Origin of the sequence: Nonomuraea sp. 3-1Str (genome assembly GCF_031570565.1) — a bacterium.
Lineage (GTDB): Bacteria > Actinomycetota > Actinomycetes > Streptosporangiales > Streptosporangiaceae > Nonomuraea.
The window spans coordinates 1-110,955 of the sequence record NZ_JALHBK010000013.1 but is presented as its reverse complement, the minus strand read 5'-3'; the positions used below and the strand labels follow the sequence as shown (position 1 = coordinate 110,955).

The window sequence follows — 110,955 nt, the reverse complement described above, 5'->3', positions numbered from 1 at the left end:
CTCATCCTGACGTCGAAGGAGAGGTCCCGTGTGATGGTGAAGCCGCCACTGGTCTCCGTGCGGTCGTACCTCGTGTTACCGGCGGAGAAGCCGACACTCTCCGCCTTCGTGCCGCTCCCGGTGAGAGCCAGGTTCACCGGGTCGACCTTCAACCCGTCGTTCACCTCGGCGCGCGCGACACCACGCACCTCCCCACGGCCTGCGACGGAGGTCTCCCGCTGGCTGGTGTTGGTCTGCGACGTGATCCTGCGCTCGTTCACCGTCATTTCGGTCGAGCCGACCTCGTGCCGCCGGCCGAGAGAGCCCTCGGCCAAGATCTCGACGGTGTAGCCGCCGATCGTCTTGTCGTACCTGATCCCGTGTAGAGCATGCGTCAGGTCGGCTTCCAGGGCCACGCCCCCGAAGCGGCTTTCGATGTCCCGCATGATCTGCCGCCTGATCCCTTGCGGGAGGTCGGGCAGTGCTTCGTCGACAGCCCGGCGGATCTCCGTGGAGAGGAGCGTCTCGGAGTGGACGCGGACGCCGCTGCCCAGTCCTGTCCCCCGCCCGGCCGCGAGCGTCTCAGGCTCCAGCACGTGCGGGTCGTAGCCACCGTCCGGATGCTCGCCCCTGGCCGGATCTTCACCATCCGGTTCGCTCCGCACGAGCTCCCTACGTACGTCGTCCACCTCCCGGTGGAGATCGGCGAGTTTCCGCTGGATTGCGTTGAATTCGCCGGGCGGCCGGAGATCGTGCCCGAAGATGTCCTGCTCCATCCGGGGCGCGTCGCGAGCCGGTATGAGCAGCTCGGCCTTCACCCCGACCTCGAACGTGCCCATCTTCTCGGTCTCGACCCGCAGCACCATGTGGGCGTCGTACATGGTGACGTCACGGACCTGGGTCAAGACGGTGTGGTTGCCGTGTGCCCTGTTGGTGCCCGCCACATGGTCCGTTCCGAAGCCGAACCCGCCAATGGCCCGGGCGACGACCTCCGACCCGCTCCCCAGGGGCACACCTATCTTGCCACCCGCATGAACGTTGAGGCTCGCGCCCTGCCGATGTATCGTCCCCTCGCTCTCGCGCCGTCCCATGTCGTCCCGGAACATCGTCTCGATCGGTGGCCGCCCGCTTCCGTCGACAGGCTCGATCCGCGTGATCCGGCTGGTGATCTGGACAGAGTCCTCCGCTGATCGCAGCGGGGAGCTCTTGTACCGGACCGCCTCGGAGGCGGCCCCGCTCGACAGCATCGACTGGCCACGGTTCTTCATTCCCTGTTCGCTGAGCACCGTGGACGTGAGGTGCTCAATGATCTTGACCACCTCACCCGCGGGCACACCCGCCGACAGCGCCCGACGCTGCACCTCCAGCACAAGGGGCGTGACGTCCATCCCGGTGATGGAGATTCCGTGATCACGGAACTTGTGCTCAGCTCCGATCGGAACCTCGTGGCGGGGAAGCGGCGGTGGGTGGTCGGCGGGCAGAAGCGGCCCTTCCCGGGTGAACTGCCGAGGGAAAGGGAGGGTCACTGACAGTTCGGGGACTGCCGCGGTTTCTGTGACCATTTCACCGTTGCGGTAGATGTCGAGGGAGATGCCCGCGGCGAAGTAGTCGTGCACCGGGGAAACGGCCTTGTGACCGCTGATGATCTCGATGCCATTCGTGTGGGTCGTGCGCGACGTACTGCTGATGCCCGCACGAGGCAGGGCACTGGCCTCAGCCTCGTCCGGCGAGTGGTACAGCCCTCTCATCAGACCCGCGCTCCGATCCAGGGAGGAGGCCCGCGAGGACTTGCCCTCCACACCATCCCCGCCGAAGGCGACCGGCTTCTCGGGCGCCAGGCTCGGGTGCTCCACGTGCCTGAACTCACTCGGCCTCAGCTTGAGGTAGACGACATCGCCACCGACGCCGAGCGCCACGCCCCTTTGGAGGCGGTCGGTCCATGTTTCGCGGTTGCCGTCGGAAAGCACCTGCGTCAGCCAGTGGCGAATCGCAGCTCGTTCCCGCGGGGTGACACCTTGGACGCCGTCGGACACAGCCTGAGCCGTCGCCCTCGAGTCTCGCGGGACCTTGACGTCGTGTACGGCCGTTTCGCCCAAGGCGCCGATCTCGACGGTACGAGGTGGATGGAGCTCGGGCTTGTCCATCCCGGCCGACGCCTCAAGCCGCTTCCAGGTCGGCGAACCATCAGGCCGCAACCCCGCAGAGAGGTACGCGACAGGCTGCGGCATCTCCGTGTTGAGAGCCAGACGAGGCGCGGGAAATTCGGCCTGTGAGAACAGCGCGTCGGGGCCCTTCCAAGCAGTCGACCTGATGGCCTCCTGGTTGTGTTGCACCGCCGCCAGGATCGTTTCAGCGTCGGGCCCGGGTATGCGCTTGAGGCCGGCGTCCGGGCCGGACGGAGGATGTTCGGACGGAGAGGCCGGGTGAGGCGAGGGCGAGGCGTCGGCACCATGGGGCAGGGACCCGGCCAGGTGCTGCCCGTCCGCCCCGAGCGCACTGGACGTGATGCCCTTCGCCAGCACGTCCCAGCTGAAGTTCCCCTGGGCCAACAAGGTCCCCGCGGTCGTGATCCCGCCGGTCACGGCATACTGCGCGGCCTGCCCGTACAGGGACGAGCTGGCCGCGGCCAGCAGCTTCTCGGCCGTGGACATCTCGGCCCTGGTCAGGCCGGCCCGCAGGGCCTGCGAGGCCAGCCGGTTCAGCCCGCCGGAGAGCAGCCCCATGAGCGCGCCCATGGCACCACCGGTCAGCGCCGAGATCACGAGCTGGGGAACGTCGATTTCGTCTCTGCGGCCCTTCACCATCTGCAGGATCTGGACGCCCATGTCCATGCCGGCCATGATCCCGGCGAACAGCGCCATGTTGCGCAGGCACTGCCTGGCGATCTGCGCGACCGTCATCCGGGCAATCTGTAGACGTGGTGGGATGAGCGCCAGACTCGCCCCGCCACTGGCCAGGGCCGCGCCCAGCAGATACGCCAGTTGCGCGATCAGCAGCCAGACGGTGATCTCGATCATGTATTTGGTGTACTGGATCTGCACTCCCACGCCGTTGAGCGCGACAGCGGCCTCCACGAGTCGTTTGACCACCGTGGCGACCTGACCGCCGACCACCGTGTTGACGTGGGCGGCGAAGGCGAGGTGGGCCTCCCCGTCCCAGTCGGCGCCGATTTTGGCTGCGCTTCCCGGTTGCTCGGCGTCCGTGCCCTCGACGAGCCGGTACGCGGCGCTCACGCACGCGTCGGCCAACCGGAAGCAGCCGGCCTCGTCCCCTTCCGGCCAGTCCATGCCGACCACCCAGCCGATGTACGGCTTGGCGAAGTCGGGTACGAGGAACCCGTCGAAGCCCACGGAAGATCAGCTGCGCTCGACGGAGGGTGGCTCCGTCCCCTCGTAGGTGCGGGCGTTGACGTTCAGCCCCGAGGCGACCCGCTCAAGCTCGTCGATGTGCGTCTTCAGGGCGTCGAAGATGCCGCTTTCGATCGCGGGCAGCTTCTTGGCCAGTTCGGCGCCGTACATGTCGTGGCCGAGCGTGTTCCTGTCCCGGTCGAAGGCGGCGCGGAGGTCGGCACGCACCTCCTCCGCGTCGTGCGCGAGCCGGTCGTAGGCCTTGGCCCGTCGGCGCAGCGCCTCGAACCGCACGAAGTAGCCGCTCACGGGGCCGGCTTCACAGGGCTGGGGAAGAACGCGTCGAGCATGTCCCGCTCTCCGAAGACCTCCTGGTACGGCATGCCCTCCGGCATGAGTGGCTCCAAGAGCTGCTTGCTCTGCTCCGAGACCGCGGCGGTGGCTTTGTCGGCCTGCTGCATGATCGCGTCGGCCAACTGCGAGGGGGACAGGGTGCGATACGCCCGGGGGCTCAGCTCGATGCCGCGTAACTGACCGTTGCGGCCAACAGTCACTCTCACCATCCCGTCCGTGGAACATGCCGTGTGCTCCGTGGCGGAGAGTTCTTCGTATGCCTCGCGAATACGCGCCAACTGCTGATTGATCTCACCGGCGAGCCTTCCGATCTCGCCCTCGAACGCATCCGTCACAGAGGAACCTTTCGTCCGTCTAATGCCGGATGGCATCTTACGGTGCCTCTTCGCGAAGCTTCAAACGAGCTGTAAGGTTTGCCTGCGGCGCAGGGGAGATCACGTACAGCGACCGGCACCCTGACCCGCTGGTGTGGCGGGGAACGCAGCCCACCGGACCCGGCCGGACATACAAACGAGCCGAGGCCCGCACCGGTGAAGGTGCGAGCCCCGGCTCGGGTGTGCCCTGGGTCAGGCGGGAACGATGTTCTCGGCCTGCGGGCCCTTCTGTCCCTGGGTGATGTCGAAGGCCACGCGCTGGCCCTCACGCAGCTCGCGGTAGCCGCCCTGGGAGACGATGTTGGAGTAGTGGGCGAAGACGTCGGCGCCGCCGCCGTCCTGCTCGATGAAGCCGAAGCCCTTTTCCGCGTTGAACCACTTCACGGTTCCGTTAGCCATGTCGATCTCCTTCTGGTTGGCAGGGCCGGTGTCCGCCGTGTGCGGACGCCGCGTCGCCGTAATGAGCCCATCCGGAGATGACCGGCAAACAAAAATACGCCTGAAGGTTACATACCGTCAGGCGCACACGTTCGTATGGGTACCTCAACTGCAACTGAGTTCAGCCTAGCACATCCACGGGCCACTCCCCCGGCCGTCGTCACGCCGCGAGTCAGGGCAGCGGGTCGCGTAGGGATCTCGTCAACATTCGCGCAGCTGGCGTATGAAATCCGTCAAGATTCGCAGAACCCGCCAAATGTCGCGCTTAGCTCGTCATGGGGCCGTTCAGCGGGACGGCCGGACATATCCGGAAGTGAGGAGCGGGGATGGCGGACGTCGTCTACCTGGCCCTGGTGATCGCGGTCTTCGTGGTCCTGGGCCTGGCCGTCAAGGCGGTGGAGCGGCTGTGAACGCCGTCAACGCCGCGGGGCTGGCGCTGGCCGCCGTCCTGGTGGTGCTCATGGTCGTGGCCCTGCTGTTCCCGGAGCGCTTCTGATGCCCTCGTCCCTGGCCGGGATCGTGTTCATCGCCTCGATCCTGCTCGCCCTGGCGATCTGCTACCGGCCGCTCGGCGACTACATGTACCGGGTCTACACCGGCACCAGGCACTCGCGGGCCGAGCTGGCGTTCTACCGGCTGGCAGGCGTCAAGCCGGACGGCGAGCAGCGCTGGGCCGTCTACGCGCGCAGCGTGCTCGCGTTCTCGGTCGTCTCGATCCTGTTCCTGTACGGCCTGCAACGCCTCCAGAACCACCTGCCGCTGAGCCTCGGCATGAAGCCGGTGGCCCCCGACCTGGCCTGGAACACCGCTGTCAGCTTCGTGACGAACACGAACTGGCAGGCGTACCCGGGCGAGTCCACGATGGGCCACGTCGTGCAGACGGCCGGTCTGGCCGTGCAGAACTTCGTCTCGGCGGCCGTCGGCCTGGCGGTCGCGATCGCGCTGGTGCGCGGCTTCGCCAGGAACAGCAGCGACAGCCTGGGCAACTTCTGGGTGGACCTGGTACGCGGCACCGTCAGGATCCTGCTGCCCATCGCCTTCGTGGCCGCGCTGGCGCTGGTGGCCGGCGGCGCGATCCAGACGTTCGGCGACCATGTCTCCTGGGCCACGCTGACGGGCGGGCAGCAGACGTTCACCCCGGCCGCCGCGGCGTCGCAGGAGGCGATCAAGGACCTGGGCACCAACGGCGGCGGCATCTTCAACGCCAACTCGGCCCACCCGTTCGAGAACCCGACGGCCTGGACGAACTGGATCCAGATCCTCCTCCTGCTGCTCATCGCCTCCTGCCTGCCGCGCACGTTCGGCCGCATGGTGGGCGACGACAGGCAGGGCTACGCGATCGCGGCGGTGATGGCGACCCTGTTCGCCGGGAGCGTGGCCGTGACCACCTGGGCGGAGCAGAGCGCGGGTGGCACGGTGCCGCAGGCGATCGGCGCCGCCATGGAGGGCAGGGAGGCCCGCTTCGGCGTCCCGGACTCGGCCCTGTTCGCCTCCGCCACCACGCTGACCAGCACCGGCTCGGTGAACTCCTTCCACGACTCCTACACCGCGCTCGGCGGCGGCATGCTGATCTTCAACATGCTGCTCGGGGAGGTGGCGCCCGGCGGCGTCGGGGCCGGCCTGTACGGCATCCTGGTGCTCGCGGTGGTCACCGTGTTCGTGGCCGGGCTCATGGTCGGCCGCACCCCCGAGTACCTGGGCAAGCGCATCGGCGCCCGTGAGATCAAGCTCGCCTCGCTGTACTTCCTGGTGACCCCGGTGCTGGTCCTGACCGGCACGGCCGTGGCCATGGCCACTCCGGTGGGCAGGTCGGCGATGCTCAACACCGGCCCGCACGGCTTCTCGGAGATCCTGTACGCCTACACCTCCGCCTCCAACAACAACGGCTCCGCGTTCGCCGGCGTGAGCGTCGACACGGTCTTCCACAACACGACGCTCGGCCTCTGCATGGCGCTGGGCCGCTTCCTGCCGATCGTGCTGGTGCTGGCGCTGGCCGGCTCGCTGGCCGGGCAGGCGCCGGTCCCCGTCTCGGCCGGGACGCTGCCCACGCACCGGCCGCAGTTCGCCGGCATGCTCGTCGGCGTCACGGTCATCCTCGTCGCCCTGACCTTCCTGCCCGCGCTGGCACTGGGGCCGCTGGCGGAAGGGATCCAGCGATGACCGCGAACCCCGCCGGCGCCGGACGCGCCCTGGCCGGCCGTCAGCCCGCCAAGGGCGGCGGCCTGTTCGACCCGCGCCAGCTGCTGAGGTCGCTGCCGGACGCGCTGCGCAAGCTCAGCCCCGCCACCATGTGGCGCAACCCGGTCATGTTCATCGTGGAGGTCGGCGCCGCCTTCACCACGGTGCTCGCCGTGGTCACGCCGTCGTCGTTCGCCTGGGCCGTGGTCGTGTGGCTGTGGCTGACCGTCGTGTTCGCCAACCTGGCCGAGGCCGTCGCGGAGGGGCGCGGCAAGGCCCAGGCCGCCACGCTCCGCGCCGCCAAGCGCGACACCGTGGCCCGCCGCCTGGCGAGCCCGGAGGCCTCCGAGTGGGAGAGCGTCGCCGCGCCCGAGCTGCGGCAGGGCGACCTGGTCGTGGTCGAGGCCGGGGAGGTCGTCCCCGGCGACGGCGACGTGGTCGAGGGCATCGCCAGCGTGGACGAGTCGGCCATCACCGGCGAGTCCGCGCCCGTGATCCGCGAGTCGGGCGGCGACCGGTCGGCGGTCACCGGCGGCACCAAGGTCCTGTCCGACCGCATCGTCGTCAAGATCACCCAGAGGCCGGGCGAGAGCTTCGTGGACCGGATGATCGCCCTGGTGGAGGGCGCCAACCGGCAGAAGACGCCCAACGAGATCGCACTGAACATCCTGCTGGCCGCGCTGACGATCATCTTTCTGGTGGTCACGGTGTCCATGCAGCCGCTGGCCATCTACGCCAAGGCCGTCAACCCCGGCGTCCCCGACTCGATCGCGCTCGACGGCGACGGCGTCACCGGGATCGTGCTGGTGTCGCTGGTGGTCTGCCTCATCCCGACCACCATCGGGGCGTTGCTGTCGGCCATCGGCATCGCCGGCATGGACCGGCTCGTCCAGCGCAACGTGCTCGCCATGAGCGGCCGGGCGGTCGAGGCGGCCGGCGACGTCTCCACGCTGCTGCTGGACAAGACCGGCACGATCACGCTCGGCAACCGGCAGGCGGCGGAGTTCGTCCCGGTGCCCGGGGTGTCGGAGCTGGAGCTGGCGCGCGCCGCGCAGCTGTCCAGCCTCGCCGACGAGACCCCCGAGGGCCGTTCGATCGTCGTGTTCGCCAAGCAGGCGTACGGCCTGCGCGAGCGGGCCCCCGGCGAGCTGGCCCGCGCCCACTGGGTGCCGTTCACCGCCCAGACCCGCATGTCGGGCGTGGATCTGGACGGGCAACAGATCCGCAAGGGCGCGGCCACCGCGGTCATGAAGTGGGTGCGCGACCACGGCGGCCACCCCACCGACCAGATCGGCCACCTCGTGGACGGCATCTCCGCGAGCGGCGGCACCCCGCTGGTCGTCGCGGAGCAGGGCCGGGTGCTCGGCGTCGTCCACCTCAAGGACATGGTCAAGCACGGCATGCGCGAGCGGTTCGACGAGATGCGCCGCATGGGCATCCGCACCGTCATGATCACAGGCGACAACCCGCTGACCGCCAGGGCCATCGCCGAGGAGGCCGGGGTGGACGACTTCCTCGCCGAGGCCACGCCCGAGGACAAGCTGGCCCTCATCAGGAAGGAGCAGGCGGGCGGGCGGCTGGTCGCCATGACCGGCGACGGCACCAACGACGCCCCCGCGCTGGCCCAGTCGGACGTCGGAGTGGCCATGAACACCGGCACCTCCGCCGCCAAGGAGGCCGGCAACATGGTCGACCTCGACTCCGACCCGACCAAGCTCATCGAGATCGTGGAGATCGGCAAGCAGCTGCTCATCACCCGGGGCGCGCTGACCACGTTCTCCATCGCCAACGACATAGCCAAGTACTTCGCGATCGTGCCCGCGATGTTCGCCGCCGTCTACCCGGGCCTGGACCTGCTCAACGTCATGCGGCTGGCCAGCCCGCAGTCGGCGGTGCTGTCCGCGGTGATCTTCAACGCGCTCGTCATCGTGGCGCTCATCCCGCTCGCGCTGCGCGGCGTGCGCTACCGGCCGGCCGGCGCGTCCCGGCTGCTCAGCCGCAACCTGGCCGTGTACGGCCTGGGCGGCATCGTGGTGCCGTTCGCCGGCATCAAGCTCATCGACCTGCTCGTCCAGCTCCTACCGGGGATGTCATGAACCGCCTGCCAGGCCCGCTCCGCCGCCTCCTCGCGGCGCTGCGCGCGCTGCTCGTCCTGACGCTGGTGACCGGCGTCGTCTATCCGCTCGCGGTCACCGGCCTGGCCCGGCTCCTGCCGGGCCGGGCGGACGGCTCCCTCGTGCAGCGCGACGGCCGGACCGTGGGCAGCGCCCTGGTCGGCCAGTCCTTCACCGACGCCGCCGGCCACCCGGTCAGGACGTACTTCCAGAGCCGCCCGTCCGCCGCGGGCGACGGCTACGACCCGCTCGCGACCGGCGCGAGCAACCTCGGACCGGAGGACGTCGTGGACGTCCTGCCCGCGCCCGGTGAGAAGGGCAGGACGTCGCTGCTGACGCAGGTGTGCGCCCGCTCCAGGGCGGCCGGTGAGCTGGAGGGCGTCTCCGGGGCGCGGCCGTACTGCACCCCCGACGGCGTGGGGGCCGTGCTGAAGGTGTTCCCGGCCGTCGGCGTCCCGGTCCGCGCCGTCAGCGTCAACCAGGTCTGTCCGGCCACGCCGTTCCTCGCCGCGTACCGGGGGGTCAAGGTCGAGTGCGCCAGGCCGGGCGAGGACTACGCGGCCGGCCGCACCGTCCCGGTCCGCGGGAGCGTCACCCGCGCCGAGGTGCCCGCCGACGCGGTGACGGCCTCCGGCTCCGGGCTCGACCCGCACATCTCGGTGGCGTACGCCGAGGTGCAGGCGCCGCGCGTGGCCAAGGAGCGCGGCCTGCCGCTCCGGCGGGTGGAGGAGCTGATCAGGCGGCACACCACCGGTCGTAGCCTGGGCTTCATGGGCGAGCCGGTCGTGAACGTGCTGGAGCTCAACCTGGCGCTCGACCGGCCGAGGGGGTGAGGAGCGGTGCCACGGGGACGGCTGCGGGTCTACCTGGGCGCGGCTCCCGGCGTCGGCAAGACGTACGCGATGCTCTGCGAGGGCCGCCGCGCGATGGCGCGCGGCCGGGACGTCGTCGTCGGGTACGTCGAGACGCACGGCCGCGCCCTCACCGCCGAGCTGCTGGACGGCATGGAGGTCGTCCCCCGCCGGACCCTGGTCCACCGCGGCGCGGAGTTCACCGAGCTGGACGTCGACGCGGTCGTCGCCCGCCGCCCCCGCGTCGCGCTGGTGGACGAGCTGGCCCACACCAACGTGCCCGGCTCCCGCAACGCCAAGCGGTGGCAGGACGTGGACGAGCTGCTCGACGCCGGCATCGACGTGGTCTCCACGGTCAACATCCAGCACCTGGAGTCGCTCAACGACGTCGTCCGCGACATCACCGGCGTGCCGCAGCGCGAGACCGTACCGGACGAGGTGGTGCGCAGGGCCGACCAGGTCGAGCTGGTGGACATGTCACCCGAGGCGCTGCGCCGCCGGATGGCCCACGGCAACGTCTACGCGCCCGAGAAGGTGGACGCGGCGCTGTCGAACTACTTCCGCGTCGGCAACCTCACCGCGCTGCGGGAGCTGGCGCTGCTGTGGGTCGCCGGGAAGGTGGACGAGCAGCTCGACCGCTACCGCGCCGACCACGGCATCGAGGGCACGTGGGAGGCGCGCGAGCGGGTCGTGGTCGCCCTGACCGGCGGTCCGGAGGGCGACACCCTGGTACGGCGGGCCGCCCGCATCGCCGGCCGTACCAAGGGAGCCGACCTGCTGGCCCTGCACGTGACCACCGGCGACGGGCTGACCGGCGCCGACCCCGCGCACCTGGCCCGGCAGCGGACGCTGGTGGAGAGCATGGGCGGCACCTACCACCAGGTCGTCGGCGACGACGTGCCCCGCGCCCTGCTGGACTTCGCCCGGGGCGTCAACGCCACCCAGCTCGTACTGGGGGCCTCGCGGCGTGGCCGCTTCGCCCAGCTCCTGTCGCCGGGGGTGGGGGTGACGACCACGGCCCTGTCGGGCCCCATCGACGTCCACATGATCACTCACGAGCGGGCCAGCAAGGGCCGCCGCCCGTCCCGGAGCGGGGCGGCGCTGACGCGGCGGCGCCGGCTGCTCGGCTGGGCGATGACCGCCCTCGGCCTGCCCGTCCTCACGGCCGTCCTGCACGGGCTGCGCGACACGCTGGGGCTGCCGAGCCAGATCCTGCTGTTCCAGATGTGGGTGATCGCGGTGGCGCTCGTCGGCGGGCTGTGGCCGGCGATGGGCGCGGCCGTCGGCGGGTTCCTGCTGCTCAACTACTTCTTCACCAACCCCTACCGGACCCTGCTCGTCTCCGACCCTGAGGCGCTGCTGGCGCTGATGGTGTTCGTCGTGGTCGCCGCCGCGGTCAGCGCGATCGTGGACGTGGCCGCCCGCCGCACGCGGGAGGCGGCCCGCGCCGGCGCCGACGCCGAGCTGCTGTCCACGCTGGCCGGTCACGTGCTGCGCGGCGACTCCGCGCTGCCCTCGCTGCTGGGACGGCTGCGCGAGACGTTCGGCCTGTCCTCCGTCACGCTCCTCGAACGAGCCGGCGAGCCCACCCCCGACGACCAGGCGCAGCCCGAGGCGTGGCACATCGTCGCCACCTCCGGGGGCCGCCCCGCCACCTGCCCGGGCGTCGCCGACACCGACGTGGCCGTGGACGACCGCCTCGTCCTGGCCGCCCGCGGCCGGCTGCTCGACGCGGCCGACCGCCGGGTGCTGGAGGCGTTCGCCGCCGAGGCCGCCGTCGCGCTGCGCCAGGAACGGCTGCGCGAGCAGGCCGCCCGCGCCGAGCCGCTGGCCGAGGCCGACCGGATGCGCACCGCACTGCTCGCCGCCGTCAGCCACGACCTGCGCACCCCCCTTGCCTCGGCCAAGGCGGCCGTCGAGAGCCTGCGCGGCACCGAGATCGACTGGTCGCCCGAGGACCGCGCGGAGCTGCTGGCCACCGCCGACGAGTCGCTGACCACGCTGGACCGGCTCGTCGCGAACCTGCTCGACATGAGCCGCCTGCAGGCCGGCGCGCTCGGGCTGTCCCTCCAGCCGGTGGCGCTGGACGAGGTCGTGCCGCTGGCCGTCGACGAGCTCGGGCCGCTCGCCCGCCGCGTCGAGGACACCATCTCCTTCGAGCTGCCCGAGGTCCTCACCGACCCGGCGCTGCTGGAGCGCATCCTCGTCAACCTCGTCTCCAACGCCGTCCGCTACAGCCCGCCCGCGGAGAAGGTCCTCGTCACCGCCAGCAGCCACGGCGAGCAGGTGCAGATCCGCGTCGTCGACCGCGGCCCCGGCGTGCCGCGCGACGCGCACGACCGGATGTTCCTGCCGTTCCAGCGGCTCGGCGACCGCGACAACCACACCGGTCCCGGCCTGGGCCTGGCCCTGTCCCGTGGCCTGGCCGAGGCCATGGGCGGCACGCTGGTCCCCGACGAGACGCCCGGCGGTGGCCTGACCATGGTCCTCACCCTGCCCGCGTGCCTGCCCCCGCCCCCTCCGGAGCTGCCATGACCCGCATCCTCATCGTGGACGACGAGCCGCAGATTCTCCGGGCGCTGCGGATCAACCTCGCCGCCCGCCACTACGAGGTGGCCGTCGCCGCCGACGGCGCCTCGGCGCTGCGCCAGGCCGCCGACTGGCGCCCCGACCTGGTGATCCTCGACCTGGGCCTGCCGGACCTCGACGGCGTGGACGTCATCCACGGCCTGCGCGGGTGGACCTCGCTGCCGATCCTCGTGCTGTCGGGACGGGCGGGCAGCGCCGACAAGGTGGAGGCCCTGGACGCGGGGGCCGACGACTACGTCACCAAGCCGTTCGCCGTGGACGAGCTGCTCGCCCGCATCCGCGCCGCCACCCGCCGGGCCGGCGGCCACGAGCCGGAGGCCACCTCGGTCGCTGTCGGCGACCACGTCGTGGACCTGGTGGCCAAGCGGGTCTCCGGCGGGGTGCGGCTGACGCCGACCGAGTGGCGCATGGTGGAGCTGCTGCTGCGCAACCCCGACCGGCTGATCAGTCAGCGCCAGATGCTGGCCGAGGTGTGGGGTGGCGCCCACGTCAAGGAGACGCACTACCTGCGCCAGTACATGGCCCAGCTGCGCAAGAAGCTCGAACGCGACCCGGCCCGCCCCGTCCACCTGCTGACCGAGCCGGGCATGGGCTACCGCTTCAAGCCCTGATCCGCATGTTTGCTGCCTCTTTGGGTAAGATTGCCGCTGGTGTGCCGGGAAGTCTGGTCGGCTTGTTCTACAGCCGACCCTTCCCAGGAGCTCTCCTTGACCCGCAGGCCGCCGTCCTCCTCCCGTGTCCTGCGCCTGTTCGGCCGCGGCTCACGGGCCGAGTCCCGCCGCATCGCCGACGTCCTGCGCACCGAGACCATCGGCGGCGCGCTCCTGCTCGCCGGCGCCCTGCTCGGCCTGGTGTGGGCCAACTCACCGTGGGGTGGAGCCTACGAGGCGCTGCGGTCGTTCCGGGTCGGGCCCGCCGCCCTTCACCTGGACCTCAGCCTGGCCGCCTGGGCGGCCGACGGCCTGCTGGCGATCTTCTTCTTCGTGGCCGGCCTGGAGCTCAAGCGCGAGTTCACGGCCGGTGACCTGCGCGACCCGCGGCGCGCGGCGGTCCCCGTCGCCGCCGCCATGGGCGGCGTGCTCGTCCCCGCCGTCGCGTACCTGGTCACGACCTCCGTCGCCGGCGCCGCCGACGCCGCGCAGGGATGGGCGATCCCGACCGCCACCGACATCGCCTTCGCGCTGGCGGTGCTCGCGGTGATCGGCCGGCATCTGCCGGCCGCGCTGCGCACGTTCCTGCTCACCCTGGCCGTGGTGGATGACCTGCTCGCCATCGTGATCATCGCGGTGTTCTACACCGAACGGCTCGCGCCGCTCCCGCTGCTCGGCGCCGCCGTGCCGCTGGCCGTCTTCGCCCTCCTCGTACGGCGGGACGTGCGCGCCTGGTGGCTGCTGCTGCCGCTGGCGGCGCTCACCTGGGCCCTGGTGCACGCCTCCGGCGTTCACGCCACGGTGGCCGGAGTGCTGCTCGCCTTCACCGTTCCCACCTCTTCCACCGGCCGCCGGGCCGGGGCGACCGCCCCGGCGGAGCACTTCGAGCACCGGTTCAGGCCGTTGTCGGCGGGGGTGGCCGTGCCGGTGTTCGCGTTCCTGTCGGCGGGGGTGGCGATCGGCGGGCCGGACGGGCTGGTCCGGACGATGGCCGACCCGGTCGCCCTCGGCGTCGCCGCCGGGCTGATCGTCGGCAAGCCGCTGGGCGTCATGGCCGCCACCTGGCTGGTGTCCCGGTTCACGCACGCCGAGCTGGACGAGAGCCTGGCCTGGGTGGACGTGCTGGGGCTGGCGCTGCTGGCCGGCATCGGGTTCACCGTGTCGCTGCTCATCGGCGAGCTGGCCTTCGGCGCAGGCAGCCAGGGCGACGCCCACGTCAAGATCGCCGTGCTCGCCGGCTCGCTGACGGCGGCACTCCTGGCGGCGGTGGTGCTGCGCCTGCGCGACAACGTCTACCGCCGCATCGAGCGGGAGCAGGCGCCTTCCGGCCCGTCCTAGTACTCCAGCCGTAGATCGTGATCTCAATGGTGAGGGGCGTCGAGGCGGCAGATGTCCAGCGTGGATCATCTCGCCCGAGATCGCCCATGCCGTCGCGGGCGTCGGCTCCTTCTCCGTCTACCCGAGTTCACCGCGACGGAGGGCGTCCCTTATCTCGCTGAGCTTCGCGGTCGTTGCCGGGGTCCGCTCCTGTGCTTGTTCAGCGAGTCGGAGGGCATCGTCGATCTCGCTGAGCTTCCTGGAGGACAGGACGGCCGCCCGCTCCATCAGGTCGTCCCGGGACACGGTGGTCAGCCACGTGCACGGGGTGAAGCCTGGACGCGGGAGCGCGAGCCGCAGCACGCCTTCGAGCGGCAGCCCTTCACCGGCGCCGACCGTCACTTCGATGCCCAGACCGCTGATGTCGAGGCCCGCCGGAGCGACGACCTGCATCACCTGGAACCCGGACGCGTCGTCTCCTGACAGCAGTACGACCAACCTCCGCTCGTCGAACTGGACCCACCAGACTTCGCCACGTTGCACGAGCCCTCCGATACACAGGACGGCAGGCAGACGCTGCGCGACCTGACGCGATGTGGAGACGGGTGCGGCCACCGTTGATCATCGGTGTGTGAAGACAAACGATCATGCGGTGGCCGCAGGTCACAGCGTAGACCCTGCCTGCTGGCAGGAGGCGTTCGAGGGCCTGATGAGCCGGATGGCGGGACGCTTCACGCGGGTCGAATCCCGACGCCGGGCCCGGAAGTAGTCACCCACCTCGTCGTGGACCTGGTCGGCATCCCACTTCGCCCTCCCGAGCAGGTGCTGCATGCCGTCCGGGGTCCTCCGCGCGAACGAACACGAGGGTCATCCCTCGCCCGACGAGCTGATACCGCTCACTTGTGACGAGATCCAACGACTGTTCATCACGCTCGTCAACCGGACCGTCTTTGACCCTGTCCACCGACTTCGCTGGTCCGTCTGGCGACGCCGCCACCAGGCCCGATCCCAGGCCAGCCACTACCGGCGTCAAGCCGCTCAAGCATGAAGATCACGACCTACGGCTGTAGTACTAGGCGCGGCTGCTGCGGCGCGGCAGGAGTGGCGGTGGCCTTCAGCGTCTGTCTTCGAACCCGGCCGGGATCTTGCAGTCGTTCACTTACATGTGCGGGCCGAGGAAGCAGCCGCCGGAGGCGTCGATGACCTGCCCGGTGACCCAGCGGCCCGCGTCGGAGGCCAGGAAGCCGACCACGTCGGCGATGTCCTCGGGCTGGCCGACCCGGGGGATCGCGTTGCTGCTCGCGACCATCTTCTGGGCCTGGGGGTTCCCGCGCATCCACGGGTTGGCGTCGGTCTCCGTGGGGCCCGGGGTGACGGTGTTCACGGTGATGCCGCGGGTCCCCACCGCGTTGGCCAGGGTGCGGCCGAAGACGTTCACGGCGGCCTTGCTCATCGCGTACGCCAGTTCCGGTAGCGCGATCCGGGTCGCCGCCGACGACACGTTGATGATGCGGCCGCCGTCGTTCATCAGGGGAAGCGCTCGCTGGGCGATGAACAACGGTGCCTTGGTGTTGACGGCGAACAGCCGGTCGAACTCCGCGGGGCTGATCGACTCGATCGACCCCGGGGCCCCGACGGCGGCGTTGTTGACCACGATGTCCAGCCGCACCCGCCCGGTCCGTTCGCGCAGCCCGGCTTCCAGCCCGGCGAACAGCGTGTCCACGTCGGCGGGAACACCCAGCTCCGCCCGGACGGCGAAGGCGTTTCCGCCAGTGTTCTCGATCAAGGAGATGGTCTCCTGGGCGGCCGCCTCATTGGACCCGTAATGCACAACCACCAGCGCGCCGTCGGCTGCCAGCCGCTGCGCGATGGCCCGGCCGATGCCCCGCGAGGCCCCGGTCACCAGCGCCGTCTTACCCCTGAGAGTCATTGCTTCCTGCCCTTCCGTTACGCCTGTCCCGTGCTCTACGTCGGGAAATCTGGCCAAGCGCGCTGACACCACAGTGACAACCCGCTGACAAGTTCGACCACGTGCGCACAATGTCCCGGACCAGAACGGTGACGACTGCGCCTCGATCGCGCGTGGGATTCCATCAGGATGGGGGCCTTGAATGTCGAAAGACGTCGATCTCACCCCGTTGGCTGGAACCGGCGTCTGCCGGGCGGCAGCCTGTCACCCATGATCACTCGGGACATCGACCGGATCGACCACTCCGTCCTCTACACCACCGACATGGACGCCACCGCGGCGGCCTACGAGGCGCTCGGATTCACGCTCAGCCCGCTGTCCATGCACATGGGCTCCGACCGCCCCGGCGGCGAGCGCAGGCCGATGGGCGCCGGCAACCGGTGCGCCCTGTTCGGCCGCACCTACCTCGAACTGCTCGGCCTGTACGGGGACGGCTCGGTCGACCCCTGGAACATCCGCCCGCTCATCGCCCAGTACGAGGGCCTGCACGGGTACTCCTTCGGCTGCACCGACATCGAGACCGCCGAGAAGCGCCTGCGCACGGCCGGCCTGTCCTCCTCCGGAGTGCTGCCGCTGCAGCGGGATGTGGACACCCCTGACGGTGTGCAGAGCGCCCGCTTCGAGGCGGTCCACCTCGACCGGGCGCTCACACCCGAAGGGCTGATCCACGCCGCGTACCACCTGACCCCTGAACTGATCCACCAGCCGCGCTACCTGGAGCACGCCAACGGCGCCACCGGCCTGTACAGCGTGCTGCTCGTGGTCGACGACGCCGACTTGGAGCCCACCGTCGCCCGCTACGCCCTCATCCTGGCCACCGAACCGATGATCGAGGGACCGGTGCACGTGCTGCCCCTGCCGCTGGGCAGGGTGGAGGTCGTCGCGGTGTCCGCCTTCCGCGCGATGATGCCCGGCGAGCCGGTGCCCGCACTGCCGTACATGGCCGGGCAAGCCGTGTCCGTACGTGACGTGCGGGCGGCCCGCGATCTGGTGGAGGGCAACGGGTTCGCCACGGGCGACATACCGGGCGGGTTCTTCGTCGGCGCCGCCCAGGCTCGTGGCGCCGCACTGGCCTTCCTGGAGGTGTGACCGGTGACCGGCCTGATTCACGCACCCGCCGGGACGCTGCGTGGCGTCCCCGCGAACGGCGCGGTCACCACCTTCCTCGGCATCCCCTACGCTCGCGCCGAGCGGTTCGCCGCGCCGCAGCCGACGCGGTGGGACGGCGTGCTGGATGCCGTCCAACCGGGTCTGGCAGCCCCGCAGCCGCGCACGTCGCGGCTCGAACGTGCCCTCGGCCCCGGCAGCGATCTCCGCCAGGGTGAGGACTGCCTGTCACTCAATGTGTGGACACCGGGCGGCAGCGGGTTGCCGGTCCTGGTGTGGCTGCACGGTGGCGGCTTCCTGACCGGTTCCGGTGCCCAGTCCTGGTACGACGGCGCGCTGCTGGCCGAACGTGGCCGGATGGTGGTCGTCACCGTCAACTACCGGCTGGGCGCCTTGGGCTACCTGTATCTGACGCCGCAGTTCCCCCCGGCCAACCTCGGCCTGCTCGACCAGATGGCCGCCCTGCTCTGGGTGAGGGAGAACATCTCGGCCTTCGGCGGTGACCCGGCTCGCGTCACCCTGGCCGGCCAGTCCGCCGGAGCGATGTCCGCGCTGGCGCTGCCCGGCCGTGACGTGTTCGGGCAAGTCATTCTGCAGAGCACACCGGCCGGCGTACAGCCGTACAGCATCGGCGAGGCCGCCGAGATCGGCCAAACGTTCCTGGACGTCCTCGAACTGCGTCCCGGCGACGCCGAACGGCTGCGCACCGTACCGCTCGCCGACCTGCTCGGCGCCCAGGAGCAGGTCGCCCGCCGCATCGCGCAGTCCGGCAGGGTGACGCCGCCCTTCCAACTGGTCGCCGCCGACGGCGTGCCGGCCGACCTGACCACCGGCCCCCGGAAGGAGGTGCCCATGCTGATCGGCACCACCCGGGACGAGGCCCGGGCCTTCTTCCCCCAAGCTGAGGCCGGGCTCACCGCGCGGCTGTTCCGCGACGGCAACCTGCGCCTGGCCGGCCGAGCCCACTCGGCCCACCTCTACCAGTTCGACTGGTCACCGCCGGGCAGCCCGTTCGGCGCCTGTCACTGCATCGAACTGCCGTTCGTCTTCGGCAATCTGCCCGCCTGGCATGCCTCCCCGATGCTGGCCGGCGCGGAACCTGCGCAGCTTGAGCGACTCGTGGCGTACGTGCAGGGCGCCTGGACGGCCTTCGTCCACGACGGCTCGCCCGGCTGGCCCGCCTTCCCTCACGTCGAGCACATCACGCTAGCCTGACCACAGTGACCGCCCCGGTCCTGGACAAGCTCGATCGCGCCATCGTCCACGCCCTGCACGTGGACGGCCGCGCGCCCTTCAGCCGTATCGCGTCGGTGCTGGAGGTGTCCGACCAGACAGTGACACGCCGCTACCACAGGCTCCGCTCCGCAGGGCTGCTGCAGGTCATCGGTCAGGTCCAGGCGCGACGGCTGGGCTGGGCGGAGTGGTTCGTCCGGATCCAGGTCGTGCCCGACGCGGCTGTGCCCATCGCCGAAGCGCTGGCCCGCCGAGCGGACACCTCCTGGGTCAGCCTCACCTCCGGCGGCACCCAGATCGTCTGCGTGGTGCGGGCACGCAGCTTCCGCGAGCGCGATGCGCTGCTGCTGGGCCAGTTGCCCCGCACACCGCGGGTGGTCGGGGTGACGGCGCACTGCCTGCTGCGGGTCTTCGCCGGCGGCCCCACCGGCTGGCACGGCAGAGCCGACTCGCTCACGTGCGAGCAGATCGCCGCGCTGGCCCCGCAGCACGCACCAGGGGCTCAGCGGGAGCGGGTCGTCCTGGACGAAGGCGATGAGCGCCTGCTGGGGGTCCTGGCTCGGGACGGCCGCGCCGGATACCCGGAGCTGGCCCGGGCCACCGGCTGGTCTCCGGCGACGGCCAAGCGCAGGCTGGACCACCTGCGCGACTCCGGCGTGCTGTTCTTCGACGTGGACATCGACCCTCTGCTCCTGGGCTTCGAGATGGTCGCGATCCTCTGGCTGACCGTCGAACCCTCCGCCCTGCGCCACACGGCCCAGGCGGTGGCCGCGCATCCCGAAGTCGCCTTCGCCGCCGCCACCACCGGCCCGACCAACCTGCTGATGTTCGTCGCCTGCCGCGACGCCGGCGCGCTCTACGACTACCTCGAGGGCGGCATCGGCAGCCTGCCAGGAGTGCGGCACATCGAAAGCGCCCCGGTCATCCGAGACAGCAAACGAGCCGGCACAGCCAGAACGGCAACGTAGCCAGCGCCACGGGTCCACCGACCGTCGCCATCCATTTCCGATCTTCGATCCTCATACGTCCGACCGTACGGGTCACCATCTGTCCAAGCGCTCACGTCGCGAAAGCCGGCAGACGCCGCCGGCATCCTGGACAACCAGCTCGGCAGCCGCTCGGCCAGGAGAGGGCTTCACGTCGCGGCCCTGACGCCCCCGGTGGAGCCGTTCGTGGTGCCGGCCGGGGCGCGGTCGAGGCGGCCGGTCCAGACGCGGCCGAGCTGGAGCATGCTGCCGCCGAACATCAGCACGCCGATCGGCACGTGCAGGACCTTGGCGTGCGCCATGCCGAGCGCCGCCTGCACGAGCGTCAACACCAGCATTCCCGCCGCCGGCATGATGACGGCGAGCCGTCGCGTCATGATGGCCGCCACCAGGTGCAGCAGCACCGTGACGACGACCGCGACCGCGGACGCGCCGTGCAGCTCGCGCCCACCGGGTGAGGACAGCAGCAGGCCGGCCGTGACCGCCTGGACGAGCAGCGCGAGGGTCTGCAGCAGCATCGCGACACGTAGGAACACGGGGTCTCCTCCGGGGAGTGCGGGAGTGTGGGCGGCGTGCCGCCCGTGACGACCGCCATCGTCCCGCTCGGCCGGTCGCCGCGCGTCCGGCCAGGGGAGGCTTCCGTGCCTACCCCGAGGGGGGCAGCGGGGCCGTCCCGGTTACGCCGCCGGGAGTAGCCGGCCGTACACCGGCACGACGACCTGGGACGGCGACGCGTGGACGATCTCCCGACCCCTACGATGAGCTGTCATTGGCGACATAACGAATTCGCCTGCGCGTTTGTGGAGGAAACCAGTGCCAGCGCCGATCCTTCGCCCCCGCGGCGAGGCCGCCCGGGTCATGCCGGTCGAGCTGTTCTTCGATCTTGTGTACGTGTTCGCCATCACCCAGCTCTCCCACCTGCTCCTCAACCACCTCGACACGGCCGGGGCGGCGCAGACGCTGCTGCTGACGCTGGCCGTGTGGTGGGCCTGGATGTACACCACCTGGACCACGAACTACTGCGACCCCGACCACCCGGCCCTGCGGCTGACACTGACCGGGGCCATGCTGGCCGGGCTGGTCATGGCGGCGGCGCTGCCGCAGGCGTTCGGCCCGCGGGCCTGGTGGTTCGCCGGCGCGTACGTGGCGCTCCAGGTGGGGCGGACGATCGTGGTGACGGTGGCGGCCCGCGCGTTCCCGATCGGGCGGACGTTCCGGCTGGTCCTGGCCTACCACGCGGTCAGCGCGGTGCTCTGGATCGCGGGCGCCGCGCTCGGCGGGACGGCCCAGGCGGTTCTGTGGACGGCCGCCCTGCTCGTGGAGTACGCGGCGCCGTGGCTCGGCTATCGCATACCGATCCTCGGCGGCGTGACCCCTGCCGACTGGACGATCGACGGCGCCCACATGGCCGAGCGCTGCCAGCTCTTCGTCATCATCGCGCTGGGCGAGTCGGTGCTGGTGACCGGCGTGACGCTGGCCGAGCATCCGCACCTGGACACCGCCACGGTCGCCGCGTTCACCGTCGCGTTCCTCGCCAGCGTGGCGACGTGGTGGGTGTACTTCCACCAGACCGCCGAGAAGGCGGCCGAGGCCACCGCCCGGTCCAGCGACACCGGGCGGCTCGGCAGGTCCGCGTACACCTACATCCACATCCCCATGGTCGCCGGGATCATCGTGGCGGCCGTGGGCGACGAGCTGGTGATCGCGCACCCGCTCGACGGGGTCTCCGCCGGCACGGCCCTGACGGTGCTGGGCGGTCCGGCGCTGTTCCTGGCGGGGCACGCGCTGTTCCAGAAGGCCGTGTTCGGGCGGGTGCCGGCCAACCGCGTCGCGGGGATCGGCGTCCTGGCGGCGGCCGGGCTGCTCGTGGCGCTCGCGCCCGGTCTCGTGCCGCCGCTGGTGCTGGCGGTCGTCGCCGCACTGGTGCTCGCCGCGGTCGCCGCGACCGACATGGTCCGCGGCCGGTCCCGCGCCACGGCCGGCCTCGCCTCCTGAACCCCGGCCCGCTGCCGGCCGGCTCCTGACTCCCCCGGCGGTCAGACCGGCTCGCCGGCGACTCCCGAGCGCCCCGCGGGGACGCCCACGAGCAGCACGGTCGCGCGTGGCCGCACGGACTCACCGAAGACTTCCGCAAGGGCGTCGGTGATGGCGGCGATCAGCCGGGCGGGGACGTCGCCGAGCCCGGGAACGGTGAACGCCCCCTCGCGGAGGTTCAGCGTCACGACCGGCGCCGTCTCCTCGGCCGGCTCGCCGCCGATCCCCCAGCGGCGCTGCGGGATGCCGAACAGGTCCACGACGGCCAGCGACCGCAGCCGCTCGCCGAACACGGCACCGACCGCGTCGGTCAGCGCCCGGATGAGCTTGGGCTCCACGTCACCGTCGAGCGCCTCCTCGCGGATCTGCACGTGGAAGTGCGGCATGGTAGGTCTCCGTTCATTGAGTACGGCATAAAGCTTTGCACACAAAACATATTTTACTCCAAAGCTAAAAGAGGGGATCTGCCATGTCAACCGACGGACGGCGCCGGCAGGGCGGCGAGGAGGCGCCGGGGCCCGGGGTCGACGACGCCATCCGGGCGATGTTGCTGCTCATGCCGCGCATGGTGGGGCGCGCCAAGCGGATCCAGGTCCCCGAGGAGCTGCGGTCGCTCGCGCTGGCGCCGCGGCACCTCTCGCTGCTGTCGTACCTGCTGTTCGACGGGCCCATGACCGTGAACGACCTGGCCGCGCGCCTGGAGGTCGCTCCGACGACCGTCAGCCTCATGGTGGGCGAGCTGAGCCGCAAGGGCGTCCTGGAGCGACGCGAGGACGAGGCCGACCGGCGCCGCCGCATCGTCAGCATCACCGACGCCCGGCGGCCCGCCATCGCCGGCTGGCTGGCACCGGGAGCGGCGGCCTGGCGACACGCCCTCGAACCCCTGACGCCCGCCGAGCGACGCCTGTTCATCGACACCTTGCGCGCGTACGAGGCGGCGATCGCCGACGACGACCGCGATCCCGCCTAGAAGATCACTGATCGCCGCCATCCGGCGGGTGATCAGCCACGGGCCCGGCGCCGCGCAGGCCGCCGCCGACGGTTGCACCGCCCATGACCACGGCGATCCGGGCAAGCCACGCATCGCCTGGGACGATGGGCAAGCCCGTGCCGCGCTGGTGGATGCCCTGGTCGCCGACCGCCATCCGGCTGCTCGCCGGCCTGCCGAGCAGCCCTTGGACGACCAAGCCGCCACTGCGGTGGGCCTGCTCGCTCTGGTCGCCGGCCAGGACGTGGAACCGGCCGAGGACTCCGACGGCCGGGACGGACGCCGGCGCATCGCGACGCTGGGCGTAGTGCTCCAGGTAGCGGGTGAGGGTGAGCGGGCTGTCCGGTGGCCCGCATCGCCTCCGCCAGGTCGTACGCCTGCTCGCCGGCGTCAGGCGATCTTGGGGGTGGCGCGCATGCCGACGTACACGCAGGCCGTGCCGTCGGCCAGGGTGGAGAAGACGACGGGCATGTAGTCCTCGCTGAAGGACGGGCCCGCCCCCGTGGCCGCGAAGACGGTCCGGGTCACCGGGAGCAGCTCCATGTCCAGGGGCGGGGACATGTCCTTCATGTCGTCCACGAACTCGTAACGCATGCGCAGGCCGTCACCGTCGTCATCACCGGCGCCTCCGCTGTCCTGGCTGACGGTGATGACGACACCGGCGCGCCGGTAGGTGCCGAGCAGCGGGGTGACGTCCACGGTGGGGGGTTCGGCGGGCGGGCCGAAGGGGGCGGGCATGGTGACGCCGGCGAGTTCGGCGAGCAGGTCGCGGAACAGGTCGGCGTACAGGAGCCGGGCGCTGCCGCCGTTGGTCAGCAGGACCAGGGCGAGGCCGGCGTGCGGGACGACGCGCAGGTAGGCGTACTGGCCGATGGCGGCGCCGTCGTGGCCGTAGCCGGGCACGCCGTTCCAGTCGTAGAGGGTCCAGCCGAGGCCCCAGCCGTCGGCGGAGACGGTCCACTTGTCGGGCACGTCGGTCTCGCGGCGCTGCATGGCGGCGACCGCCTCGGCCGACAGCACCGGGCCGCCGCCGGCCAGGTGCATGGCGGCCAGGCGGGCCATGTCGCCGGCCGAGGTGATGACGCGGCCGGCGGGGCCGGCCGAGCGCGGCATGAGGTCCCAGGCGGGGGCCGGGTCGGGGTCGGCGCCGGGCTCGCCCAGGTGGCTCATCGCGGCCGGGAAGCGCAGCGCCTCCTCCGGCAGCGTCATCGAGCGCTCCAGGCCGAGCGGGGTGAACAGCAGGTCCTTGAGTGCCTGGTCCCAGGTGCGGCCGGTGAGGACCTCGATGAGGCGGCCCAGCACGATGTAGCCGAGCCCGCCGTAGGAGATCGCGGTGCCGGGCGGGCAGTCCAGCGGCACGTCCCGGGCGGCCTCGACGTAGCGGGCCAGGCAGTCGTCACCGCGCCCGCCGTCGTAATTGAAGTCGTTGGTGACGCCGCCGGTGTGCGACAGGAGCTGGCGGACGGTGATCTTCCGGGTGGCCACGGGGTCAGGGGTGGCGAACTCGGGCAGGACGTCGGCCACCCGGGTGTCCAGCGTCAGCCGGCCCTCGTCGATCAGCCGCATCACCAGGGTGGCCGTGTAGACCTTGGCGATCGAGCCGGACAGGAACACCGAGTCGGTCGTCACCTCCACGCCGGTGCCCCGGTGCAGCACGCCGCTCGCCAGCTCGTGCACCCGCCCGTTGACCAGCACCGCCAGCGACGCGCCCGGCACGTGGTGCCGCCGGCGCAGCTCGTCGAAGCGCGCCTGCCAGCGGGCCAGGTCAAAGGTCTGCCCCTGCGAGCCGGCACTCCCCCAGTCGCCGCCGGCCGTCCAGCCACCCTGCTCGGTCCACTGCACGTTCGTCGCCATGCTTCCTCCTGTACGTTGTCCCCTCGATGCGCACACTGTACGCACATTGGAGCAGCGTACGCAATCGCGCACGGTTGTACCGTCGAGGCGGTCAGCAGACATGAGGCACCACCCGGCGGCGGTGCGGCGGTCCAGCCGGACAGCTTCGCGGCTTGACGGCTCTGCGGCCCAGCCATGCAGCGATACGGCCGTGCGATCGTGCGGCGGTACGGCCGCCGTGCGGCATGGCGGCTGCCGGCGAACGTGCAACGCACGTGCGCGTTCTCGGCGCACGACGCACTTGGGCGAGCTTGCGATGCTGACAGGATGGGATCACTGTACGCATGCTGCGAACGTCGTACGCTACCATGGGCGTCCCGCAACGAGGAGACCTGTATGCCAGCCGAGAAGCAGCCCATTCCCTCGGTATGGGCTCGCCCGCGTCGCAAGCGGGAGCAGCCCTCGCTGAGTCGCGACCGGATCGTGTCCGAGGCCATCCAACTCCTGGACACCGAGGGCATCGACGCCCTGAGCATGCGCAGCCTCGGCGCCCGGCTCGGCGCCGGAGCCACGTCTCTCTATCGGCACGTGGCCAACAAGGACGAGCTGATCGAGCTGGTCGTGGACGAGATCTACGGCGAGGTACGGGTGCCCGCCGCCGACCCCGCACGCTGGCGGGCGGCCGTCACCGAATCCGCCCACAGCCTGCGCTCGATGGTGCTGCGTCATCCCTGGGTCGCCTCCGTGCTCGGCCAGGTCGGGCTCGCCTATCTCGGGCCCAACCTGATGCGGCAGTCGGAGCGCATGCTCACCCTGTTCAAAGCGGCGGGCTTCGCCGTCGACGAAGCCGATCGGGCCATGAAACTGCTCATCGCCTACGTCATCGGGATGACCACCAGCGAGGCTGCCTACCTGTCGGTGCTCGCCCGCAGCGGCCAGAACGAACAGGACTGGCTCGAGAGCCTGCGACCGACCACCGAACAGGCCCTGCAGGACTACCCGCTCCTGCGCGACGGGCGCGCCGCGGAGCAGATCGAGGATCCGGAGCAGATCCGCGCAGAGTCCTTCGTCTACGGCGTCGAGCGCATCCTTGATGGCTTGGAGACCAGGCTCGGCCGCACTCCCGCCCGTTGAGACACGGCCGGAGGGCGACGGCCCGGTTCGGTGGACACCTGATCTCTGGGGAACCCTGGTTCCCGGTAGAAGGAGTCTGCTGTGCCGAACAACTATCCGCCGCAGCTGCGCCGGCAGATGGTGGAGCTGGTGCTGGCGGGACGGACGCCGGAGGAGCCGGCCAAGGTGTTCCAGCCCTCCGCGCTGTCAGCCACAGGCTCACGAACCGCATCCTTCGACGTGGTGAGCGCCGACGACCTATCGGTTGCCGGGCGGGTCCCAGAGTCCCGCGGCGGCGGTCTCGGTGACGTAGTCCTCGAACCGCCTGGCCGGCCGGCCGAGGGCGCGTTCCACGCCGTCGGCGACCTCGGCGTGCCGGCCGTCGCGGACGGCCGTGAGCAGGCCGGTGAGCAGCCGCGCGACGTCTGCCGGGACGCCACCCGCGACCTGGCGTTCGACGAAGACCTCGGGGGCGACGTCGACGTGACGGACCGTACGCCCGGTGGCCTCGGCGATGAGGCCGGTCGCCTCACCGACGGAGATCGCCCGCGGACCGGTCAGCTCGTAGAGCCGGCCGGCGTGGCGGTCGTCGGTCAGCGCCGACACCGCGACCTCGGCGATGTCGTCCGCGTCGACGAACGGCGTGCGCCCGTCACCGGTGGGCAGGTACAAGCTTCCCTCCAGAACCCCGCGCAGCCAGAACGCCTCGCTGAAGTTCTGCGAGAACCAGGTCGGCCGCAGGATGGTCCACTCGACGCCGGAGTCCCGGACGGCCCGCTCGGCGGGCTTGAGGGGATGCCGGTCGTCGGCGTCGACGCCGGGGGCCGACAGCAGCACCAGCCGCCCCACGCCCGCGGCGACCGCCTGGGCCACGAACCGTGGGAGGCGCGCCTGGCCCTCCGCGCTCGGCTGCAGGCCGGGCGTCATGAGGTAGGCGGTGCCGACGCCGTCGAGCGCGGGTCCCCAGGTGGCCGGGTCGTCCAGGTCGAAGGAGACGTCGCCACCCGTACGGGACGCCGTCCGGACCGGCCGGCCGGAGGACTTGAGGCGCCGGGCGATGCGGCGACCGGTCTTGCCGGTGCCGCCGAGAATGAGGATGTTCTGCACAGCTTCCAGAGAACTCCATCGGCCGCAGACGATCCATGGGTGAACGTCGCCGATACATTTGTGATCGTCTACCATGCGCGGCATGGATGTCCTGAGCGATCTGCTGCATCGGGCCCGTACCAGGAGCGCGATGGTGCGGCAGCTGGTTCAGCGGCCGCCGTGGTCGATGACCTTCGCCGACGTTCCTCCTCTCACGATCGTGGCCACGCTCGGCGGCCGCGCGTCGATCCGGCTCGACGACGACGCCGTGCCGCTGCTCCTGGGCGCCGGCGACATCGCCCTCATCAGCGCCACCGGCCGGTACACGATCGCCGACGATCCGTCCACCCCGCCCCAGGTCGTGGTACGCGGGGGGAGGAAATACGCCGTCGGCGGGAACGAGGACGCGGCGGCCGGCCGGAGCCTGGCGCCGCGCACCTACGGCGACGGTCTGCCCGGGGCCACGACCATGCTCCGCGGCGCGTACGAGCTCCGCGGCGACGTGGGCGAACGCCTGCTGGACGTGCTCCCGCCGCTGGCCGTCGTGCCCGCCGGGCCGCGGACCCGGGCGGCGCTGGATCTGCTCACCACCGAGGCCGCCTGTGACGAGCCCGGCCAGGACGCCGTCCTCGACCGGCTGCTGGACCTCGTGCTCGTGCTGGCGTTGCGGGCCTGGTGCGCCAGGCCCGAGCCGGGGCTCCCCGCCTGGTACCGGGCACTGGGCGACCCCGCCGTCGGAGACGCGCTGCGCCTGCTGCACGAGGATCCCGCCCACCGGTGGACGGTCGCCGCGCTGGCCGCGAAAGTCGGCATGTCCCGCGCCGCCTTCGCCGCCCGCTTCACCGGCCTGGTCGGCGAGCCCCCGCTCACCTACCTCACCAACTGGCGGATGACCTTGGGGGCGGACCTGCTCCGTGACACCGAGGCGACCGTCGCCGCCGTGGCCCGCACGGTCGGGTACGAGGACGCCTTCGCCTTCAGCGTGGCGTTCAAGCGCGCCCGCGGCGTGAGCCCCTCGATCTGGCGCCGAGGGACGCGCTGACCCCGGCTCGGTGCTGCCACTCAGCCGTGAGCGTCACGAAAGCCAGTCGGGATCGTGCCTTCGTGCCCGCCTGGCCTGGGCGAGCCGACCGACCGGAACATTCGTACAAGATACCGGCGCGCACCGACGGCGACAGTAGGCCCATGATTATCTCCCCGGGGCTCGACGACCCCGCTGTTTCGACGACGCCGGCCTGCGCTTTCCGCTCCGGCAGGATGACGTGAGCAGCCCCGCACGGCGCCGGCGGCGCCTCTTGATCGCCTCGGCTGTCCTCCTCGTCGTCGTCGGGTTGCTTCTCGTGAACGCGGCGGTGGTGACGCGGCAGAGCGCCGAGGCCAGTGGGAATCCGACCCTGCCTCTCGACGGCGGGAACATCTACGTCCGCCAGGACGGCCCCCCGGATGCCCCGGCACTCGTACTGATCCACGGGCTCGCCGCGTCGACCCGGTCGTGGGACGCGCTCGTTCCGCTGCTGGCCACCTCCCATCGCGTCATCCGGATCGACCTGCTCGGACACGGCCGGTCGGCCAAACCGGCCGGCGGCGGCTACGGGATGCCGGAGCAGGGGCGCCGGGTCGGTGAGGCGATGGACCGGCTCGGGGTCAAGCACGCCGCAGTGGTCGGCCATTCCACCGGTGGCGCGGTCGCCACCGCTCTGGCCGAGCAGCGCCCCGACCTGGTGACCTCGCTCGTGCTCATCGACACCGCGCCCCGTCTGGCCGCCGCCGTCTCAAGCGGCGGCGTCGGCGGGCTCCTGTACACCCCCGTCATCGGCCAGCTGCTGTGGCGGCTTCGGACCGACAGCCTGATTCGCAACGCCGCGAGCACCGCGTTCAGCCGTCGCGGCTACGAGGTCCCGCAGGCGGTCGTGGACGATGCGCGCGGCATGACCTACCACGCCCTCATCGCGACAACGCAGACCGGCGACGACTATGTGAATCAGCGCTCGCTCCCCGATCGGCTGATTCCCCTTGGCAAGCCGCTACTGGTGATCTTCGGTGCGGAGGACCGGAGGTGGCGATCCTCCTCCGCTGCCGAATACCGCGCCGTTCCGGGCGCGAAGGTCGAGTTGCTCCCCGGCGTTGGCCACTCGCCCATCATGGAGGACCCCCCGCGGACCGCCGCGCTTCTTCTGGCCTTCACCGCGAGCCACACCGTCCAGTCGCACTGAACGACATGAAGCGCCCATGGCGGGACCGGCCTGTGGTGCGTGGATCCGGCCTGTGTTCTCAAGCCGTACGTGTATGCCCGACAACCTTCGCCCAGGACAGGGAGATCGCGATGCCACACACCAGCTCGGACATCTACTGGGAGGAACACGGCCAGGGCCCGCTGACACTTGTCATGCTGCCGGGATTCGGCGCCTCGGCTGAGTCCATGACCGGGATCGCGCGGCACCTGAGCGGGTTCCGCGTCCTGATCTTCGACTTGCCCGGACATGGTCAGTCCGTACGCGCGCCGGCGGACGGGAGCCTGCCACGCTGGCCGGGACCCTGCACGACGCGATCAACGACGCGGGCGTCGGCACTTACTGCCTGGTCGGCTATTCCCTGGGTGGTGCGATCGCGGTGCGTATCGCGCTTGACCACCCGGATGAGGTGCGTGCGCTGATCGGTGTCGTTCCGTGGAACGCCGCGGGGACGACTGCCGGGGACGAGGTGATCGCCGGCTTCGATGCCGCGTACGGCAATGTCGAGGCCCTCACGCAAGCAGTGGCGGCAATCTCCCTGGACCCGTCGAAGACCTCAAGTCTGACGAGCAGCATGCTGACCGTCACCGAACAGATGTGGCACGGCTGGCTGGCCGGCGGTGCGCTGACAAGCCAGGCCGGCGAGCTGCCTGAGATACGCATACCGACCTGCTACATACTCGGGGGAAAGGACGTCGTCGTAGATCAAGCCAAGCAGCTTGACGACGTGCGGCGCATCCCTGGAAGCCGCGCGGTCCTGCTGAGCGAGCTTGGACATCTGTGCGGTCTCGAGACGCCCGACGTCGTCGCGAACGAGATTTCGAGCTTCCTGGAGACGGAGATACGCGCCGATCCAGCCGGAAGTCGTTGAGAGGCCAGGACAACAAGCGAGTGCGCGGTGAGCCCGATCCGGCGATCACCGCCAGGGTTCGTCGCACGCACCGATCAGGTTTCCGCGCCGTGTCCGTCTGTACGTGTGAGATCGACTCACGGAAGGCTGGCACGATGCGGAAACTGATCTTCGGCATGAACCTGAGCCTGGACGGCTACATCGCCGCTCCCGGCGACGACCTCGGCTGGAGCGTACCGAGCGACGAGCTGTTCCAGTGGTGGTCCGACCGGGTGGCGGCGACCGGCCTGGCGCTGTACGGGCGCAAACTGTGGGAGGCGATGAGCTCCCACTGGCCGACCGCCGACCAGCAGCCCGGCGCCACACCGGCGGAGATCGAGTACGCCCGCCGCTGGCGGGACATGCCGAAGGTGGTGTTCTCCTCGACGACCAGCACGGTCGACTGGAACACCCGCCTGGTCACCGGCGACGCGGTCACCGAGATCACCCGGCTCAAGGCCGAAGACGGCGGCCCCATGGACATCTGCGGCGCCACACTTGCCGCAGCGGCCATGCGGGCCGGGCTGATCGACGAGTACGTGCTGGTCACCGCACCGGTCTTGCTGGGCGGCGGCACGCCGTTCTTCACGGCCCTGGACAGCTGGGTGAACCTGAACCTGGTGGAGACGCGGACGTTTCCCGGCGGCGTGGTACTGACCCGATACGAGACGAGGCGATGAGCACGGGCCAGATGCTCGGCTCGTGAGGCCAGGTCAAAATCCTTCCTGGTGTGCTCACCGTGACCCTCGGCCATGAGGGAACCTTCCCCGGGCCCTTCCTCGCGTTCCACGTGAGCTGTTGACGACTTGGTGGAGATGCGGGCGACGGCGTCGTTGATCGTGACGCGATGATCTTCCGGGGCATGAAGATGCCCCGCCGGCAACGCCGGCGGGGCGGTGGGTGTTCAGCTGGTCGGGGTGCTCATTCCGCGGTGACTTCGGTGACGGCGGCCCGTGCGCTGGACTCGTCGACGATGGGGCTTTTGTCTGATGACAGTGTCGGGGGCAGGCCCAGCCATGGTTTGTCGGTGGCGTCGAATCCGGTGAGCTCGGCGATCTTCCCGTCGACGATGTGCAGGACCGCGATGTTGAACAGCCGGTACTCCGGGTCGTAGGGGGTGCGGAGGTACAGCACGGCCGCAGGCATGCGGTTGACCGTCGTGGTGATACAGCGCCAGTCGTCGTAGCCGCGCTGGAAGAGCCCACTGGAGACCCAGCCGTCCACCGCGCCCTTGGCCGTCATGATCAAGGTGCCCGGCTCGGGCAGCATCGCGAAGCGCAGGTCGTCGCGCAGCAGGGACATCAGCCCGTCGAGGTCGTTGCGCTCATGGGCGTCGATGTACGACTTCACCACGCCGCGCTCGTCATTCGACAGCTCGTGGGTGGCGGGGCTCCGCCAGTCGAGGCGGCGGTCGGGCAGCTGCTCGCGCATCGTCACACGGGCCCGCTGTAGTGCGCTGGTCACCGATGCGACGGTCAACTGGAGGGCGTCGGCGGCTTTCGACGCCGGCCAGCCGAGGACGTCGCGCAGGACGAACGCCGCCCGCTGCCGCGGCGGCAGGTGCTGGACGGCGACGATGAACGCCAGCTCGATCGTCTCCCGTGCCACCACCGATTCCTGCGGGTCCTCGGGGAGCATCCGGTCGGGGTACGGCTGCAGGTACGGCACCTCGGAGCCGGGGTCCGGCAGCTCGAACGGTATGGGTGTGCGGTTGTTGCGCTTCTCCAGGAAGTCGAGGCAGGCGTTCGTCGCGATCCGGTACAGCCAGGTCCGCAGGGCCGCGTGGCCCTTGAACGAATCCCTCTTGTTCCACGCTCGCAGGAACGTCTCCTGCGTCATGTCCTGGGCGTCCTCGTAGTTCGCGAGCATCCGGTAGCAGTGCACCTGCAGCTCACGCCGGTGGCGCTCCGTGATGAGCGCGAACCGCGCCGTGTCGCCTGAGCGGACCGCCGCGATGAACGTGGCCTCGTCGGCGCCCAGCGGTCTGGCGTCGGTCATGGTCATCAATCCTTCCACAGGTGCGAGAGGGGCCAGCAGAACTGACGACGTGGCGGAGGATTCCTGATCGGTGAAGCCGCTCACACCGGCCCCTTCGCCAGGCCGGACGGGCACGTCCCCGGGGAACCATCCCCATGCTCCAGACCTGCGCTGCTGTGCGCGCCGGCCGCCGTCGCCGATCCCGATCCGCTGTCGGTGGCCGGCGCCGGCGAACCGGCCGCGCAATGGCCGAACCGTAGGCGCGGTGGGTGTTGGGGTTGGCGGTGCGCGGGGTGGCCCATGAACATGAATGGCCGTGCCAGACCGCTGGCGGGGACGGGGACGAACATGTTGCCGTCCAGGTTGATCCCGGCGCGTATCCGGGAGTCCTTCAGCATGGTTCCGGTGGCGCTCGCGCCGCCGACGGAGGCGCCCGCCATCGCGATGCGGGAGGTGTCGATCAGTGCGCTGCCCTTCCATCTGGCGTGTGGGCCGGTCAGCTGGTCGACGACGAAGGAGATGTCGGCCGGTCGGTTCTCCACCACCTTCTGGCCGATGTTCTCGGCGGTGTCGAGCTCGCAGGCGGCGCAGGTGACGACTCGTCCGTCGGGGAAGGTGGTGGCGTAGTTCTCGTAGGTGTGGTCGATGCCGGCCACGACGTACCCTCGGCTCGCCAGGTCCTCGGCCAGGCCGGTGAGCGAGCTCCGCGGCCGGGTGAAGCCGGGTGAGAGCACCACGAGCGGCAGGCTGCGCCTGCCTCCCGCGGGTTCGGCGCCGGTGAGGCTGTTGGTCCGGGTCTTGCTCAGGATGTCGGCCGGCACGCCGGTGATCCTTGAGCCCTTCAGGTTGAGCTCCGACTCCTTCGCCGTCATGTACGGGGCCCGCTGCCCGCCGCGCGCCTTGGTCGGGTACCACAGGGAGACCATAAGCTCTCTGGCCTTGGCTTCGGGGACCCAGGGGTCGGGACGGGAGGTGTCCTTCAGGTGCAGGGAGGTGGTGCCGACCCGGTGCGGTCCGGTGGGCGCGGGCAGATGGGGAGTGGCGATCGGTGGGGCCGTGGGGCTGGCTGACGCGGAAGGAGCGGCTGTGGGCGTAGAGGCGAAGGCGCCGGGGCCGGGCGTGAACCAGGCGGACGCCGTGAGGGTGACCAGCCCGGCGGCGACGGCCAGGCTGCCGCGCAGGATCGGCCGGCGCCGCATCGGCCCTGTCCCATCGGCCGGGCGTGTGGTGCCGGCGATGGCCTGGCCCTGCTCGGTGGTGAGCTGAGATCCGTCGATTCTCACCTGCGGCATGGCCGCGCTCTTCGGCTCGGGCGTATGACTCATGAAGGTGTCCATTTCTTCGGTGGGAAGGCCGGATTGAGGGGAACTCCTCGCGCGGCCTGAAGCAGAGAGTGCGGGCCCCGGAAACAATCCTCACGAGAACTGGTGGCCGTGAGGTGGAGCGCCGTTCAGGTAGTGAGCGCCCTGAGCGGGACCGGCCGGGCGGCAGCGGCCGGCTCGTTGCTCGGAGGGTGGCCAGTCGGCGTCACGATGCGCGCAGCGCGGGACGGCGGGCCCAGGTGACCCATCGCCACAGCCATTCGATCGGTCCCTGGAGGTAGCGGTTGAGCCAGAGGGCGGACCAGATCCATTGGACGAGGAGGATGGCGCCCGCGATGATCGGGACCGTGGCGGCGGGCCATTCCTGCGGTGGCCCGCCCGCCAGCGGGGCGGCCACCAGCACGAGCACGGTGGCGGTCAGGTAGTTAGTCAGCGCCATCCGGCCCAGCGGCGCGAAGACGACCTCCAGCACCGGTCGCACCGGGGTCCTGAGCAGCAAGAGCATCCCGCAGACGTACACGCCCGCGATCAGCAGACCGGCCAGTGCCAGGGTGAGGTTGAAGCGCACCTCCTCGACCTGCAGCGCGGCCACGGGCACCGCTGCCACGGCGAACAGCAGGCCTAGTATCGCGGGAACCCGGGCTGAGTCCTCGATCCGGTCGATCACCCCGTACCGGGTCAGCGCCGAACCCAGCAGGAAGAGGCCGGGAACCAGTGCGAACGGCCCGGCGGCCAGGGTCAGCGCCCCGGCCAGCAGCACGAACGCGAGCGCGGCCACCGCCCAGCGGGGCAACCAGGTTGAGGGCAGCAGCACCACCAGCCCGACGACGGCGTAGACGGCCAGGATGTCGCCCTGCCACAGCAGCAGATGGTGGACCAATCCCATCGCGAGCAACGCCAGCAGCCTGCGCAGTAGCAGCAGCCGAGGCCGGGCAGTTCGCTCTCCCGCGGAGCGCAGCAACAGCGAGAAGCCGATGCCGAACAGCAGCGAGAAGATCGGGAAGAAACGCTGCTCGACAAGCAGATTGAGCCAGGCATCCGCAGGGCTCGCCTGCGCGCCTGACACGGCCGTCGCGCCGGTGTGGGCGATCGGCTGAACGTTGGCCAGCAAGATCCCGCACAACGCGAACCCGCGGATCACGTCCAGCGCCGCGATCCGCGGCCGTCGCTGACGCACTTCAGATGACATGGGACCTCATCCTGTAAACCAGGACCCGGTGCCCACATCGACTGAAAGCAGGGAACGCAACAGTACTTTCGGCCGGTGCAGGCCTGCCGAACCCGTGCCCTAGCCTGAACGCCGTGCATGCTCCCGATCGGCTCAAGGTGGCGGCTGAGGTCGGACTCGGCGTCGTGTTCGCGCTGGCCGTCACCTTCCAGGCCCCTCGTCGTCCCCGTGGCCATGGTGCTGCTGGGGGCGGCGGTCTCCGCCTTCGGCCTGCGCGCCGCCACACCTCCGGCCAGCGGAAGGGCCCGGCGCCCGGCGCTGACGACGAGGTCAGCGACAGCGGCGCAAACGTCGTCGGATGACGCCGTCGTGAATAGCGCCTCGGACACGGCCTGCCGGTAAGGCCCCGTGCCAGCCACCGTCCGCGAGGCCGTCACCGCCTGCCGAGCGAGCCGGCCGTAAGTCGATCGCCGACGCGTGGGCCGAGATCCACGGCCCGTCGCCGCTCTACACCTACGAGGACGACGGCACGGTCCCCACGTCCACGAGCCTGCCCGCCTGGGCGACAACATCGCCCCGGCCGAGGAGGTCCCGGCCGGCGAGCGCCAGGCCGCCGCACACGTCCGGCCGCGCCGCCTGGTCGTGCAACACAGGGCCGCCCGGCGTCGTCCAGTCTGGCCGCGATCGGCCCACCGCACTCCGGCCGCCCGCCCGATCGACCGGCCGTTCCGCCCACCGCTGCGTTGGCGCAGGCGAACTCACTGGCTTCCAAGTGGATGACAAGACCTCATCGGCAGCCTGTGAATGCAAGCGACGAGAAGACGAACTTCAGGAAGCGAGGAAAAAGAGTTGATCACCAGAAAGCTCCTTCTCCCCCTGCTGACGGCGGCCGCCATGGTGTCCTCCGCGACCGTCTCGCACGCGAGTGTGGCGGACCGATTGGCGGCCACACCCCAGAACCCATGCCCCTCCGGCAGCACGGCGGTGTCGATCGCATCCGGGCCGTTGGAGATATCCAGCAGCGACCCGGCGCCCACGCTCAACATCCGCCTCATGTGTTACAACACGACCACGAAGAAGCTTGCCCCCATCGAGGCCGGTCAGGAGATCAACCTGGAGGTCCTGGGCGTGTGGGCGACGTCGGAGGCGGCGCTATGGGACAACACCTTGCGCAACGAGAACACCGCGTGGCCGTACGACAGTGACACGGCGAACGCGTCGTACAAGAACTTCACGAAGGCGTACGGCCAGTACACCATGCCCGACGCCGGCTGGAACAAGCTCAAGAACGTTGGCAAGCCCGACACCTGGGGAGTGCTCTACTGGCAGACCTGGGTCTGCCACCGCAACCCGGGCGATCCTGAGCCGGGCGGGTGCATCCTCTACAAGCAGCCTGAGTTGCTGTTCATCGACCACACCTGAGGTGCGCAGGGCGCGCGTGCTCGCCCGCCGGTTCGCGCCACCTCGACCATGTAGACAGGCGCCATAAGCCCGAACCCATCGCATGGGTTCGGGCTTTTCCGTACCATGGGCCCAGTTCCACCAAGAAGCCATACCCGGAAGGGAGCCGCGCAGGAGAGACGACACACGAATGCCTATGGGTTTGACCAGGGCGAACACGCCGTCTGGTCCATGCCTTGGCTGTATTGTGTCCGCTCACAGATTGGTGGAACTGACCACATGTCACCCGAACGTGTGATCTTGATCGTTCTCGCGGCCGTCGCCGCCATCGCCATCGCTGCCGCCCTCATGCTCGCGGACGGCTCGACATGGCCGGCTGCGCTCCTCACCGGCCTCGCCGCTGGCGGAGCCACGCTGTGGGGGCTGCTCGGCTGCTTCGGTCGCAACGCTCAGCCCTAGAGCCTGTTTTGTGGATCTCATGTGAGCCATAGCAACAGGCAGACGATGGTGACACCTGCCTGGTAGTGAACGGCGAGCTTGTCGTAGCGGGTGGCGATGCCTCTGGCCTGCTTGAGCCGGTTGAAGCAGCGTTCGATGACGTTGCGACGCTTGTAGCGGGCCGGGTCGAACGCGCAGCGCCGGTGCCCTCGATGAGCTCGCCCGGCCAGTTGGTCGGCGCGTTCAGGGATGGTTGCGCCGATGCCCCGCCGACGCAGATAGGTGCGGAAGGCCCGCGAACTGTAGCCCTTGTCAGCGATGACATGCTCCGGTCGGGTGAGGGGCCGGCCCCGACCGAGCCGAGGGATGCGAAGGGCCGCCATCAGCTGGGTGAATGGGGTGCAGTCGTTGATGTTGCCACCGGTGACGACGAAGGCCAGCGGCAGACCGCGCCCGTCGGTGGCCAGGTGCAGCTTGGTGGTCAATCCACGCGCGAACGCCCGAGCTGATGGGCCCGCACGACGGTCGAGTCGACGCAGACAGCTGACCAGTCCACCGCGCCTGCCGCATCGTCATGAGCCTGGACGTGCTCCAGCAGCCGCTGCCACGTCCCGTCCGCTGACCAGCGACGGAACCGCTGATAGATCGTCTGCCAGGGGCCGTACCGTTCAGGGATGTCCCGCCAGTCGGCACCGGTGCGGATCTTCCACATGGCCGGTAGCAGCGGCGCGATACGTTCCCACACAGCATCCGTTAACTCATGGCGACGAACCATGCACCCATCGAGCCACACCCCAGCTCACCGCGCTGCCCGAATCGGCGAATCAGGCGGCCGAACACCCCTTCTGATCCACAAAACACTGCCTAGCCCTTCCTGACCTCCTCGCTCACCTGGGCCGGTGAGGTGCGCCAGGGGGCGCCGTGGCCCGGAAGTACCCAGGATGCCGGCAGCCCGGCGAGCCGGTCCAGGGAGGACAGGGCTTCGGCTGGGTCGTCGGTGAAGGGCGCGGGCTGCGGGCCCGTGCGCCCCGTGAGGACGTGCCGCGTGGTCAGGGCGTCGCCGACGAAGACCGCGTCGGCCAGGGGGACGTGGATCGCCACGCTGCCCGGTGAGTGCCCCGGCATGCCCACGATCACCGGCTTCCCGGGCAGGTCCAGGACGTCGCCGTCACCGATCTCGGTGACCTCGCTGACGTAACGGGTGCGCAGGCCGTTCTTGCGGAGGGAGTAGCCGAAAAAGCCGAGCGTCGGGCCCAGGCGCATGGGCCCGAACGCGGTCTTGGGCTTTTCTCCCGTGCGGGTACGGACCGCGTCGGCAGCATGCACGAACACCGGAACACCGTGCTCACTGCGCAGACGTTCGGCAAAACCGATGTGGTCGGAGTCACCGTGAGTCAGCACGAGTCCGCGGATGTCATCGACGGACTTGCCGAGGGAACGCAGTTCGTCCTGCAGATCCCGCCAATGGCCGGGCAGGCCCGCGTCGATCAGAGTGATGCCCTCATCGGTGTCGACGAGGTAACACGCCACCACATCGTTACCGAGGCGATGGAGACGGGGTGCGAGTTTCATGGGAGCTCTTTCGGGGTCTGGACGGTTGAACGACAAGCTGAGGGCCAGGGGGCGGTTGTGGTTGCTAAACCATCAGGTCGTGCAGTGCGGTGATGACGTCGCGGCCGGTGGGGGTGGTGAAGTCGCGGACCATGCTCGTGACGAAGCTCGCCACCGACGTCACCGTGCCGCCCGCTGCCTCGATCTGGCGGAGTGCCGCGTTCTCCGTACGCTCGGACATGCCGCCGCTGGCGTCGACCAGAACGATCACGTCATAGCCGTCGGCCAGGGCGTCGAGTGCGGTGTGCAGGACCACGATCTCCGAGGTCACGCCGCATATGGTCAGCGTTTTGCGGGCCTCGGCGGCGATCGCCTCGCGCCATGCCTCATCGTCCCAGCAGGACGGTCCGCTGCGCACGAACGGGAGCGTTTCGGGAAGTTCGGCGATCACGCCGGGCCCACCGGGCCGGGGTGCGGCCGACACGGTGAACGGGATGTCCAGCGCCTGCGCGACCATGCCGAGAACCCCGGCCGAGCGTCTGATGGTCTCGGGGCTGTTCGTCCTGCTCAGGGCCACGATGCTGTCCTGCAGGTCGGCGAAGACGATCTGCGGGGCGCGGTGATCGAGCATCGATCTCATCTCTAATCGTTCATAGTCTGAATTATTTATGGATGGTATCATGCTAAATGTGAACGATGTCAAATGGACCGAAACGCTCAGCTTCCGGCTCAGCACCCTGGGCGTGCTGGTCGCCGATCAGTACGCCCAGACTCTGGCCGTCCACGATCTGAAGCCCAAGCACGTTGGCCTGCTGGAAGTCCTCGGCTCGGGGCTGGCCGTCTCGCAGCTCGAGATCGCCAAGCGGATGCGGGTGGCACCCAGCCTCATGGTGTCCCTCGCCGACCACCTCGAGTCCATGGGCGCCATTGAGCGGCTCCGCGACCCGGCCGACCGTCGCCGCCAGATTCTGAGCCTCACCGGCGAGGGGCGTGACCTCCTCGCGGAATGTACTGCCAAGGCGCTCGTTCTCGACGCGAAACTCGCCGCCGACCTCACCTCGTCCCAGCACGCCGCGCTCAGCGAGGCGCTCAGCCGCCTGGCGGCGTCCTACGGTCTGCCTGTGCGTGAATGATCAGATGCGGGTACGGCACGCCGTCGTCAGCATGTGGTGGCTTTCGGCGGCGGTATCGGCTGGGCGCCCGCACCACGGGTGCCACCGGAATACGGCAGAGACTTGATCCTCGATTGGAATCACTTCTCAGTTGCCCCAACCGCGCTGTGCCGTCCCTGGTGCCGGTGGCCAGAATCTTGCCGTCGAGGCTGAACGCGGTACGGGCATCGGCCAGGCGGGCCAGGGTGACCGCGTCCTGCTCGTGTGCCGCGCTGGTGGCCGCGGCTGACCCGCGCACCCGAGCGCGCCTGCCACACCGCGAGAGCCTGCGGCGCCAGGTCCGGGGGTGGGAGGCTGGCGAGCACCTGCCGAGTGAGCGATTTCAGCTGTTACTGCCGCCTGCTCGGCCTCGTCGGGGAGTTCGCCCAGATCACCGGGTGGATCGCGAGCGACGCCGGGGAGCACCAGCGCGCCGCATCGGCCTCTGCGAGCGATCCCGCTACTCGCCGACGTGCTGAGCCGCTACGACGCCTTGCACACGGGCGAGCTCGCGCTCTACCTGTCGTGGCTGGCGGTCGCCCTGTCGACGCCCACGAACCGGAAGAGGCGTGCGCGGCCGCCGGCCGGATGCTCGACCTGTCGGCCGGGATGAGCAGCGAGCGACTGCGCCGGCGGGCCACCCGCCACCTCCGCAGAGCGCCGCGGAAACGCCCGAACCACCGTGACACCATTGATCTCCGCGGATGAGCTCGTCAGCCGAAGGCTGCTCCAGGTGACGGTGCTGGCACACCCACCCCAGCGGCGACCAAGCCTCACTGGTGCACATGTGGTTGCACCTGAGCGACCTCGGCCCACTCCGCTTCCACACCGCCCCCGACGCCTCGCTCGAGCTGACGCTCGATCAACCACACGACTCCTATGACATGGACGAGTACGGCCAGGTCATAGTCGGTCCCGCCCCAGACGATTTCCTGATGGGCCGATTCGTCGGCCAGCCGATCCGGGCCGTTCACCGCATCATCGACCACCGGATCGAGACGGAGATCGGCCTCCGGCTCGAACTCGATCACGGCGAGGTGCGCATCCTCAACCTGGGCGACGAATTGGTCATCACCGACACCGCCCTGCCGGACGCGCTCGAAGCCGTCCTCCGCTGACACTCCCCCGCGACATTCAGCGCGCTGAACGCACGAGGCGAACAGGCGTTGAGATGCCGAACCCACGTGAGTTTCCGCTCCCGGTGAGCTGTGTGATCGCACGGAGACAGGCGATGAACAAGCAGACGGAGACCCAATAGGTGCTGCCGAACTTCGCCGACCTGTGCGGCACATTGCTCTTTTCCTCGTACTTGGCCTGCCTCATGTACGACAATCGGCTCAAATGCCCCTGCCACCCTGGACTTATACACGTAGCTTTGTCAGACGGTCGGTGGCCTCGTGCGGGGTCAGGTCGGCGCCCCGTTCATAGGCCCTGTCGTAGTCGGTACGGCCGAGCGACTCCGTGAGCATCTCCGAGAGGCAGCGCAGTTCGGTGTCGCCGTGGTCGAAGGCGCCGCGGATGGCCTGGCTCAGGCCGAGCGCGGTGGCCGCGCCCGCCGGATCGCCCTCCAGCGACAGTAGCTTGGCCAGGAGTTGAGCAGCCAAGGGGACCTCCATGATCGCCTGCGCCGCCTCGACAGCGCGGGGCATCATTCCGCGGGCGCGTACGGCGTCGCCGGCGGTGAGGAGGTTGGCTACCCGAGCGAGGAGCAGCCGAGGGTCGATGGCCTCCGCCGGCTGGGGCAGCTTGCGCAGGAGCGCCTCCATCCGGTCGAGCGCTTGATCGGCGCGTTCGACCTCTCCGGAGCGGCGGTGCAGTTCTGCCTGGACGCCGAGCACCTCGATCTCCAGCGCCGGCTGGCCACGCCGCCAGGCCGCTCGTTCGGCGGTGTCGATGTCGCGCCTCGCGCCGGCCAGGTCGCCGGCGCGCATGCGTTCCGTGGCGAGCCCGAGCCGGGTGGAGACCTCGTCCTGCGAGCCGAGGTCGGTGGCGATCGCGAGGCTGTGCTCGTAGGCGGTGATCGCCTGGTCGTGGTCTCCGGCGATGGCGTGGATCTGGGCCAGGCCGTACAGCGCCTTCGCCGTCCACCACCGATCGCCCGTCTCCTCGAACAGGCGCAGTGCCGTGGTCATCGCGGTCGCGGAGCCAGCCCGGTCGCCCTGTTCGCGATGGCGCATGGCTTCGATCATGAAGGTGCAGGCGATCGCCCAGCGGTCCGGGCCGCTGCGCACCCGGGCGATCTCTTGATCGAGCAGCTCGTCCAGCCCGGGTATCGCCGCCATCACCAGCACTATCGTCAGCAGCATCGGATAGCGGCGCAGCGCGCCCGTGCGCGCGCAGTCGCCGATGAGCGCGCGGAGCCGCTCGTGGTCAGTGATCGGCCCGGCCTCGGCGCCCACCAGGTGGATCGCGGTGAACGCGGCGCGGGCGTCCGCGGGCAGCGCGTCGCCGAACTCGGTGACCTTGGCGATGTAGGTCTCGGCTCGGGCGTCGTAGCGGAGCATGACCCAGTACCAGTACAGCGGTCCGAGTATCCGGGCCGCGGTCTCGGCGTCGTCCCCATCGATGGCCGTTTGCAGGGCGTACATCAGGTTGTCGTACTCGGCCTGGAACAGCCGCAGCGACTCCGCCTGCTTGTCCGAGCGCAGCAGCGGCTCGTGTTCGTCGGCCAGGTCCGCGAAGTACCGGGTGAGCCCACGCAGGACGGCGTCGGTCTCTCCTGCGAGCCGGAGCTTCCCCGCCGCGTGTGCCCGGATGGTCTCCAGCATCCGGTAGCCGTCGCCGGCCCGCTCCACGATGGATTTGTCGACCAGGGAGTTCAGAAGGTAGACGACCTCGTCCGCGGGAAGCGTCTCATCCGCGCAGATTGCTTCGATCACCGCGATACCCGTCCGCGCCGGAAATATCGACATCCGGGCGGCCAGCGTGCGCTCTTGTGAGGTGAGGAGATCCCAGCTCCACTCAATGACCGCATGCAGCGTCTGCTGGCGGGGCTGGGCGGTCCGGTTACCGGTGCTGAGCAGCCGGAAGCGGTCATCCAGCCGCCGGGCGATCTGCTCGGCGCTCATGGTCCGCAGGCGTGCCGCGGCCAGTTCCAGGGCGAGCGGCAGCCCGTCCAGCCGGCGCACGATGTCCACGACCGGCCGCGCCGTCGAGGCGTCCAGGGCGAAGCCGGGTCGTACGGCTCCCGCCCGGTCGAGGAACAGCCGCACCGCGGCCGAGGCGGAGGCACGACCGCGATCCGCGTGCGCCGGGGGGAGACCGAGGGGTCCCAGGCGGCACAGCGCCTCACCCATGACGTCCAGCGGTTCCCGGCTCGTGGTCAGGATGGTCAGGTCCGGCCGGCGCTCCAGCAACTGCCCGGCGAACTCCGCGACGGCTCCGGAGATCTGCTCGCAGTTGTCCAGAACCAGCACGCCCTCACCACCGGCGAGCAGGTTGACCACCCGCTCCAGCAGCGTGCCGGCCGGTTGGACTCCGGCGAGGCTGATCGTGCTCAGCACCGCCTCCACCAGCCCGTCGGCCGTGTTCACCGCGGCCAGGCAGACCAGCCAGGCCCGGCCTCGCTGATGGACCCGATGCCGGCTCACGGCCTCCACGGCCAGCCGGGTCTTGCCCACTCCTCCGGGGCCCACGACGGTGACCAGCCGGGAGGACTCCAGCAACCCGGCCAGCAACCTCAGCTCCTCCTGCCTGCCGACGAAGCTGGTGAGCTGGGCGGGCAGACGTCCTGGCACTGCGTGCGGCCGGACCTGTCGCGCCTGGGGGTACTCCCGCTCACCCCGCAGTACGGCGAGGTAGGTCTCGCGGAGGTCCTCGGAGGGGTCGACGCCCAGCTCCTCGGCGAGGGTGCCGCGGACCTGGGCGAACACGGCCAGCGCGTCGGACTGGCGGCCTGCCGCGTGCAACGCTCGCATGCGCAGTCCGGCCAGCCGTTCGCGCAGCGGGTGACCGGCGGCCATCGCCGCCATATCGGCCAGGATCTCGTTGTGGTGGCCCAGTCGCAGCTCCGCCTCGAAACGGTCTTCCTCTGCCGCGACCCGTAGCTCGTCCAGCCGCGCGCCGGCCGTGGCGGCGAAGGGGGTCTCACGCACGTCGGCCAGCGCGTCTCCCCTCCACAGCGCCAGGGCCTCGTCCAGCAGCGAGGCCGCTCGCCGCACGTCACCCGCGGCCAGTTCGCGACGGCCCCGCTTCGCCTTCTCCTCGAACCGGCAGGCGTCGACGTCCTCGGCGCGTACGTGCAGGCGGTACCCGCCGGCCGCCCTCTCCACGACCTCGGCCTCGCCCAGAGCCTTGCGCAGCCGATGCACCAGCCCATGCAGTGCGTTGACGGTGCCCCCGCGCGGATGCTCCCCCCACAGGCCGTCGACGAGTGCGTCGACCGGCACCATCTCGCCCTCGGCCATAGCCAGCCGGGCCAGCAGCGCTCGGACCATGACGCCGCCGACCTCGATCGGCGTGCCATCGTCGGCACAGGCCCGGACCGGTCCGAGCAACTCCATCCACATGCACAAAGGCTATGAGCACAAAGACGCGCACGTGCCGTTTGAAAGTGGCGCCATACCGGTTAAAAGAGCGTTCTAAGACGCATGTAAGCGCCGGTGGACACCCTGGAGGACGTACGGAAGAAACGTCCGAAAGGCAGTGCAATGGCAGCCCACGAGAACGTGCAGCAGGTGCTCGACCGGTCGGTGGCCGAGGTCGGCATTCCCGGCATCGTCGCCGAGGTCAAGGACGGCGACCGCACCTGGTTCGGCACCGCCGGCGTGGCCGACATCGCAACCGGCTCCCCGCGCGTGCCGGGCGAGTACTTTCACGCCGGCAGCAGCGGCAAGGCCTTCACGTCCGCGACGCTTCTGGCCCTGGAGGCCGAGGGCCGGCTGAGCCTCGACGACACGGTGAACGCCCACCTGCCCGGCGTGCTGGACGTCAACGTCAACGGCTACGACGGCGACAAGATCACCATCAGGCACCTGCTCAGCAACACCAGCGGCCTGTTCGCCACCGGCCTGGCGCCGGAGGTCAGCCACCGCTACGCCACCCGCTCCGGCTTCGTCAAGCATCGCTTCGACGAGTTCACCACCGGAGAGCTGCTGCGGGTGGCGGTGTCCCAGCCGCCGGTCGGTGCGCCCGGCGAACGCTTCGAGTACGCCAACGGCGGCTTCTACATCGCCGGCGCGATCATCGAGGAGGTCACCGGCAACAGCTACGCCGACGAGGTCGACCGCCGGGTCGTCCAGCCGCTCGGCCTGACCCACACCCGCGTGCGCCCCACCACCGAGACCGGTTACCCCAGTCCGCACCCGCGAGGCTACTCCCACCAGTTCCTCAAGGACGGCGCCGACCCGGCTGCGGTCACCCCGGAGAACTGGGAATCGCTGATGGAGGAGCCCGGCCTGCCGCCTCTGGACGTCACCGAGCTCAACTCCTCCCTGGGCTACGCGGCCGGCAACGTCGTCTCCACGACGACGGACATGATCCGCTTCTTCAACGCGATGACCACCGGCAGCCTGCTGCCGCCCGCACAGCACCGGCAGATGTGGACCACGGTCTCCACCGAGGGCGGCTACTGGATGCCGCACGCCCGCTACGGCCTGGGCATGTTCGAGTTCGACGAGCAGGCGACCGGCGGCCGGACGCTGCGCGGCGTCGGCGGCAGCTTCTGGGGCACCTATTTCTTCGCGGTCGGCACTCCCGATGGCCGGCACACCGTCGCCGTGCACACCAACACCGAGTGGAAGTCCTGGGACCTCATGTTCAAGGTCATCGAAGCGGAGTTCGGCGTTTCCCTCGGTGCGTAAGCACGCCGCCCGCCACCGACCCCCGCTGAAAAGTGAACCACCCATGGATACCTTTGACACACCGGAGCCGATCGTTGCCGCCTTGTCATTCACCGCGGCCGACATCCGCATCAGCGCGACCCAGCGCACCGACACCACCGTCGAGGTACGGCCGGCCGATCCGGCCGACGCCACCGACGTCGCAGCCGCCGAACGCGCCCGCGTCACCTACGCGGGCGGCCGCCTGACGGTCAAGGACCGCTCGAGCATCCGATCCCTTCCCGGACGCGTCGCAGTGACGGTCGAACTGCCCAACGGCTCGGCGCTCGACATCAGCCTCCGCGACGGGCACCTGAACGGCCAGGGCCGCCTGGGCGAGGTACGGGCCCACGTCTCCCGTGGCCATATCCGCCTCGCCCGTACCGGCGAGTCGCGCCTGAGCACCGACGACGGCGACATCACCGTGGCCACGTCCGGGGGCCCGGCCGCCCTCACCACCGCCCACGGCCAGATCAAGGTCGGCGAGAGCATCGGCGCCACCGTGATCGGCAACGGCGCCGGGAACGTCACGGTGGACCGGGCAGAAGACGGCCTGCGCGTGAGCGTCGAGCAAGGCGCCGTCAAGGTCGGCGTGATGGCGCGCGGGCGCGCCGATCTGGACGTCGGCGCCGGGACGATCAACGTCGGGATCCCGCACGGCACCGCCGTACTGGCGGACGCCAGGACCGCGCTCGGCAGGGTCCACGACAACCTGGGCGACGACTCCGAGGTGTCCGGCGGCGACACCGTCGAGCTCCACGCCCACGTCACCCAGGGCGACATCCTGCTCCACCGTGTCACCAGCTGACTCACGTATTCCCCTACGCCAACACTCCATCTGTATGAAGGGCGATCGACCCATGGCCAAGATCCTCCGTACCACCGCTTGCCTGCTCGCCGCCGCAGTCGCCGTGACCGTAAGCGCGTCGCCGGCGGCGGCCGACGGCCGCACCGACGACCACGCCCGGCTCCAGCGGGTGCTTGACCAAGCCGTGGCCGACGGCATGCCCGGCGCCATGGCCGAAGTCCGTGACGACCGCAGGTCATGGTTCGGTACGGCAGGCGTGGCCGACACCGACACCGGCCTCAAGCGCCGCCGGCAGGAGTACTTCCGGGCCGGGAGCACGACCAAGACGTTCGTCGCGGTCGTGGTGTTGAAGCTGGTGGCCGAGGGCCGGCTGAGCCTGGACGACACCGTGGACAAGTGGCTGCCTGACGTGGTGAAGGGCAACGGCCACGACGGCAGCAAGATCACCATCAGGCAACTGCTCAACCAGACCAGCGGCATCTTCCCCTACACCTCGGATGCGGACCTGGCGACCGAAGAGTGGAGCACCGCCTTCCTCAAGGCCCGTTTCCGCAGCTACCGTCCCGAGCAACTGGTGAAGACAGCCATGCGTAACCCGCCCTCCTTCGCGCCTGGCCAGGGATGGAGTTACTCCAACACCAACTTCACGCTCGCCGGAATGATCATCGAGAAGGTCACCGGCAGGTCCTACGCCGAAGAGATCAACCAGCGCATCATCCGCCCGCTCGGCCTGCGGAAGACGTACCTGCCGGGCGAAGACACGAAGCTGCGCAAGCCGCACGCACGGCACTACGTCAAGTTCCTGGTCGGCGAGGACACCACAACCCCCTATGACCTCACCGACATGAACCCCTCCTGGGCCGGGTCAGCCGGCAGCATCGTCTCAACCATGAACGACCTGCACACCTTCTATCGGGCAGTGCTGAACGGCCGTCTGCTGCCGCCCGCGCTGCAAAAGGAGATGTTCACCACCGTCTCCACCAAGGGCACGCAGTGGATCGACAACACCGCCTACGGGCTCGGAATCTTCTCCCAGAAGCTGTCGTGCGGCGTGACGGTCTGGGGCAACGGCGGCAGGATCCACGGCTCCTGGACCTACGCGATGGGCACCCGAGACGGCAGGCACATGGTCGTCACCAACATCAACGGCGACTGGGGCAACCCGATCAGCATCCTCACCAAGGAAATGGAAGCCGAGATGTGCCCGCCGAGATCACGATGACCGCTCAATAGCACCGGCTCATCCGGCCTCACGGGCACGAGGCCGGATGCTCGCGCACCGCATGCGGCTCGGCGGACACCTTCCCGGCCATGCCGAACCTGGAGCGCGCCAGAGCACGTGCAGCACCCGCGCCTAAGTCAGCCGCTTGAACTGCGTCGGAAACCGTAGCGATGATCAACTCTGCCGAACGGCCGTGTTCATCAAAACGTAACCAAACCCAAGCGGAGGGTCACATCACCCGACAAACGAACCCTCTGGGCAGTCACCTCAACACCCCACTATCCCTTTCTCCCGTACTTGGTCTGCCACCCGGTCACGGGCTGCGGGTACCCGGCTCGTCTCCGGGCGGAGCCGGTCGGCAGTCGAGGTAGGCGTCCAACGCGGCGGCCCCCGTGAGCATGGCGCGGCTCCTGGCCGAGAGGCGGGCGTGCCAGTCGCGCAGCGTCGACTCCAGCGGTGCGACGCCTCCGGCTGAGTGGACCTGGGCGATCAGCGGGGCGATCTGCTCCAGCAGGTAGCCGCCCCTTCTGAGCTGGTGGGCCAGCCGGGCGTCACGTACGTCGGCCGCGCTGTAGATCCGGTAGCCCGTCTGCGGGTCGCGGCGCGGCCGGACCAGGCCGGCGCGTTCCCATTTGCGCAGGGTGGCCGGGCGGATGCCGAGCCTTCTCGCCAGCGGGCCGACGAACGTGTCGCCGCGTTCCTGCGGCACGGGCGCGAGGTCGCGGAGCGCGGCTTCGACGGCCTGGAGGGTGCGGCGGTCGTCGAGGAGTTGGGCGTGGCTCTCGTCGATGAGCCGCAGCGCGTCCTCGGTCGCGCCCCGGTTGACCGCCTGCATGATGGACGTGGCCGTACGGTGGCCGTGTCCGGGCACGAGGGCGAGGAACGCGCGCAGGGCCTGCGCGTGCAGCGGCGTGTAGGTGCGATAGCCGTGGGGGGTGCGATCGGCGGCCGGAAGGATGCCGGCGTCCTCGTAGTTCCTGATCGCCTGCGTGGACAGGCCGTGCCCGCGCGCCAGGTCGACCGGCCTGAGCCGTGCGCCGTTTTGAAGGTTACGTCCCATGAGCCTGCCGATGCCGCGAAAAAGTATCAACGAGAGCTCAACAATACCGTTGAAGGCATGAGCGCTGGAATCAGAGACGCTGTCCAGACTGTCGAGGTCGCTCCCGGCCAGGACGCGGCTGCTCGCCCTTGATACTCCGGACGGCTGCAAAGCGACGATCGAGGAGGGTGCGGTCGCGCCACCCTCGATCGTTTCCACGCGCCTACCAGCGCAATTCCCCGGTTTCGTCCTGGAACGTTCCTGTCGGACCGTCCGCGTCGAAACCTTCCTCCGGAAACCGATCCGGGGCTCCTGGCCCGCTACGTCACCACGCTGGCGTTCGGCATCGCCGTGCAGGCCGCGAGCGGTGTCGGCCGCGATGAGCTCCAGGAGTTGGCCAACGCCGCCCTACGCAATTGGCCGCCTTCGTAAGAGGGCGTCGCGCTCGACCGCCTCCTCACCGTGCTCGGGCGGAACCCGGCCATGGTGATCCGGCCGGCCCTCGCTGGACATGCGACGTCCCACACAGCCGCCTCACCCCGTGCCAGGCGAGCCAGAGGGGAACATTCCTCCAATACACCGGCCCGCGCCGGCCGCGACAGTGGCCGCATGACATCTCACGACGTGCAGCCTGCCGAGGACCCGACCCCGTCCCTGAACGACGACGACCTCCACGTGTGCCAGGACGGCCCCAGCGACGCCCCCGCACTCCTGCTCATCCACGGGTCCGCATCCTCGACCCGCTCGTGGGACGCGATCGTCCCGATGCTGACCGGATCCCATCGCGTCATCCGGATCGACCTGCTCGGGCACGGCCGGTCGGCCAAACCGTCCGACCGCAGCTACGCGCTCCCGGTCCAGGCCCGCCGGGTCGGCGCGGCCCTGGACCGGCTCGGCGTCAAGCGCGCCATGGTCGTCGGCCACTCCAGCGGCGGCGCGGTCGCCACCGCCCTCGCCGAACAGCGGCCCGACCTGGTGACCGCGCTCGCGCTCATCAACACCGGCCCCAGCCTGGACGCCTTCATCGCGCCGCGGTCCGCCGCGATCAGCCCCTCGCAGTGGCCGCCGACCGACGAGCAGCTCCGCCAGTTCGCGAGCACCGGTTTCAGCCGCGCCGGCTACCTGATCCCACAAGAGCTCCTGGACGAGGTGCGCTGCATGACCTTCCACACGCTCACCGCCACCATGCAGGCCACCCGCGAGTACCTGGAGCAGCAGCCGCTCCCGGATCGGCTGAAGGCCCTCGGCAAGCCGCTACTGGTGATCTTCGGCCAGGACGACCGCAGATGGCGATCCTCCTCGGCCGCCGACTACCGCGTCGTTCCTGGCGTGAAAGTCGAGATGTTGCCCGGTCTCGGGCACTCGCCCATCCTTGAGGACCCGGCGCGCACCGCCACTTCCCTCCTGGCCTTCACCGCGGCCCACACCGTCCAGACGCTCTGACCGGAGGTACCCTCACCCCGATGGAGACGATGCCACGTTTCGATGTCGGTCACGGCTATGCGCTTTACCAGGGGCCGTCGTGGGACACCGCCTTTCATCGTCACGCCGCCTTCCAGATCGCCATCGCGATCGGGGGCGAAGTGGGCATGGTGGACGACTCCGAGACCTGTCACCGCGCCGTGGCGCTCGTCGTGCCGCCCATGGCGCGGCATCGGATGCTGGCGACGACGGAGCTGCGTGTCTTCTTCGTCGAACCGCGGTGCGCGTTCGCCGACCGGTTGCGCGAGCGCTACGGCCCCGGGATCGGCGCGGCTCCCGAACTGCTCCGGCTCAGTGACGACGACGTTCGCCGTGCCGGCGCGCGACCGTCCGGTGAGCTCGATCCCCGGCTGCTCGCGGCGATGGACGCGCTGGTGGACGGGCCGGTCTCGATGCCGGATCTGTCCGCGCGGGTGGGTCTGTCACCGCAACGGCTGCGCGCCCTGGCACGCGGCCAGTTGAGCATGCCGCTGGCACGTTGGCGGGTCTGGGGCCGGCTGCGCCGGGCGGTGGAGGCGCTGCGGGCGGGGCAGACGCCGGCAGAGGCGGCGGCCATGAGCGGTTTCGCCGACCAGGCCCATCTGACGCGATGGACCCGCGAGATGATGGGCCTGACCCCGGCGGTCCTGCTGCCGGTGCTGCGCGGGTCAGCCGCGGCAGGCGACGTAGACCGAGATCGAACCGGTGAGCGTTGACACCACCTCGGCCTCCCGCACGTCGCCGAAACCGGCCCCGGCCATCAACTCCGGCACCACACCCTCGGCGTTCGGCCGGGTGTCCTCGACGCCGTCGGCGGCCTGCACCAGCCGGAACCCCAGACGCATCAGCCGGGTGCGCTGCAACCCGTAATCGGCGATGACCAGTTTCCCGCCCGGTCGCAGAACCGCGTGCATCGAAGCCAGAATGGCCTGCTTCGTCCCCATCGGGCATTGGTGCAACACCAGGCTGGACATCGCCGTGTCCGCCACACCGGTGCCCACGATCTCCGGCAGCGCGTCACCCATGCCGGCCTCCCACCGCACGGTCGCCCCGGCGGCTGCGGCCTTGCGCCGGGCGATCTCCAGCACGCTGCGATCGGGGTCCACCGCCACCACCCGTGCCCGCGGCTCGGTGCGGTGCAGCAGCAGTGCCGTGGAGCCGGTGCCGCATCCCACATCGACGATCACATCGTCCGGTCGTGGCGCGACATGCATGACGGCCAGTGCGCGCCACAGCCGCTCGCGGGTCAGCACGACGACGGGATCGTAGAAACGCGTGGACGCGAAGCGTCCCAGCGCGGGAGTGAAGCTCTGTTCGCTCATACGAGCACCCTCGCGCCACGACACCCGCACGGTCTTGAACGAACCGCTCGTCGCCACCGCCCTCGGCAGGGCCCCGAACGGCCTCAGACGGCAGGTCCAGGCCGGGTGGGTCTTCGGCTCGCCAGTTCTGCGCGATACCGCCGAGTCACTTGGCGGAGGGTTGGCGGCGGAAGTCAGCGGGGGTGCGGCCGTACCAGCGGTGGAAGGCGCGGCGCAGCGCCCGCACGTCGGAGAAGCCGACGCGGGCGGCGACGGCGTCGATGGTCAGGCCGGTGTCGCGCAGAAGGCGGGTCGCCTCGGCCTCGCGGACCTTCTCCACCTCCTCCCGCCAGCTCGTGCCCTCCTCGTGCAGCCTGCGCTGGAACGTGCGGGAACTCATGGTCATCCGCCGCGCGACCCGGTCCAGCGAGGGCGGGCCGTCGGCGAAGCTGTCGGCGATCTCGGCGTGCACCTTGTCGAGCCAGCCGAGGATCGGCCGCGCGTTGCTGATCGAGTGGACAGCGTGGTCGCGGACGATGGCCGCCAGCGCCGGGTCGGCGCCGGGCAGCGGCGCGGTCGCGTCAGCGGGGGCGAAGGTGATGGACGAGACGGGCGCGTTGAACTGGATGTCGCGGGTGCCGAACGCCTCGACGAGGTGGGCGTGCGAACGGGGCGGCTCGCCGGCGACGGTGATGGCGACGGGTGTGACCGGCCGTCCCAGCGCCGCCCCGGCCTGCTGGAGCAGCAGGCCCAGCACGAACTCGCCGATCAGCGCGCCGACGCGGCCGAACGTGGGGACCGGCCGGGTGGCGACCGTAAGGCGGCCCGCCGCGTTCCGCCGCACGACGAACGCGCTGTCGGGGTCGGTGATCGCGGGCAGGTGCCGCGCGGCGAGGTCGAATGCCTCGCCCAGGTCGGCTGAGGACTTGATGATGTAGTCCCAGACGTGGAACCGGCCGGGAGTCCACAGCTGTGCGACCCGCGGGGCACCCCCGGCCTGCGCGAAGGCCGCCGAAGAGACCTCCCAGACGCGTGTCAGCAGCATCGTCGGAACGCGGATGCCCTGCTGGTCAAGGACGCCCACGCCGGGGAGGCGGTTGAGCTCGTCCGGGGAGACGCCCGCCGTTCTCGCCGCTTCTAGGACTAGACGCACCACATATGGCGGCATCGACCCTTTTGTCGCCTCCGGCACGGCTGACAGCTTAAGGCAGTGCCGCATGCCGCGCTTCCGGCGGATCAAGTGGCGGCTTGGGTCCCCTCTGTGGCGCGTTCTGGTCTCACCGGCGGCGCGCCGGCGTCCGTAGGTTCGGCACATTGCAGAACGCCGACGAGAACGGAGCCGCCATGGCGAACGCAAAGACGATCATCTATCCGGTCGGGGACCTCGCCCGCGCCAAGGAGGTCTTCACCTCGCTGGCCGGGGCGCGGCCGTACGTGGACGAGGTCTACTACGTCGGCTACCGGGTCGGCGACCAGGAGATCGGTTTGGACCCCAACGGGCACCGGCAGGGCATGACGGGGCCGGTCTGCTACTGGGAGGTCGACGACATCCACGCGGGCCTGCAGCGGCTCCTGGTCGCCGGGGCCGTCCTGCGGCAGGACGTCACCGAGGTGGGCGGCGGCCGTCTGGTGGCCACCGTCACCGACCACGACGGCAACGACCTCGGGCTGGTCCAGGACCGATGAGCACCCGCAACCCGCCCCGTGCCCGCGCCGAGCGGCGCCGCGACACCGAGCACCGGCTGGCCCGCGACGTGGACGTCTGGGTGGCCAGCGCCTCGCTCGACGGCACGCCCCACCTGGTGCCGCTGTCCTTCGACTGGGACGGCGAGACGTTGCTGCTGTCCACACCGGCCGGCAGCCCGACCGGGCGCAACCTCGCCGCCACCGGCACCGTCCGGGTCGGGCTGGGCGGCACCCGCGACGTCACCCTGATCGACGGCGAGGTCGAGGTCATGGAGATCGACGCGCTGACCTCGGAGCTCGGCGACCGGTTCGCCGCGCGCACCGGCTTCGACCCGCGGACGCTCACCACGCCGTACCGCTGGTTCCGCGTCACCCCGCGCCGTGTTCGGGCCTGGCGCGAGGAGAACGAACTGTCCGGCCGCGAGCTGATGCGCGACGGCCGCTGGCTGGCCTGACGTCCACCCGAACCTACAGCAGACGCTACGACCCTTCACAAGGAGGAACCTGACATGAGCAGCACCTACACGGGATTCACGGCCGACGAGCGGGCCGCGATGAAGGAGCACGCCCACGAGCAGAAGGAGGCCGCGCGGCGCGGCTCGCGCGCGGACAAGGCGGCCCAGGCGGAGCGGGACGTGCTGGCGAAGATCGCCGAGATGCCGGAAGCGGACCGCGCCCTGGCCGAGCACATTCACGCCATCGTCAAGGCGACCGCGCCGGACCTCGAACCGAGGACGTGGTACGGCATGCCTGCCTACGCCAGGGACGGCAAGGTCGTCTGCCACTTCCAACCCGCGCAGAAGTTCAAGACCAGGTACGCCACCTTCGCCTTCAGCGACCAGGCCGACCTTGACGACAACACCATGTGGCCCACCGCCTTCGCACTGACGAAGCTGACCCCCGCCAACGAGAAGGAGATCGCCGCACTGCTCAAGAAGGCCGCCGGTTAGGAGCCGAGCAGGACCGGCCATCCGAACGCGACGGAACCCTTGATCAGGCAGTCCATCCCACGGCTCGCCCGACGTCGCCGGACCAGCTGTAACACCCACTAAGGAGACAAAACATGACATCGCACACCAGCGCGCACCCCCATGACGTCCGAGACGAGGAGCAGCGGCCCCAGTCCCGTGGAACGTGGGTGACCCTCAACAGGACGCTCTGGACGCTTCAGGTGTTGTCCGGCCTGTTCTTCGCCGGCAGCGGCTTCGGAAAGGTGTTGTTGTACGACGCAGCCCTGTACGCGGCGGCACCCCGGGCCGTGGCCTGGTACGCCGCGGTGCCGCAACCCCTGATCGTCTTCATCGGGGTCGTGGAAGTGCTGGGCGGCGTCGGCCTGATCCTGCCGGCGATGACTGGAGTCCGGCCGAAGCTGACGCCGCTCGCCGCCGGTGGCCTGACGCTGACGATGATCCTCGCGGCCGGCTTTCACATCATGCGCGGCGAGTACGGACTGGTGCCCGCCAACCTGGTGCTAGGAGGTGTCGCGGCCTTCATCATGGTCGGGCGGTGGAACCTGCGGCCCGTCGCGCCCGCGCACATCACCACAGCTCGCGTACTCAAGTCGATCATGGTCCTGGCCGGGCTTGCCCTGTTGGTGTTCGGCCCGACCTGGTACTCGATGACACACGTCCAATTCTGATCACCCGGTCGCGTGTTCGTCCGGCCAAGCCCACCTCGCCGGCTTCGCCGCCGGCAAGGCCACATGGACGAAGGAGCCGCACGCTCCGCAGTCACCGCAGTGATTCCTGCAGAGTGAGCGTCTCCGCGACACCGTCACCCACTACCGGGCGGGGAGTTCCTGGATCGTCACCGCACCCGCTGCTCCTCGAGCCACGCGTCGAACGTGGTCGGCGCGATGCGCGCGTTCCCCCCGGGCAGCAGCACGTTGCCGGCCATCCCCGGGCCGAACAGTCCCGACCACGTCGGCACGAGCTTCACCTCACGGCCGCGCGCCCGCAGCGTGCGCCGGGCCATGTCGACGAGATCCTGCGGCTCGGGACCGGCGACGTCGGCGTGGCGCCCCTGCGGCTCCCCCACCGCGACCTCGGCCAGGATCCCGGCCACGTCGGCCGGCGCGATCGGCTGCACCAGCAGCGGCGCGATCGTCGCGACGCCGTCCCGCTCGGTCCAACCGGCCACCATCTCGGCGAAGTCGTGGAACTGGGTGGCCGGGACGATCGTCCACGGCACCGGCCCCGCGGACACCAGGCGCTCCTGCTCCCGCTTGCCGGCGTAGTGGGCGTTGCCCTCGACCCGGTCGATGCCGACGATCGACAGCAGCACATGGTGACGGACGCCGGCCCGCTCCCCGGCGGCGAGCAGATTGCGGGTGGTGGCGCCGAAGTACGCCACCGTCTCGTCCACATCGGCGGCCGGGCCGTTGGTGGCGTCCACCACCGCCTCGACGCCGCCCAGGGCCTCGTCCAGTCCGTCACCGGTCAGCAGGTCCACGCCGAGCGAGCGGCTGATGCGCACGACGTCGTGCCCGCCCCGTTCGAGGGCGGCCACGGTCAGGGATCCGATGGCGCCGGTCGCGCCGGCCACGGCGATACGCATGACGTTCTCTCCTTCTCGTCGGTACCCAGTGACCATATCTCGGACTAAGCAGATCCTCAATATCCGCGATATGCTGGTGATCGTGAAACTGCCCGTGAGCACCGAATGGCTGTTGCACTGCGCCACCTCGCTGGCGCAGTTGGAGCCGGGAGCCACCGCGTCGGCGGCCCAGCTCGCGGACTACTACGACCTCCCGGCGCCCTACCTCGCCAAGCAGCTCCAGTCGCTCGTCAAGGCCGGCGTGCTGTCGGCCACGACGGGGCCGCGAGGCGGGTTCCGGCTCGCCCGGCCCCCCGGGGAGATCACGTTGCTGCAGATCGTGGAGGCGGTCGACGGCGCGTCCTCGCCGTACGAGTGCCGCGAGATCCGCCGGCAGGGACGCGGCGCGCTGCCGGCCGAGGACTGCCTGGGCGCCTGCGTCCTGGCCGTCAAGATGGCCGAGGCGCACCGCGCGTGGCGCGACAGCCTGGCCGGGGTCTCGCTCGCCGACATCCTGTCCGAGCTGCCCTCCTCGGCGCCTCCGCGCACCCGGTCACTGCTCACGGGCACGAAGGACTCCCGGCCCCGCCGGAGCCCGTTCGGCTGACGCGCCGGACGCCGGGCCCGGATGACGCGAGACGCGCACGCCACCTGTTCGACAGACTGACAATTTTCGTATAATTTGTCAGCATGTCAGATGCTGCCATCGCCAAGCGGGAGCAGATCGTGGCCGCCGCGCTCGGCGTCTTCGGCCGTTACGGCTACCGCCGGACGTCCATGGACCTGATCGCCCAGGCCGCGCGGATGTCCCGGCCTGCCGTGTACCAGCACTTCAAGGGCAAGGAAGAGGTGTTCCGGGCCGTCGGCCGGCGGATCGTCGACGATGTCGTCGAGGCGGCGGAGAAGGCCCGCCACTCCGACCGCGCCGTGGCGCAACGGCTCTACGACGTGCTGTCGGTCAAGCTCGACCTGTTCTCCGGGACGGTCGAGGCCGAGTTCCGGGCGGAGCTGTTCACCGAGGCCAGTGTGGTCGCCGAGGACGTGCTGCTGTCGTTCGAGGAGCGGTACGCCGAGGTCGTCCAGGGGGTGCTGACCGACTCGGCGGACGAGCTCGACCTGCTCGGCGAGGCGCTGTCCGCCCATGACGCGGCCCTCATCCTGCTCGACGCCCTCGCCGGGATCTCCCAGGCGCGACAGGAGCAGGACGTCCTGCGTGCCCGGCTGCGCCAGATGGTGGAGCTGACCGTCAGGGGCCTCACCCGCGACCCGGCTCACCGTGCCGGGCCGGCCACCCGAGAACCACAGGAGTGACCATGTTGCTGACGGCCGTCCTCAGCTTCTTCGCCGGCGTGTTCGGCGCGAACGCGACACCGCATTTCGTCAAGGGCATCACCAAGGAGCACTTCCCCACCCCCTTCGGCACCGGCCCGCTGGTCAACCTGGTCGCGGGCTGGGCGATGTACGTCATCGCGGCCCTGCTCGCCGTCGGCGCCGACACGGCCGGGTACCCGGCCGTGGCCTTCACCGCCGCCGCTCTCGGAGTGCTGGTCATGGGCATCTTCCATGCCACGGTCGGGGCCTTCGGCAAGCGTCCGCCCGCCACGGTCTGAGAGCCGGCTCAACCGCCGGTCAGGCACGTGCGCAGGGCCGCGATCAGACGGCCGGCGCGGGCGTCGCCGTGGCCGATCATGCGGTTGGCGACGTACGCGAACCCCACCCCGAACTCGTCGTCACCGAAGGCGAACTGGCCGCCCGCTCCGTCGTTGCCGAAGCTGCGCTCCCCCAGCATCGGCCGGAACGCCGAGTCGAGGAGGAAGCCCGAGCCCCAGCGCGCCCCGGCGTCGAAGCCCAGCCATCCCTTGCCGGAGGAGACCTCACGGACCGCGTCCGTCACGCTGTCCGGCGTGAGCAGCCGCTGGTGACCTTCGACGCCGGTGGCGGCCGCCGCGTACAGCCCGGCGAGGCCGCTCGCCGACGCCGTGGCACCCGCTCCGGGCAGCTCCATGCCGAGCAGCGCCGGATCGTTCCAGCCGTGCGGCTCGTCGAGGCCGGGGAAGACCAGGGCGCCGTTCATCGTCACGATGCGGGTGAGCAGGTGTTCGGGTCCTGGCATGGGAGGCCGCCCTTCGGCCTCGGTGAGCCGGGCACGGCCGTCCATCTCCTCGGCGGGCAGGCCGATCCAGGCCCGTAGCCCCAGCGGCTCCCCCACGGCACGGCGGAAGTACGCGCCGGGGGTGAGCCCGGTGACGCGCCGGATGACCTCACCGATGAGGAAGCCGAAGACGTGGCCGTGGTACTCGTACGCCGTGCCCGGCTCCCACAGCGGCTCCTGCTCCTCGATGGCATGGACGACCGGCGTCCAGGCGGCGATCTCCTCGAAGCCGAGCACCCGGTCGAGGGCGGGCAGCCCTGCCCGGTGCCCGAGGACCATGCGACAGGTGACGGCTTCCTTGCCGTGCCGCGCGAACTCGGGCCAGTACCTGCTCACCGGGGCGTCGAGATCCAGGCGTCCTTCCTGCGCGAGGAGGTGGGCGCATACGCTGACGAGGCCCTTGGCGCAGGAGAAGACCGGGACGACCGTGTCCCGCGTCCACGGCCGGCCGGTTCGCCCGTCCGCGACTCCGCCCCACAACTCCACGACCTTGCGCCCGCCGGCGAACACGGTGACGGCTGCGCCGAGTTCGTCGAAGTCGGCGAAGTTCCGGGCGAACGCGTCGGCGACCGCTCCGAACCGTTCGTCGGCCCACCCGTCGTGCTTCACGGTGATCTCCTTCTCTCGGTGCGTCGCCGATGGTCGCGCCGCGGTGCCGGGCGCCGATGCGCGGTCCCCGTTCACGCCATGACCTTGTCGAGGAACGCCGACAGCCTGGCCCTGGTGCGATCGACCTGCTCCTCCACCGTCAGGGACTCCTCCAGCCGGCCGCCCAGGTCCGGGGTCTTCCTGCCGCGCACGTACAGGGAGCAGGCGAGGTCGCTGCACACGTACACGCCGACCGAGTTGCTGTCCCGGCCGGCCTGGCCCGCTCTCCGGGCGGTCATCAGGGAGACGCCGCTGCCGGGGTGCGTGGTCAGGCACAGGGAGCACATGCCGCGGTGGAGGTGACCGCGCTGCTTGGCGGCCAGGCGAAGCGCCACCCCGACGATGGCGCCGCCGCGCTCGGTGACGAGGTAGCCGCGGTCGGGCGCGCCGGAGTCACGCCACCCGAGGAAGTCAAGGTCGTCCCAGGGCTGCTCGGTCAGGTCCCGTGGGAGCGGCAGCCGCTTGGCCTCTCCCTTGGAGCAATTGACGAACGAGGCGCGAATTTCCTGCTCACTGGCTGGCTTCATGGCGCGGAACGCTACAATGCCTAGGAGTATTATGCAACTACCTAATACTCCTAGGAAGCGTGGAGGTGGCGATGGCTCGTGCGGGACTGACAGCGGAGCGCGTGACGGAGGCGGCCGCGGACCTGGCGGACGCCGTCGGGTTCGAGAACATCACCGTCTCCGCGCTGGCGCGGCACTTCGGGGTCAAGGACGCGAGCCTGTACGCGCACCTCAGAAACCTGCAGGACCTGCGGGAACGAGTCGCGATGCTGGCCGCGGGAGAGCTGGCCGACCGCATCGCCGCGGCGGTCGCGGGCCGCTCCGGCAAGGAGGCCATGGTGGCGTTCGCCAACGCCTACCGGGACTACGCGCTCGCCCACCCCGGCCGTTACACGGCGACCCAGGCGGTCCGGGTGGACCCGGCCGTCCTCGCCCGCTCCACCGCCTACGTGCGCACCATCGAGCTGACCCATGCGATGCTGCGCGCGTACAAGCTGGCCGAGCCCGACCTGACCGACGCGGGCCGGCTGATGCGCAGCGCCTTCCATGGCTACATCAGCCTGGAGGCCAACGGCGGATTCAGCCACTCCCGCGAGGTGCGGAGGTCCTGGGAGCGCGCCCTCGACGGCCTGCACATCATGCTGGAGAACTGGCCCGCTGACCCGTCGCGTCACGCGGCCGAGGAGGGCTGATCGAGGGCGGCGGCTTCAGACGAGCCGACCGCCGCCGTCCACGTGCAGCACCGTGCCGGTGACGTAGGGGTTGCCCATCGCGAACAGCACGGCATGCACCAGGTCCTCGGGCATGCCGACGCGCCGGGCCGGGTTGCGCGCGGCCACACCCCGCAGGAACTCCTCCTTGTCCGCGCCGAGCCCGTCCCAGGAGCCGGTGTCGACGATGCCGGGCGAGACCGCGTTCACGCGCACCGGCGCCACCTCCACCGCCAGGGCCTGGACCAGGAACGCCAGCGCGCCGTTGGTGGTGGCCATCACGGTCCGGGCCGGGGCGGGCCGCCAGGCCGCGACCCCGGAGAAGAAGGTGAACGAGCCGCCCCGCTCCACCTGGCCCGCCAGGTGCTTGGCCAGCAGCAGCGGGCCGATCACCTTCGCGTCGAACGCGCGCCGCACCGCGGCGAGGTCGAGGTCGGCCAGGGGGCCGTTGGCGGGCATGGCGGCGGTGGACACCAGGTGGTCGAAGCGGCCCGCCCGCGCGGCCAGGCCGGCGACCGAGTCCTCGTCAGAGAGGTCCACCGGCACCACGTCGGCCTTGCCGCCCAGCTCGCCGGCGGTCCACTCCAGCTTGCGCGGGTCCGGCCCGGCCAGGACGAGGTCCGCGCCGGCGGCGGAGGCGGTGCGGGCGAGCAGGCGGCCGGTGCGCGAGCCGGCGCCCACCACGATCAGGCGCTGCCCTTCGAGGGTCTGTGCAGGCATGGCTGAGCTCCTCATGTCATCGGGATGGGGCGGGCCGCCGCTGTGCTGCGTCGCGGCCCGTGGCCCCAGCCTGTCCGACCTCGCCGGATAAGTCCAAGGCTTGGTTTCTATGGGGCCGATAACATCTGTTCATGGCAACCTTGCGGCAGCTCGAATACCTGGTCACGGTGGTCGAGACGGGTTCCTTCACCCAGGCGGCGGAGCTGCTGCACGTCACCCAGCCGGCGCTGTCCCATCAGATCCGCGCGCTGGAGACGTCACTGGGCGGCCCGCTTCTCGAACGACTCCCCCGGGCGGTCCGCCTCACCCCGCTGGGCAGGGCCGTGCTCCCCCATGCCCGCGCCGCACTCAACGACGCCCAGCGCCTCCACGCCGCCGCCCGCCGCGTGGCCGGGCTCGACGGCGGGGAGCTGGAGGTGGCCACCGTCTACTCCGTCAGCCTCGGCATCCTGCCCCCGGTGCTGCGCGCCTGGCGGCGCCGCCACCCGGAGGTGCGGATCCGGCTGCGCGAGTACCCCCACACCGTACGGCTCGAAGAGGCGATGATCGCGGGACAGGCCGACCTCGCCATCGGCCCTGCCCCAGCTCGATGGGAGGGCCCGGTCCGGGACCTCGGCGTCGAGGAGTTCGTCGTCGTCCTGCCCCCCGACGACCCCCTCGCCGCCCATCCCGGGCCCGTCGCCCTGAGCGCCCTCGCCGACCGTGACTGGGTGCACTTCGCCCCCGGCAACGGGCTCGCCGAGCTCCTGGACCGGTCCTGCGCCGACGCCGGATTCCAGCCGCGCGTCGCCGTGCGGGCCGAGCAGACCTCCGCCGCGCCGCTGCTGGCAGCCGCCGGGCTGGGGCCCGCGCTCGTGCCGGCCTCGATCATCCCCTCCGGCTTCGACGGCGTCGCGCTCCGCGCCGACCCTCCGGTACGCCGCACCCTCACCGCCTACACCCGCACCCGCCCCGACCCGCTCACCACGGCCTTCGCCGAGCTGCTCGCGTTCGGCGTCGGGCCGGGCGGGCGTCTCGGTGGTCTTGACCAAGGCTGCGATCTGCTCGGCCGGCCACCCGGTCCGTGGACGCGGCCGGCCCGTTGATCTAGTATCGTGCCGGCTCCAGGGGGCCCTGGCAGGTCAAAGGAGAGGGCGGGACACCGTGCCCGCGGTGCCTCGAGCCGCGTGACCGGAGGAGTCGATGCTGGGATGACCGCAGAGCGACCGATGCCCACGCAGGACGACGTGCTCGGGTACTTCGACACGCTGTCGAACTGGGGACGGTGGGGCGACGACGACGAGCTCGGCACTCTGAACCACATCACCGACGACGTCCGGCTGGCGGCGGCGCGCGCCGTGCGCCACGGCAGGAGCGTGTCGTGCGCGTGGGAGGTCGCCGTGCCGGAGGAGATGGAGCGGTCGACGACGACGTGCCCGTGCGCCGCCGACATGCCGGGTGCCGAGAACATGCCGCTGCCCGGATTCCGCAACGACCGGCACTGGGGCTATTCGTCCGAGCGACTCGGCATCACGTTCCACGGCAACACCGTCACCCATGTCGACTCGCCGTGCCACATCTTCTGGGACGGCACGATGTACAACGGGCGGTCGCACTCGATGGTCGACGCCGCGACGGGATCGGCGTGGGCGGCCGTCACGGCGGCGGCGAACGGGATCATCACGCGTGGCGTCCTGCTGGACATCGCGAAGGTCCGCGATGTGCCGTGGTTGGAACCGGGGCAGGGTGTGCATCCCGACGATCTCGAGGAGGCCGAGCGTCGCCAGGGTGTGCGGGTGCGATCCGGCGATGCGGTACTCCTGCGGACCGGCTACGGCCGCGTCCGGCACGAGGCCGGTGCGGCCGGCGGTTTCACGCAGGCCGGGTGGCACGCGTCCTGCCTGCCGTGGCTGCATGAACGGCAGGTCGCGCTGATCGGCGCTGACACCCCCCAGGACGTTCAGCCGTCGGGGTACGAAGACATGGCGATGCCGGTTCACACCGTGGGCCTCGTCGCGATGGGTCTGTGGCTGCTCGACAACTGCGACCTGGAGGCGTGCGCGACGACGGCCGCCGAGCTCGGCCAGTGGGACTTCCACCTCGCGGTCGCGCCGGTCCGCCTCGCCGGTACGTCCGGCAGCCCGGTCAACCCGATCGCCACATTCTGACCGCCGCGCCGCTCCTAGTAGTGTCGGCTCGCGTGGCGCGCTCAAACTCGGACTTTCGTGGGTGGTACTGGTGGGCACTGGTCGCCACGTCCATCCTCGTGCCATTCCTGACCATCGCTGTGGCCGTGCTCTTCGTCTCTCAGGGCCGTGAGTACGCCGACCAGTGGGCCAGCATTTTCAGCTTCGTCGTCACCGCCCTGGTCGCCGTGGCGGCGATGATCGGTTGGTTACGACAGAGAGCCAAGCGCGGCGGCGACCTCGGTACGTTGGACGTGGCCGAGCCGGAGGCGGACGCCATGGCGGCTCATGCCGAACGGCTGGCCGCCAAGGTCGAGCAGGTATGGAAGTCGGAGGAGCTGCGGCAGCGCCTCCTGGACCCGGAGCCTCTGCCCGTCTCCTGGCGTACGGTCGGCCCGCCTGTCAGCGACCACTGGCGTGTCATCGGCGGCGATGACCTGCCCATCGACCTCGACGGCAGCCTGGACGACCTTTATCGCACCATTCACACCAAACTGCCGCGGACACGTTTGGTCGTGCTCGGTGAGCCCGGCTCCGGCAAAACCTCGCTGGTGATGCGCTTCGCCCTGGCCTGCCTGTCCGCCCGCGAACAAGGCGGCCCCGTCCCCGTCATCCTGCGGCTCTCGACGTGGACACCCTCCAGCCGGCCCATCGTCGGCTGGATCTACGCCCGTCTGGTGAAGGACTACGACTACGACCCCGCCGAGCCGCTGTCCCTGGACCGGCTCCTGCTCATCCTGGACGGCCTTGACGAGATGCCCGCCTCCGAACGGGAGCTGGCTCTCACCCAGATCAACGCTGCCTTCAGCGCCAGGCATCCCCTTGTCCTGACCAGCCGTACCGCAGAATACCTGGCCACGATCGACTCCCAGCAGGCGGATGTCCTGACGGCAGCGGCCGCCATCGAGATCAAGCCGCTCGACGTGGCCGCCATCCGTGACTACCTGACCATCACCACGAAACCCGCCCGGCTGCCGGGATGGTCCAAGGTGTTCGCCGAACTGACCGCTGACCCGGAAGGCGAACTCGCCCGCGGCCTGTCGACTCCGCTGGCCCTGTCCCTGGCCCGTGTGGCCTACGCCGAACGGGCGGCGAATCCCGACCACTTGCTCACCTTCACGACCAGACGCGATCTCGAGGTCCATCTCCTCAGAGAGCTTGTGCCGGCCCTCTACTCCGGCTCCGCCGGCCACCACGGGCGCGGCCGGTCCGGCAGCCCGAGCCGCTCCAGCGCGTATGAGCAGCCCAGCCTCGCCTGGCACCCGGACGCCGCGCGTCACTGGCTGTCCTTCCTGGCCCGGCACTGCGGTCGGCGGGGCATCTCGTCGCCAGGGCTGATCGACCTCGTCCCCTCTTGGGTCTACGGCCTGATCCTCGGTCTCCTGTCAGGGTTGTGCGTCGGCACGGCCTTCGACGTGGCGGCAGGCCCCGTCGGGGGCGCTCTCCTTGGAACGGCCATGGCCATGGCCACCTTCGTCTACGTCTTCGTCAAAGACTGTCAGGAGCCGCCCCCCTCGAGCCTGATGATGTCGTGGATCGCGGCATCGGCCTTCTTCGCCTTCGTCCTCGGTCTTTTCACGATGGGCGCCGGCCTGCGAGCCGATCAGGGGGTCGTCATTGCGCTGGGGGCAGCGCTCTGGCTTCAAGTGACGCTTTCCCGCGGCTTGATCGCCTTACAGGTGGGGCTGCTTGACATCGCCGTCGTGCACACGGCCGTCACCCGGCCGTCCATCTCCTCGGACGCGCTGGCTCTGGCCTCCCTCGTGACCGTAGTCGCTCTGTCCGTCCTGTCCGCCTTCCGGCTCCGCCTCTTCCTGGCTCGCGCCGTGCTCGCCGCATCCGGCCGCCTGCCCTGGCGAGTGGCCACGTTCATCGAAGACGGCCACCGGCGCGGCGTGCTCAGACAGGTCGGCGACCTGTACTACTTCCGTCACGATCTCCTACGACAACAGCTGACCCAGAAGGAATAGCCTCTCGCGCCAAGTCCGGCATCCCTACGACAGGGCGGGGATCTCGTGCAGGTGCTGCTCCACCCAGGAGCGCAGCATCCCGAGCGGCACGGTCACGCTGCGGCCCAGCTCGGTCAGCGCGTACTCCACGTGCAGCGGCACGGCGGGGTACACGGTGCGGTCCACGAAGCCCGCCTCCTCCAGCCGCCGCAGCGTCTGGGTCAGCACCTTGGGGCTGACGCCCTGAAGCTGCCGTTGCAGCTCGCCGAAGCGCTGCGGCCCGTCCTCCAGGGCGCCGATCGCCAGCGTGGACCACTTGTTGGACAGCAGATCCAGCACGTCGCGGCAGGGGCAGAGCGCGGAGTAGACGTCGTGGCGGTCGTGCTCCCCTGTGGGGCATCGCAGGATCACGGCTGGGGCTCCTCTCGTACTACCCAACAGATAGTAATCCCCCTTGCGGGTTACTACCGCCTGACGGATAGCTTCCGGGATCGTCGCACCAAGCACAACAAGCGAGGAGAAGCAGCATGTCGACGCCCACCATGCGAGCGATCAGCCAGTCCGCGTTCGGCGGTCCCGAGGTGCTGGAGCCGGTCCGCGTCCCCCGCCCCGAACCGCTGCCCACCGAGGTACTGGTACGGGTGCACGCCGCCGGGGTCAACCCGGTGGACTGGAAGACCCGCTCCGGCGGCGGCATGGCGGGGGTGCTCGGCCAGCCGCCGTTCGTCCTGGGCTGGGACGTCTCCGGGGTGGTCGAGGAGGTCGGGTTCGGCGTGACCGTCTGGAAGCCGGGCGACGAGGTGTACGGGATGCCGTGGTTCCCGCGCGCGGCCGGCGCCTACGCCGAGTACGTCACCGCCCCGGCCCGCCAGTTCGCCCGCAAGCCCGCGACGCTGGACCACCTGCGGGCGGCCGCCGTACCGCTGGCGGCTCTGACCGCCTGGCAGGTCCTGACCGACACCGCCGGCGTCCAGGCGGGGCAGCGGGTGCTCGTCCACGCCGGCGCGGGCGGCGTCGGCCACCTGGCCGTGCAGTTCGCCCGCCACCTGGGCGCGCACGTCATCACGACCGCGAGCGCCGCCAAGCACGAGTGGCTGCGCAAGCTCGGCGCCGAGGAGACGATCGACTACACCACCACCCGCTTCGAGGACGCGGTGGCCGACGTGGACGTGGTCATCGACCTGGTGGGCGACGGGCACGACCACACCAGCACGCGGTCGCTGGGCGTGCTGCGCCCCGGCGGCCTGCTGGTGGCGGTCCCGTCGGGGATCTCCCCCGAGCTGATGGAGCGGGCCCATGCGGCGGGCGTCCGCGCGACCCCGTTCCTGGTCGAGCCCGACGGGCCGGGGCTGGCCCACATCGCCGGCCTCATCGACCGGGGCGAGGCGGCGATCGAGGTGGAGGCCGTCCTCCCGCTCGAACAGGCCGCCGAGGCGCACCGGCGCGGCGAGGAGGGCCGCACCCGCGGCAAGCTCGTCCTGGGCGTCGCCTGACAGACGCGGGCCGGCCGTCGCACCTGACCGCACAGAGGTGGCCGCCGCGCCGTCACGTTCGGCTGAGGCTCCTACCGGTCGGAGGAGCATGGCCGGCGGCCACCTCGGCTGTGGTCTGCCGGCGACGCCGGTGGTAGGAGACGGTGGCGGTGGCCAGCGCGGCGCCCCAGATCGGCCAGAAGCACTCCGGCAGCCAGGCTCCCCATTCCTCCAGGGCGAACCGGCCGGCGATCGTCCAGCGGAGATAGGTGAGCCCGGCCACGGTGATGATGATCGAGACGAACCCGGCCGGGACGACCGCGAGCAGCGGCGGCACCCGTCTGCCGCGGAGCCCGGGGATCCAGCGGGGAAAGATCTCGCCCCACCGCTGGGTGAGCCCGAGGGTGAGCACGCCGCCGAACGCGCCGAATGTCGCCAGATAGGCGCCCGCCAGCCACAGGCCGCCCTCGCCCTCGGCCAGGAACGCCTTGCTCACCCCGAGAGGAACGCCCAGCGCCCACGCCCACCGGGTGGCGCAGTACACCAGCGGCACCACGACCGCCACGTACACCGCGACACGCCCGCGCTGCGGGGTGAACCAGCTCCTGCGCCCCCGGTCACGTTCGTAGGCCAGCGCGGCGGCGGCCAGCAGCAGGCCGCCCAGCACGCACACGAGCTGGTTGAGCACCGGCCACGGCCAGGCGTCGGCGAAGGTCGCACCGCCCAGGCCCCACCCGAGGACGGGGGCGGCCAGCAGCAGCGGCGTGTAGGCGACGCCCATCATCAGCCGGGAGTCGGGAATCACCAGGATCAGGAGTGCGGCGACGGGCCAGGCCACGAACAACGGCGCACGGTGGCCGCTCCGGCGGGTCAGCGCCAGCGCCGTCACCGCGATGAGGAGACAGAAGGCGGCGATCCACCAGCCGAAGCCCGGTGTCGTGCCGGCCAGGATCGACAGCGCCCCGTCGGGGTCGGGGTCGGTGGCGCCCCAGGGGAAGCCCGGCGTCCCCAGCGCCCATGCGGCGCCGAGCACACCGTAGGCCAGCGCCCACGACGCCGCCGCATACTGTCGCCAGGCAGAGGTGAAGGTCTTCATGTGATCAGCCTCATGGCGGGGCCGGTTGGTGAGCCAGATGCCGATCGGCACCCCTGGAGGCCGGAAGAGGTGCCGTTCGGCACTCGCGGGTGGCCCGTCCGGTGCGCGTATCTTCATCGGGTGGACGTGACATGGGCCTTCACCCTGATGTCGGAGGCGGTGCCCGTGCTGGTCGCCGTCGCGGTGGCCGCGGCCGGGCTGTCGCGGCCCCGGCTCAGGCCGCGTCTGGCCGCGCCGGCCCTCCTGGCCGCGAGCGTGTCCCTGGCCGTCACGGCGGCCCACGTCAGCGGCGCGACGCGGGCCCCGTCGAGCGCCGGAGCGCTGGGGATGGCCGAGAGCGTGGCGCTGATGGTGCTGGTCGGCCTGGTCGTCCGGTACTCCCCCCTCCGGCAGGCCGTGCTCGCCTCGTCGGCGGCGGGTCTGGCCGCGGCCGGCTGGCTGCTGCGCGTGTTCACGCCCGCCTCGCCGCTGGAGGCAGTGGGCGTGTGCGCGTTCTGGGGGCTGGGGGCGTTGGCGGCCGCCGCCGTGGGCGCCTACCTGCGCTCCCTCGACGTACGGCAGGAGCGGGCGGTGGCCGACACGCGCACCGCTCTGCGGCTGCGACTGGCCCGGGACCTGCACGACTTCGTCGCCCACGACATCGGCGAGATGGTGGCGCATGCCCAGGCGGGCGGTGTGGCGGGCGATCCGCTGCGGGCTCTCGAACGCGTCGAGGCCGCGGGCCAGCGGGCCCTGTCGATGCTGGACCGCACGCTCGACATGCTGCACCACGACCGGCCCCTCGGCCCCGTCGGCGATCTGGGCGGCATCGCCGAGGCGGCCGAGCGGTTCTCCGCCGTCGGCCCCACGCGGGTCAGCCTGCGCATGGACCCGGCCGTGACGGTTCCGGTGGAGACCGCGGCGCTGGCCTACCGGGTGGTGATCGAAGGGCTGACCAACGTCCGGCGGCATGCGCCGCGGGCCGGGCACGTCGACCTGCGCGTCGGCGCCTCGGCCGGAGTCCTGGAGATCACGATGACCAACGACGGCGTCGCCCGCACGAGAAGCCGCCGGCGGGGCGGGTCCGGCCTGCCCGGCCTGGCCGCGCTCGTGGCGGAGCAGGGCGGCGAGCTGACGACGCGGGCGCTGCCGGACGGGTGGTCGCTGACGGCCCGCCTGCCGCTGGCACAATCGCCGGAGTGGTCACCCGAATCCTCATCGCCGACGACCAGGAAGGCATCCGCGCCGCCTTCCGCATGATCCTCGACGCCCAGCCGGACATGACCGTCGTCGCCGAGGCCGCCGACGGCCGCGCCGCGATCGACACCGCGAAGACGATCAAACCCGACGTGGTGCTCGCCGACATCCGCATGCCGCGCGCCGACGGCATCGAGGTGACCCGGGCCCTGGCCGGGACCGGCATCCACGTCGTGGTCGTCACCACGTTCGGGCTCGACGAGTACGTCCACGCCGCCCTGCACCACGGCGCCGCCGGGTTCATCCTGAAACGCTCCGGACCCACGCTGCTCATCGAGGCGATCCGGGCGGCCATGAACGGCGACGTGCTCATCAGCCCGCAACTCACCGTCCGGCTGCTGCGGCGGCGCGGCGTGCCGCAGGAGTCGCCACATGTCGTCCTCACCGAGCGAGAGGACCAGATCGTGGCCATGGTCGCGCACGGCAGGACCAACGCCGAGATCGCCGCGGAGCTCTTCCTCTCCCCGGGCACCGTGAAGAACCACATCGCCTCGATCCACGACAAGATCGGCGCCAGGAACCGGGTCGCCATCGCCGCCTGGGCCTGGGCCACCGGAAGAGCCGAGCCCTGAGCGTGCGGTGCACGCCGGCGACGCCGGCCTTCCCTCGACGGGGCCTTCCTCGAGATTCAGGCGCGGTCAGGACGGCGGAATTCAGTGGTGGAGTTCGGCGATGTACCCGTCCGGACGGACGAGCACGGTGGTCCTACCCTGCCTTCCGTGCAGGGGGCAGGGCAGGTGTGGTTGCTGTGGCCCGCCGTTGAGGCAGGCTGCCGACCGCGATGAGAAGGTAGCCTACGGCCACCCAGGCGAGTAGTACGACAAGAGGACGTGTCAGGCCGACGCCGTGGAAGTAGAGAAGGCTGCGTCCCGTAGCGATGAACGCGTTCGGTGGGAGGAACGGCCCGATAACGCTCATCCAGTGGGGCAGGAACCAGCCCGTTGTGCTCGCGCCACTCGTGGCGTTGCCCAAGGTCATAGTGGTCAGCGCGACAACGGCGATTCCGGGCATGCCCAGCACACGCACCATTCCCAGCCCCGCGGCGATGATGGCGGTGAGATAGAGCGCCGCCAGCGCGGTCATCTGCCAGAGGTTTCCTGACAGCACGTTGAAGCCGGGGCCGAGCAGGGTGACTGCCGCCAGTCCGGCCAGTCCCGCTGCCACGGGAAGCAGGATAGCCCGGGCCACAACGGACACCTGCTTGGCGATCACGCTGAAAGCTATGATGCCGACGATGCCCGGGATGAGCAGGCAGCCGAGCAGCGTTGCCAGGGTGATGCCCTGGGGATCGTCCTCGGGAAGCGGGGCCACGTCATGGGTCCGCAGCGGCAGTCCTGTCTCCGAGGCGGTCTGCTGAGCCAGGGCCGTGATGCCTTGGCTGATCTTGGGGCCCTCGCCGCCGGCGATGACAGCCACCAGCGCGCCCGACTCCGCGGAGATGGCGGCTACCACCTCCCGGTCACGCACCGCGTCTTCGGCTGCCGCGGCAATGGCGTAGGACCGCACGTCGAAGGCGTCCGACCCGTTGGCAGCCAGGAGTCTGGTCAGGTCATCGGTGAAGTCGGCCGGGCCAGAGATGCCCAGTGGCATGTGGTGCGGCCGCATGTCACTGACGGATGCGCCATTGAAGATCCCGAAGGCCAGGGCTGCCAAACACGGCAGCACGGCGGTAAGGACCGCCAGTCGTGCGGGGCGGCCAGGCAACGGCTGGCTGGAGCCGCTTAGCGGCTCAGGATCACCCGAGCCGCGAGCGTATGTCTCCCGTGGGGTGTTCACCGGCCGGCGTCATCCGCTTGAGGTGCTTCGGGCTGCCCGGCCAGGTCCTGGATGGGGGCGGGCAAGAGCCGGCGTTCACCACGGGCCGGGTCGCCCAAGGCGATGGTCAGGGTGTCGAAGCACATGGTACGGCGATCGGCCGGGGTATACGCCTCCCACACGGGGACGCCCTGAGTGTTGGGATTCCCGGTGCGTACGAACGCTGCCACGGCCCGGCGGAAGGTGCTGCCGATCGGTTCAACGGTGACCGGGTCGACGCCGCGGAACATGGGGGACGCCGACCACGCGGGGAGGTTGTCCAACAACAGCGGGATGTCCACGGTGTGGCAGGCGCCCAGGCCAGGGGATCGCCAATCCACCTGGTAGACGTAGCCGGGATGCCCGTGTCGGGCGCGGGCCTCGGCGACTTGAAGAGCCGGCAGCCTGACCAGACGGTCGGTGGTGATGTCGGCCAGGACCTGGGACGGAGTGGCCCCCGGGCGCCGGTCCGCGTAGTGGTCGTAGACGTCTCCTCCAGCTGGGCCAGGCGCCAGCCGTTCCAGGATCTGCAGGACGGCCTCGCGGGTGATGGCCGCGGCGGACGGGTCGATGGCGAGGAAGGGGTTCATCTCCTCGGCGGTGGCGCCGAGGAGAACGTCGATGCCGCTGCCCGCCCCGTCGGCCAGGGCCGAGAGCACAGGCGTGGGCAGGCCCGGGCCGCCGGCGATCGGGTGCATCGGCGGGGCCGGTGCGCCGATGCGGCGCCGGCCACCGCCGGCGACGAGCTGCTGGTAGCCGGTGACCAGCTGTTCGGCCGGCAGGTCTCGCAGCCGATGGGCTGTCGCCGGTGTCAGGCCAAGGACGTTCATGTACTCCGCTCCGGTCTGTTCGGCTTCGGCCGGCGAGGGCATCGGGATGCCGATGGGACCGCTTTGGGCGAAGACCCGGCGAAACAGGCCGGATGCCGACGGCGAGGTCAGGAGCGCCACCGAGGTCACCGCGCCGCCGGACTGACCTGCCACGGTGACACGATCGGGGTCACCGCCGAAGTCAGCGATGTTCTCCCGCACCCAACGCAGTGCGGCCACGACGTCCAGGAACCCCATGTTGCCCTCGGCGACGCCGGGGACGCGCAGGAAACCCAGCGGCCCGAGCCGGTAGTTCGCTGTGACGACGACGATGTCTTCGGCCGCCGCCAGATTCTGGCCGTGATAGCCGGGCCAGGCGCTGGCGCCGCTGAGCCAGCCGGAGCCATGAATCCACACCAGCACGGCACGAGGTGAGCCGGTGAGGCCCGGCGTCCACATGTTCAAGGTGAGGCAGTTGTCCTCGGCTTGGGCCAGTGACGGCGAGCCGGTCAGTAGCTGCATCGCGTCCACCGGCTTGTCCGGGTTGGCGGGTGGTTGCGGAGCGGCCGGGCCGAAGGCGGTGGCCGGTCGGATCCCTTGCCAGCGGGCGTGGGGTTGCGGTGCGGCGAAGCGCAGGTCGCCGACGGGCGCGGCGGCGAAGGGCACGCCGAGGAAGGAGGCCACCCGCCCGTCCCAGCTTCCCTGGAGGCTGCCCTGACCGGTGGTGACAACGGGGTTCAGATCGTTCATGGCCCATCCTTGAGAAGGAACGTTCATTCTCACGAAAGCACATTCTCGGCGGAGTTGACAAGAGCGAACGTTCATTCCAAGCTCGGAAGCGTGTCAGCCTCACCAAATGCAGCCAGCGCGCGCCGTCAGCACGTCCTGACAGCCGCACGCCGCTGCTTTCTCGCCAACGGCTTCCATGCCACGTCCATGCAGGACATCCTGCGCGAAGCGCAGATGTCGGCCGGGAACCTCTACCGCTATTTCCCCAGCAAGGACGCCATCGTGCTGGCCATCGTGGAAGCCACCTTGGCCGAGGTGACCACCGCATTCGAACGGCCCCTCCTCGATGAGCCGCCCACGCTCCTGGAGGCCCTCACTGAGATCCTGCGCGCCATCGAACGACTGGACGCCGAAGACGGCACCCCCCGGCTCGCCATCCAGATCTGGGGCGAAGCCCTGCGCAATCCGGCGATGGCCTCGCTCTTCACTGACGCCATCGCTCCCGTCAAGCTGTGGTTCGTCCAGCTCATCGAGGCTCACCAGCGCCGCGGCCTTGCCCCGGTCGCGGTCTCATCCGAGCATCTGGCGGGCGTCCTGCTCGGCAGCATCCACGGGTTCATCGTCCAGCGGGCACTGCTGGAGCTCGATGCCAACAGCTACGCCGAAGGCCTGCGAAGCCTTCTCGCGGTCACGGCCGACAAGTCGGCGTAACGCTCAGCAAGAGCATGTAACAGCAGCTCAGGGCCATATCCCGTGGTTCTTCCCACAGGACTGCCGAAACCCCGTCAATGGTCGAGGTAGCGCAGAATGGCCAGCACCCTGCGGCTGTAGCCGGGATCGCGCGGCAGGTCCAGCTTCTCCGTGATGGCGTTGATGTGCTTCTCCACCGTGCTCAGCGACACGTGCAGGCGCTCGGCGATCGCCGTGTTGACGTAGCCCTGCGCGAGGTGGCGCAGCACCTCCGTCTCGCGCGGGCTGAGCCTGCTCAGCGGGTCGGCGTGGGTGGTGCGGGCGAGCAGCTGACGGACCACCTCGGGGTCCACGACCGTGCCGCCCGCCCGTACCCGCTCCAGCGAGTCCAGGAAGTCGGCCACCTCCGAGACCCGGTCCTTCAGCAGGTAGCCCAGCCCCTCGGTGTGCCCGGCCAGGAGCGTGGCGGCGTACGTCTTCTCCACGTACTGCGACAGGACGAGCACGGCGACGTCCGGGAGGCGTTCGCGGATCTCCAGTGCCGCCCGCAGCCCTTCGTCGGTGTGCGTCGGCGGCATGCGCACGTCGACCACGGCCACGTCGGGGCGGTGCTCCTCGACGGCGGCGAGCAGCGCCGGCGCGTCCCCGACGGCGGCGACGACCTGGTGACCGGCGTCGTCGAGCAGCCGGCCCAGGCCCTCGCGGAGCAGCACCGAGTCGTCGGCCAGGATCACCCGCACGGCGCCTCCTTGGGCAGCGTCGCCGTGATCCTGGTGGGGCCGCCCGGCGGGCTGTCGACGGCGAACGACCCGTCGAGCGCCAGGACCCGCCTGGCCAGGCCGGACAGCCCGCCGCCCGAGGGGTCCGCGCCGCCCGCGCCGTCGTCCGAGATCGCCACGCTGACCGTCTCCTCGTCCTCGCTCAGCACGACCAGGATGTCACCCGCGCCGGCGTGCTTGATCGCGTTGGTGATCGCCTCGCGGGCGACGAAGTACAGGGCCGTCTCCACCTCGGACACGGGCCGCCCGGCCAGCCCGTAGTGCACGGTCACCGGCCCGCCCGACCGCTCGGCCACGCCCGCGAGGGCCGCGCGCAGGCCCAGCTCGTCCAGCGCGGTCGGGTAGATCCGCCAGGCGACGCTGCGCAGCTCGTCCAGGAGCCGGCGCGACTCGGTGTACGCCTGGCCGACGAGCTCCCCGGTTCTGGCGGGGTCGGCGCTGTGCCGGGCGCGGCCCAGCAGCATGGCCAGCGCCACGCCCCGCTGCTGCACGCCGTCGTGCAGGTCGCGCTCGATCCGGCGCCGCTCGTCGTCCACGGCCCGGACGATGCCCGAGCGGGTCGCGGTCAGCTCGGCGATGCGCCTGCGCATCACCTCCTGCCGGCCCGGCCCGAGGAAACGACCGGCCAGCCGCCGCTCGCCGGCGCCCGCGACGGCGGCCGCGGCCGCGAGCAGGACCAGCAGGAACGCCGCGTTGGACAGCCCGAGGACGGCGGTGTCGGTGACCAGTCGCACGCCGGGCAGGTTGACCGCCACGGGCTCGCCCTGGCCTGTGGCCACGGCCCACAGCCCTCCGGCCAGCAGCAGACCGGTGAGGAACATGCCGGCCGCCAGGACGTACCCCGCCACCACCCCCAGGGCGGCGCGCGCGGCCAGGTAACCGTAGCCGCCGCCTCCCGGCTCGGCGTCGTGGCCGAGCCACCGGGACAGCCGCCGGCGTTCGAGTGCCGTCAGCCGGGCCAGGCCTCGCTCGGCGGCGGGCCGCGTGGACGCGAACAGGGACGCCGGCCAGGCCACGCAGAGGAAGAGCAGCTCGGCGACGCCCAAGGCCGCGCCCGCGAGCACCCCGACCAGGGTGCGCGCGACCCGGTTACCCGACACGGCCAGCAGTCTAGGCGTCACGCCGGCGCAGCAGCGCGTGGCCTGCCGCCAGAGCCGCCGCCGTCCACCCCGCCAGCCAGGCCAGCCCCTCCGCGGCGGTGTACGGGATCGGGCCACCGGTCAGGTTGTCCGTGCTGCCCATGAACGCCAGGCCCGCGAACAGCGGCATGCGCATCGACGCCTCCAGCGCCGCCTGGCTACCCGTCATCAGCAGCATCAGCGGCAAACCCATCAGCAGCATGAACATCACCGTCAGCGTGCCGGCGGCGCTGCGCATCGCGGCGCCCACGCCGACCGCCATGACCGCCACCAGGGCGAAGAAGACGCCCATGCGCAGCAGGTCGAGCGCGACCTCGGCGGGCGGCAGCTCCACCAGCCCGCCGAACACGTCGGCGGACAGCGCCGCGTAGACGGCCACCGTGGCCGCGCCCCCGGACACCACGCCCGCGGCGACCATCACCGGCGCCACCACCAGCGCCTTCGCGGCGAGCACCCGGCCGCGGATCGGCGTGGCCTGCAGCGTGGCGCGGATGCCGCCCGACGCGTACTCCGAGGTGACCGCCAGCATGGCCATCGCCACCAGCGCGAACTGCACGAACGACGTCGCCGACACCGCCGGCTCGCTCGCCGTCAGGCGCGCCCCCGCGACGCCCTCGCGCACCATGTCGGTGACCGTGGCCCCGCCGAGCATCAACGCGCTGAGCACCATGAGCACCGTCGCCGCGGCCAGACACCACCAGGTGGAGCGCACCGACCACAGCTTCACCCATTCGGCGCCGACCGCCCGGCCCAGCTCTCCGCTCCCCATGGTCATGATGGTCACGCCCCCGCCTTCTCGGTGCCGTACTCCACGCTGCTCGCCGTCAGCTCCTGGTAGGCCTGCTCCAACGACGCCTCGCGCGTGCGCAGCTCGTGCACGCGGATGCCCGCCTCGTACGCCAGGTCGCCGACGCGCTCGATCGTGGCGCCGGTGGCGACGAGCTGGTTCTCCCCGAGGCGTTCCACGGTGATCCCGGCGGCGCCCAGCCGTACGGCCAGCTCGTCCGCGTGCGGCGTGCGGACGGCCACGGCGGTCAGGGCGCTGCCGGCGATCACCTCCGCCAGCGGCGCGTCCATGATGAGCCGTCCCCTGCCGATCACGACCAGGTGGTCGGCGGTCAGCTGCATCTCGCTCATCAGGTGGCTGGAGACGAACACCGTGCGCCCCTCCCCCGCCAGCGAGCGCATCAGGTGGCGTACCCAGCGCACGCCGTCGGGGTCGAGCCCGTTGACGGGCTCGTCGAACATCAGCACCTCGGGATCGCCCAGCAGCGCGGCCGCGATGCCGAGCCGCTGGCTCATGCCGAGCGACAGCACGCCGGCCCGCTTGCGCGCCGCCGCCGCCATCCCCACCTGGTCCAGGACCTCCGCGACCCGGCCGCGCGCGATGCCGTTGCTGCGGGCCAGCGCCGCCAGGTGCGCGTGCCCGCTGCGTCCTGGATGCAGCGCCCGCGCGTCCAGCATCGCGCCGACCGTGCGCAGCGGGTTCCTGATCTCGTGGTACGGCACGCCGCCGATCAGCGCCGTGCCCGCGGTGGGGCGGTCGAGCCCGAGGACGAGGCGCATCGTCGTGGACTTGCCGGCGCCGTTCGGCCCGAGGAACCCGGTCACCGCGCCCGGCCGCACCTCCAGCGACAGGTCGTCGACGGCGGTCCGGTCGCCGTAGCGCTTGGTCAGATTCTTGAGACTGATCACGCCGGCCAACGCTAGGCAGCCGCCGGCACGGCCACCATGGGGGCGAACCTCCGACTTCCATGGCGGAAAACCGTAAGACCTCGCGACGGACGGTTCCCCGGAAGATCGTCGGCGTCGCGCCGTCCACACGCGTTCCGAGACCGTCCATGTGACGCGTACCACTTGTTGGGTGCTTCGGGTCGGGCATGCGCGAACATGACCGGCATGGATAGTCGTTTCCTCGGTATCGCTGAGCTGGTCGAAGCCCCTTCCGTGGCGGTCGTGGTCGACGTCATGCGTGCTTACACGGTGGCCGCCTGGGCCTTCGCCCAGGGGGCGGAGCAGATCGTTCTCGCTGAGTCGCTGGAGGAGGCCCTGGCGCTCAAGGCTCGCCACCCGGATTGGGTGGCGCTCAAAGACGGTCCGCCCGCGTCCGGGTTCGACATCGTCAACTCCCCCGGCTTGCTGCGGTCCATCGACCTGGGCGGACGGACCGTCGTGCAGAAGACCACGGCAGGGACGGTCGGCGCCCTCGCGGTCAAGGAGGCGGAGCTGGTGCTGTGCGCCGGCTTCGTGGTGGCGGAGGCAACGGCTCGGCTCCTGCGGGCGCGCCGGAGTGACAGTGTCACCTTCGTGGTCACTGGCGAGGACGGGCAGGCCGATGAAGATCTGGCGTGTGCTCAGTACATCGCTCGGAGGGTCACCGAGGCTGGGACCGATCCTGCTGAGTTCCTCCGCCGCGCCGCCGAGTCGCGCCGCCACCGAGCTGGCGGAGGGGGTGCGTCAAGGAGTCCATCCCGATGACGTCGCGCTCTGTCTTGAGGTGGACCGGTTCCCCTTCGCCATGGTGGCGACCCTGGAAGGCTCGCTCATGGTCCTGCGTCCACACCGGATGCCTTCGCCGGCTGGCGAGGACCCGGTCTGATCGCTGGTGAGATCTGCTTTCGGCATGCGGGAGCGGGCACCCCGTCCACGTCCACATGTCCGCGCTCGGCGCCCACCCCGGCTCAGGCCGGGGCGGGCAGCTGGATCGAGGCGAGTTTGGCCGGGTCCACGACGATGTGGATGGCGGTGATCCGGCCTTCGGTGACCGTGAAGGCGATGACGGAGAGAGGCGTTCCGTCGGCGCGCCAGGACATGTGGCCGGGAACGCCGTTGACCAGCACGGGTCGTTGGCGGGCGACCTCGCCGGAGAACCTGCGGGCGCCGGCGGCGACTTCGGTGGCGCCGAGGGTGACGACCATGCCGTCGGGGGTGTCGACGGTCAGCTTCACGTTCGGGTCGAGGACGCGCAGGAGCGCTTCGAAGTCGCCGCCGAGCGCGGCGGCGCGAAATGCCTGGACGACCTCTTGGTGCTCGCGGCCGGGGCCCGCCGGCCGGTCCCTGGCTTGGACCTTGCGGCGGGCGCGGCTGGCGATCATCTTGGTGGCGTCGGCGGATTTGCCCAGGATCTGGCCGATCTCGTGGAACGGGACCGCGAACATGTCGTGCAGGACGAACGCCAGGCGCTCGCTCGGGGCGAGCGAGTCGAGCACGACGAGCAGGGCGAGGCCGACCGAATCGGCCAGCGCCACCTGCTCGTCCGGCGCGGGGTCGTCGGCGGGCGTCACCACGAGATCCGCGAACTCGTGGCCGTAGGCGGTCTCGGGGTGGGCTTGACGCGATCTCAGGAGGTCCAGGCTGATCCGGCCGACCACGGTGGTCAGCCAGCCCGCCAGGTTGCCGATGGTCGCCCCGTCCTGGCGGACGAGGCGCATCCAGGCTTCCTGGACCACGTCCTCGGCGTCGGCGTGCGAGCCCAGCACGCGGTACGCAAGGGCGCGCAGCCGATCGCGCTGGGCTTCGAACGCCTCGGTCACCAGGCCGGACGGGTCGGCGGTCACGGCTTCCGCTGCTGGCGGAGCGAGACCCGGTTGCCGTCCGGGTCCACCGCCTCGACGCGGACCCCGAACGGATAGTCCACGGGTTCCCCCTCCTCGAAGGCGACGCCGCGCCGGCGCATGAGCTCGAAATCCTTTCGCAGATCATCGGATTCGAGGATCAGCGGACCGGGCGCGGCATGCTGGTCCACCTCGCCCGGCTGTCCCGCGGCCGCCGCATGCGACCACAGGAGGATCTGCACCGGGCTGCCGGGAACGCCGACGGTGAGGAACCGTCCGTCGGGCCCCGAGACGTCGATCCGCTTCTCCAGGCCGAGTCCCTCGGTGTAGAACTCCAGCGCGCGGTCCTGATCCGTGACGTACATCGTCACGTACATGATGGTAGTCAGCATCCCTGTTCTCGATTCACTCGTCGGTGCGACGTCCGTCTGTATGCGGTCGTCGCACCTATGACGAGTGCCGACGGGAGAAGGTAACAGGACCGGTCCGCCGGAGTGGAAGACAGGCCGCGGTGTCAGCCCAGATGACGGGCGAAGAACCGCAACGCGCTGTCGGCCTCGAAGGCCGGCAGGTCCCCGTGCTTGCCGGGGTTGGCGTGCAGCGTCTTCTCACCGGAGGCCAGGGCGTCGAACAGGGCCAGGGCGTCCTCGCGCGGAACCAGCTCGTCGTCCCACTGCACCATGAACCGCACGGGCACAGTGACCCCGGCGGCGGCCTCGGCCGAGGCCGACGACGTCCCGCTCAGCCCCAGCACCGCCGCGCGGATCCGCGGCTCGGCGGCGACCAACGGGATGCCGAGGGCGCAGCCCAGCGACATGCCCCAGTAGCCCACCGGGCCCAGATCCCCGAGCGCGTCCAGGACCGAGCGCCATTCCGGGACGGTCTGAGCGGCCAGCAGCGCGTGGAGCTCGGCCAGGAGCGGGAGCGGGTCTCCCGCGCCGGCCATGCGGGCCCGCATCTCGGTGATGATCCGGTCGTGTTCGGCGGTTCTGGGCCGGCCGCCGTGGGCGGGGGCGTCGATGGCCGCCGCCGCGAACCTGTGCTCGGCCGCCAGCCGGATGGCGCGGACCACCACGCCAGGGGCCTGCTTGTGCTGGCCGCCGCCGTGTCCGATGAGGATCAGGGCGCGGGGTTCGGCGTCGTCCGGCGTCCACAGCACGCCGGGGGTCTCGCCGAGGGTGAAGGATCGTTCGGTGACGCCGTCGGTCGACGTCTGAGAGGTGAAGCGCATGCGCGTTTCAAAGCCTTTCGGGATGCCTTGTGCGGGCGCTCCCTAGGCCATGCGAGAGAGGGAGCCCCGACCTGTCACAGCGTTGATCGGTCTCACCTCCTCCGGTTCGATACAGATGCACAGCGACGCCGAACTTATCACGACGATCACGTGTTCCATCCGGAGATCCCCCACCGGAACACCAGCCGTCCGGGCCACCGCCCCTCGGCGAGCCTGGCGGCTCCCGTTGCGGGCGCTCTGCCGGAGGGCGTAAGTTACTCGGCGGTAGAATCTGATCGCCGACGACGACGTGACCTGCCGCCCACTCCGCCCGAGGGAGCCGCCGTGCCCATGCTCGACCGCCAGGACGACGTCTTCGTTCTCGACCTCGGCGACACCGAGAACCGCTTCCACCCCGACTGGATCGACGCCGTCAACGCCGCGCTGGACGAGGTGGAGAAGGCGGAGGGGCCCCGCGCCCTGGTGACCGCCGCCACCGGGAAGTTCTACTCCAACGGCCTGGACCTGGACTGGCTGTTCGCCCACGCAGACCGGCACCGGGACTATGTCGTCAGCGTCCACGAGCTCCTGGCGCGGATGCTGGCCCTGCCCGTGATCACCGTGGCGGCCCTGCAGGGTCACACCTTCGCCGCCGGCGCCATGCTGTCCCTGGCCCACGACTTCCGCGTGATGCGGGCGGACCGCGGTTACTGGTGCCTGCCCGAGGCGGACATCAACATTCCGTTCACCGCGGGCATGTCGGCGCTGATCCAGGCCCGGCTGACCCCGCAGGCCGCGCACGAGGCCATGACCACCGCCCGCCGCTACGGCGGCCATGACGCCCTGGCCGCCGCCATCGTGGACCGCGCGGTCGAGGAGGACGCGGTGCGCCGTACCGCCGTGGAGATCGCCCGCACCCTGACGGCCAAGGCCGGCGCGACGCTCGGCACCATCAAGGCACGCATGTACGCGCTCGCCCTGGCCGCGCTGCGCGACGGGGACGCCCCCCTCGGCTGAAGCCGGCTCCTGCTGAGCGGCGGGTGAGTCAGGCGCGGTGACGGCCGACGTGGTCCTTACTTGCTGTGCACGATCTGGAGCAGGTTGCCGCAGGTGTCGTCCAGGACCGCTGTGGTGACCGGGCCCATCTCCAGCGGCTCCTGGGTGAAGCGGACCCCGAGCCCGCGCAGCCGTTCGAACTCCGCGGCCACGTCTTCCACGGCGAAGGAGGCGGCCGGGATGCCGTCCTGGACCAGCGCCTCCTTGTACGGCTTCACGGCGGGATGGCCGTCGGGCTCCAGCAGCAGCTCGGTCCCGTCGAGGTCTTCCGGTGAGACCACGGTGAGCCAGCGGTCCTCGCCCAGCGGGACGTCGTGCTTCTTCACGAAGCCGAGCACGTCGGCGTAGAAGCGCAGGGCCTTGTCCTGGTCATCGACGAAGACGCTGGTCAGGTGGATCTTCATGGGGTGCCTCCGGTGCGTCGCGCTTGAGCCACCGGGTGATGATGAGCTCAAGGGGTTCGGTGTTCAGATCGTGGAACTTGTAGCGGCCCTCGCGCCGCGAACGGACCAGATCCGCGGATTCCAGTACCGCCAGGTGCTGACTGATCGCCTGGCGGGACAGGCTGAGACCGTGCTTGGTCACCAGTCGTGCGCAAATCTCGAACAGGGTCTGGCCGTCCCGCTCGACCAGCTCATCGAGGATGCGCCGGCGGGTGGGGTCGGCCAGGGCCTTGAAGACATCCTCCGCCATGACCCCCACCATAGGCAAGTAGCGACTTGCCTATCAAGTCGGGTTCGCTGCCCCTGGTCGGACGGGCGCCCACAGCCGGTCGGCGTCGCCGGCCCGGTAGACGTCGATCTTGTGGTGGATGAGCTTGGAGATTCTCCCGCAGCTCGCGAGCTTGGCCGGCACGTCGGCGCGGGGGCCTCCATGAAGCGAGACCGAGGCGGCCCTGCGGGCCACCCGGCACCTGTTCGTCAACCGCGACAACCTGCGAGCGGCGATCGCGACCCTGGTCAACGCCACCTTGAGGATGCGGGACCCGCTGTGGTGGGGCAACGGCACCGCGTGCGCGTCAAGAGCATCTTCGTCGCCGAGCACGTCGCCGCCCCAGAGCTGCGCCGCGAGATCCACGAGGGCCTGCAGGTCGTGGAGAACTGGAATTCGGCCAACACCGACCTGTTCTACGGCAGCGCTGGCACCATCCCCGGCAGCGACAAGGAGCATCAGGAGGTCTCCATGCTCAGCCTTCACCTGCTCCAGTCGGCGCTGGTCTTCCTCAACACCTAGCTGGTTCAGTCCGTCCTCAAGGACCCCGCCTGGCAGAAGAAGATGCCCGACAAGCGAGGACTCTCGCCACTGTTCTGGTCCAACGCCAACCTCTACGGCACCATCGACATCGACATCGACATGGGCCGCCGTCTTGACCTCGACCTGGTCGCCTGACCCTTCCCGTCGATCACGCCGATGGCCGAGGCAGGACGCCCTGGCCGGGTAGCAGGTCGGCCAGGGCGGTTCGCACGGCCGCCCGGCTTACCCCATGAGCCCGTGCCAGGGCCGCAATCGAGGCGCCCTCGTGGAAGGCCGCCCGCACGTCCTCGCGCCGGTCACCGTCCAGCGCGGGCGGCCGGCCGCGATAGCGGCCTTCGGCCTCGGCGGCGGCGATCCCCTCGACGGTGAGCTCGTTCTGGATGTCACGCTGGAACTGGCCGACGGCGGTGATCACGTTGATGATGACGGCGGTGGTGGCGTCGTTGGCGGCCAGATCGTGGAAGTTCGACAGCGGTCCGGACAGGACGCGCAGGGCGACGCCGTGGGCTTGGCACCAGTTGCGGACGGCGTGGATGTCGAGCAGGTCGCGGCAGAGCCGGAACAACTCCGAGACCGTCAGGGTGTCGCCGGGATGCGCCTTGGCGGCGATCTTGCCGAACGCGGGCCGGTCGAGGGCGGGGATCTTGGAGGTGGTGGCGGGGCCCTCGAAGAGGAGGACGCCGTCGGCTGGCCGGAACCCCTCCGCGACGCCTTCGGTGCGCACGAGAAGGCCGGCCTCGGTGAGGATGTGGCGCTGCCGCAGCAGGGACTGGGTCGCGGTGGAGACGCGGGAGTAGACGATCTGCACCGAGCTCTCCTCGGGAAGGGGTGGAGCCCGATTTCCTGTTGGAAAATCCTGTCGTCAATTCGGGGTGCGGAACCAGCCGTCGACGTCACGGTTCGTCACTCGATGTCCGGTTTTTGAGAGGGCTTGCGGGGCCAATCAGAGGGTGTCGTTAGATCTTCTAATCACGACAGCGGCCAAGTTTGGTGCCTTGGAACGCCTGACGATCTTCGGTTCCTGATTCGTCGGCCGACCAAGCGGTCACTGACCGCTACGACCACTGAACACCGGCAAGACCGCTTGGACGCAAGCATCTAGTCAGCAGGCCCATACGGTGCGCTGGGCGCATACTGTGACCACTCCTCCCTGGTCAAAGGTGGTCTCCCGCCAGTCGTGCATGCCGTCGATAGAAGATCGTTCGGCTCCCCCCGAACACGCGGCCCTGGTGGCCAGCGAGCGCGGCGCCGATCTGGCTATGGGTGGCCGTGTCCCACCCAATCCGCTACGCAGGTCGGCCCTTCAGAAGACGAGTCCACCCGCCGGGATTCTCCTGGCCGTCTGCCTGCACCCATGGGGCCGTCCGCCAGGGTCGTCATGGCCGCCAATCGGGGTTTCCCGATGACCGCTAACGCACGGCAACCCCGATCCAGACGATGGCGGCGGACGGTCGGCCTTCGACTCCGCGGGAACATTTGTCCAAGACTGATAGTCGACCGCCCGTGCACAGTCTCCGCATGAATGAGTACGACATCGAGCCGCGTGGTGAACGCCGCGGTCGAGAGAGCCGCCGACTGGAGAGGGCGGGGTCTTCGTAGACGGGGGCGCCTGCGGCCAGTAGGGCGGTGAGGGCGTGCTGGCGGGCGTCAGTCTGCATGTCTGTGGAGTGCCACAAGCAGACCCGGTCAGCCACGTCCGGCATCCGTGAGGGTGGGTACGGGTGAAGGCCTGGGCGGTGGGCAGGGCGGTGCCCGCGCTGGTAGGGGCGTAGTCACGCCGCTCCTGGGTGTCGGCCTGCCAGGCCAGCGCGAGCGGGTCCTCGCCCCCCCTCATACGCCGACCCCGTATACGCCGCCCCTCATCCACCATCGGCTCGGCCACGGGCCGGGTCGTGACGAGATCGACGAGACCGGAGAACGATGATAACCACAAGCGACCTCGCTCGGGCGACCAAGCAATCGCATGCCGATTCCGCGGCGGGACAGAGCATGACCCGGCTGTTGCGTCCCCATCTGCGAAGCTTCGCGGCCGTGATGATCTTGCAGGTCATCGGCGCGCTCACGGGTCTGGCCCCGTTGCTGGCGGTCGTCGAACTGGGCCGTGCCCTGCTGTCGCCCGGCCCGATCGATCACGCTCACGTCTGGACTGTGGTGATCGCGGGTGCGGCCGGCCTGTTCGTCCGGCTGCTGTTCACCGCCGCATCGTCGGGGATCGGGCATGTTCTCGACAGCCGGGTGCAACTGACGTTCCGCCGGCAGTTGGCCGCGTCGCTGGGACGCGTCCCGATCGGCTGGTTCTCCCGGCGCCGCACCGGTGAGCTGGCCAAGGTGGTGGGCGAGGACGTGAGTGCCGTGCATCCGTTCATCGCCCACGCCCCCGGCGAGCTCGTCGCCGCGTTCGTGGTGCCGCTGGTGTCGCTGATCTACTTGTTCACTGTCGACTGGCGGCTCACGCTGATCACGTTGATCCCGGTGGTGCTGGCGATAGCGCTGGTCCCGCTGCTGATGCTGCCGGCCAGGACACGCGAGCAGGAGGCCTACGACGCGGCCATGGGACGGATCGCGAGTTCCGTCGTCGAGTTCGTGCAAGGCATCTCGGTGGTCAAGGCGTTCGGCGGAGGCGAGCGTGCCCACCGCACGTTCCTGACAGCCGCCGACGACTTCGTCAGCATCTTCTCCCGCTGGGTGCGCGGCATGTCGGTGGTCGCCGCCGGGATGCAGCTGGCGCTGTCGCCGCCGTTCGTGCTGCTGGTCGTGCTGACCGGCGGCACGGCTCTGATCACCTCCGGCGGCCTGGCGCCGGCGGACCTGCTGCCGTTCCTGCTGCTGGGCCTGGGGCTGACCGCTCCAGTGGCGGCGCTCGGCCACGGCTTCGACGACCTGCAGGCCGCCGGCCGCGCGGTCGGCCGGATCAAAGACGTGCTCGCGGTCCGGCCACTGCCCGAGCCCGCCCACCCGCGTCCGCCGCGGGGACACCGGGTGGAGCTGCGTGACGTCCGCTTCGCCTACGACGCCGGCCACGAGGTGCTGCGCGGCATCGACCTGGTGCTGGAGCCAGGGACGGTCACCGCGGTCGTCGGACCGTCGGGAAGCGGGAAGTCGACGCTGATCCAGCTGTTGCCGCGGTTCTTCGACCCCAGCCACGGCTCGGTCCTCCTCGGCGGCGTCGATCTGCGCGAGATCGGCGGCCGGGAGCTGCATCGGCAGGTGTCCTTCGTCTTCCAGGATGTCCGTCTGCTGCGTGTCTCGGTCGCCGACAACATCGCGCTGGCGGTGCCGCGGGCCGGCCGCGATGACGTAATCCGCGCCGCCCGGCTGGCCGGCATCCACGACCGCATCCTCCAGCTGCCGCACGGATACGACACGGTGCTCGGTGAAGAGGCCAAGCTGTCCGGAGGCGAGGCGCAGCGGATCTCGATCGCCCGCGCGCTGCTTGCCGACGCTCCCGTGCTGGTGCTGGACGAAGCGACCTCCTTCGCCGACCCGCAGACCGAACAGGCGGTCCGCCGGGCCCTGGCGATGCTGGGCGGCGACCGCACGATCGTCGTCATCGCCCACCGGCTGGAGACGGTCGCCGACGCTGACACTGTCGTGGTGCTGGAGGACGGAGCGATCGTCGAACGCGGCAGGCCCGCCGACCTGCTGACACGAGGCGGAAGGTTCGCCGCGTTCTGGCGATCCCACCAATCCGACGAGATCGAAACCCACGGTGGCGTACTGCGAGGAGACGAGCCCCGATGATCCGAATGCTGCTGCGCGTGCTCGGAGACGAGTACGCCCGGGCGATGCGCCGCACCGTGATCCTGATGACGATCACTGCGGTGATCGAAGGTTTGTCCTACGCGCTGCTGGTCCCGGTGCTGCGGGCGCTGCTCGGCAGCACGCCCGCGGATACCGTGCCCTGGCTGCTCGCGTTCGGGGCCGCGGTCGCCCTCTACGCCGTGCTGCGCTACATCAGCGACTTGTCCGGCATGCGGGTCGGGACCACCATGTTGCGCGGCATGTATCGCCGGCTCGGCGAGCATCTGGCGCGCCTCCCCCTCGGCTGGTTCAACGCCGGTCGCATCGGCGAGGTGTCCGCCCTGGCCGGCCGTGGCCTCCTGCAAGCCATGGGCGTGGCCGCGCATCTGCTGGCACCGTTCATCTCCGCCCTGGTCACGCCCCTGACCATCGTGGCCGCGATGACCGCCTTCAACTGGCGGATGGGGCTGGCCGCGCTGCTGGCCGCACCCGTCGTGGCGGCGATCCAGGCCTGGACGGCACGCGCGACGGCCGCCGCCGACGCCGAACGTCACGAACGCGACCAGGAGGCCACCGGGCGCGTCATCGAATTCCTCCAGGCCCAGCCGGTGCTGCGGGCCGGCGGACGGACCGGCGAACGCTTCCAGCTGCTCGACGACTCGCTTCGGAATGCCCAGCGCGCCTCCCGCCGTACCGTGCTGGCGACGCTGCCCAGCGCCGTGGGGCTGACGGTCACCGTGCAGGCGATCTTCACCGGGCTGCTGGTCCTGGGCGCCTACCTCGCGCTCGACGGGAACATCGGCGCGGCGGAGATCCTGGCGATCCTGGTGCTGGCCGCCCGCTGCGTCGACCCGCTGCTGTCGCTGTCGGACATGGGCGGCAAACTGCGCGGCGCGCGTTCGGAGCTGGCCAGACTTGAGACGGTGCTGCGCACCGAGCCGCTGCGGGAACCCCGCGAGCCGATCCAGCCGGCGCACCACGGCCTGGAGTTCGACGCCGTCGCCTTCCGGCACGGAGCGCTCACGGTGTTCGACGAGGTGTCGCTCACCGTCCCTGAAGGACAGCGGCTCGCGGTCGTCGGGCCGTCCGGCGCGGGCAAGAGCACTCTGCTGCAGCTGCTGGCGCGCTTCTACGACGTGGACGCCGGCGCGGTGCGCGTGGGAGGCGTGGACGTGCGCGCGATCAGCACCGAGGCGTTGATGGCGCGGATCGCCATCGTCTTCCAGGATGTCTATCTCTTCGACGGCACGATCGAGGAGAACGTGTGCCTGGGCCGCCCCGACGCGAGCCTCGCCGAAGTGCGGGCGGCAGCGACAGCGGCGCGGTTGGACGAAGTGATCGAGCGACTGCCCGGAGGATGGACTGCCAACGTCGGCGAGGGCGGCGCACTGCTGTCAGGTGGTGAGCGCCAGCGTGTCTCGATCGCGCGGGCGCTGCTGAAGAACGCGCCCATCGTGCTGCTGGACGAGGTGACCTCGGCGCTGGACCCGGTCAACGAGGCGGCCGTCCACGAGGGCATCGAGCGCCTGATGGCGGGCCGGACGGTGGTGATGGTGGCGCATCGGATGCGGACCGTCCGGCGCGCCGACCGCATCGTCTTTCTGGACGGCGGCAGGATCGTGGAGGAAGGCAGCCACGACGAACTGCTCGACCATGGTGGCCGCTACGCCGGCTTCTGGAACATCTCCATGGCTCCCGCCGCGCGGGAATGAGCCCGCCGGGCCCGTGTTCCGGCCTTGGGACCTCGGTACGGCCGTTATGGTGACGGCCGCCGGTCTTCGACTGCGCGGGAACATTTGTCCAAGACCGGCGGCCGGCCGCGCGTGCATAGTCTCCGCATGAGTGAATACGACATTGAACGTTCGCATGGGATGCACGTGGTCCATGACGGCCCGCGGCAGGCGCCGCCGTTGTTGCTCATCCACGGGTCGGGGGCCTCGAGCGGTTTCTGGGGTCCGGTGGTCCCGGCGCTGGCCGGTCACCATCACGTCATCCGGGTCGACCTCCCGGGCTGCGGCCAGTCCCCGCCCGCGCGGTCGTATGACGTGCCCGCGCAGGCAGGCCAGGTGGCGGCGCTGCTGGACGACCTCGGCCTTCGTCACGTCGCCGTGGCCGGGCACTCCAGCGGCGGCTACGTCGCCACCGCGCTGGCCGAGCAACGTCCCGACCTCGTGGGTTCGCTCGCACTGATCAGTAGCGGCCCGAGTCCGGATGCGCTCCTCCGGCAGCCGTTCATCCTTCGGGTGCTGCTGGCCCCGCCGCTGGGCCCGCTCATGTGGCCGAGGCGTTCGGATGCGATGATCCGCAAGGGGATCAGCGCGACGGCCGTTCGCCCCGTGGACCTCCCGGACGACGTGGTCGCCGATGTACGGGGTATCACCTACCGCGTGATGAGGACGGTGCTGCGCCGGAACTCCGCCTACATCGCCGAACGGAGCGTGCCCGAGCGGCTCGCCGCCCTCGGGGTCCCCGTGCAGGTGATCTTCGGTGCTGCCGACCCCCGTTGGGAGCCGTCGTCGGCGCACCGATACGACGCGGTGCCGGGCGCGCGGGTCGAGCTGCTACCCGGTGTCGGGCACCTACCCCTGCTGGAAGCGCCCGAGACGATCGGCAATCTGCTGCTGGACTTCACGGCGGCGGGGCCGTCGACGACCCATAATCCCTGATGCCTGGACTGGCCATGTGTTGCCTGCCGGAATGCCATCTGACCAGGCGTGGGCGGCCATCGCAGTCCCACGCCCGTCGGTTCGGCTGCCGGGGGTAAGCATGGCCGGGTTCTGCCATCGTGCCCCGGCCGCGGTGGACATCTCCATGATCGTCTACCCGTCCGTCACCCTGCTCGTCGATCTGGGCGAGGGAGAAGGCGTCGTCTACGAAGCCTCTGGCCGGCACGAGCGCGGCAGCGTCGTCGTCGGGCTACTCCCCGGCGATCTCCAGGCAACTGGCCGGGGAGCCGGACAGTTGCTCCAGATCCGGCTGGATCCGGTCGCGGCGGCTGCGTTGCTGGGCGGCGCATCGGCCGAGCTCAGCGGGACGGTGGCAGCTCTTGAGGACGTCTGGGGCCGCGACGCCGGGCAAGCCGAGGACAGGCTGCGCACTGCCACGTCGTGGGCCGAACGCTTCACATGACCTGGCCACCGTCTCGCCGTACATCACCCACACCGTGCGCCGGTTCGGCAACTGGGCGCTCGATTTGACTCCGCCGGATCAGAACCCGACGACCCGGCTCGACCTTGAACCTCGCGTACTGACCGCAAGGGAGCGTTTCCGCCCCATGGCCCCAGCGCCTTCGGCGGCACGTTTCACGAGCTGAAGGAGCGCTGCCTGTCGCCACCGCCGCCGGCGCGGGGTCAGAACCGGTAGCGGAGAATCCGCGCTCCTTGTCGCGATAAGGCTGTGCTGCGGGCGGTGAGACGGGTCAGCGCGCGTAGGGGTTGCGGGAACCGGGCTACTTCCGGGGCGCGGGTGAGGATCTGCTCCTCGATCAGTTCGAGGCCGGCGTCCCAGGACTCCGGTTCGTGTGGGTCGTCGAAGCCCTGGGCGGCTTTGATGCCGAGTGCCTTGATGGTCGGGTGGTACTTCATGGCCCAGGCGGCGAAGCGGGTGTAGCCGTTGAGCGCGAGCTCGCCCGAAGGGAAATGGCCGGCCAGCGCGCGGGTCATTGTCTGGAAGGAGTCGCCGGGCATGAAGGGGAGCAGCCCTTCGGCGACGATCATCGCCGGCCGGTCAGCGGGGATGGCTGTGAGCCAGTCGGAGCTGGTGAGGTCGGCTCCGACGAGGTGGGAAGGGCCGGGCAGACATTCGGATCGCAGGTGCACCACTTCTGGGAAGTCGATGTCGTACCAGTCGACGCCGGGCGGGGGATCACAGCGGAACATCCTGGTGTCCAGGCCGCAGCCCAGGTCGAGCACCACGCATCCGGGGTGAGCGGCGATGTAGGCGCGGACGACGCCGTCGAGCTTCTTGGCACGCAGTGCCGTGGTGAGGACGAGGTTGGGCTTGACCTTCAGCTTGCCGAAGTCGTAATCGATGGTGCCGGCCAGGTCGGCGGAGAGCGTGTCGCCGAGGATCGGGCTGGGCCGCCCTGCGTCCAGGGCTCTGGCGTGGAGAGTGAGCAGCAGCGTTTCCTGGATCAGCCCGAGCTTGGGTTGCCAGCGGTGCATGGAGGTTCCTTACCGGCGTAGCGGATGACGGGCCGCGAGGTTCTGCAGCCACGTCAGGGAGTCGTGGGCGGCCTTGATGCGCTCGGTGCGGTGCCTCTCGCCGCCCGCGATGTCGAGCCCTTCGTCGGCGATCTCGCCGAACGCGCTCAGGCTTTCGAGCTTGCGCTGGATGACCTTCTGCCAGGCGTCGTCTTCGATGCGGTAGTAGGAGACGCGATCGCCTGGCCTTCTCACCTTCTTGACCAGGCCGATGGCCGTGAGGAAGCGCATGTTCGAGGTGAGGGAGGCCCGGCTGGCCTGGATGACGTCCGCGATCTGGCCGGCGGACTGCTCGGCCGGATCGCAGATCATGAGCCAGCCGAGGATGCGTCCGGTGATGGGCGGCAGCCCCCACTCCTCGACGCAGAAGGCGGCCACCCGCTCCACCCAGCGGAGCAGCCGGTCCTGCTGTTCCTCAGTGCTCATCGTCGCATCCTCCGTTGTTGATCGTGTGCTGGCTCACTGTGTCATGGCGGCCACCGACTCGTAGGTGGGTGTCGGGGTGATGTCCGCGAGCCGGGTCTTGCGCAGGTAGAGGTCGAACCAGTCGATCGCGAGCGCCATCGCCTCCTCCAGGCCCGGGCCGGTGTAGAGGCCGAGCACGTCGTAGGGCAGCACCGCGAGCCGCTTGGGCTCGCCCGCCTTGGCGAAGGCGCTTTGCGCCTCCTCGAGCATGTGGTACGGGTCCCAGCCGCCGTTGGCGATCATCAGCAGCGGCGTCGGCGCGAGCCGGTGGATGAGGTTCTCCGGTGCGAAGGTGAGCAGGTGCTCGGCTGAGTCGAGGGTCTTCTCGTTGCGGTAGGTGGGAAACAGGCGGGTCGACATGTCCGGGGCGTCCTTCACGCTGTCGCCCTCCAGCGTCAGATGCGGCACCCGAGCGCTCTGCCCGCCTTCGTAGCGCCGCTGCCAGTCCTGCTGCAGTTGGTCGCGCAGCGCGTGGACACCGGCACGGCCCAGAAGGCGTTCCAGATAGCGCCATCCGTTCCACACGCTGGGGCTCTGCACCACGACGCACTTGATGCGCCGATCGAGCACGGCGGCCTGGGCCGCCACCGAGCCACCGATGCTCACCCCCCACACCCCGATCCGCTCCGGCTGCACTTCGGGACGGGTCTGCAGGTAGGACACGGCGCTGCGGAAATCCTCCACCTGCCGCTCCGGGTAGTCCAGGCCGCGCGGCTCGCCTTCGCTGGAACCGACCGTACGGTAGTCGATGGCCAGCACCGCGAAGCCGGCCTTCACGAAGTACGGCGCGAAGAACGCCAGCGCCTCCTTGACCATCACCCCGCTGTGCCCGAGCACCAACCCGGGGGCCGGGTCGCTCGTCTCGGGCAGGTAGAGATCACCCGCGCAGCGGGTGCCGAGGCTGTTGAAGGTCACATGTTCCATGGGTCACTTCCTACAAGGCTGCTAGTAGTTTCAATCGTGACTGAAATAACTAGCAATGTCAATGTAGATGGCTGTTCGGGGAACGGGTTGCGCACCGCCGCTCACTCCCGTGCATCGGCGGCATTCACGAGTGACAGAGAAGTGGCATTCCCTGTCACGAACACCCGGCTCACAGCGGGTTCGCCCAGCTCACCGCTCACCGCAGCCGGGCCGACTCGGCTACGTCATCTGTCACATCAAGGTGTCCCCGTGCCCGCGCTCGCCTTCCCCGACCGGCCCGACACTCCCAGGCCCGGCCCCAGCTCAGACAGCGGATCAGACGGTAGCCCGGCCGCCGGGCCGAGCGTGGCCGTGGCCGTCGAGCGCTTCCTGGCATCGCTGCCGACCGCCACCACCCGCACCAGCTACGCCCGCACCCTGAACCGCCTCACCGCGCTCGCCGGCCCCCGCCCGGTCCCCGAACTCGCGCCCGACGACTACGCCGCGGTGATGGAGCACGTGCACGGCGCGGCCGCCGCCACCTGGAACCGGCACCTGTCCGCGCTGCCCGAGCAGAGGAGATCCTCTCCCTCGACATCGAAGACCTCGACCCCCAGCTCCGCCGCGCCGCGTCACCCGTGCCACCGCCGCCGTCGGCGTGAATTACCGGATCAACTCGTCGCTGGTGATCTCCGGGAACGAGCGCAGCTGCTCCTCATTGCTACCGGGACCCGTGGATGCGCCCGGTTTCAGGTGGGGCGGCGGATGGCCTCTACGGCGGTGTCGTAGAGGTCGAACAGGGCGACCTGTCCGCCCTGGCGCACCCATTCCTCGTTGGCTGCCTGCAGGCAGATGATCGCCGCGGCCGCGATCGCGCGGGCTTGCAGGGTGCGGCGGTCGGAGTCGGGCAGCCGCGGCTCGATCAGCGGTACGAACAGGTCTTGCCAGCGGGCTTGCTTCTCGGCGTGTCCGGCGCGTAGGGAGTCGTTGCCGAACAGCAGCGTGATGAACTCCAGGCGCCCTTCGGCTGTCATGTCGATCTCCTCGAGCACCTGGAACGCCGCGCGCAGCGCCGCCCAGGCATCCTCGCCGGCCGGGCGCTCCGCGAGGCGCGCGGCGATCAGCTCACCCTGTTCGGCCAGGCCGCTGAGCGCGAGGTCTTCCTTGTTGCGGAAGTAGTTGAACAGGGTCCGCCGGGAGACACCCGCGGCGGCGGCGACCTCTTCGAGGGTCGTGTTGTCGTAGCCCTTGGCGGTGAACAGCTCGACAGCGGTCCGGGCCAGCAGCGAGCGGACCACGGAGCGGGTCTGCTCCCGAAGAGGTGTCGGTCTCTGAGCCATGCACAGATGGTACGTCATCTCACACGATGCAGTTATTTGCACTCAGTGCAAATACGTGCGTAGAGTGAATGCCATGAGCACAATCGACTACCACCGCCGTACCGTCATCGTCACCGGCGCCAGCTCCGGCCTCGGCGCCGAATTCGCCCGCCAACTGGCCCGCCGTGGTGCGGACCTCGTACTGGTGGCCCGCCGGGCGGACCGGCTCGAGAGCCTGGCCGCCGAACTCACCCGCGCCCACGGCGTCACGGTGACCGCCGTCGCCCGCGACCTCGCCCTGCCCGACGCCGGCCGCACGCTGCGCGCCGAACTCGAGTCCCGCGGCATCTACGCCACCGGACTGGTCAACAACGCCGGCTTCGGCACCCACAACGCGTTCGCCGACGAGGATCCCGACCGCCTGCAAAGCATGATCGCGCTGAACGTCAGCGCGCTGGTCGACCTCAGCCGCGCCTACATCGACCCGCTGACCTCCGCCGACACCGGCGTCCTGATCAACGTCGCGAGCCTGCTGGGCTTCCAGCCGACCCCATACCTGAGCGTCTACGGCGCCACCAAGGCCTTCGTCCTCAGCTTCACCGAATCGCTGTGGGAGGAGACCCGCGGCACCGGCCTGCGCGTCCTCGCTGTGTGCCCCGGCGCCACCCGGACCGAGTTCTACGACGTCGCCGGCAGCCAGTCCGCCGACTACGGCACGAAACGGGCAACCCCCGAGCAGGTCGTGACGATTGCCCTCGACACGCTCGACCGCCGATCCGCGCCCCCGTCGGTGATCACCAACGGCCGCCCGCTCGCCCTCGCCGGCAAGCTCCTGCCGCGCCGCCCGATGGTCCGGCTCATGGGCCGGATGGCCCGCCGCCGGCACACGCAGCCCTCCCCCGCCCTCACCAACGGTCAAGGAACGCCATCATGACCACCACCGACATCAGCACACAGCCGACCGACGCCGAGCGCTTCGATCACATCCGCCAAGCTCAGCGCGCCGCCTACCTGCGCGACGGAGCACCCTCCCCGGCGGCGCGGCGCAGCGAGCTGACCAGGTTCGAGGCGACGCTGAGCGCCCACGAGGAGATCGTCGCGCAGGACGACCTGCCCTTCGGCGGCGTCGGCGCCAGCGGGGTGGGCAGATACCACGGCATCGAAGGATTCCGAACGCTCAGCCGCCCCAAGGGCAGCGACGTACAAGCACGCCGGAACGCCACCCACCTGCTCTACGCCCGCTTCGGCAAGCGCACCGCAGCGGCCAGGGCCTGGCCGAGGCAGCACCTCCGGAAGGAAGCCACCGATGGCTGATCACGACCTCGTTCTCGTCACCGGCGCCGGCGGTGTGGGCCGCCTCGTCACCGAGCGGCTGCGCGCGCAGAACGTGCCGGTCCGCGTCATGGTCCGCCGCGAGGACGACCGCGCGGCCGAGGTGCGGGCACTGGGCGCCGAGGTCGTCACCGGGGACCTGACCCGGGCCGAAACGGTGGCGGCCGCGCTCGACGGCGTCCGCCGGACGTACTTCGGGCTCAGTGTGTCCCCGGACCATCTGCTGGCGGCGACCGTCATGGCCACGGTCGCGAAGGCGTACGGCGAACTCGACGTGCTGGTGGACATGTCACAGATGACGGTGTCGCAGATGACCGCCACCAGCACCGCCGAATCCCACCAGCAGCGGCTGCACTGGCTGGCGGAGCAGGTGCTGGACTGGTCGGGCCTGCCCGTGGTGCACGTACGCCCGACGACGTTCCTCGACAATCCGTTGTTCACCGCCCTCGCGGCGCGGTCGATCCGCGAGAACGGCACGCTGGCGCTGCCGTTCGGGACCGGACGCACCTCGCCAGTCGCCGCCGACGACGTCGCCCGGGTGGTCGCGACCATCCTGCGCGATCCCGGCGAGCACGCCGGGAAGGTGTACGAGCTGACCGGACCGCGGGTGCTCGACATGACCGAAGTAGCCCAGGAGTTCTCCAAGGCGCTCGGCCGCACGGTGACCTATCTGGACGTCCCCCTGCAATGGTGGCGCACTGAGGTCCTCGCGAACGCGGGCCTGCCACCGCACACCGAGCAGCACATCGCGACCATGGCGCAGCTGCACCGCGCGAACCGTTACGACAGGGCGACCATCGACGTCGAGCGCGTCACCGGCAAGCGGCCCCTGACCGTCGAGGAGTTCGTCGCCGCCCGCAAGGACTTCTACCTCGGTTGACTGGGGCCCTGTTCGGAGGCGTCGAGACCGGCGCTCCGGCGCCCCCCGGACTCCCGTCCCCGCCGCGAGCCGTGACGTGACCGTGTGTCCTGCTCGTCCTGCGCGTCGGCGGCGGACCGTGGCTCCGGCTGCACGCGCTCCAGCTTGGTCCAGCCGGTCCAGCCGCGCTGCTTCAGCAGCTCGATCAGCCGGCGGGCCGGCGGCACGGTGTCGAACGCCAGGGTGTCCATCAGCTTCACGAACGGTGGCTCCATGTCGGTGTCGTCGACGTAGTCCTCGCCCTGCTCGTCGGCCATCCGCGTGATGTAGGCGGCCACCTTGTCGGCCAGCTCGACCAGCCGCGGGTCGTCGTCGGTCCGGTCGAGAGCCTGGCTCAGGGTGAGATAGAAGTCGATCAGCTGCGGGTCGGCGATCTGCTCCCGCTTGCGTGCCATCCACTCCGGGACTCGCTCGGGTGAGTGCGCGGCCAGCGGGATCCAGCCGTCGCGCTCGGCCTGGACGATCCGTTCGTCGACGCCGAGCGCCCGCAGCCGGTCGAGGAACTCGACCACCTCCCGTGGCAGCACCAGGTTGTCCCCGGCGGCGAGGCGGGCGATCCGCTCCCGGTGCCGCTGCCGCTCCCGGATCTCCGCCCGCAGCCGCCTGTCGATGTCCGCGACCGCCGCGGCGAACTCCTCCTCGTCGGCCCGCAGCAGCTCCCGCACGCGCGCCAGCGGCACCCCGGCCTCGGCCAGGGTGCGGATTTTGATCAGTTCGACCACGGCGCCGGCGTCGTACCTCCGATAGCCGGAGCGGTCCCGCGCCGGCTCCGGGAGCAGCCCCTTGGCGTGATAGTGCCTCACCGCGCGCACCGTCACTCCGGCGTACGACGCCAGCTCGCCGATGGTCAGCATCCGACCTCCTTCAGTCGATCTTCGGTGTCGCCCGCATGCCGAAGTAGACGTACGGTGTGCCGTGCGGGAGCGTTCCGAACACCAGTGGCAGCCACGGCGCGCTGACGGGGCCGAGGCCCGGCACGGCGAGCACCGTGTCGGACACCGTCACCAGATCGGTCTCGATCGGCGGTGAGTAGCCGGCGTTCCCGCCGGTCAGCTGCAGGCGCAGACGCGGCACTCCGTCCCGCTCGCCGATCGTGAGGCGCATGCCTTCGCGTTCGTACGTGCCCGCGAGCGCGGAGACATCGACCGGCCGCGGGTCCGCGGCGGGAGCGAAGGCGTCGGGCATCCGCACCCCGGCGAGCTCACCCAGCAGCTCCTGGAACAGGTCGACGAACAGACCGCCCGCGCCGCCGCCGTTGGTCAGCAGCGCGGCGACGACGCCGCTGCCCGGCACGACACGCAGGTAGGAGAACTGCCCGATCGCGGCGCCGTCGTGACCGTAGCCGGTGACACCGTCCCAGTCGTACAGCGCCCACCCGTGGCCCCATGCGTGCGCCATGAACGTCCATCTGTCCAGGCAGTCGACGGCGCGTCGCCGCATCGTCGCCGCCGACTCGGCTGACAGCACGCGTGTGCCGTCGGGCGCGGTGCCGCCCTCGAGATGCATCCGCGCGAAGCGGACGACGTCGGCGGCCGTGACCAGGACGCGCCCGTACGGCCCGGCCGAGCGGGGCAACATGTCCCACGCGGGCGCCGGCTCCGGGTCGCTTCCCAGCTCCCCGATATGGCCCATCGCCGTCCGGAACCGCAGGGCCTCCTCCGGCAAGGTCATCGAATGCTCCAGACCGAGCGGCGCCAGCAACCGGTCGCGCATCGCGTCGTCCCAGGTCTGACCGGTGACCACTTCCACGATTCTGCCCAGGATCGCATACCCGGTGCTGCAGTAGGAGACGACGGTGCCCGGCGGGCAGTCCTGACCCAGGTCCGCGCACGCCTCCACGTAACGGGCGAGGCAGTCGTCGCCGCGGCCGGTGTCGTGGGTGAAGTCCCCGGCGATCCCGCTGGTATGGCTGAGCAGCCGCCCGATCGTCACGCTCCTGGTGACCTCGTCGTCGGCGACGGCGAAGCCCGGCAGCACGTCGACGACCCTGCTGTCGAGCCGCAGCTCACCGGAGTCGACGAGCTGCATCACCAGCGTCGCCGTGTACGCCTTGGCGATCGAACCGGACTGGAACACCGAGTCCGTCGTCACCTCCACGCCGGTCCCTCGGTGCAGCACCCCGCTTGCCAACTCGTGGATCTCGCCCTCCACCAGCACCGCCAGCGCCGCGCCCGGCACGTGATGAGTGGCGCGCAGCAGGTCAAGGCGCTCCTGCCAGCGAGCACGGTCGAACCTCTTCTTCGTTGTCATGCCGACCATGCTGAGCGGTTGCCCCTGCGTCAGGGTCAACCGTCGCGACGACACTCAGCCGAGCTGATCAGGAAGCAACGGTCGCATGAACGTACGTTCGTAGCGGAGCACGCACCCGCTCTCGTCCCTGATGCGATCCGCCTCCACGAAGTCCGGGTGGACACCGAAAAGGCCGCGGTATTCCTCATACGCGGCGAGGCTGGGGAAGCTGAACAGGGCGAGGGCCCTGTCGCTGGCGCCTTCCGCCGGCAGGAAGTAGCCGTGATGCGTTCCACCGTGCAGGTTGACCAGCTCGATCCAGCGGCGGCCGAAACGTTCGAACGCGTCGATCTTGCCCGGATCGATCACGTACTCGACGACACAGGTAATCATGGAGCCATTCTTACGGGTCCGCCGAAGGCCGCGACGTTGCGAGGTCCCGCCGCGGGTGGAGCGCGAGATCAGCGATCTGCGGCGGTCGAGCCCGATCCGCGCGTGAACCGCGACCGCAGGTCAGCCGCGACGAGACTCGGGATCGGGGGTCTGCTGGATCAGGACCGTGGTGGCGCGTTCGAGGAGTTCGCACAGCGCGTCGCGCTCGGTCGGCGTGAAGCTCTCGGCGAGGGCGCGTTCGAGCACGACGACCTCCTGGTAGGCGCCGTCCAGCACGCGCCGGCCGTGTTCGGTCAGCGAGGCGATGAGGACCTTGGAGTGCACGGGTGAGGTCTCGCGGGCGATGAGTTCCTTGTTCTGCAGGCCGGTCAGGACGGAGGCCATGGTCTGCTGGGTGACCCCGCAGGAGCGGGCGAGCTGGGCGCCGGACATGCCGTTCTCGCGCGACAGCGTCAGGAGCACGGTGTACTGCGTCATGGTGAGACCGTAGCCGCGCAGGACGGCCTCATGGTGGGCCATCAACGCCTGCTCGGTGCGGCGGATGCGCGTGCAGAGGTACTCCTCGGCGGGAATCTCGGTCAAGGATCAACAGCTCCCTGGGTTGACTCAGGTACCTGATATTCGTATAGAGTCGCTCGGTATCAGGATACTGAGTCAGCACAGGGAGCTGTAATCATGAAGGCCGTGGTTCTCGACACAGACGACCGGTTCACCCTCGCCGACATCGACGAGCCCGTCCCCGCGGCGGGGCAGGTCGCGATCCGGGTCGACTACGCCGGAGTCCAGTACGGTGACGTGCTCGTCCGCAGAGGCCACTTTCCGGTCCCGCGTCCCTTCGTGCCCGGGTTCGAGGCTGCCGGTCGCGTCGTCGCCGTCGGTGAGGGCGTGGACGCGGGTCGCATCGGTCAGCATGTCACCGCATTGACCAGTTCCGGGGCCTATGCCGAGGTCGTGGTGGCGCCCGACCTCCTCACCTTCGACGCCGCCGGCCTGGACCCTCGGACGGCCGCCGGGTTCGGCTGGGTCACCCCGACCGCCTACGACCTGATCAACACCGTCGGCCGGGTGCGTGCCGGCGACCGCGTGCTCATCCACGCGGCGGCAGGAGGCGTCGGCACGCTCGCGGCCCAGTTCGCCAAGGCCGCCGGAGCCGCCCGGCTCGTGGGAGTGGTCGGCGGCGCCGCCCAGGCCGAGTACGCCACGCGGTTCGGCTATGACCTGCTCCTGACCCGCGAGGACTTCCCGGGCGCGCTCGCCGACGAGCGGTTCGACGTGATCCTGGATCCCATCGGCGGGCCGGCCCGCCTGGCGAGCCTGGAGCGGCTCGCCCCGCACGGCCGCCTGGCGATCTACGGCAACATCGCCACCTTCGACCCCGTCGAGATCGACACCAACGACCTGCTCATGGCCGGAAAGTCGGTCCTGACCCACAACAGCAACCTGCTCAGCCAGACCCACCCGGAGCGTCTGGCCGACAGCGCCACCAGGGCGCTGCGGCTGCTGGCCGACCGCAAGGTCCGCGTGGACGTCACCGCCGAGTACGAGATGTCCGACCTCGATACCGCCATCCAGCGCCTGGCCGAGGGCGGCACGCACGGCAAGAGCATCGTCCGCATCGCCTGACGCGCCGCTCGACTCCTTCCCCAGGCCCGAAACGGCCGAGGCGCCCGTAGGCAGCCTACGGGCGGGTCCGCTACTGGCCTACGCGTCCGTCGATCCGCTCGCGCAACAGGTCGACGTGGCCCATGTGGCGGCCGTACTCCCAGATCATTCCGACCAGCATCTCGCGCAGCGACATCGCCCCTCCCCCGCTGCCATGCTGGTTCAACGGATCGTCCGCGGTGATGTCGAGACTGGGCGCCCCGGCCACGAACCGCTCGGCGAAGTCCACCTCCGCACGCCATGCCTTCCAGGCCTCCGCCACCACCTGGGGGTCGGGAACGGCGCCGTCGAAGTCACCGTCACGGTCGGTGTCGGAGCAGTACAGCCGGGGTGCGTCCTGTCCCGCCATCGTCCCGCGGAACGACGCACGCTCCACCTCGGCCAGGTGGCGCACCAGCCCCAGGAGCGACATCGTCGACGGCTCGACGGAACGCCGCGCCATGGCCTCCGCGTCGAGACCTGAGCACTTCAGCTCCAAGGTGAGGCGTGCGGAGCGCAGGGCTTCGACCAGCGTGGTGCGCTCGTCGCCCAGCGTCGGTCCGTTCTCTCGCGGGTCGTCGTCGGACGGTTTGCCGTCCGCGGTGAACATGTCGGCTCGTCGTGTCGTGGCCATGGCCGCCATCATCGGTGATCTGCACGGCGGCCGACAAACGAATTACTCGTTCTGGTCGACGGGTCGGTTCAGCAGGGCGTTCGCCGACCGGTGGATCTTCGTCAGCGCGCTGAGCAGGTGTTCACGTTCGCTCTGGGTGAGGTCGGCGGTGACCTGTTCCTCGATCGAGCGCCGCTCCTTCTCGATGGGCTCCTGCAGGGCGCGTCCGGCGTCGGTGAGCCAGAGCCGTACCAGGCGGTTGTCCTTGTCGTCGCGGCGCCGGGTGAGCAGGCCGGCGGCGGCCATCCGGGTGGCCGCCTTGACGACGTTGGGAGTGGTGACGTTGAGGGCGGTGGCGATCTCGCCGGGGGTGCGGCCGTCCTCCCGCCACAGCACCGCGAGCAGGTGGTCCTGCCCGAGATGCAGCCCGTGACGCCGCATGGCCGTGTCGGCCGCCGCCCGCAGCGCCTTCGACATCTTGCTGTGCAGGTCCAGGAACTCGGGCATCGTACGGCCTCCGGTGACATCGCAGGGACGACACGGTTCGATTGACAGCTGATCGTGTACCGGTTAACGTTCGAATCGTTAACCGGTAATCGATCTCGGAGTTCTCATGATACTGGTCACCGGCGCGACCGGAAACGTCGGCCGCGAGCTCGTCCACGAGCTGGACGCCATCGGCGCGGAGTTCCGCGTCCTGGTGCGCGACCCCGCCCGTGCCGCCGCACTGCCCCAAAGGCCCGAGCGCGTCGTCGCGGACCTGGGCGACCCGGCGACGCTGCCGGCCGCCTTCGCCGGCGCGGACCGCCTGTTCCTGCTCACCCCCGGCATCGGCGTCGAGCACACCGCTCACGCCGTCGCCGCCGCACGGGCCGCCGGGGTGAGCCACATCGTGCACCTGTCCTCCTTCAACGTCCTCGGCGACCCGATGCCCGCCATGGGCCGCTGGCATCACGAACGCGAGCAGGTGGTCCGCGCCTCCGGCATGCCCGCCACGTTCCTGCGGCCCGGCGGCTTCATGACCAACGCCTTCGACTGGCTGCCCACCATCCGCGAGGGAGGATACGTCCTCGACCCGGTCGGGCCCGGCCGGTACGCGCCGATCGACCCGGCCGACATCGCCGCCGTCGCCGCCCTGGCCCTGACCCGGGACGGCCACCAGGGCCGGGAGTACGTGCTCACCGGCGAGGAATTGTTCACCATCGCCGAGCAGGTCAAGGTCCTCGCCGCGGCGGCCGGCCGGGACATCGAGGTCCGGGCGGCGGCCACCCCGGAAGAGGCCGTCACCTCCCGCTTCCCCCACGGGGCGCCTCCGGCGCTGGCCGACGCCATCATCGAGGGGTTCGCCCTCATGCGCGCCGACACCGCCGGATTCCGCACGGACACCGTGGAACGACTGCTCGGCCGCAAGCCCCGCACCTTCGCCGGCTGGTGTGCACGCAACGCCGACGCCTTCCGGCTCGCCGCCGTCTGACCCGGTGCGGGCTCATCAGGTGAGCGGGTGCTCGCGTGCCGCATCGAGGAGGCGGCTGCCGAGTGCGCGGATGTGCCGGACGAGCTCGGGCGGTTCGTGCACCTCGAACGGGACGCCGAGCTGCGCGACCCACATGGCCAGCTCGTCGAGGGAGTTCGATCCGGTGCTGAGGACGCATGCGCCGTCGCCGACCGGCTCGACCACCGCCATCGTCGGCGGCATCCGGCCGGCCACCACCTCGGCCGGGGCGTGCACCGTGAACCGGCCGCGGTAGCGGTACGGGTCGACGGAGATCCGCTCCGAGACGTAACGGACCAGGTCGGCGCTGGGCGGCTCGCGGGGCGTGAAGCGTGGCCCGTTCGGGGTGTGCAGGCGCAGCCGGTCGACACGGAACGTGCGCCAGGCGCCCCGGCCGGTGTCCCACGCCACCAAATACCAGCGGCGGCCCGAGTTGACCAGCCGGTACGGCTCGGCGATGCGGCGATCCCCGGTGCCGTCGTGGGAGCGGTAGGAGAACCGCAGGCTCTCCCGGTTGCGGACGGCCGCGGCGATCGCGGTGAGCACGGCCGGGTCCACGGCCGCGGCCGGGCCCGACAGCGGCACCGTGACCGACCGCAGGTCGCCGACGCGGTTCCGGAGCCGGGACGGAAGGACCCGCTCCAGCTTGGCGAGGGCGCGGACCGAGGTCTCCTCGATGCCCGCCACCCCGGAGACGGCGGCGGTGCCGAGCCCGATGGCGACCGCGACCGCCTCGTCGTCGTCGAGCAGCAGCGGCGGGAGCCCGGTGCCGGCGCCGAGCCGGTAGCCGGGTGTGCCCGCGGTGGCGTGCACGGCGTAGCCGAGTTCGCGCAGCCGGTCGATGTCGCGGCGGATCGTGCGGTGCGAGACGCCGAGCCGTTCGGCCAGCTCGGCGCCCGGCCAGTCCCTGGGGGTCTGCAGCAGCGACAGGAGCCGCAAGAGCCGTGCCGATGTCTCCAGCATGACGTCCATCCTAGGACCGGACCTGTCCTAACCGGTTCCTACAGTGGCAGACATGAACGACGAACTGCAGATCCACCCGTTCCGGATCGACATTCCGCAGGCGCAGCTCGACGACCTGCACAGCCGGCTGGCGGCGACCCGCTGGCCGGACGAGCTGCCGGGCGTGGGCTGGTCCTACGGGGTCCCGGTCGGCTACGCGAAGAAGCTGGCGGAGTACTGGCGCACCGGCTTCGACTGGCGTGCCGCCGAGGCCCGGCTGAATGCCTTTCCGCAGTTCACGACCCGGATCGACGGGCAGGACGTCCACTTCCTGCACGTCCGCTCCCCCGAACCCGACGCGCTGCCACTGATCATCACGCACGGCTGGCCGGGCTCGGTCGCCGAGTTCCTGCACATCATCGGCCCGCTCACCGACCCGGCGGCGCACGGTGGCGACCCGGCCGACGCGTTCCATGTCGTCGCCCCGTCGATCCCCGGGTTCGGCTTCTCCGGTCCCACCACCGAGACCGGCTGGGACCTGGAGCGCGTCGCGCGGGCGTGGGCGGAGCTGATGGACCGGCTCGGCTACCGGCGATACGGCGCGCAGGGCGGCGACAGCGGCTCGGTCATCTCACCGATGCTCGGCCGCGCCGCACCCCGGAACGTCGCCGGCGTGCACGTCAACGGCGCGCTCGGGTTCCCTACCGGCGACCCGGCCGAGTTCGAGGGGCTTACCCCTGCGGAGCTGGCCCGCCTCGGCCAGTACCAGGACCAGGACCGGGCCGGCTACGCCATCATCCAGGCGACCCGGCCGCAGACCCTCGCGTTCGGGCTGCACGACTCACCCGCGGCGCAGCTGGCATGGATCGTGGAGAAGTTCAAGGAGTGGACCGACCCGGCCCGCGAACTGCCCGAGGACGCGGTGGACATCGACCAGCTGCTCACCGACGTGAGCATCTACTGGTTCACCGGGACCGCCGCCTCGGCCGCCCGCCTCTACAAGGAAGGACAGAAGGGCTGGGGGGCGGTGACCGAGCACTCGGCGCTGCCGCACGGCGTCGCGGTCTTCCCCGGCGACGCCGGGGTCCGGCGCATCGCCGAGCGCGAACACCACGTCGTGCACTGGTCGGAGTTCGACCGCGGCGGCCACTTCGCCGCGATGGAGGCCCCCGACCTGCTCGTCGGAGACATCCAGGCCTTCTTCCGCCCCCTCCGGTGACGCCGGCCCCTGCCTCAGGTGGTCAGGCGGTCGCTCGCGCGTACCGGCCGGCGAGACGGCGCAGGTACGTGAAGAGCTCCGGCGGACCGGCCACCTCGAAGTCCTCGCCGAGCAGCCCCAGGTAGACGCCGAGGGTCTCGACCGCGACGCGGAAGGTACGCCAGTCGTCCCGCTCGACGTCCCATGCCAGCAGATACCAGCGGCGGCCCCAGTTGACCAGCCGGTACGGCTCGACGATGCGCGGGCGGGGTCATGTCCGGACGATGGACGCGAGGAGCGCCACCTTGTCGGCACTGTCGGTGCCGGGGTCCGGGTGGAGGACGACGAGCGTCTGGCCGGTCGCGCCGCTGACGCCCAGTCTCTCCCGGTTCAGCCACAGGCCGCCGACCTGCGGGTGGTCGATGCGCTTGGGCGTGCCTTCGCACCTGTTCACGTCGTGGCGGGCCCAGAGCCTGCTGAATCGAGGGCTGGCGAGGGCGAGCTCGCCGACGAGTTCGATGAAGCGGGGGTCGTCCGTGTCGGTGCCGACGGACTCGCGGAAGCCGGCGACCATGCCCTGCGCGGCGTCCTCCCAGTCCGGGTAAAGGGCCTGCTCGGCGGGGTCGAGGAACACGTCCCGCAGGCGGTTGCCCCCCGCCACGAGTCGCGGCGACAGAGCGGTCGCCAGCGCGTTGGCGGCGAGGACGTCGAAGTAGCGGCCCTCCACGTACGCGGGCAGCGGCAGCGTGGCGACGAGCTTGGCGACGCCCGGAGGGACGGCCTGCCTCCGGGGCCGCCGTCGCCGCCGGGGTCTTCCCGCGCCGAGGCGCAGCAGGTAGGCCGTCGCGTCGTCGTCGAGCTGCAGTACACGGGCGAGGGAATCGAGGACCTGCGCGGAGGGGTTGCGGTCGCGGCCCTGCTCCAGGCGCAGGTAGTAGTCGGCGCTGATGCCGGCGAGCATCGCGACCTCCTCGCGGCGCAGGCCCGGCACGCGCCGTACGCCGACGGAGGGGATGCCGGCCTGTTCAGGAGTGACGAGCTCCCGGCGGGCGCGTACGTATTCGCCCAGCAGGTTGACTTCGTCGCTCATGTCCCCACTGTAATTCGCGCGCTGTCGTGCGTGCCTGGTCCTGTCACCCCCAGGATCGCGGGGGCTCTGGCTCCGTCAGCGGGTGAGCGGAAACCTCACTTCCGTGACGAACACCGTCGAAATCGGCCGGCGGTTCCCTTCCGCGAGCAAGGAGCTACACATGTCAACATATTTGCTGGTACACGGGGCCTGGCACAGCGGGCACTGCTGGGAGCGGGTGGTCCCGTTGCTGGCATCGGCGGGGCATCGGGTGGTCGCGCCGTCGCTGACCGGCTTCGGCGACAAGGCGCATCTGCTCGGCCCCGAAGTAGGGCTGGACACGCACGTCGACGACATCGTCGGGCTGATCACCGACGAGGACCTCGCCGACGTGATCCTGGTGGGCCACAGCTACGCCGGGCTGGTCATCTCGTCCGCCGCCAACCGCATCCCGGATCGGATCGCCCAGCTGGTCTATCTCGACGCGATGGTCCCGGAGGACGGCGAGAGCGCGGTGGATGTGCATCCCGTGACCCAGGCCCTCATCGACCGCGCCGCCGAGTCCGAGATCGCCTGGCGGATCCCGCCGATGCCCGAGTCGCCGCCGCCCCTGGGCCTGTTCGGGGTCACCGACTCGGCAGACGTGGAGTGGCTGCGGGCGATGTTGTCGGATCAGCCGGTGCTCTGCCTCCGGCAACCGGTCCGCCTGGACAACCCGCTCGTGCGCACGATCCCGCGGACGCACATTCACTGCGTCGCCGGCGTACCGGAGGGCATCGAGCGGCGGCCCGTCCCGGCGATACAGCCCAACGGCAGCCCGGCACAGGTGTGGGAGCTGGAGACGGGCCACGACTGCATGATCACCATGCCGGCCGAGCTCACCGAGCTGCTGCTCAAGCTCGGCTGACCCGCTTGGTCGAGCTGACCCGCTTGGTCGAGCTGACCCGCTTGGTCGGGGGGCGTCCCGGGGCGCAGCTCCCGGTTCCTGCGATCTCGCAACGCTGGAGCGGTGATCTCACCCGTCGTGGATCGCGCCGAAGAGAGCAGGAGATCAACGAGGACACGAGGTGAGTAGGATCGTCCGCGTGGATCTGGATGACGTGGATCTGGATGACGTGGATCTGGACGACACCGCCGCCCGGCTCGGGGTACCCGTCGAGGACGTCGACCGCGTGCACCGGCTCGCCGGCGACCGGCCGTCCGCTCCGCTGCCAGCCAAGGCCGACGCGCCCGCGATCCTCGACCGGCTCGCGGTGCGGCCGGACGACGCCGCCGAGATCATGGCGGGCTGGCCCGATCCCGGCTCTCCCCTGTGGACTCCGGAGTTGCGCTGGCTGCTCGACCGCTCGATCGCCCTGGTCCGCGCCGATCTCGGGGGTCACGGCTGGCTGTCACCCGGTCCGGAGCTGCCGCGCGAACGTGGCCCCGCCTGGCGGCATCTCTACGTGTACGCGTACCTGGCCCTGGTCGACGTCGTCACGGGGTACCACCGCGACCACGGCATCGCCGATGCCGCCTCGTGGGCGACCCTCGCGGACCTGGGCCGCAACCTCGCGATCGACCGGCGGATGCGCCGCGAGGGCTGGCCGGTCATGCAGAGCTGGCTGACGCTGCACGCGCGCGGCGGCGTCTACGAGCTGGGCCGGCTGCAGTATCAGCGCGGCGGCACCGCCATCGACCTGCACATTCCCGAGTCGGGGCCGATGACCCCGGAGGCGGTCGCGGCGTCGCTCGACGAGGCCCGCGCGTTCTTCCCGCGCCACTTTCCCGATGAGCCCTACACGGCGTTCTCCTGCGGCTCGTGGCTGCTGGACCCGCAGCTGCTGGAGTACCTGCCCGGGGACTCCAACATCGTCCGGTTCCAGCGGAGGTTCGAGCTGGAGCCCTACGAGGAGCCGGAAGGGCTGGACGCCGACGTGGAGGTGCTGCGGTTCGTGTTCCGCACCCTGACCACGCCGCTCGACCAGCTGCCGCGCCGCACCGTGCTCCAGCGCGCGATCGTCGACCACCTGAAGGCCGGCCGCCACTGGCACTGGCGCCGCGGCCGCTTCCCGATCTAGCCGGCCCGGCTCTGCCGCGAGCACGTGTTCCGCGCTCCTGGGTGGAGTGACGCACGTCACGTCGCGTCCTGTCACGCCGCTGCGATCCCCGGTGTCTTGAGGGCATGACCGAACACAACACATCCCACAAGGTCGTGGTCATCGGTGGCGGTTACGCCGGAACGCTGGCGGCCAACCGTCTGCGGATGCGCGACGACGTCGACATCACTCTGGTCAATCCGCGCCCGGAGTTCGTCGAACGCATCCGGCTGCACCAGTTCGTGGCCCGTACCGGCGACGCCACGATCGACTACAGCACGCTGCTCGGCGAGGGCATCCACCTGGTCGTCGACAGCGCCACGCGCATCGACACCGCCGCCCGCACCGTGCGGCTGGCGTCGGGCCGCGCGCTGGACTACGACTACATCATCTACGCCGTCGGCAGCACCGGCGCGGTCCCCTCGGTGCCAGGCGCGGCCGAATTCGCTTGGTCCATCGCGGAATGGGAGTCCGCGCAGCGGCTGCGCGCCAGGCTGGAGGAGTTGCCCATCGATGCTCCGGTCACCGTGGTCGGCGGCGGGCTGACCGGCGTCGAGACGGCCGCCGAGCTGGCCGAACAAGGGCGCAAGGTCACGTTGGTGTGTGGCCGGACCCTGGCGCCCTACCTGAGCGCAGGGGGGCGCCGATACGTCGCCACATGGCTGACCCGCCATGGTGTCGCCGTGCTCGAGGGCGGCGCGGTGACCGAGGTCCGGCCGGACGCGGTCGTCCTGGCCGACGGTTCTGCCGACAGTGTGGTACGTCCGAGCGCACTGACTGTCTGGACGGCCGGGTTCGGCCTGCCGGAGCTGGCGGCGGCGAGCGGACTGCGCACCGACACGCTCGGCCGGCTGCTCACCGACGAGACGCTGACCAGCATCGACGACGACCGCATCGTCGCGGCCGGCGACGCCGCCGCACCGTCGGGCCAGCCGCTGCGGATGAGCGGCTACGCCGCAGGGCCGCTCGGGGCGCAGGCCGCCGACACCGTGCTGAGCCGCATCGCGGGGACCGAACCGGCGGTGATCAACCTGGCCTTCACGGGCGCGTGCGTCAGCCTCGGCCGGCACGCCGGCATCAGACAGATCGCCGGTAAGGACGACACCGCGGTGAACATCTACATCCCCGGCCGCATGGGCGCGATAATCAAGGAAGTGACCTGCAAATTCGTGGTGTCGAAGAGGATCCGCGGCGAGGCGCGCAAGCCCGGTTCCATGAGCTGGCCCAAGGGTGGTCCGCGCCCCGGACAGCCGGCCTCCGCCGCGCGGGCGGCCACCTCCCCGTGAGCGCCGACGAGCATGCCGAGCGATTCACCGTGTTGCGGCCGCTGCTGTTCACCATCGTGTACGAGATCCTCGGCTCGGCGACCGAATCCGACGACGTGCTGCAGGACAGCTATCTGCGGTGGGCCAAGGTGGATCTCGCGGCGGTGCGGGACACCAAGTCGTATCTGGCGCGGCTGGTGACCCGCCAGGCGCTCAACGCCTTGCGGGCGAGCACGCGCCGTCGCGAGGAGTACATCGGCTCCTGGCTGCCCGAGCCGCTGCTGCTGGAGGAGAACGACGCGTCGGCCGATGTGGTGCTCGCCGAGTCGGTGTCGATGGCGATGCTGGTGCTGCTCGAAACGCTCACCCCCGATGAGCGCGCTGTGTTCGTGCTGCGCGAGGTGTTCGGGTTCGACTATGACGAGATCGCTGCAGCGGTGGGCAGGTCCGTGGTGACGGTGCGCCAGATGGCGCACCGCGCCCGCGGGCACGTACAGGCGCGGCGTAAACGTTTCGACCCCGTCGACGCTGGGACGACCACGCGGATCACCGAGCAGTTCATGTCCGCGGCGGCGACCGGTGACATGGCGGGGCTGCTCTCGCTGCTCGCGCCGGACGCCACGTGGACCGCCGACAGCGGCGGCAAGGTCACCGCGGCGCGCCAGCCGGTGGTGGGCGCGGAGAAGGTGGCCGCGCTTGTCATGGAACTGTTCCGCGTGGGGCGGTTGCCGGACTCGCGGATCGAGATGGTCAACTGCAACAACGCGCCCGCGATGGCCGCCTACGACGGCGATCACCTGGTAGGCGTCTGCCTGTTCGAGGTCGGCGACGGGAAGATCACCAACTTCTACGTCATCCGCAATCCGGACAAACTCCTCGCACTGACGGTTCCGCGTCGGATCAGCCGGTAGGAGCCGGCAAGCCGCGGCGCAGCAGGTCGCGATCGCGCATGTCTGGCGCCAGCGGAGTTGCCGCAGCGGATGCGGCGCGGCAGGTGACACGTTCTGTGGCGATCGACGAACGCGTCTCTGCCCCTTTGCGTGTGTTGACCCATTCGACTGAAGAATGACCAAGGAGCCGACCATGACCGATACACAGGTAGTGATCGCCGGAGCGGGGCCGACCGGGCTGATGCTCGCGTGCGAGCTGGGGCTCACCGGGGTCGAAGTGCTGGTGCTCGAGCGTCTCCCGGAGCCTCGAACGGTGGAATCGCGGGCCGGAGGCCTGCACATCCGCACGATGGAGGTGCTCGACCAGCGGGGTCTGCTCGACGGGTTCCTCGAGCGCGGACGGCCGCGGCAGGACGTGCACTTCTCCGGACTCGGTATCGACCTGTCCGACATGGCGACGCGATATCCGTACGCTCTTCTCATCTTGCAGGCCGAGGTGGAACGGCTGCTGGAGGAGCGCGCGGCGCAGTTGGGGGTACGGCTGCGCCGCGACGCCGAGGTGACGGGGTTCACCCAGGACGGAACGGGTGTCACGGTGGAGCTCGCGGACGGGTCGCGCGTCCGGGCGGACTACCTCGTCGGCTGCGACGGGGGCCGCAGCACCGTGCGCGGGCTCGCCGGCATCGGGTTCCCCGGCACCCCGGCCACGATGACCGCGATGCTCGGCGACGTCGAGCTCGCCGAGCCGCCCGCGGCCGACATCTTCCAGGAGCGGCGCGAGCACGGCAGATTCTCGGTGCTGTCGTACGGTCCGGGCTGGTACCGGGTGCTGACCAACGAGTTCGATCACGTCGCCGGCCGGGACGAACCGATGACCATGGAGACCCTCCGCAAGGCCATGCTCAAGATCGCCGGTACGGACTACGGCATGCACTCACCGCGCTGGCTCTCCCGGCACGGCGACGCGGCCCGCCAGGCCGACCGTTACCGCGTGGGCCGGGTTCTCCTGGCCGGCGACGCCGCCCACATCCATTTCCCGGCGGGCGGCCAGGGCCTGAACACCGGCGTGCAGGACGCGGTCAACCTCGGCTGGAAGCTCGCCGCCGTCGTCCGCGGCCACGCCCCGGAACCGCTGCTCGACACCTACCACGCCGAACGCCACCCGGTCGCCGCCCGCGTCCTGCACAACACCCGCGCCCAGACCGCCCTCTGGCGGGTGGACGACCACACCTCTGCTCTACGCCAGATGCTGGACGATCTCATCGGCATCGACGAGGTGCGGCTGCGCCTGGCGGGCATGATCACGGCAACCGACCTCCAGTACCCGATGGAGGGGACCGATGACCTTCTCGGCCGCCGGATCTCGGATCTCGACCTCGACCGCGGCCGCGTCTACGAACTCCTGCACCGCGCCCATGCGGTCCTGCTGGATCTTGGCGGTCTCCCCTCGCTCGACACCGTCGTGACCGGCTGGGCGGACCGAGTCGATGTCGTTCGCGCCCGTCCCGCCGAGGGCTCCGATCTGGGCGCGGACGCCGTACTCATCCGTCCCGACGGACATGTCGCCTGGGTCACCCGCGCCGGCGAGCGGCCAGACCTCGACGCGCTCCGGACCGCCCTCACGGCATGGCTCGGCCCGGCCGGCCTTCAGCCGCGTCCACGTGCCTCCCGCGACTGCCTCGGCCACGACGGCGAGCAGCCTGGCCAGCGCCGCCTCCACCGGCTCCGGGGCGCGGGCGACCAGCCGGGGCGGTGAGCTCGTCGCCGGCTCGGCGGCGGGGTTGAGGCCGTCCGGGTGCGGGCTGGAGACCGGCTCGGCGTTGTTCTCGGCGATCAGCGCGCGTAGTCCGTCACGGATCCGTTCGGCACGGTCGGGCTGCTGGGCGTCCACCACCGTATCGGCCGCATGCGACCTCGGGTGTGCGACCACGTCGCCGGCTGTTGCGGGGTTGCGAACTCGTCGAAGGCCCTCGCCCGGCGGGGGCAACGGCCTTCACCGTTCCGATGCGGGCAGAGGTGTCGTGACCTGCAAGCGATGACCGTCACCTGGGTGTGGTTCGCGCAATGGTCTCTTTGGCGGGGTCCTGGTCGGCCTGGTCGGCTTGCGGGCGCGCGCTGCGCAGTGCGGTCTCGACGCGGCGGTTGCTGGTCATGGTCGCGGTGACGGCGGTCATCGTAAGCAGCAGGCCGGCGGCGGCGTAGAGCGGGGTGCGCAGGTCGTAGGTGGTGGCCAGCCAGCCGCCGACGAAGGCGCCGAGGGGGGCGGCGCACATGGCGAGCATGCGGGAGGTGGAGGCGACGCGGCCCATCAGGTGGGCGGGGACGATGGCCTGCCGGAGGGAGGGGCCGAGCACCATCGTGGCGCCCATGCCCGCCCCGCAGACGGCGAGCGCGAGCCCGGCCACGTACGGGTTCGGGGCGGAGGCGAGCCCCAGGATGGCGAGGCCCTCGATTGTGGCGGTGCAGGTCAGCGCGGCACCGGTGCCCAGGCGCCGGCCGAGGAGGGAGGCGATGCCCGCGCCGAGCAGGCCGCCGATGGCCTCGGCGGTGAGGAGCAGGCCGAAGCCGAAGGCGCCGACGCCGAGACGTTCGCGGGCGAACAGGGCCAGGACGGTCTCCACGGCGAGGAAGGCGACGTTCCCGACCGCCGGACGGAGCGCGAGCCCGAGCAGCAGCCGGTCCCGGAAGACGTAGGAGGCCCCGGCCCGCGCCTGCTGGAGCAGCGACTCGCGGGCGCTCGCGGCGGGGCGCGGCACGGCGGGCAGCGACCGGACGAGCAGTGCGGACAGCGCGAACGACACCGCGTCGGCGAGCAGCGGAACCGAACGTCCGAGCGCGAGCAGCGCGCTGCCCGCAGGTGGCCCGGCGAAGCCGGACGCCGCGGTCTGGGCGCCGCGCAGGCGAGCGTTGGCGCGCTCCAGCCGGGCAGGGTCGCGGCCGAGCAGATCCGGCAGGTACGCCGTGGCGGCCGTGTCGAAGAACAGACCGCCGAGGGCGAGCAGGAACGCGAGGGCCGCCAGCAGCGGGATGCTCAGCACGTCGAGCGCCGCCGCCGCAGCGGGTATGGCGAGCAGCACCGCACGCGCGGCGTCCGTGACCCACATCGTGCGGCGGCGGTCCCAGCGGTCCACCAGCGCACCGCCGAGCACTCCGAACAGCAGCCAGGGCAGTGTCCCGGCGGCCGTGACGACGGCCAGCGCCATCGGATCCCGGGTCAACGTCAATGCCAGCAGCGGCAGCGCGGCATGCGTCACGCCGTCACCGAGCGAGGACACCGTCTGCGCGGTCCACAGTCGCCCGAAGCCGGCCGGCAGCTTCGCTACATCGTTCGCTGGATCTGGGGTCATTGGGCGTCCTCCTCGACCTGCTGGCGCGGAGTCGGCCGGAACAGCGCGAAGATCAGCGACACGTCTGGAAGCGATGGATCAGACAGCGCCCGGTACTCATCCGCCAGTGCCTCCAGGCGCGCCCCCAGCTCCGTGAACTGCTCCGCGGTGAGTCGCAGATGTGCCATTCGTACGTGCCGCTCACCATCCGCCGGCGACGCCTCCAGGTCGGCCACCGCATTCCGCAGCAGCACGTCCGGCTGCCCCGGCCCTGGATCCGGCAGCTCGATCGAGCGCGCGGCCATCGCGTAGTACCGCTCGGTGACCCCTCTCACTTTCCGCGTCCGCACCACCTTCACCAGGCCGGCCCGCTCCAACAGCCGCACGTGATAGCTGGAACTCCCCTTCGCAAGGCCCACCCGTTGGGCGATCTGCGTGATCGTCGCCGGCTCGAAGCGGAGCATGGCCATGATCCGGTGACGCGTGAGATTGGAGACGGCGCGTAGTTGCTCGTCAGTGGTGACGTGAAACGTCTCGGGGAGATCATCGGTAGACACGCGGACAATGGTCAACGATTCTTGACCATTTGCGCAAGGGGTCCAGGCCTAGGGCCTGTTTTGTGGATCTCATAAGAGCCATAGCAGCAGGCAGGCGATGGTGACACCTGCCTGGTAGTGAACGGCGAGCTTGTCGTAGCGGGTGGCGATGCCTCTGAACTGTTTGAGCCGGTT

The 110,955-nt window shown here is 70.5% G+C and carries 113 protein-coding genes and 7 pseudogenes (1 of these 120 only partly in view); 63 read left to right on the top strand and 57 right to left on the bottom strand.

Features of this window, described 5'->3' with window-relative positions; all coding sequences use genetic code 11:
- The 4 genes from MTP10_RS21750 to MTP10_RS21735 form a co-directional block, all read right to left on the bottom strand.
- A protein-coding gene (locus tag MTP10_RS21750; RefSeq protein WP_310711361.1) for a hypothetical protein crosses the window boundary here: on the bottom strand, nt 1–3,329 show its 5' portion. Its footprint begins 2,482 nt before the window's first position; 3,329 of the gene's 5,811 nt are visible here — the first part of the coding sequence; its start codon is at nt 3,327–3,329; the stop codon falls past the left edge of the window.
- Nucleotides 3,330–3,335: 6 nt separating this feature from the next.
- Nucleotides 3,336–3,635 (bottom strand): hypothetical protein, encoded by a 300-nt coding sequence (locus tag MTP10_RS21745; protein ID WP_310711360.1) that lies wholly within the window; start codon nt 3,633–3,635, stop codon nt 3,336–3,338.
- A complete protein-coding gene (locus MTP10_RS21740; protein ID WP_310711359.1) occupies nt 3,632–4,015 on the bottom strand; it encodes a YbaB/EbfC family nucleoid-associated protein in 384 nt (127 codons plus the stop codon). Before MTP10_RS21740 ends, MTP10_RS21745 begins: the two co-directional genes overlap by 4 nt.
- 231 nt (nt 4,016–4,246) lie before the next feature.
- On the bottom strand, nt 4,247–4,453 hold the full coding sequence (locus MTP10_RS21735) for a cold-shock protein (RefSeq protein ID WP_310711358.1): 207 nt from the start codon (nt 4,451–4,453) through the stop codon (nt 4,247–4,249).
- Between the two features lie 445 nt (nt 4,454–4,898).
- Here MTP10_RS21735 and MTP10_RS21730 point away from each other — a divergent pair, with 445 nt between their 5' ends.
- The 7 genes from MTP10_RS21730 (at nt 4,899) to nhaA (ending at nt 14,212) form a co-directional block, all read left to right on the top strand.
- Nucleotides 4,899–4,988: a K(+)-transporting ATPase subunit F gene (locus tag MTP10_RS21730; protein ID WP_310711357.1), complete on the top strand. Its 90-nt coding sequence runs from the start codon at nt 4,899–4,901 to the stop codon at nt 4,986–4,988.
- Entirely contained in the window at nt 4,988–6,652 is a 1,665-nt protein-coding gene (gene kdpA, locus MTP10_RS21725; protein WP_310711356.1) for a potassium-transporting ATPase subunit KdpA, read from the top strand. The genes MTP10_RS21730 and kdpA overlap by 1 nt, the downstream gene beginning before the upstream one ends.
- Complete coding sequence (gene kdpB, locus MTP10_RS21720; RefSeq protein WP_310711355.1) at nt 6,649–8,766, top strand: potassium-transporting ATPase subunit KdpB; 2,118 nt, start codon at nt 6,649–6,651, stop codon at nt 8,764–8,766. Before kdpA ends, kdpB begins: the two co-directional genes overlap by 4 nt.
- Nucleotides 8,763–9,617 carry a potassium-transporting ATPase subunit C gene (locus MTP10_RS21715; protein WP_310711354.1) on the top strand — a complete coding sequence of 285 codons (855 nt, stop codon included), beginning with the start codon at nt 8,763–8,765 and terminating at the stop codon, nt 9,615–9,617. The genes kdpB and MTP10_RS21715 overlap by 4 nt, the downstream gene beginning before the upstream one ends.
- 6 nt (nt 9,618–9,623) lie before the next feature.
- Complete coding sequence (locus MTP10_RS21710; protein ID WP_310711353.1) at nt 9,624–12,170, top strand: DUF4118 domain-containing protein; 2,547 nt, start codon at nt 9,624–9,626, stop codon at nt 12,168–12,170.
- A complete protein-coding gene (locus MTP10_RS21705; protein WP_310711352.1) occupies nt 12,167–12,835 on the top strand; it encodes a response regulator in 669 nt (222 codons plus the stop codon). Before MTP10_RS21710 ends, MTP10_RS21705 begins: the two co-directional genes overlap by 4 nt.
- Before the next feature lie 96 nt (nt 12,836–12,931).
- Nucleotides 12,932–14,212: a Na+/H+ antiporter NhaA gene (gene nhaA, locus MTP10_RS21700; protein ID WP_397334487.1), complete on the top strand. Its 1,281-nt coding sequence runs from the start codon at nt 12,932–12,934 to the stop codon at nt 14,210–14,212.
- 117 nt (nt 14,213–14,329) lie between these two features.
- On the opposite strand, the gene MTP10_RS21695 is transcribed toward nhaA, so the two are convergent.
- The gene (locus MTP10_RS21695) at nt 14,330–14,806 is read right to left on the bottom strand and encodes a type II toxin-antitoxin system PemK/MazF family toxin (RefSeq protein WP_310711351.1); all 477 of its coding nucleotides are present in this window, start codon (nt 14,804–14,806) and stop codon (nt 14,330–14,332) included.
- A 226-nt stretch (nt 14,807–15,032) separates the two neighbouring features.
- On the opposite strand from MTP10_RS21695, the pseudogene MTP10_RS21690 reads away from it, so the two are divergent.
- Nucleotides 15,033–15,239: pseudogene (locus MTP10_RS21690) on the top strand (IS701 family transposase); the annotation flags it as partial.
- Nucleotides 15,240–15,350: 111 nt separating this feature from the next.
- Here MTP10_RS21690 and MTP10_RS21685 read toward each other — a convergent pair.
- Nucleotides 15,351–16,121: an SDR family oxidoreductase gene (locus tag MTP10_RS21685; RefSeq protein ID WP_310711349.1), complete on the bottom strand. Its 771-nt coding sequence runs from the start codon at nt 16,119–16,121 to the stop codon at nt 15,351–15,353.
- Between the two features lie 249 nt (nt 16,122–16,370).
- Here MTP10_RS21685 and MTP10_RS21680 point away from each other — a divergent pair, with 249 nt between their 5' ends.
- From MTP10_RS21680 to MTP10_RS21670, 3 genes are read left to right on the top strand one after another with little or no spacing between them, the layout of a single operon-like run.
- Nucleotides 16,371–17,249, top strand: a complete 879-nt coding sequence (locus MTP10_RS21680; RefSeq protein WP_310711348.1) for a VOC family protein — start codon at nt 16,371–16,373, stop codon at nt 17,247–17,249.
- Nucleotides 17,250–17,252: 3 nt separating this feature from the next.
- Nucleotides 17,253–18,482, top strand: coding sequence for a carboxylesterase family protein (locus tag MTP10_RS21675; protein WP_310711347.1), 1,230 nt, complete (start codon nt 17,253–17,255; stop codon nt 18,480–18,482).
- Nucleotides 18,483–18,487: 5 nt separating this feature from the next.
- Entirely contained in the window at nt 18,488–19,468 is a 981-nt protein-coding gene (locus MTP10_RS21670; RefSeq protein ID WP_310711346.1) for an Lrp/AsnC family transcriptional regulator, read from the top strand.
- Nucleotides 19,469–19,635: 167 nt separating this feature from the next.
- On the opposite strand, the gene MTP10_RS21665 is transcribed toward MTP10_RS21670, so the two are convergent.
- On the bottom strand, nt 19,636–20,022 hold the full coding sequence (locus MTP10_RS21665; RefSeq protein ID WP_310711345.1) for a hypothetical protein: 387 nt from the start codon (nt 20,020–20,022) through the stop codon (nt 19,636–19,638).
- A 277-nt stretch (nt 20,023–20,299) separates the two neighbouring features.
- Between MTP10_RS21665 and MTP10_RS21660 the strand changes: the two genes are divergently transcribed.
- Nucleotides 20,300–21,481 carry a low temperature requirement protein A gene (locus MTP10_RS21660; protein ID WP_310711344.1) on the top strand — a complete coding sequence of 394 codons (1,182 nt, stop codon included), beginning with the start codon at nt 20,300–20,302 and terminating at the stop codon, nt 21,479–21,481.
- A gap of 41 nt (nt 21,482–21,522) precedes the next feature.
- On the opposite strand, the gene MTP10_RS21655 is transcribed toward MTP10_RS21660, so the two are convergent.
- Entirely contained in the window at nt 21,523–21,906 is a 384-nt protein-coding gene (locus tag MTP10_RS21655) for a tautomerase family protein (RefSeq protein ID WP_310711343.1), read from the bottom strand.
- Between the two features lie 83 nt (nt 21,907–21,989).
- Here MTP10_RS21655 and MTP10_RS21650 point away from each other — a divergent pair, with 83 nt between their 5' ends.
- Both MTP10_RS21650 and MTP10_RS42000 read left to right on the top strand, forming a co-directional pair.
- Complete coding sequence (locus MTP10_RS21650) at nt 21,990–22,490, top strand: MarR family winged helix-turn-helix transcriptional regulator (protein WP_310711342.1); 501 nt, start codon at nt 21,990–21,992, stop codon at nt 22,488–22,490.
- Between the two features lie 7 nt (nt 22,491–22,497).
- Nucleotides 22,498–22,803, top strand: a pseudogene (locus MTP10_RS42000) (IS5/IS1182 family transposase); the annotation flags it as partial.
- 95 nt (nt 22,804–22,898) lie between these two features.
- On the opposite strand, the gene MTP10_RS21640 reads toward MTP10_RS42000, so the two are convergent.
- Nucleotides 22,899–24,362, bottom strand: a complete 1,464-nt coding sequence (locus MTP10_RS21640; RefSeq protein ID WP_310711338.1) for a serine hydrolase domain-containing protein — start codon at nt 24,360–24,362, stop codon at nt 22,899–22,901.
- A 375-nt stretch (nt 24,363–24,737) separates the two neighbouring features.
- On the opposite strand from MTP10_RS21640, the gene MTP10_RS21635 reads away from it, so the two are divergent.
- The gene (locus MTP10_RS21635) at nt 24,738–25,475 is read left to right on the top strand and encodes a TetR/AcrR family transcriptional regulator (RefSeq protein ID WP_310711337.1); all 738 of its coding nucleotides are present in this window, start codon (nt 24,738–24,740) and stop codon (nt 25,473–25,475) included.
- Nucleotides 25,476–25,712: 237 nt separating this feature from the next.
- Here MTP10_RS21635 and MTP10_RS21630 read toward each other — a convergent pair whose 3' ends face one another.
- Nucleotides 25,713–26,561, bottom strand: coding sequence for an SDR family oxidoreductase (locus MTP10_RS21630; RefSeq protein ID WP_310711336.1), 849 nt, complete (start codon nt 26,559–26,561; stop codon nt 25,713–25,715).
- Between the two features lie 82 nt (nt 26,562–26,643).
- Here MTP10_RS21630 and MTP10_RS21625 point away from each other — a divergent pair, with 82 nt between their 5' ends.
- The 5 genes and pseudogenes from MTP10_RS21625 (at nt 26,644) to MTP10_RS21610 (ending at nt 30,340) form a co-directional block, all read left to right on the top strand.
- Nucleotides 26,644–27,582, top strand: coding sequence for an AraC family transcriptional regulator (locus tag MTP10_RS21625; protein ID WP_310711335.1), 939 nt, complete (start codon nt 26,644–26,646; stop codon nt 27,580–27,582).
- Between the two features lie 220 nt (nt 27,583–27,802).
- Nucleotides 27,803–28,753: an alpha/beta fold hydrolase gene (locus MTP10_RS21620; protein ID WP_310711334.1), complete on the top strand. Its 951-nt coding sequence runs from the start codon at nt 27,803–27,805 to the stop codon at nt 28,751–28,753.
- A gap of 5 nt (nt 28,754–28,758) precedes the next feature.
- Nucleotides 28,759–29,037 (top strand): annotated as a pseudogene (locus MTP10_RS41995) (alpha/beta fold hydrolase); the annotation flags it as partial.
- 20 nt (nt 29,038–29,057) lie between these two features.
- Nucleotides 29,058–29,642, top strand: a pseudogene (locus tag MTP10_RS21615) (alpha/beta fold hydrolase); the annotation flags it as partial.
- Between the two features lie 134 nt (nt 29,643–29,776).
- The gene (locus MTP10_RS21610) at nt 29,777–30,340 is read left to right on the top strand and encodes a dihydrofolate reductase family protein (protein ID WP_310711333.1); all 564 of its coding nucleotides are present in this window, start codon (nt 29,777–29,779) and stop codon (nt 30,338–30,340) included.
- Nucleotides 30,341–30,581: 241 nt separating this feature from the next.
- Here the strand turns inward: MTP10_RS21610 and MTP10_RS21605 are convergent, their stop codons facing one another.
- From MTP10_RS21605 to MTP10_RS21585, 5 genes are all read right to left on the bottom strand, one after another.
- A complete protein-coding gene (locus MTP10_RS21605; protein WP_310711332.1) occupies nt 30,582–31,658 on the bottom strand; it encodes an RNA polymerase subunit sigma-70 in 1,077 nt (358 codons plus the stop codon).
- A gap of 80 nt (nt 31,659–31,738) precedes the next feature.
- Nucleotides 31,739–32,962 carry an alpha/beta hydrolase gene (locus MTP10_RS21600; RefSeq protein WP_310711331.1) on the bottom strand — a complete coding sequence of 408 codons (1,224 nt, stop codon included), beginning with the start codon at nt 32,960–32,962 and terminating at the stop codon, nt 31,739–31,741.
- 202 nt (nt 32,963–33,164) lie between these two features.
- Nucleotides 33,165–34,148: a DUF418 domain-containing protein gene (locus tag MTP10_RS21595; RefSeq protein ID WP_310711330.1), complete on the bottom strand. Its 984-nt coding sequence runs from the start codon at nt 34,146–34,148 to the stop codon at nt 33,165–33,167.
- 492 nt (nt 34,149–34,640) lie between these two features.
- Complete coding sequence (locus MTP10_RS21590) at nt 34,641–34,778, bottom strand: hypothetical protein (protein WP_310711329.1); 138 nt, start codon at nt 34,776–34,778, stop codon at nt 34,641–34,643.
- A 107-nt stretch (nt 34,779–34,885) separates the two neighbouring features.
- Nucleotides 34,886–35,173, bottom strand: coding sequence for a hypothetical protein (locus MTP10_RS21585; protein ID WP_310711328.1), 288 nt, complete (start codon nt 35,171–35,173; stop codon nt 34,886–34,888).
- 7 nt (nt 35,174–35,180) lie between these two features.
- On the opposite strand from MTP10_RS21585, the gene MTP10_RS21580 reads away from it, so the two are divergent.
- Both MTP10_RS21580 and MTP10_RS21575 read left to right on the top strand, forming a co-directional pair.
- The gene (locus tag MTP10_RS21580; protein ID WP_310711327.1) at nt 35,181–35,549 is read left to right on the top strand and encodes a hypothetical protein; all 369 of its coding nucleotides are present in this window, start codon (nt 35,181–35,183) and stop codon (nt 35,547–35,549) included.
- 258 nt (nt 35,550–35,807) lie between these two features.
- Nucleotides 35,808–35,987, top strand: a complete 180-nt coding sequence (locus MTP10_RS21575; RefSeq protein WP_310711326.1) for a hypothetical protein — start codon at nt 35,808–35,810, stop codon at nt 35,985–35,987.
- A gap of 17 nt (nt 35,988–36,004) precedes the next feature.
- On the opposite strand, the pseudogene MTP10_RS21570 reads toward MTP10_RS21575, so the two are convergent.
- The 3 genes and pseudogenes from MTP10_RS21570 to MTP10_RS21560 form a co-directional block, all read right to left on the bottom strand.
- A pseudogene (locus tag MTP10_RS21570) lies at nt 36,005–36,741 on the bottom strand (IS5 family transposase).
- An 89-nt stretch (nt 36,742–36,830) separates the two neighbouring features.
- Nucleotides 36,831–37,538, bottom strand: a complete 708-nt coding sequence (locus MTP10_RS21565; RefSeq protein ID WP_310711324.1) for an MBL fold metallo-hydrolase — start codon at nt 37,536–37,538, stop codon at nt 36,831–36,833.
- Between the two features lie 64 nt (nt 37,539–37,602).
- Entirely contained in the window at nt 37,603–38,148 is a 546-nt protein-coding gene (locus MTP10_RS21560; RefSeq protein WP_310711323.1) for an isochorismatase family protein, read from the bottom strand.
- Nucleotides 38,149–38,197: 49 nt separating this feature from the next.
- Here MTP10_RS21560 and MTP10_RS21555 point away from each other — a divergent pair, with 49 nt between their 5' ends.
- Both MTP10_RS21555 and MTP10_RS21550 read left to right on the top strand, forming a co-directional pair.
- Nucleotides 38,198–38,650, top strand: a complete 453-nt coding sequence (locus tag MTP10_RS21555; protein WP_397334486.1) for a MarR family winged helix-turn-helix transcriptional regulator — start codon at nt 38,198–38,200, stop codon at nt 38,648–38,650.
- Nucleotides 38,651–39,453: 803 nt separating this feature from the next.
- Nucleotides 39,454–39,786 carry a hypothetical protein gene (locus tag MTP10_RS21550; RefSeq protein WP_310711321.1) on the top strand — a complete coding sequence of 111 codons (333 nt, stop codon included), beginning with the start codon at nt 39,454–39,456 and terminating at the stop codon, nt 39,784–39,786.
- A 243-nt stretch (nt 39,787–40,029) separates the two neighbouring features.
- Here the strand turns inward: MTP10_RS21550 and MTP10_RS21545 are convergent, their stop codons facing one another.
- Nucleotides 40,030–43,176, bottom strand: a complete 3,147-nt coding sequence (locus MTP10_RS21545; protein ID WP_310711320.1) for a BTAD domain-containing putative transcriptional regulator — start codon at nt 43,174–43,176, stop codon at nt 40,030–40,032.
- Nucleotides 43,177–43,317: 141 nt separating this feature from the next.
- Here MTP10_RS21545 and MTP10_RS21540 point away from each other — a divergent pair, with 141 nt between their 5' ends.
- The 3 genes from MTP10_RS21540 (at nt 43,318) to MTP10_RS21530 (ending at nt 46,517) form a co-directional block, all read left to right on the top strand.
- The gene (locus MTP10_RS21540) at nt 43,318–44,469 is read left to right on the top strand and encodes a serine hydrolase domain-containing protein (RefSeq protein ID WP_310711319.1); all 1,152 of its coding nucleotides are present in this window, start codon (nt 43,318–43,320) and stop codon (nt 44,467–44,469) included.
- An 82-nt stretch (nt 44,470–44,551) separates the two neighbouring features.
- A complete protein-coding gene (locus tag MTP10_RS21535) occupies nt 44,552–45,295 on the top strand; it encodes a DUF4097 family beta strand repeat-containing protein (RefSeq protein ID WP_310711318.1) in 744 nt (247 codons plus the stop codon).
- Between the two features lie 34 nt (nt 45,296–45,329).
- A complete protein-coding gene (locus MTP10_RS21530; RefSeq protein ID WP_310711317.1) occupies nt 45,330–46,517 on the top strand; it encodes a serine hydrolase domain-containing protein in 1,188 nt (395 codons plus the stop codon).
- A 313-nt stretch (nt 46,518–46,830) separates the two neighbouring features.
- Here MTP10_RS21530 and MTP10_RS21525 read toward each other — a convergent pair whose 3' ends face one another.
- Complete coding sequence (locus tag MTP10_RS21525) at nt 46,831–47,577, bottom strand: TioE family transcriptional regulator (protein ID WP_310711316.1); 747 nt, start codon at nt 47,575–47,577, stop codon at nt 46,831–46,833.
- Between the two features lie 588 nt (nt 47,578–48,165).
- On the opposite strand from MTP10_RS21525, the gene MTP10_RS21520 reads away from it, so the two are divergent.
- Both MTP10_RS21520 and MTP10_RS21515 read left to right on the top strand, forming a co-directional pair.
- On the top strand, nt 48,166–48,999 hold the full coding sequence (locus tag MTP10_RS21520; RefSeq protein ID WP_310711315.1) for an alpha/beta fold hydrolase: 834 nt from the start codon (nt 48,166–48,168) through the stop codon (nt 48,997–48,999).
- A gap of 20 nt (nt 49,000–49,019) precedes the next feature.
- Nucleotides 49,020–49,733 carry an AraC family transcriptional regulator gene (locus MTP10_RS21515; RefSeq protein WP_310711313.1) on the top strand — a complete coding sequence of 238 codons (714 nt, stop codon included), beginning with the start codon at nt 49,020–49,022 and terminating at the stop codon, nt 49,731–49,733.
- Here MTP10_RS21515 and MTP10_RS21510 read toward each other — a convergent pair.
- Together MTP10_RS21510 and MTP10_RS21505 are read right to left on the bottom strand one after the other, a co-directional pair.
- The gene (locus MTP10_RS21510; RefSeq protein ID WP_310711312.1) at nt 49,686–50,339 is read right to left on the bottom strand and encodes a class I SAM-dependent methyltransferase; all 654 of its coding nucleotides are present in this window, start codon (nt 50,337–50,339) and stop codon (nt 49,686–49,688) included. The two genes, MTP10_RS21515 and MTP10_RS21510, sit on opposite strands and share 48 nt — an antisense overlap.
- A gap of 145 nt (nt 50,340–50,484) precedes the next feature.
- On the bottom strand, nt 50,485–51,402 hold the full coding sequence (locus tag MTP10_RS21505; protein WP_397334485.1) for a helix-turn-helix domain-containing protein: 918 nt from the start codon (nt 51,400–51,402) through the stop codon (nt 50,485–50,487).
- A gap of 260 nt (nt 51,403–51,662) precedes the next feature.
- Here MTP10_RS21505 and MTP10_RS21500 point away from each other — a divergent pair, with 260 nt between their 5' ends.
- From MTP10_RS21500 to MTP10_RS21485, 4 genes are all read left to right on the top strand, one after another.
- Entirely contained in the window at nt 51,663–52,004 is a 342-nt protein-coding gene (locus MTP10_RS21500) for a glyoxalase (protein WP_310711310.1), read from the top strand.
- The gene (locus MTP10_RS21495) at nt 52,001–52,459 is read left to right on the top strand and encodes a pyridoxamine 5'-phosphate oxidase family protein (protein ID WP_310711309.1); all 459 of its coding nucleotides are present in this window, start codon (nt 52,001–52,003) and stop codon (nt 52,457–52,459) included. The genes MTP10_RS21500 and MTP10_RS21495 overlap by 4 nt, the downstream gene beginning before the upstream one ends.
- A 54-nt stretch (nt 52,460–52,513) precedes the next feature.
- The gene (locus tag MTP10_RS21490) at nt 52,514–52,954 is read left to right on the top strand and encodes a DUF1801 domain-containing protein (RefSeq protein ID WP_310711308.1); all 441 of its coding nucleotides are present in this window, start codon (nt 52,514–52,516) and stop codon (nt 52,952–52,954) included.
- Between the two features lie 113 nt (nt 52,955–53,067).
- On the top strand, nt 53,068–53,643 hold the full coding sequence (locus MTP10_RS21485; RefSeq protein ID WP_310711307.1) for a DoxX family protein: 576 nt from the start codon (nt 53,068–53,070) through the stop codon (nt 53,641–53,643).
- A 167-nt stretch (nt 53,644–53,810) separates the two neighbouring features.
- Here MTP10_RS21485 and MTP10_RS21480 read toward each other — a convergent pair whose 3' ends face one another.
- Nucleotides 53,811–54,560, bottom strand: coding sequence for an NAD(P)H-binding protein (locus MTP10_RS21480; protein WP_310711306.1), 750 nt, complete (start codon nt 54,558–54,560; stop codon nt 53,811–53,813).
- Between the two features lie 82 nt (nt 54,561–54,642).
- Here MTP10_RS21480 and MTP10_RS21475 point away from each other — a divergent pair, with 82 nt between their 5' ends.
- The 3 genes from MTP10_RS21475 (at nt 54,643) to MTP10_RS21465 (ending at nt 56,149) form a co-directional block, all read left to right on the top strand.
- Nucleotides 54,643–55,146 (top strand): Rrf2 family transcriptional regulator, encoded by a 504-nt coding sequence (locus MTP10_RS21475; RefSeq protein WP_310711305.1) that lies wholly within the window; start codon nt 54,643–54,645, stop codon nt 55,144–55,146.
- An 83-nt stretch (nt 55,147–55,229) separates the two neighbouring features.
- A complete protein-coding gene (locus MTP10_RS21470; RefSeq protein ID WP_310711304.1) occupies nt 55,230–55,850 on the top strand; it encodes a helix-turn-helix domain-containing protein in 621 nt (206 codons plus the stop codon).
- A 2-nt stretch (nt 55,851–55,852) separates the two neighbouring features.
- Nucleotides 55,853–56,149 carry a hypothetical protein gene (locus tag MTP10_RS21465; protein WP_310711303.1) on the top strand — a complete coding sequence of 99 codons (297 nt, stop codon included), beginning with the start codon at nt 55,853–55,855 and terminating at the stop codon, nt 56,147–56,149.
- Nucleotides 56,150–56,157: 8 nt separating this feature from the next.
- On the opposite strand, the gene MTP10_RS21460 is transcribed toward MTP10_RS21465, so the two are convergent.
- Nucleotides 56,158–57,300: a serine hydrolase domain-containing protein gene (locus tag MTP10_RS21460; protein WP_310711302.1), complete on the bottom strand. Its 1,143-nt coding sequence runs from the start codon at nt 57,298–57,300 to the stop codon at nt 56,158–56,160.
- Between the two features lie 71 nt (nt 57,301–57,371).
- Nucleotides 57,372–57,866: an FBP domain-containing protein gene (locus MTP10_RS21455; protein WP_310711301.1), complete on the bottom strand. Its 495-nt coding sequence runs from the start codon at nt 57,864–57,866 to the stop codon at nt 57,372–57,374.
- Between the two features lie 71 nt (nt 57,867–57,937).
- Between MTP10_RS21455 and MTP10_RS21450 the strand changes: the two genes are divergently transcribed.
- Nucleotides 57,938–58,537, top strand: coding sequence for a WHG domain-containing protein (locus tag MTP10_RS21450; protein ID WP_310711300.1), 600 nt, complete (start codon nt 57,938–57,940; stop codon nt 58,535–58,537).
- A 15-nt stretch (nt 58,538–58,552) separates the two neighbouring features.
- Here MTP10_RS21450 and MTP10_RS21445 read toward each other — a convergent pair whose 3' ends face one another.
- On the bottom strand, nt 58,553–59,275 hold the full coding sequence (locus tag MTP10_RS21445; RefSeq protein WP_310711299.1) for an SDR family oxidoreductase: 723 nt from the start codon (nt 59,273–59,275) through the stop codon (nt 58,553–58,555).
- 131 nt (nt 59,276–59,406) lie between these two features.
- On the opposite strand from MTP10_RS21445, the gene MTP10_RS21440 reads away from it, so the two are divergent.
- From MTP10_RS21440 to MTP10_RS21430, 3 genes are all read left to right on the top strand, one after another.
- Entirely contained in the window at nt 59,407–60,360 is a 954-nt protein-coding gene (locus MTP10_RS21440; RefSeq protein ID WP_310711298.1) for a LysR family transcriptional regulator, read from the top strand.
- Between the two features lie 105 nt (nt 60,361–60,465).
- The gene (locus MTP10_RS21435) at nt 60,466–61,422 is read left to right on the top strand and encodes a cyclase family protein (protein ID WP_310711297.1); all 957 of its coding nucleotides are present in this window, start codon (nt 60,466–60,468) and stop codon (nt 61,420–61,422) included.
- A gap of 32 nt (nt 61,423–61,454) precedes the next feature.
- Nucleotides 61,455–63,410, top strand: coding sequence for an NACHT domain-containing protein (locus MTP10_RS21430; protein WP_310711296.1), 1,956 nt, complete (start codon nt 61,455–61,457; stop codon nt 63,408–63,410).
- Between the two features lie 24 nt (nt 63,411–63,434).
- On the opposite strand, the gene MTP10_RS21425 is transcribed toward MTP10_RS21430, so the two are convergent.
- Entirely contained in the window at nt 63,435–63,800 is a 366-nt protein-coding gene (locus tag MTP10_RS21425; RefSeq protein ID WP_310711295.1) for a helix-turn-helix domain-containing protein, read from the bottom strand.
- Nucleotides 63,801–63,916: 116 nt separating this feature from the next.
- Here MTP10_RS21425 and MTP10_RS21420 point away from each other — a divergent pair, with 116 nt between their 5' ends.
- A complete protein-coding gene (locus MTP10_RS21420; RefSeq protein WP_310711294.1) occupies nt 63,917–64,882 on the top strand; it encodes an NADP-dependent oxidoreductase in 966 nt (321 codons plus the stop codon).
- A gap of 52 nt (nt 64,883–64,934) precedes the next feature.
- On the opposite strand, the gene MTP10_RS21415 is transcribed toward MTP10_RS21420, so the two are convergent.
- On the bottom strand, nt 64,935–65,957 hold the full coding sequence (locus MTP10_RS21415; protein WP_310711293.1) for a hypothetical protein: 1,023 nt from the start codon (nt 65,955–65,957) through the stop codon (nt 64,935–64,937).
- Nucleotides 65,958–66,077: 120 nt separating this feature from the next.
- Between MTP10_RS21415 and MTP10_RS21410 the strand changes: the two genes are divergently transcribed.
- The gene (locus MTP10_RS21410; protein ID WP_310711292.1) at nt 66,078–67,196 is read left to right on the top strand and encodes a histidine kinase; all 1,119 of its coding nucleotides are present in this window, start codon (nt 66,078–66,080) and stop codon (nt 67,194–67,196) included.
- Nucleotides 67,136–67,765: a response regulator transcription factor gene (locus MTP10_RS21405; protein ID WP_310711291.1), complete on the top strand. Its 630-nt coding sequence runs from the start codon at nt 67,136–67,138 to the stop codon at nt 67,763–67,765. The genes MTP10_RS21410 and MTP10_RS21405 overlap by 61 nt, the downstream gene beginning before the upstream one ends.
- Before the next feature lie 133 nt (nt 67,766–67,898).
- Here the strand turns inward: MTP10_RS21405 and MTP10_RS21400 are convergent, their stop codons facing one another.
- Both MTP10_RS21400 and MTP10_RS21395 read right to left on the bottom strand, forming a co-directional pair.
- Nucleotides 67,899–68,846, bottom strand: a complete 948-nt coding sequence (locus MTP10_RS21400) for a hypothetical protein (RefSeq protein ID WP_310711290.1) — start codon at nt 68,844–68,846, stop codon at nt 67,899–67,901.
- A gap of 119 nt (nt 68,847–68,965) precedes the next feature.
- Complete coding sequence (locus MTP10_RS21395; protein ID WP_310711511.1) at nt 68,966–70,546, bottom strand: carboxylesterase family protein; 1,581 nt, start codon at nt 70,544–70,546, stop codon at nt 68,966–68,968.
- A gap of 90 nt (nt 70,547–70,636) precedes the next feature.
- On the opposite strand from MTP10_RS21395, the gene MTP10_RS21390 reads away from it, so the two are divergent.
- On the top strand, nt 70,637–71,236 hold the full coding sequence (locus MTP10_RS21390; protein ID WP_310711289.1) for a TetR/AcrR family transcriptional regulator: 600 nt from the start codon (nt 70,637–70,639) through the stop codon (nt 71,234–71,236).
- Nucleotides 71,237–71,310: 74 nt separating this feature from the next.
- Here MTP10_RS21390 and MTP10_RS21385 read toward each other — a convergent pair whose 3' ends face one another.
- The 4 genes from MTP10_RS21385 to MTP10_RS21370 are packed head-to-tail and all read right to left on the bottom strand — an operon-like array spanning nt 71,311 to nt 74,828.
- Nucleotides 71,311–71,955: a response regulator transcription factor gene (locus tag MTP10_RS21385; protein ID WP_310711288.1), complete on the bottom strand. Its 645-nt coding sequence runs from the start codon at nt 71,953–71,955 to the stop codon at nt 71,311–71,313.
- Complete coding sequence (locus MTP10_RS21380; RefSeq protein WP_310711287.1) at nt 71,946–73,094, bottom strand: histidine kinase; 1,149 nt, start codon at nt 73,092–73,094, stop codon at nt 71,946–71,948. The genes MTP10_RS21385 and MTP10_RS21380 overlap by 10 nt, the downstream gene beginning before the upstream one ends.
- A gap of 10 nt (nt 73,095–73,104) precedes the next feature.
- Nucleotides 73,105–73,917, bottom strand: a complete 813-nt coding sequence (locus MTP10_RS21375) for an ABC transporter permease (RefSeq protein WP_310711286.1) — start codon at nt 73,915–73,917, stop codon at nt 73,105–73,107.
- Entirely contained in the window at nt 73,914–74,828 is a 915-nt protein-coding gene (locus MTP10_RS21370) for an ATP-binding cassette domain-containing protein (protein ID WP_310711285.1), read from the bottom strand. The genes MTP10_RS21375 and MTP10_RS21370 overlap by 4 nt, the downstream gene beginning before the upstream one ends.
- A gap of 195 nt (nt 74,829–75,023) precedes the next feature.
- Between MTP10_RS21370 and MTP10_RS21365 the strand changes: the two genes are divergently transcribed.
- Nucleotides 75,024–75,611 carry a 2-phosphosulfolactate phosphatase gene (locus MTP10_RS21365; protein ID WP_310711284.1) on the top strand — a complete coding sequence of 196 codons (588 nt, stop codon included), beginning with the start codon at nt 75,024–75,026 and terminating at the stop codon, nt 75,609–75,611.
- A 203-nt stretch (nt 75,612–75,814) separates the two neighbouring features.
- On the opposite strand, the gene MTP10_RS21360 is transcribed toward MTP10_RS21365, so the two are convergent.
- The 3 genes from MTP10_RS21360 to MTP10_RS21350 all read right to left on the bottom strand — a co-directional run bounded on the left by MTP10_RS21360 (nt 75,815) and on the right by MTP10_RS21350 (nt 77,918).
- On the bottom strand, nt 75,815–76,690 hold the full coding sequence (locus tag MTP10_RS21360) for a sigma-70 family RNA polymerase sigma factor (RefSeq protein WP_310711283.1): 876 nt from the start codon (nt 76,688–76,690) through the stop codon (nt 75,815–75,817).
- Nucleotides 76,687–77,079, bottom strand: coding sequence for a VOC family protein (locus MTP10_RS21355; protein ID WP_310711282.1), 393 nt, complete (start codon nt 77,077–77,079; stop codon nt 76,687–76,689). The genes MTP10_RS21360 and MTP10_RS21355 overlap by 4 nt, the downstream gene beginning before the upstream one ends.
- A gap of 122 nt (nt 77,080–77,201) precedes the next feature.
- The gene (locus MTP10_RS21350) at nt 77,202–77,918 is read right to left on the bottom strand and encodes an alpha/beta hydrolase (RefSeq protein ID WP_310711281.1); all 717 of its coding nucleotides are present in this window, start codon (nt 77,916–77,918) and stop codon (nt 77,202–77,204) included.
- Nucleotides 77,919–78,242: 324 nt separating this feature from the next.
- Here MTP10_RS21350 and MTP10_RS21345 point away from each other — a divergent pair, with 324 nt between their 5' ends.
- Entirely contained in the window at nt 78,243–78,914 is a 672-nt protein-coding gene (locus MTP10_RS21345; protein WP_310711280.1) for an enoyl-CoA hydratase-related protein, read from the top strand.
- Between the two features lie 56 nt (nt 78,915–78,970).
- Here MTP10_RS21345 and MTP10_RS21340 read toward each other — a convergent pair whose 3' ends face one another.
- From MTP10_RS21340 to MTP10_RS21330, 3 genes are read right to left on the bottom strand one after another with little or no spacing between them, the layout of a single operon-like run.
- Nucleotides 78,971–79,357 carry a VOC family protein gene (locus tag MTP10_RS21340; protein WP_310711279.1) on the bottom strand — a complete coding sequence of 129 codons (387 nt, stop codon included), beginning with the start codon at nt 79,355–79,357 and terminating at the stop codon, nt 78,971–78,973.
- Entirely contained in the window at nt 79,323–79,646 is a 324-nt protein-coding gene (locus MTP10_RS21335) for a metalloregulator ArsR/SmtB family transcription factor (protein WP_310711278.1), read from the bottom strand. The genes MTP10_RS21340 and MTP10_RS21335 overlap by 35 nt, the downstream gene beginning before the upstream one ends.
- A gap of 33 nt (nt 79,647–79,679) precedes the next feature.
- The gene (locus MTP10_RS21330) at nt 79,680–79,877 is read right to left on the bottom strand and encodes a hypothetical protein (RefSeq protein WP_310711277.1); all 198 of its coding nucleotides are present in this window, start codon (nt 79,875–79,877) and stop codon (nt 79,680–79,682) included.
- An 87-nt stretch (nt 79,878–79,964) separates the two neighbouring features.
- Between MTP10_RS21330 and MTP10_RS21325 the strand changes: the two genes are divergently transcribed.
- Complete coding sequence (locus MTP10_RS21325; RefSeq protein ID WP_310711276.1) at nt 79,965–80,186, top strand: Tn3 family transposase; 222 nt, start codon at nt 79,965–79,967, stop codon at nt 80,184–80,186.
- A gap of 169 nt (nt 80,187–80,355) precedes the next feature.
- On the opposite strand, the gene MTP10_RS21320 is transcribed toward MTP10_RS21325, so the two are convergent.
- Nucleotides 80,356–81,015, bottom strand: a complete 660-nt coding sequence (locus MTP10_RS21320) for a recombinase family protein (protein ID WP_310711275.1) — start codon at nt 81,013–81,015, stop codon at nt 80,356–80,358.
- 1,226 nt (nt 81,016–82,241) lie between these two features.
- Between MTP10_RS21320 and MTP10_RS21315 the strand changes: the two genes are divergently transcribed.
- The 4 genes from MTP10_RS21315 (at nt 82,242) to MTP10_RS21300 (ending at nt 87,077) form a co-directional block, all read left to right on the top strand.
- Nucleotides 82,242–83,948: an ABC transporter ATP-binding protein gene (locus tag MTP10_RS21315; protein WP_310711510.1), complete on the top strand. Its 1,707-nt coding sequence runs from the start codon at nt 82,242–82,244 to the stop codon at nt 83,946–83,948.
- Nucleotides 83,945–85,660 (top strand): ABC transporter ATP-binding protein, encoded by a 1,716-nt coding sequence (locus MTP10_RS21310; protein ID WP_310711274.1) that lies wholly within the window; start codon nt 83,945–83,947, stop codon nt 85,658–85,660. The genes MTP10_RS21315 and MTP10_RS21310 overlap by 4 nt, the downstream gene beginning before the upstream one ends.
- A gap of 126 nt (nt 85,661–85,786) precedes the next feature.
- Nucleotides 85,787–86,614: an alpha/beta hydrolase gene (locus MTP10_RS21305; RefSeq protein WP_310711273.1), complete on the top strand. Its 828-nt coding sequence runs from the start codon at nt 85,787–85,789 to the stop codon at nt 86,612–86,614.
- Nucleotides 86,615–86,759: 145 nt separating this feature from the next.
- On the top strand, nt 86,760–87,077 hold the full coding sequence (locus MTP10_RS21300; protein WP_310711272.1) for a hypothetical protein: 318 nt from the start codon (nt 86,760–86,762) through the stop codon (nt 87,075–87,077).
- 221 nt (nt 87,078–87,298) lie between these two features.
- Here MTP10_RS21300 and MTP10_RS21295 read toward each other — a convergent pair whose 3' ends face one another.
- Genes MTP10_RS21295 through MTP10_RS21285 form a run of 3 tightly spaced genes read right to left on the bottom strand, consistent with a single transcriptional unit; the run spans nt 87,299 to nt 89,539 of the window.
- Nucleotides 87,299–88,111 carry a class I SAM-dependent methyltransferase gene (locus MTP10_RS21295; RefSeq protein WP_310711271.1) on the bottom strand — a complete coding sequence of 271 codons (813 nt, stop codon included), beginning with the start codon at nt 88,109–88,111 and terminating at the stop codon, nt 87,299–87,301.
- 9 nt (nt 88,112–88,120) lie between these two features.
- On the bottom strand, nt 88,121–88,576 hold the full coding sequence (locus MTP10_RS21290) for a transcriptional regulator (RefSeq protein ID WP_310711270.1): 456 nt from the start codon (nt 88,574–88,576) through the stop codon (nt 88,121–88,123).
- A gap of 33 nt (nt 88,577–88,609) precedes the next feature.
- Nucleotides 88,610–89,539: an alpha/beta fold hydrolase gene (locus MTP10_RS21285; protein ID WP_310711269.1), complete on the bottom strand. Its 930-nt coding sequence runs from the start codon at nt 89,537–89,539 to the stop codon at nt 88,610–88,612.
- Nucleotides 89,540–89,788: 249 nt separating this feature from the next.
- On the opposite strand from MTP10_RS21285, the gene MTP10_RS21280 reads away from it, so the two are divergent.
- Nucleotides 89,789–90,307 (top strand): hypothetical protein, encoded by a 519-nt coding sequence (locus MTP10_RS21280; RefSeq protein ID WP_310711268.1) that lies wholly within the window; start codon nt 89,789–89,791, stop codon nt 90,305–90,307.
- Here MTP10_RS21280 and MTP10_RS21275 read toward each other — a convergent pair.
- On the bottom strand, nt 90,268–90,816 hold the full coding sequence (locus tag MTP10_RS21275) for a helix-turn-helix domain-containing protein (protein ID WP_310711267.1): 549 nt from the start codon (nt 90,814–90,816) through the stop codon (nt 90,268–90,270). The genes MTP10_RS21280 and MTP10_RS21275 overlap by 40 nt on opposite strands.
- Nucleotides 90,817–90,931: 115 nt before the next feature.
- Between MTP10_RS21275 and MTP10_RS21270 the strand changes: the two genes are divergently transcribed.
- From MTP10_RS21270 to MTP10_RS21260, 3 genes are read left to right on the top strand one after another with little or no spacing between them, the layout of a single operon-like run.
- Nucleotides 90,932–91,771 (top strand): SDR family oxidoreductase, encoded by an 840-nt coding sequence (locus MTP10_RS21270; RefSeq protein WP_310711266.1) that lies wholly within the window; start codon nt 90,932–90,934, stop codon nt 91,769–91,771.
- The gene (locus MTP10_RS21265; protein WP_310711265.1) at nt 91,768–92,151 is read left to right on the top strand and encodes a hypothetical protein; all 384 of its coding nucleotides are present in this window, start codon (nt 91,768–91,770) and stop codon (nt 92,149–92,151) included. The genes MTP10_RS21270 and MTP10_RS21265 overlap by 4 nt, the downstream gene beginning before the upstream one ends.
- Nucleotides 92,144–93,049, top strand: coding sequence for an NmrA family NAD(P)-binding protein (locus MTP10_RS21260; RefSeq protein WP_310711264.1), 906 nt, complete (start codon nt 92,144–92,146; stop codon nt 93,047–93,049). Before MTP10_RS21265 ends, MTP10_RS21260 begins: the two co-directional genes overlap by 8 nt.
- Here MTP10_RS21260 and MTP10_RS21255 read toward each other — a convergent pair.
- The 4 genes from MTP10_RS21255 to MTP10_RS21240 form a co-directional block, all read right to left on the bottom strand.
- A complete protein-coding gene (locus MTP10_RS21255) occupies nt 93,037–93,942 on the bottom strand; it encodes a MerR family transcriptional regulator (RefSeq protein WP_310711262.1) in 906 nt (301 codons plus the stop codon). The two genes, MTP10_RS21260 and MTP10_RS21255, sit on opposite strands and share 13 nt — an antisense overlap.
- Before the next feature lie 10 nt (nt 93,943–93,952).
- Nucleotides 93,953–95,338, bottom strand: coding sequence for a serine hydrolase domain-containing protein (locus MTP10_RS21250; protein ID WP_310711261.1), 1,386 nt, complete (start codon nt 95,336–95,338; stop codon nt 93,953–93,955).
- Between the two features lie 54 nt (nt 95,339–95,392).
- Nucleotides 95,393–95,710 (bottom strand): NIPSNAP family protein, encoded by a 318-nt coding sequence (locus tag MTP10_RS21245; RefSeq protein ID WP_310711260.1) that lies wholly within the window; start codon nt 95,708–95,710, stop codon nt 95,393–95,395.
- A 120-nt stretch (nt 95,711–95,830) separates the two neighbouring features.
- Nucleotides 95,831–96,292 (bottom strand): MarR family transcriptional regulator, encoded by a 462-nt coding sequence (locus MTP10_RS21240; protein WP_310711259.1) that lies wholly within the window; start codon nt 96,290–96,292, stop codon nt 95,831–95,833.
- Nucleotides 96,293–96,385: 93 nt separating this feature from the next.
- Between MTP10_RS21240 and MTP10_RS21235 the strand changes: the two genes are divergently transcribed.
- Nucleotides 96,386–97,333, top strand: a complete 948-nt coding sequence (locus MTP10_RS21235; RefSeq protein WP_310711258.1) for a zinc-binding alcohol dehydrogenase family protein — start codon at nt 96,386–96,388, stop codon at nt 97,331–97,333.
- A gap of 70 nt (nt 97,334–97,403) precedes the next feature.
- Here MTP10_RS21235 and MTP10_RS21230 read toward each other — a convergent pair whose 3' ends face one another.
- Both MTP10_RS21230 and MTP10_RS21225 read right to left on the bottom strand, forming a co-directional pair.
- Complete coding sequence (locus tag MTP10_RS21230; RefSeq protein WP_310711257.1) at nt 97,404–97,985, bottom strand: DinB family protein; 582 nt, start codon at nt 97,983–97,985, stop codon at nt 97,404–97,406.
- A 42-nt stretch (nt 97,986–98,027) separates the two neighbouring features.
- Complete coding sequence (locus MTP10_RS21225) at nt 98,028–98,471, bottom strand: MarR family transcriptional regulator (protein WP_310711256.1); 444 nt, start codon at nt 98,469–98,471, stop codon at nt 98,028–98,030.
- A gap of 106 nt (nt 98,472–98,577) precedes the next feature.
- On the opposite strand from MTP10_RS21225, the gene MTP10_RS21220 reads away from it, so the two are divergent.
- Nucleotides 98,578–99,438: an NAD(P)H-binding protein gene (locus MTP10_RS21220; RefSeq protein WP_310711255.1), complete on the top strand. Its 861-nt coding sequence runs from the start codon at nt 98,578–98,580 to the stop codon at nt 99,436–99,438.
- 15 nt (nt 99,439–99,453) lie between these two features.
- On the opposite strand, the gene MTP10_RS21215 is transcribed toward MTP10_RS21220, so the two are convergent.
- Entirely contained in the window at nt 99,454–100,419 is a 966-nt protein-coding gene (locus MTP10_RS21215; RefSeq protein WP_310711254.1) for a WYL domain-containing protein, read from the bottom strand.
- 52 nt (nt 100,420–100,471) lie between these two features.
- Between MTP10_RS21215 and MTP10_RS21210 the strand changes: the two genes are divergently transcribed.
- Nucleotides 100,472–101,617 (top strand): epoxide hydrolase, encoded by a 1,146-nt coding sequence (locus MTP10_RS21210; protein ID WP_310711253.1) that lies wholly within the window; start codon nt 100,472–100,474, stop codon nt 101,615–101,617.
- A 22-nt stretch (nt 101,618–101,639) separates the two neighbouring features.
- Here MTP10_RS21210 and MTP10_RS41990 read toward each other — a convergent pair.
- Nucleotides 101,640–101,858 (bottom strand): annotated as a pseudogene (locus MTP10_RS41990) (WYL domain-containing protein); the annotation flags it as partial.
- Between the two features lie 9 nt (nt 101,859–101,867).
- Nucleotides 101,868–102,686 (bottom strand): helix-turn-helix transcriptional regulator, encoded by an 819-nt coding sequence (locus MTP10_RS21200; protein ID WP_310711252.1) that lies wholly within the window; start codon nt 102,684–102,686, stop codon nt 101,868–101,870.
- 160 nt (nt 102,687–102,846) lie between these two features.
- On the opposite strand from MTP10_RS21200, the gene MTP10_RS21195 reads away from it, so the two are divergent.
- The 5 genes from MTP10_RS21195 to MTP10_RS21175 all read left to right on the top strand — a co-directional run bounded on the left by MTP10_RS21195 (nt 102,847) and on the right by MTP10_RS21175 (nt 108,654).
- The gene (locus MTP10_RS21195) at nt 102,847–103,572 is read left to right on the top strand and encodes an alpha/beta fold hydrolase (RefSeq protein ID WP_310711251.1); all 726 of its coding nucleotides are present in this window, start codon (nt 102,847–102,849) and stop codon (nt 103,570–103,572) included.
- A 178-nt stretch (nt 103,573–103,750) separates the two neighbouring features.
- A complete protein-coding gene (locus MTP10_RS21190) occupies nt 103,751–104,725 on the top strand; it encodes an acyltransferase domain-containing protein (RefSeq protein WP_310711250.1) in 975 nt (324 codons plus the stop codon).
- 104 nt (nt 104,726–104,829) lie between these two features.
- A complete protein-coding gene (locus MTP10_RS21185; RefSeq protein ID WP_310711249.1) occupies nt 104,830–106,029 on the top strand; it encodes an FAD-dependent oxidoreductase in 1,200 nt (399 codons plus the stop codon).
- Nucleotides 106,026–106,919: an RNA polymerase sigma factor SigJ gene (gene sigJ / locus MTP10_RS21180; RefSeq protein WP_310711248.1), complete on the top strand. Its 894-nt coding sequence runs from the start codon at nt 106,026–106,028 to the stop codon at nt 106,917–106,919. Before MTP10_RS21185 ends, sigJ begins: the two co-directional genes overlap by 4 nt.
- A 172-nt stretch (nt 106,920–107,091) precedes the next feature.
- On the top strand, nt 107,092–108,654 hold the full coding sequence (locus MTP10_RS21175) for an FAD-dependent monooxygenase (RefSeq protein ID WP_310711247.1): 1,563 nt from the start codon (nt 107,092–107,094) through the stop codon (nt 108,652–108,654).
- Nucleotides 108,655–108,940: 286 nt separating this feature from the next.
- On the opposite strand, the gene MTP10_RS21170 is transcribed toward MTP10_RS21175, so the two are convergent.
- The 3 genes and pseudogenes from MTP10_RS21170 to MTP10_RS21160 form a co-directional block, all read right to left on the bottom strand.
- Entirely contained in the window at nt 108,941–110,245 is a 1,305-nt protein-coding gene (locus tag MTP10_RS21170) for an MFS transporter (RefSeq protein ID WP_310711246.1), read from the bottom strand.
- Nucleotides 110,242–110,781 carry a helix-turn-helix domain-containing protein gene (locus tag MTP10_RS21165; RefSeq protein ID WP_310711245.1) on the bottom strand — a complete coding sequence of 180 codons (540 nt, stop codon included), beginning with the start codon at nt 110,779–110,781 and terminating at the stop codon, nt 110,242–110,244. The genes MTP10_RS21170 and MTP10_RS21165 overlap by 4 nt, the downstream gene beginning before the upstream one ends.
- Before the next feature lie 69 nt (nt 110,782–110,850).
- A pseudogene (locus MTP10_RS21160) lies at nt 110,851–110,955 on the bottom strand (IS5/IS1182 family transposase); the annotation flags it as partial.

Coding starts and splice junctions, on each gene's coding strand:
- MTP10_RS21735 (WP_310711358.1), bottom strand. CDS start 4,453: ATGGCTAACGGAACCGTGAAGTGGTTCAACGCGGAAAAGGGCTTCGGC.
- kdpA (WP_310711356.1), top strand. CDS start 4,988: ATGCCCTCGTCCCTGGCCGGGATCGTGTTCATCGCCTCGATCCTGCTC.
- kdpB (WP_310711355.1), top strand. CDS start 6,649: ATGACCGCGAACCCCGCCGGCGCCGGACGCGCCCTGGCCGGCCGTCAG.
- MTP10_RS21715 (WP_310711354.1), top strand. CDS start 8,763: ATGAACCGCCTGCCAGGCCCGCTCCGCCGCCTCCTCGCGGCGCTGCGC.
- MTP10_RS21705 (WP_310711352.1), top strand. CDS start 12,167: ATGACCCGCATCCTCATCGTGGACGACGAGCCGCAGATTCTCCGGGCG.
- MTP10_RS21685 (WP_310711349.1), bottom strand. CDS start 16,121: ATGACTCTCAGGGGTAAGACGGCGCTGGTGACCGGGGCCTCGCGGGGC.
- MTP10_RS21680 (WP_310711348.1), top strand. CDS start 16,371: ATGATCACTCGGGACATCGACCGGATCGACCACTCCGTCCTCTACACC.
- MTP10_RS21655 (WP_310711343.1), bottom strand. CDS start 21,906: ATGCCGCACTTCCACGTGCAGATCCGCGAGGAGGCGCTCGACGGTGAC.
- MTP10_RS21650 (WP_310711342.1), top strand. CDS start 21,990: ATGTCAACCGACGGACGGCGCCGGCAGGGCGGCGAGGAGGCGCCGGGG.
- MTP10_RS21640 (WP_310711338.1), bottom strand. CDS start 24,362: ATGGCGACGAACGTGCAGTGGACCGAGCAGGGTGGCTGGACGGCCGGC.
- MTP10_RS21635 (WP_310711337.1), top strand. CDS start 24,738: ATGCCAGCCGAGAAGCAGCCCATTCCCTCGGTATGGGCTCGCCCGCGT.
- MTP10_RS21625 (WP_310711335.1), top strand. CDS start 26,644: ATGGATGTCCTGAGCGATCTGCTGCATCGGGCCCGTACCAGGAGCGCG.
- MTP10_RS21610 (WP_310711333.1), top strand. CDS start 29,777: ATGCGGAAACTGATCTTCGGCATGAACCTGAGCCTGGACGGCTACATC.
- MTP10_RS21605 (WP_310711332.1), bottom strand. CDS start 31,658: ATGACCGACGCCAGACCGCTGGGCGCCGACGAGGCCACGTTCATCGCG.
- MTP10_RS21600 (WP_310711331.1), bottom strand. CDS start 32,962: ATGAGTCATACGCCCGAGCCGAAGAGCGCGGCCATGCCGCAGGTGAGA.
- MTP10_RS21595 (WP_310711330.1), bottom strand. CDS start 34,148: ATGTCATCTGAAGTGCGTCAGCGACGGCCGCGGATCGCGGCGCTGGAC.
- MTP10_RS21585 (WP_310711328.1), bottom strand. CDS start 35,173: ATGTTGAGCGTGGGCGCCGGGTCGCTGCTGGATATCTCCAACGGCCCG.
- MTP10_RS21580 (WP_310711327.1), top strand. CDS start 35,181: ATGTGTTACAACACGACCACGAAGAAGCTTGCCCCCATCGAGGCCGGT.
- MTP10_RS21575 (WP_310711326.1), top strand. CDS start 35,808: ATGTCACCCGAACGTGTGATCTTGATCGTTCTCGCGGCCGTCGCCGCC.
- MTP10_RS21565 (WP_310711324.1), bottom strand. CDS start 37,538: ATGAAACTCGCACCCCGTCTCCATCGCCTCGGTAACGATGTGGTGGCG.
- MTP10_RS21560 (WP_310711323.1), bottom strand. CDS start 38,148: ATGCTCGATCACCGCGCCCCGCAGATCGTCTTCGCCGACCTGCAGGAC.
- MTP10_RS21555 (WP_397334486.1), top strand. CDS start 38,198: ATGCTAAATGTGAACGATGTCAAATGGACCGAAACGCTCAGCTTCCGG.
- MTP10_RS21550 (WP_310711321.1), top strand. CDS start 39,454: ATGTGGTTGCACCTGAGCGACCTCGGCCCACTCCGCTTCCACACCGCC.
- MTP10_RS21545 (WP_310711320.1), bottom strand. CDS start 43,176: ATGTGGATGGAGTTGCTCGGACCGGTCCGGGCCTGTGCCGACGATGGC.
- MTP10_RS21540 (WP_310711319.1), top strand. CDS start 43,318: ATGGCAGCCCACGAGAACGTGCAGCAGGTGCTCGACCGGTCGGTGGCC.
- MTP10_RS21530 (WP_310711317.1), top strand. CDS start 45,330: ATGAAGGGCGATCGACCCATGGCCAAGATCCTCCGTACCACCGCTTGC.
- MTP10_RS21525 (WP_310711316.1), bottom strand. CDS start 47,577: ATGGGACGTAACCTTCAAAACGGCGCACGGCTCAGGCCGGTCGACCTG.
- MTP10_RS21520 (WP_310711315.1), top strand. CDS start 48,166: ATGACATCTCACGACGTGCAGCCTGCCGAGGACCCGACCCCGTCCCTG.
- MTP10_RS21515 (WP_310711313.1), top strand. CDS start 49,020: ATGGAGACGATGCCACGTTTCGATGTCGGTCACGGCTATGCGCTTTAC.
- MTP10_RS21510 (WP_310711312.1), bottom strand. CDS start 50,339: ATGAGCGAACAGAGCTTCACTCCCGCGCTGGGACGCTTCGCGTCCACG.
- MTP10_RS21500 (WP_310711310.1), top strand. CDS start 51,663: ATGGCGAACGCAAAGACGATCATCTATCCGGTCGGGGACCTCGCCCGC.
- MTP10_RS21495 (WP_310711309.1), top strand. CDS start 52,001: ATGAGCACCCGCAACCCGCCCCGTGCCCGCGCCGAGCGGCGCCGCGAC.
- MTP10_RS21490 (WP_310711308.1), top strand. CDS start 52,514: ATGAGCAGCACCTACACGGGATTCACGGCCGACGAGCGGGCCGCGATG.
- MTP10_RS21485 (WP_310711307.1), top strand. CDS start 53,068: ATGACATCGCACACCAGCGCGCACCCCCATGACGTCCGAGACGAGGAG.
- MTP10_RS21480 (WP_310711306.1), bottom strand. CDS start 54,560: ATGCGTATCGCCGTGGCCGGCGCGACCGGCGCCATCGGATCCCTGACC.
- MTP10_RS21470 (WP_310711304.1), top strand. CDS start 55,230: ATGTCAGATGCTGCCATCGCCAAGCGGGAGCAGATCGTGGCCGCCGCG.
- MTP10_RS21465 (WP_310711303.1), top strand. CDS start 55,853: ATGTTGCTGACGGCCGTCCTCAGCTTCTTCGCCGGCGTGTTCGGCGCG.
- MTP10_RS21455 (WP_310711301.1), bottom strand. CDS start 57,866: ATGAAGCCAGCCAGTGAGCAGGAAATTCGCGCCTCGTTCGTCAATTGC.
- MTP10_RS21450 (WP_310711300.1), top strand. CDS start 57,938: ATGGCTCGTGCGGGACTGACAGCGGAGCGCGTGACGGAGGCGGCCGCG.
- MTP10_RS21445 (WP_310711299.1), bottom strand. CDS start 59,275: ATGCCTGCACAGACCCTCGAAGGGCAGCGCCTGATCGTGGTGGGCGCC.
- MTP10_RS21440 (WP_310711298.1), top strand. CDS start 59,407: ATGGCAACCTTGCGGCAGCTCGAATACCTGGTCACGGTGGTCGAGACG.
- MTP10_RS21435 (WP_310711297.1), top strand. CDS start 60,466: ATGACCGCAGAGCGACCGATGCCCACGCAGGACGACGTGCTCGGGTAC.
- MTP10_RS21420 (WP_310711294.1), top strand. CDS start 63,917: ATGTCGACGCCCACCATGCGAGCGATCAGCCAGTCCGCGTTCGGCGGT.
- MTP10_RS21415 (WP_310711293.1), bottom strand. CDS start 65,957: ATGAAGACCTTCACCTCTGCCTGGCGACAGTATGCGGCGGCGTCGTGG.
- MTP10_RS21395 (WP_310711511.1), bottom strand. CDS start 70,546: ATGAACGATCTGAACCCCGTTGTCACCACCGGTCAGGGCAGCCTCCAG.
- MTP10_RS21365 (WP_310711284.1), top strand. CDS start 75,024: ATGACCGGCATGGATAGTCGTTTCCTCGGTATCGCTGAGCTGGTCGAA.
- MTP10_RS21355 (WP_310711282.1), bottom strand. CDS start 77,079: ATGCTGACTACCATCATGTACGTGACGATGTACGTCACGGATCAGGAC.
- MTP10_RS21350 (WP_310711281.1), bottom strand. CDS start 77,918: ATGCGCTTCACCTCTCAGACGTCGACCGACGGCGTCACCGAACGATCC.
- MTP10_RS21340 (WP_310711279.1), bottom strand. CDS start 79,357: ATGAAGATCCACCTGACCAGCGTCTTCGTCGATGACCAGGACAAGGCC.
- MTP10_RS21335 (WP_310711278.1), bottom strand. CDS start 79,646: ATGGCGGAGGATGTCTTCAAGGCCCTGGCCGACCCCACCCGCCGGCGC.
- MTP10_RS21315 (WP_310711510.1), top strand. CDS start 82,242: ATGATCTTGCAGGTCATCGGCGCGCTCACGGGTCTGGCCCCGTTGCTG.
- MTP10_RS21310 (WP_310711274.1), top strand. CDS start 83,945: ATGATCCGAATGCTGCTGCGCGTGCTCGGAGACGAGTACGCCCGGGCG.
- MTP10_RS21305 (WP_310711273.1), top strand. CDS start 85,787: ATGAGTGAATACGACATTGAACGTTCGCATGGGATGCACGTGGTCCAT.
- MTP10_RS21300 (WP_310711272.1), top strand. CDS start 86,760: ATGATCGTCTACCCGTCCGTCACCCTGCTCGTCGATCTGGGCGAGGGA.
- MTP10_RS21295 (WP_310711271.1), bottom strand. CDS start 88,111: ATGCACCGCTGGCAACCCAAGCTCGGGCTGATCCAGGAAACGCTGCTG.
- MTP10_RS21290 (WP_310711270.1), bottom strand. CDS start 88,576: ATGAGCACTGAGGAACAGCAGGACCGGCTGCTCCGCTGGGTGGAGCGG.
- MTP10_RS21285 (WP_310711269.1), bottom strand. CDS start 89,539: ATGGAACATGTGACCTTCAACAGCCTCGGCACCCGCTGCGCGGGTGAT.
- MTP10_RS21270 (WP_310711266.1), top strand. CDS start 90,932: ATGAGCACAATCGACTACCACCGCCGTACCGTCATCGTCACCGGCGCC.
- MTP10_RS21265 (WP_310711265.1), top strand. CDS start 91,768: ATGACCACCACCGACATCAGCACACAGCCGACCGACGCCGAGCGCTTC.
- MTP10_RS21260 (WP_310711264.1), top strand. CDS start 92,144: ATGGCTGATCACGACCTCGTTCTCGTCACCGGCGCCGGCGGTGTGGGC.
- MTP10_RS21255 (WP_310711262.1), bottom strand. CDS start 93,942: ATGCTGACCATCGGCGAGCTGGCGTCGTACGCCGGAGTGACGGTGCGC.
- MTP10_RS21250 (WP_310711261.1), bottom strand. CDS start 95,338: ATGACAACGAAGAAGAGGTTCGACCGTGCTCGCTGGCAGGAGCGCCTT.
- MTP10_RS21245 (WP_310711260.1), bottom strand. CDS start 95,710: ATGATTACCTGTGTCGTCGAGTACGTGATCGATCCGGGCAAGATCGAC.
- MTP10_RS21235 (WP_310711258.1), top strand. CDS start 96,386: ATGAAGGCCGTGGTTCTCGACACAGACGACCGGTTCACCCTCGCCGAC.
- MTP10_RS21230 (WP_310711257.1), bottom strand. CDS start 97,985: ATGGCCACGACACGACGAGCCGACATGTTCACCGCGGACGGCAAACCG.
- MTP10_RS21225 (WP_310711256.1), bottom strand. CDS start 98,471: ATGCCCGAGTTCCTGGACCTGCACAGCAAGATGTCGAAGGCGCTGCGG.
- MTP10_RS21220 (WP_310711255.1), top strand. CDS start 98,578: ATGATACTGGTCACCGGCGCGACCGGAAACGTCGGCCGCGAGCTCGTC.
- MTP10_RS21215 (WP_310711254.1), bottom strand. CDS start 100,419: ATGCTGGAGACATCGGCACGGCTCTTGCGGCTCCTGTCGCTGCTGCAG.
- MTP10_RS21210 (WP_310711253.1), top strand. CDS start 100,472: ATGAACGACGAACTGCAGATCCACCCGTTCCGGATCGACATTCCGCAG.
- MTP10_RS21200 (WP_310711252.1), bottom strand. CDS start 102,686: ATGAGCGACGAAGTCAACCTGCTGGGCGAATACGTACGCGCCCGCCGG.
- MTP10_RS21195 (WP_310711251.1), top strand. CDS start 102,847: ATGTCAACATATTTGCTGGTACACGGGGCCTGGCACAGCGGGCACTGC.
- MTP10_RS21185 (WP_310711249.1), top strand. CDS start 104,830: ATGACCGAACACAACACATCCCACAAGGTCGTGGTCATCGGTGGCGGT.
- MTP10_RS21175 (WP_310711247.1), top strand. CDS start 107,092: ATGACCGATACACAGGTAGTGATCGCCGGAGCGGGGCCGACCGGGCTG.
- MTP10_RS21170 (WP_310711246.1), bottom strand. CDS start 110,245: ATGACCCCAGATCCAGCGAACGATGTAGCGAAGCTGCCGGCCGGCTTC.